Genomic DNA, 115,343 nt, shown 5'->3' on the forward strand with positions numbered 1-115,343 from the left:
GCCGGGCAGTTGCCCGACCTCTTCGAGCTGGCCCGGCAAGACGGCTACATGGAGATAGGCGGAGAGTTCGTACGGCAGCATTGCCAGTACATAAGGGAGGCTTTTGTGGCAAGGCGGCTCATCCTGAGGTGCCACGAGCTGGCACATAAGGCGTCGGCCGACGACCGGGATACGCAAAAGCTGATATCGGAGCTGGGAACGGTGGCCGACGAGCTGGGCGAGCAGCTCTCCCTCACCCACGAGATACCGGACATGCCTACCGCCACCGCCGAGGCCATGGCACGGGTACGGGAGATACGCGAGCGGGTAGCCCGGGGCGGTACGGCGGGTATCCATACCGGGCTGGGGGGACTGGACAGGCTTATGGGAGGGTTGCGGACAGGCTCGCTCCACGTGTTCGCCGCCCGCCCGGGCATGGGAAAGACGGCTTTCGCTCTTTTCATGGCGGTGAACGCCGCTAAGCAAGGGGTACCGGTTTGCGTCTACAGTCTGGAGATGTCGAGGGAACAGCTGATCTTCAGGATGCTGGGCCAGATAGCCAACGTGGAGCCTTCGAAGATCGACAAGGGAACCGCCACCGAGGAGGAGATGAGGGCCTTGGAGGAGGCGAGCCTCCTCTTGAAAGAATTGCCGATATGTATCAACCAACGCTCGGACATCCAAATAGACGAGATACGCTGCGATATCTCCCTCAGAAGGCGACAAGGGAAGTGTTCCCTCGCCATCATCGATTACTTGCAGCTGGTAAACCGGGACGACAAGGGGCAGACCCCAAACGAGGCCATCTCGAACATCACCCGCAAGGCCAAGATTACGGCGATGGACGAGGAGATACCGATCGTGCTGCTCTGCCAGCTGAACCGCAATTGCGAGACGAGGGGGACCTACTCCTTCAGGCACCAGCTATCCGACCTCCGGGACTCCGGCTCTATCGAGCAGGACGCCGATACGGTGGCCTTCATCAGCCGCCTCTCCGTGGTGAACATACACGAGGACCCGGATACGCACCTGCCTACCCGGGGGAGGGGCACGATCCTGCTGGCCAAGAACCGCCAAGGCGAGCTGGGACACGTGCGCTTCATGCACAACGAGGGCGTGACCTCCTTCTGGGACGACACCCAGCCGGCATGCGTCCGCAAGGCCCGGGCGGCGGAGCCTAAACCGAAGGGAAAGGGCCTCTTCGAATGCTGACAGACGATACGCTGCGCAAGGTGCGGGAGACGGCCCGCATCGACGAGGTAGCCTCCGGTTACCTCACGCTACATCGCTCGGGGAAGGACTTCGTGGCGCTGTGCCCGTTCCACGACGAGCGGCATCCCTCCTTCCGCGTCTCCCCGGCGAGGAACATCGGGAAGTGCTTCAGTTGCGGCGAGGCGGCGGACCCGATACGGCTCGTGTGCCACATGGAGGGATGCGGCTTCGAGGAGGCAGTACGCCTACTGGCACGCAAATACAATATCGAGGTGGAAGAGACCGCTGCCGCTGGTCGTGAGCGGCGGCGGGACGAGCGGGAAGCGTTGTTGCTGGCGAACGCCTCGTTCGCTAGCGGCCTGCTACCGGGCCACCCCGTAGGTACGGCACGTACGATAGAGGATCGCCATGGGCTGGAAGAGACCTACCGCGGCTTCGGCGTGGGACTTTGCCCGCCCGACGTCCCCCAAGTGTTCCGCCCCTTCCTAGGCCGGCTCATCTTCCCGATACACACCACCGGGGGACAGGTGGCCGGGTTCGCCGGACGGAGCCTTACCCCGTCGGAGAAGGGGCGGAAATACGTCAACTCCCCCGACAGTCCCGCCTACCACAAGGGGCATATCCTCTACGGCCTGCACAAGGCGGTGAAAGCCATACGCTCCGAGGGACGCATCCTGCTTTGCGAGGGATACAAGGACGTGCTCGCCTTCCACGCCTCCGGCATACGGTACGCCGTGGGGCTATGCGGCACGGCGCTCACCGAGGAGCATATCCGGGCGATACGGAGGCTGGCCGGGCAGGTGACGCTCTCTCTCGATCCCGATCCGGCGGGACGGCAGAACACGGTCCGGTGCGCCCATATGCTCCTGTCCGAGGGATGCGCCGTCAGCCTGCTTCCCCTGCCCGACGGCATGGACCCGGACGAGGTGTACCGCCGGAAAGGGAGCGACGAGCTGGCACGCCTAGCACGGGAGGGTACCCTCGATTACCTCTCCTACCGCATCCGCCAAGCGGCTTCCCGCCCTCGCACGGACACCACCGCCATCAACGGGGCGTTGGGCGAGATCGGCCTCCTCTCCTCCCCGCTGGCCGTGTACCGGAGGCTTGGGGAGCTATCCGGGGCGACGGGTATACCGATGGAGGTATTACGGCAGGAAATGTCTGTCGCCACAGACCCGAAAAACGTACCGGTACCGGTGCCGAAGAAGGAAGCCGCAGGCCTCACGCACGCCCTGCCACGAGAAAGGGCGTTACTGCGTTTTTGCCTCACGCACCATGACCGGATGTTCTACGACCCCGACGGAAACGGGATTTCCCTGCCCGCATGGGTCTCTGGCGAACTGGCGGACAACGAGCTTCCCCTAGAGGACCCGGAACACGCCCGCTTGCTCCACCTCCTATCCGAGGGCAAGCACCCGGACGGGATAGCGGACGAGCGGCTCTCCGCCCTTGTCCTCTCCCTCCGGGCCTCCGCGCCGCAAGATACCGGGCCGGTACCGGACGAACGGCTTCCCGGCGAGACCCGCTTCCAAGTGCTCCTCTACGGCGAGTCCTTCGCACGCCGGAAGCTAGCCCGGGCCTTGGAGTCCGTCCGCACGGCGGCGACACCCGAAGAGCGCCTGCGCCTACAAGCCACGCTCGAGAATCACTTCGCCCTGAGCGACCGTATCGCCCGGGAATTGCAAAGCCAAAGTATCCTGCCGGAGGGGATATAGGGGGGAGACAAAAAAAACACTACCGTGTTTGGCGCCGAACACTATTGCGTTGGGAAGCCAACACAGTAGTATCTGGAGCGAAACACAGTAGTGTTCGGACCGGAAATACGATAGTCCTTTTATTTCATGCTATCCAACCAACGCTTGCCGGATGGCGTGTACATCCAAACGATAAACACCACAAGTATCAATAGCATTACCCCGAAAAGAAATGTCAATGGATTCATAGCTCTTTATTATTTCAAGATTTTATTACCACAGAAAGCTAACCCGACAGAGAACAAGATCCCTACCATGAACATTCCAATCATACTTATCTCTATCTTTTCCGATTGGAATAACATAGCTATTCCACCCAGCACCAATGCCGTGAACGTCAGTTTTGACAAATCGTAAAAATATTTGCCCAACGTCTCACGCTGGCACTTCGCCCGTTCACGGGACTCACCTCTCACGTCTCGCCGCTTGTCTTTCTCTTTCATACCGTAAATTTTTCATGTCAATCGAATTTTGATAAGGCAAACATACGCTTATTTTTCTTGACAAACAAGCATTCTCCCCCCTAAAATCACCTCTTTACCCCCATTCACCCGACCTCGCCCCCCTTCGTCCCCGTTGACCGGAATCCCACCGGCGGCATGTCGTACCTTTACAACGTAATCAAAAAAACACCAGACATTATGCCGATCAAGTACCGATTAGTCTTACGAAAAGACATGACCAAGGGAGCCGCCGCCGGCTCCAAGTTGTATTACGCCGTGAACAAGTCCACCGGCACCTGCGATTTCGAGGAGCTGTGCGACCAGATCGCCGACCGCAGCACCGCCTCCCGGGGCGACGTGCAGGTCGTGGTAGACGGCCTCCTCTACATCCTCAAGCAACGCCTCCAGAAAGGGGAGACCGTCCAGCTGGGCGATCTCGGCCACTTCCAAGCCGTGATCGGCAGCAAGGGCACCAAGCTGGAGTCCGACTTCAACGCCTCCCTTATCAAACGTCCCCGGATCGTCTTCCGTCCGAGCGTGACGCTAAAGAGCGTCACCGGCCTCGCCAAGTTCGAGAAGATCGTGCCCGACGCACCCGCCCCGGGAGGAGGCGACAGCGAATCCCCCGACGAAATCTGACTCAAGGCTCCCCTAGATGAGAAACGATGCACTCCCGCTGACGGGGCGATAAGATCCGTTGGCGGGGATGCCATCCGCACTCCTCCAGCCGCTCCATCAACTTCCCGCTGACACGTATCCACCGGGACAGCTTATCCGAGGCTTTCTTCTTCGACAATAAGGGAAAATAACTCATCGCTATATCACAAAAATAATAGGCGCCGACACCGGTCTCCCGCTTTTCCATACTGATGCTGTTTATTTATTAACTTATTCAAAGATAGTAATTTAAGATTAATTTTCCAAGAAAAATCAAATCATAATTCATCGTATATATCATGAAACAAGCCTATATCTCCACCCACCTTGCCGACGCCCAGTCCGCCGGCGACCGCTTCCACCTAAACCCCATCATCCTCCTTGCCCAAGCCGCCCTAGAAAGCGGCTGGGGCACCTCCCGCCTAGCCCGGGAGGCCAACAACCATTTCGGCATCACTGGCTACGGGGCGAGCAACGCCTTCTGGCACGGGGGCCGCATCACCGCCCGATACAAGCGGGGCGAGTTGCTGTTCCGCCGCTACGACTCGGCACGCAACTCCTACCTCGACTTCGCCCGCCTCCTCGTCTGCTCCTACCCGCAGGCCGCCGCCATGAGCCGTTTCCCCGCCGACTACGCCAAGGCCATCGCCTACAGCCCCTACATCAGCGAGCTGAACGGTGACAACCGGGAGCGCTACCGGGAGACGCTGGTACAGCTCTGCCACGAGATCGAACCGATTTACTCATCCCTAAAAAACAACAATTGATATGAATAAGATACGACAAATACTAGCCTTCGTCCGCAGCCTGCTGGATTTCTTGCTAAACCTAGGATCTCACACGCCCCAAAAACAACCGCCCCATGACACGACCGACACTCCCACGGAGCCCACGCCCCCCTTTCCCCCACTTCCGCCTGCTCGCCTTGGCCAGCCTCTTCCTGCTGGCGGCACTCTCCCTCCTGCTAGACATGCGGGAGGCGGCGTTGGCAGCTATCGGGGCGATACTCTCGCTCTCGTCCACCCCTCGCCCGGCCCCTTGAACCTGCTGGGCTGGGGGCTGATACTCTCGGCGGTGCTGAGCTCGCTGGGAAAGATATGGCCTCCTTAGGTGAGAAAAAAACGGCAGAATCAAACTCTTATTGAAAATTATAAGTACTTTTGTAAAAAAAAGCGAATGCACTTGTTGATCTACATAGATATCGCCCTATTCATTTTCATCGCCTTTTTCATAGGCTATGACCTATTTTTTACGTTGGCGTCCTTTTTTCGGAGGAGGCACCGGAAGCACCGGAGCATACGGCTCCAGAAGTTCGCCGTCATCTTCGCCGCCTATAAGGAAGACCAAGTCATACAGGAATCCGTGGAGCGCATCCTCCTGCAAGACTATCCGGCGGACAAATACCGGGTGATCGTGGTATCGGACCATATGCGGGAGGAAACGAACCAAGCGCTCGCCAAGCTCCCGATCGAGCTCCTCACGCCGGATTTCGAGCATAGCATGAAACATAAGTCCATCACCTACGCCTTGGAATACCTAAAAGAGGGAATCGATAAAGTCGTCATCCTCGATGCCGACAACCTCACGGATACGGATTTCCTGACCCGGATCAACGATATCACGCAAGACAACATCGCCCTGCAAGCGCACCGTACCCTCAAGAACGACAATACGCCGATAGCGGTATGGGACGGTATCTCCGAGGAGATCAACAACACCATCTTCCGCAAGGGGCGGGTCAATGTCGGGATCTCCTCCTCCTTGATAGGCTCCGGCATGGTATTCGACTTCGGATGGCTGAAATCCCACATGCCCCAATGCGGCACTTTCGCCGAGGACAAGGAGCTGGAGATCTATCTCGCCACGGAAAATATCTTTGTCGATTACGCCGAGGACATCCTCGTGTACGACGAGAAGACCTCACGCCAAGAGGTCATGGCACGGCAAAGATCCCGCTGGTTCCACGCCCAACTGCTGGCATTCTCTTTGATCATACGGCATCTCGACCTCCGTACCCTCAACTGGAATTATATGGACAAGGCGGTCCAATGGTTCCCGCTCCCGAGAATATTAAAACTGATCATCCCGTCTCTCCTCGCCTTGGCATGGAGCCTCACAACTTTCCCGCTTGCCCTGAAATGGTATGGACTGATATTAATCAGCATCTTGACATATACGCTGGCCATTCCCCGCAAGATGCATACACGGAAACTTTACAGGAATCTGTCGAAGCTTCCCTTCCTTTTTTTCATCTTGACAAAAGGATATATAGCCTCATTCATCCGGATAAAAAACAAGGATACGAGCTTTCAGAGCACTCCACATGACATAACGATAAAAAAAGAAGAAAGCCATGATTAAAAAAGTCTCCATTATCACTATCAATTATAACGGGTTGAAAGATACCGTCGAGATGATAGAATCCTTGGCTATCCATGAGACTTATCCTCATGAGATCATTGTCGTAGACAACGCTTCTACCGACCCTCTGGAACATAAGCTTCTCCAATCCAAGTTCCCAGACATACAGGTTATACGGAGTGAGAAAAACCTTGGATTCGCCGGTGGTAATAACTTGGGAATATCATATGCCACAGGCTATTATTTATTACTTCTTAACAATGATACAATCATTACCCAACCATTCCTAAAAGCATTAGTAAATAGACTGGACAGCAATCCTCGAATAGGATGCGTCTCTCCTAAAATAGCTTGTTGGCCCGAAAAAGAACGTTTACAATACGCAGGTTCCACACCAATGAGCCACATAACGCTCCGGAACACCTCCATTGGCTATGATCAGTTAGACCAAGGACAGTTCGAAGAAGCGCATGAAACCTCATTCGCCCATGGAGCTGCCATGGCAGTCAAGGCGATTGACATACAAAAATTCGGGAAAATGCCAGAATTCTACTTCCTTTATTATGAAGAGTTAGATTGGTGTACTCAAATTCAAAAGACTGGATCCTCTATTTGGTTTGAGCCCAAAGCTATAATCTATCATAAGGAAAGCGCTAGTGTGGGTATTGAGAGTCCTTTGCGTATATATTATCACACCCGAAATCGTCTCATATTTGCCCAACGCATTTTATCAAAAAAAAGAATTCGTATATGTTCATATATATATCAAACGACATTTGCTCTTTGCAAAAAGATTCTAATATTTACGATTCAAGCAAAATTCCATCTTATTCCATTTTTGTTTAAAGGAATAAAAGATGGTATTTATTTCATAAACAATAACTCAAAATAACAAAGTTATGTATAAAGTTTCTTTAGCAATACCTATTTATAACGTGTCTCTATTCGTAGAAAGAGCGTTACTATCCGTATTAAACCAAACATATGATAATATAGAATATTTAATAGTAGACGATAAAGGGCAAGATGATTCCATGGACATTGTCCATAGAATTATTAAAGATCATCCAAGAGGAAAGGATGTCCGTATCATCGAGCATCCGTATAATATTGGCCTTGGGGCTACAAGAAATACTGCCATCGATAATGCGCAAGGCGAGTATCTTTTTTTTATGGATAGTGACGATGAGATCATCCCTACATGCATAGAAATTCTCGTACATAAAATGCAAGAACATCCTGTTGATTTCATCGCAGCATCACACATGAAGAAAGATCTCTCAGGAAAGACCTACCCTACTTATACGTATAGCCCTATTTTAATCCAAGGAGATGATTTACCAGTCGCACAATATCGATATGCACAAAACAATGATATATATGTAATGAGCTGGAACAAACTTTATAATTTAAACTTTTTAAAATCCCATAATATACAGTGTATACCTCATCAACTGGTAGAGGATTGCTGGTTCACATATCAAGTTATTATATCCGCAAAGTCTTGCCAATTAATATCCGATCAAACCTTGTATTATACTATAAATCCAGAATCCACAACCTCAAAGATCAAGACACAAGGGTATTCGATGAAATTAAGTATCAGCTACGCAGAAATAGAAAAAACAAAAAGAGCCTATATAGCCCACTTAAGACCACACTCAATTTATTCCTGTTTGCTCTTCGATACCATGTTCATGGGCCTATATCATGCCTACAGAATATTATGCGTAGATAACAAAATGGAAAAACAAGAAAGGAAAAAACTCGCATGCTCTTTATTAACTCGAAATTTCCAACTACCTAACCGAATTATCTGTAGTACCTCTTACCTTCGTTTTCTTGCTATATACATTTTTTACAGTTTACCTATAACTATAAAAATCAATTTGGTGAATTTAGCCATCAAATTTAAAATCAAGGATATACTTCAAAAATGGTTTCACTTCAATTAAATAGATTTTATGGAAAAGAGCTGTCAAGTCATTGAGATCCTCTTCTGGATCGGGATCGGGATCGTTTTCTATACCTATCTGGGGTATGGGATCGTATTATACCTTATGGTCAAGATCAAGGAGCTGTTCGTAAAACCCCGGTCCCCCCGCCTTCCAGAGCCGCTGCCGGAGGCCACGTTGCTGATAGCCGCCTACAACGAGGAGGCGATCGTGGCGAGCAAGATGGTGAATTGCAGACAACTGGATTATCCGGCGGATAAGCTGAGACTGGTCTGGATCACCGATGGAAGCAATGACAACACGAATGAGAGACTGAAAGAGTACCCGGAGGTCACCGTACTGTACCAACCGCGGCGACAAGGAAAGACCGCCGCCTTGAACCGAGCCCTCCCCTACGTCAATACCCCCTACGTCATCTTCACCGACGCCAACACGATGCTGAACAAGGGCGCCATCAAGGAGATCATACGCCAGTTCAGCGACCCACGGGTAGGCTGCGTGGCCGGAGAGAAACGGGTAGAGATACAAGCCGAGCAAGGAGCCACCGCCGGAGAAGGCATATACTGGAAATACGAGTCCGCCCTCAAGCGACTGGACTACCGCCTATACTCCGCCGTCGGGGCGGCAGGCGAGCTCTTCGCCATCCGTACCTCCCTCTTCGAGCAGATGCCCCCGGATACCCTGCTGGATGATTTCATCCTCTCCCTGCGCATAGCGATGAGAGGCTACAAGATCGCCTACAGCAAAGAGGCGTACGCCCTCGAGAGCGCCTCCCTGAACATGCGGGAGGAGGAGAAACGTAAAGTACGCATATCGGCCGGAGGATTGCAATCGGTATGGCGGCTACGGGGATTATTGAATATGTTCCGGTATGGGATACTGAGCTTCCAATACATCAGCCACCGGGTACTGCGCTGGACGCTGACGCCGGTCGTGCTCTTCGCCCTCCTGCCCCTCAACCTGCTCCTTGCCTGTACCGGGCATACCCTTTACACGGTCATCCTTGCCCTGCAATTAGCGTTTTACCTGCTGGGATACTTGGGGTATAAAATGGAAAAACGGAACATCCGGAACAAGCTATTATTCATTCCTTATTACTTTTTATTCATGAATATCAATGTCATACGAGGGTATAGCTATCTCGCTAAGCATAAAGGCACAGGCGCTTGGGAAAAAGCCAAACGAGGCGCAGGATAAAAAAATAAAAAAATAGATGGATAAATAGTCGTTATATGTCGACTTTAATTAATACTTTTGCGCTATTGATACTATTTGAATATCAAGAAAACTAGAACACAATTTAGATACAATGGATAAATTGGCCTCAGAGTATAAAGTTCTTATCGTAGATGATGTCCCTACAAACGTCATGCTAGTACAAGCCATACTGAAGAAAGAGGGATATACGCTTTTGACTTGCGACAGCGGGACAAAAGCGCTACGCATAGCTAACGAGAAACACCCAAATCTGATATTACTCGATATCATGATGCCTGAGATGGACGGATATGAGGTCCTCCAGCATCTGAAAAGCAATCCCGAGACTACGGATATACCCGTGATTATCATGTCCGCCCTAAGCGATATGCAAAGCATCGTGAAAGGTTACCAATTGGGCGCCACCGAATACGTCACAAAGCCTTTCCAACGTGAGGAGCTGGTGAAGAGGGTGGCCCACCGCTACGAGCTTTACAGCATCAAGCGCATCAAGGCCGAGCTGGAGAACACGATCGAGTCTAGGGATACGCTATACTCCGTTATCGCCCATGACCTGCGTTCCCCGCTAGGCTCGTTGAAAATGATGAATAACGCCATCTTGATGATGGTGGACAAGGAGCGGGTAGGCGACGAGGTGTACGAGATGATCCAGATGATGAACAAGACCTCCGAGGAGATCTTCCTCTTGCTGGACAACCTGCTGAAATGGGCCAAGAACCGCTTGAACAAGCAGCACGTATATAAGCAACAGACCGACATAAACAGTATCATCGACAGTACCGCCGAGATGTATATCCCGATGGCGGCGCAAAAAGGCGTGAAGATTATCCTAGAAAATCTGGATAAAGAGCTGGTAGGCTTGGTCGATATCGATATGCTCAAGACGATTATCCGTAACCTGATCTCTAACGCCATGAAGTTTAGTTTCGAGGGGGGCACGATCACCTTATCCTCACGCTCCGAGGGGGATTTCGTAACCGTTAGCGTGAAAGATACCGGCAAGGGCATCAAGAAAGAGGATCAAGACAAGCTCTTGAAACAAGACTCGCATTTCACGACTTACGGGACGAAGAACGAGAAAGGCTCCGGTCTGGGATTGATGCTTTGCAAGGACTTCGTGGAGCTTCATGGAGGAAAGCTTTGGTTCGAGTCCGAGGGCGAGGGCAAAGGAACGACCTTCCTGTTCTCGATGAAGGCGCTGAACCAAGAGGCATAGCCGATCGACATACCGCCTGTCCCTACCGATCGTAGACAAGTGTCGTACAAACAAACTAAATATTTCGTATATTTGCATCCCGGATTAATATCCGGGATTTTTTTGTGTGCCGAGGTGACATTAGGTACATTATTATTTATCGTATAAACATTATTATCGTATGTATACCGTAATTAAACGTATGGAGATCTCCGCTTCCCATAGCTTGAGATTGTCCTACCCCAGCAAATGTGAGAATCTGCATGGTCACAATTGGATGATCACGGTTTATTGCCGCTCCAAGGAATTAAACGCCGATGGCATGGTAGTCGATTTCAGCCATATCAAGAGATCGGTGAAATCCCTGTTGGACCACCAGAACTTGAACGATATCCTGCCTTTCAACCCGACGGCGGAGAACATAGCCTTTTGGGTATACGAGCAGATCCCGTCTTGTTTCAAGGTAGAGGTAAAAGAGTCTGAGGGTAACACGGCGATCTATGAGGAAGATTAACGAGATATTCTACAGCTTGCAAGGCGAAGGGTTCCATACGGGGACTCCCGCCGTATTCGTCCGCTTCTCCGGTTGCAACCTGAGATGTAGCTTCTGCGACACCCGCCACGAGGAGGGCGTAATGATGACGGACGAGGAGATCGTGGAGAAGGTATCTTCCTTTCCCGCACGGATGGTGATCCTGACGGGAGGAGAACCTAGCCTGTGGATCGACAAGGCGCTTATATCCCGCTTACGTGAGGCGGGGAAACAGATCTGTATCGAGACCAACGGCACACGCCCCTTGCCCGACGGCATCGACTGGGTGACTTGCTCGCCCAAGGAGAACGCCCCGGTGGTATTGGAAAGAGTCGACGAGATAAAGGTGGTTTATACCGGGCAAGACCTGTCCGCATACGCCGAAATCCCCGCACGGTACCATTTCCTGCAACCCTGCTCCTGCCAAAATACGAAAGAGGTAGTGGATTACATCCTCCGGCATCCCCGGTGGAGACTAAGTCTGCAAACCCATAAACTGATCGATATCCAATAGATAGGATGAGACGGGGGCATGCCCCGTCTCTACTGCTATAGATAACGGACTTCTTTACCTCTCACGGCGTCATTCACCACTCCATCGCCATAGGCCAACTCGCCATTCACGAAAGTCTTCCATACGCCATGGTGGAACGTATAGCCCTCGAAAGGAGACCAGCCGCATTTGTACAAGATATTCTCCTTCGATACCGTCCAAGTCTGCTCCGGATCGATCAATACGATATCGGCGTAGTATCCGGGACGGATGTATCCCCTCCTATCGATACGAAACAGCTCCGCCGGCATATGCGCCATCTTCTCGACCACCTTCTCGTACGTGAAACGGCCTTCCATCGCCAGCTCCAACATCGTGATCAAGGAGTGCTGGATAAGCGGTCCTCCGGAAGCCGCCTTCAAGCAAGAGCCTTGCTTCTCCTCCGGTAGATGCGGGGCATGGTCGGTAGCCACGATATCGATCGTATTGTTATTGACCGCCTCACGCAGCGCCGCGCGATCCTCGATCGTCTTGATAGAAGGATTCCACTTGATACGATTACCGAATTGGGCGTAGTCGCCGTCATGAAACCACAGATGGTGCACGCAGACCTCGCCGGTTATCTTTTTCTCGCTCAAGGGAAGATGGTTACTGAGCAACGATAATTCCTTTTCCGTGGAGAGATGCAGGATATGCAAACGGGAATCCAAGCGGGTAGCCAGTTCAACCGCCTCGGCCGAGCATTGGTAGCAGGCCTCCTCGCTACGGATCTTGCTATGGAAAGAGATATCCAGATCCTCGCCATGCAGGTTCGTGTAATACTGGATATTACGCCGGATCACCTCCTCTTTCTCCGCATGGATGGCGATCAGCATACCGGCCTCGCCGAAGATACGCTCCAACGAGTCTTTCTTGTCCACCAGCATATTTCCCGTAGACGAGCCGAGGAAGAGTTTCAGCCCCGGCACACGGCTACGATCCAGCCTGCGGATCTCGTCCATATTATCGTTTGTCCCACCGAAGAAGAAGGAGTAATTCGCACGGGAGACCTCGGCGGCACGGTTGAATTTCCATTCCAGATCGGCGATCGTCGTGGTCTGTGGCTTCGTGTTCGGCATGTCCATGAAGGTCGTCACGCCACCGGCCACGGCCGCACGGCTCTCGGTCCCGATATCCCCCTTATGGGTAAGCCCGGGGTCCCGGAAATGCACCTGATCATCGATAACGCCCGGTATCAACCATTTCCCCGTAGCGTCGATCACTTGGTTCGCCTCGGCACGCACGTTCCCGGGAACCTCCCCCTCGAACACCGCCGCGATCTTATCTCCCTCCACCAACACCGAGCCGATAAAAGAACGGCCCTCGTTGATGATTCTCGGATTTTGGATTAATATTTTATTCATCTTTCTTATCCTATTATAAATTGTCAAACTCTGTTTTCATTAGGCATGGCTCGCATGTTTCCTCGGATACTTCCTGAAGAAACTCCACCATTTCAACTGAAGGACGCCGAATAAAGCCTCCCCGAATATCGAAGAGTTCATCTTGGAGACACCCAAGGCACGGTTGATAAAGATGATCGGCACCTCCACGAGCTTGAAGCCGCACTTATAAGCCGTAAACTTCATCTCCACCTGAAAGGCGTATCCCTTGAAATGGACACGGTCCAGATCGATCGTCTCCAGCACCTCACGGCGGTAACATTTAAAGCCCGCCGTCGTATCCTGTATCTTCATACCCGTGACGATACGGACATACACCGAGGCGAAATAAGACATCAACACACGGCCCAACGGCCAGTTCACCACATTCACCCCGTTGCAATACCTCGACCCGATGGCTACGTCGGCACCCTGCGCGGTACAAGCGGCGTATAGCTTCGGCAGGTCATTGGGATTATGACTGAAATCGGCGTCCATCTCGAAAATAAAATCATATTTATGCTCGATAGCCCATTTAAAACCCCGGATATAAGCGGTACCCAATCCCAGCTTCCCTTTACGCTCCACGATAAAAAGACGCTCCGGGAACTCCTTCTGCAAGCCCTTCACGATAGCCGCCGTCCCATCCGGAGAGCCATCATCGATCACCAAGATATGAAACACTTTCTCCAGCCCGAACACGGCACGAATGATATTCTCAATATTCTCCTTCTCGTTGTATGTAGGAATAATGACGATACTGTCTGACATATACTTTAATCAATTAATTTTTAGCTCATTATATATACGACTGTAAACCATTTGTAAATTACTCTCCAAAGTTACATATTTTTTCTGTGTAAATCTATCATCCAGTTAGCCCATTCGTCTGTTCCATGATAAGCAAATGTATTTTGGCTTTTCACCCAACTTCCCCGATTTCCCCCTAAATGCCTAATACTCAAATTAAGTTGCTTTATTCTTCCACTTTTATTCGATTATTCCAGCGTTTTTCCGTAAGTTTGTCTTCATTAATTTCTAACGCTTGTAAAATTAAGTACTATGAATATACAGCAACTCGAATATATCCTAGCGGTGGATACTTATCGTCATTTCGCAAAGGCAGCAGAGCATTGTAGGGTGACACAACCGACATTGAGTATGATGATCCAAAAGCTGGAAGACGAACTAGGTATTAAATTGTTCGATCGAAACCTGCAACCCGTTCGCCCCACACCTGCCGGACGTAAGGTTATTGAGCAAGCGAGAAATGTCCTCTATCAAGCTTCTCTTATCAAAGATATCGTGAACGAGGAGGAACAGTCATTGAAAGGTACGTTCCGCTTAGCGGTGCTACCGACTATCGCCCCTTATTTGCTACCTCGCTTTTTCCAGCAATTATCGGAAAAGCATACGGATCTTGACATCCGTATGCTGGAAATGAAAACCGCTCCCACTATGGCCGCCCTGCAAAACGGGGAAATCGATGCCGCTATCATAGCGAACCAACCCACAGAATCCTATTTACAAGGAGACATATTATATTATGAGCAATTCTTCGGATACGTGGCTCATAATGAATCTATCTTCAAAAAGGATTTGATCCGTACCGCCGATATCAACGACGAGCGGTTGTGGCTGCTGGACGAGGGACATTGCTTCCGTGACCAGCTGATGCGTTTCTGCCAGATGGAGAAGGTAAAGGTTCGCCAAGCCGCTTACCGTTTAGGTAGCCTAGAGACATTTATGCGTATGGTGGAAAGCGGTAACGGTATTACGTTCATCCCGGAATTGGCTACCCTGCAATTAAGTAAAGAGCAGAAAGAATTGGTACGTCCGTTCGCCATTCCCAAGCCGACACGGGAGATCGTCTTTGTCACCCGTAAAGATTTTATCCGGCATACCGTAGCGGGTATTTTAATAGAGAGCATCAAGAAAGCGGTACCTAAAGAAATGTTGACTTTGCAGCCCGGACAAAAGGTTGTGTGATTTTTTCGATAAATCCCATAGGGTATTTCTTTCCTGGGCGATCATATAAGTACAAAGTGATTATTTACCATTAAAACAATACAAATATGAAAGCGCTCTGTAAACAAACTATGGGATTTATCCTGATGATACTGTTGGCTTGCGGTGTAACCTCTATAAAGGCACAGGATAGCGCAGACGATGAGTTTATCACTGTCAGCGGTGTAGTAAAAGACAAGCAAACACGAAAAAAACTGGAATACGTAAATATCTCTATTCCGGGAACCAACGTGGGAACGATCACCAATAATGATGGTGAGTTCTCTATCAAAGTGAAAAACGGCCTCCATGCCAGACAAGTAGAAGTATCGCATATCGGATATTTGAATGGCTTGATCCCCGTGAACGATAAGGACATATTAGAATGTACGGTATTACTCGAACCGAACATGAATACGCTTAGCGAAGTCATTATCCGGGCCGGAGATCCTCGATATATCGTAGAGGAGGCGATTGAGAAAGTAAATAAGAATTACATTACCACGGGTAGCATGCTTACTGGGTTCTACCGGGAGACCGCACAAAAAGGCCGTCGCTATATCAATATCTCTGAAGCGGTTATCGATGTTTACAAAACTCCCTATAAGGACAGGAACGTGGAACGGGATCGGGTACAAATCTATAAAGGACGTAAATTATTGAGCGAGAAGGCTAGCGACACATTAGCCGTGAAATTATTAGGAGGCCCTAACCTATCCGTTTACGTGGATGTGGTGAAGAATCCGGATTTATTGCTCGACCCGAATATCTTACCTTATTACACCTTCCGTATGGAAGAAAGCGTGATGTTAAACGACCGACCGCATTACGTAATCAGTTTCCAACCTCAAGCGATCTTGCCTTACGCCTTATATTACGGTAAATTGTATATCGATAAGGAACGGCTTTCCTTCAGCCGTGCGGAATTCGCCCTCAGCATGGATGACCGGAATAAGGCTACCGAGGCCATCCTCCGCAAAAAGCCTTTTGGCTTGCGGTTTAAACCCGTGGAGGTAGCTTTCCTCGTAACTTACAAAGAACGTGACGGCATGAGCTATCTGAGTTATATCCGCAATGAGGTTCGCTTTAAATGCGACTGGAAACGAAAACTCTTCTCTACCAACTACACGATCGTATCCGAGATGGTCGTTACCGATGGTAAAGAACAAAATAACTCCATCCCCTACCGGATGTCTTTTAAAGCGGATCAGTCTCTATCCGACAAGGTATCGGACTTCGCCGACGAGAACTTCTGGGGAGCTTACAACATTATCGAGCCTACCGAGTCTTTGGAGAATGCGGTATATAAATTAAAGAAGCAACATAAAAATTGACCGTGTAAATATACTATCGACAATGATATGGACAAATCATTATCTTTGTCCATTATCAATTATCTGTTGAAACCAAATTATTATGGATTTGTTCGTACTCAAAAAGATCAAGGAAGGGGATATTAAAGCATTCGAAAGTATTTTCAGGCTTTATTATACCCCTCTTTGCCTGTACGCAACCAGTATAACAGGAGAGCAGGAAGTCGCAGAGGAGATCGTTCAGGACTTGTTTTATGTATTCTGGAAAGAAAGAGAATCTCTTCCAATCTTACGTTCCATCAAGAACTACCTTTATGGAGCTACCCGGAACCGGTCCTTACAATATCTGGAGCATCGGGAAGTACGATACCGATACCGGAATACGGTTTTAGCCGGAGAGAATCCGGAATCCGAATCGTATACCCCGCAAGATCAACTTGAGTACAAAGAATTGCAATCCTTGGTCAACCGGGCATTAGGTAAATTGCCCGAACGCCGCCTCCGGATCTTTCGGATGCACCGTTTCGAAGGAATGAAATACGCGGAGATAGCCTCCAGCCTCTCATTGTCCATAAAGACAGTAGAAGCGGAAATGACCAAGGCACTACAAACACTAAGAAAAGAAATCGAGAATTATACCTAACAGTTATGAATCAAATAGAAAAAAATAAATTGAAGACAGACCAAGCATGGGAACAATTATACACTCGCTTGGAGCAAGACGGGCTGCTGGATAAGCCAATTTCCGGTACACAAATCCCATACCGGATCGGACTTATGAAATGGGCCGCCGCTATCGTTATACTCTGTGTATCGGTAGCTACGGCTATTTTCCTTGGACAAGAACGGACACCGGAAACCACTCTGCTCACCCTGCATAATAACGAGGCTTCCACCACCTTGGTCACGACTTTGGAAGACGGGTCTATCGTTTATCTGGCCGATAACAGTCAGTTAAGCTATCCGGAACATTTCCAAAGAGAAAAAAGAGAGGTGTCTCTACTAGGAAACGCCCTTTTTGATGTAAGCGGGAATAAGGAACGTCCTTTCCTAATCGAGACAGAGCAGGCCCGGATCGAGGTATTGGGAACCTCATTCAATATCAAAAGCTCGGATAAAAGTGCCTTTGAATTGGCCGTTCGCCGGGGATTAGTGAAAGTGACACTCAAGAAGAACGGAGAACAAACGCTGGTAAAGGCCGGTCAAACCGTATCCTTATTCTCCAACCGTTTACAAGTAGCTCCGACTCAAGATAACGAACAATTTTCCGATTACACCCGCCGTATCCAGTTTAAGGATGAGCGCTTAGGAGATATCTTGCATGTAATTAATCTGGAGTATCCGATGATGCCATTGAAGACAACGGCTGATTTAGAGAATAGACGGCTGACCGTTAGTTTCTATAATAACTCACCCGCGACGATGGCTGAACTGATCTGCGCGGCGTTAAAACTAAAATGTACGCAACAAAATAATATATGGATGATTTCCGAACCTTGAGACAGCTGATCGTAGGATGGTTGCTGTTACTCGTAGCTCTCATCCCTATGAATGCCCAGAATGGTAACGTACTGGGACAGGTCATACGATTGCCTAAATCAAAAGGAAATATCTACCAATTGCTGGGACTCGTCACGGAACGTTCCGGCTATCTTTTTATATACGACAGTAAGATTATCGATAATGAACAAACAACATCGATAAAAGGTGGAGATTATACGATACAAGAAGCTATATACGCTATTACCGGTAATAAAAATCTGGCGATCCGTACGATAGAGAACCATCTCTTGCTTTATCTGCCAGAGAGTCCCTCCGCTCCTAAAAGCGCATCCGTAACTCCCGATTCCATACAAACCTATTTCTCGATAGAAGGTTCTTTACAGGATCAATATACCCATGAGCCAATCGCATTCGGATCGGTAGGAATCGGCGAGGCCGCTATCGGCACCATCACCAACCAGAATGGAGAGTTCCGATTGAAATTACCGGACTCACTCCGATTATCCAAGGTACGTTTCTCTCATATCGGCTATCTTCCCCAAGAGATAGATGGTCGGGAGTTAATAGATAAACATACCGTCTTATCCCTAGAGCCTAAAGTAATCTCCATCCAAGAAGTTATCGTGCGTCTAACCAATCCGAAACGCTTATTACAGGAGATGCTGGACGAGAGGAGAAGCAATTATTCCCAGCACCCGATTTACCTTACCACATTTTACAGAGAAGGCGTTGAACGTAAAAAAGGACTCGTAGGACTGACCGAGGCTGTTTTTAAGGTATATAAGGCATCTTACCACAGCAATGCCTTGGCCGATCAAGTGAAACTACTAAAGATGCGCCGCATCAGTAACGAGCAGGAAAAGGACACGTTGATCACAAAAATGAAGTCGGGTATCTACTCCTGCCTTGTCTTGGATTTGATGAAACAGTTACCGGAGTTTCTGGATCCTAGCCCGGATTCACCCTATACATACGCCCATACCGACATCACGGTAGTGGATGATCGACTTGCTAACGTCATCTCTTTCGAGCAACGAAAGAGTATCAATGAACCGCTTTATCGGGGACAGATATATATCGACATGGAAAATAATGCCTTATTAAGGGTGGACTTTGAGGTCAATCCCCAATATATCGAGCAAGCGGCCGGCATGTTCGTCGAGAGAAAAAGCCGGAATTTACGGATCACGCCCCAGAAAGTAGCCTATACGGTATCTTACAAGCAATGGAATGGCACCTACTACATTAACCATATCCGGGGAGATCTGCATTTTAAAATTAAAAAAAGAAGACAACTTTTTAACACAAATATTTTACATACTTGGTTCGAAATGGTTACCTGTAAGATAGATACAGCCAATGTGAACCGCTTCTCACGCATTGAATCCCTTCCCACCCGCACGGTTTTCTCGGATACTCACTTCAACTATGACGAGGGTTTCTGGGGAGATTTTAACGTAATATTACCCGAAGACAAACTGAATGAGGCTATTAGCAGAATCACCTCAAAGATAGAGGAAACGAACTACTAATCCCCTGAAAATCATAAAGGGAGCCTTTTCGCAAAGGCTCCCTTTATAGGTTTTTAATAGGTATTAGTCTTTAAGGCAAAAAGATTGTTTAGGTTATCTGCATGCAAAGATGGGCTAATTAATATAATTGAGCAAATAAAAAAAGATATTGTACAACACATTTTTTTAAGTTTATCGAAATTTCTTTGCAGCTTGTGTTACTTTTTAACAATTACAGACTCCAATAGATCATCTGATGGATGCTACCTCGATAGACTCCTTTCACGTCCGCCAACACGGCATGTTCGTTCGTGATCGACATGAAGTAGGACTCATCCAGCTTCAAATAAGTCGTATGAGCGACAGCTACCACTACCGCGTCATATTTCTTCCCGGGCCTCTCTACTAACCGGATACCGTACTCTTGCAATACTTCCAAAGGGGAAGCGAACGGATCCATCACATCGACCTCGGCTCCGAAGTCCTTAAACTCATTGATAATATCGGCTACTTTCGAGTTACGTATATCCGATACGTTTTCCTTAAAAGTCATACCCATCACCAACACATGCGCTCCTAGGATATTTTTCCCCTGCGAGATAATCTTTTTCACGACCTTCTTTCCGATATACCGTCCCATGGAATCGTTCACGTAGCGACCGGAGTTGATCATCTTCGTGTGATATTGCAATTCTTTGGCTTTATGCACCAGATAGTAAGGATCTACCCCTATACAATGCCCACCTACCAATCCGGGAGAGAAAGGCAGGAAATTCCATTTTGTTCCGGCGGCTTTCAAGACATCAAACGTATTTACCCCCATTCGATCGAAAATAATGGAAAGCTCGTTCATAAGGGCTATATTCACATCACGCTGGGTATTCTCGATAATCTTGGCGGCTTCGGCTACCTTGATACTAGGCGCACGGTGCAACCCCGCTTGAACGACCAGCTTATAGACGTCCGATATCGTTTCCAAAGCTTCGGCATCGCAGCCGGAAACGATCTTCACGGTATTTACCAAGGTATGTACCTTATCACCCGGATTGATTCGTTCCGGTGAATATCCAACCTTAAAGTCCTCTCCTACTCTCAACCCTGAAACCTCCTCCAAGATCGGGATGCAATCCTCTTCCGTACATCCCGGATATACGGTAGATTCGTATACTACATAATCGCCTCGTTTAAGGACTTTGCCTACCGTGCGAGTCGCACCCAACAAAGGGGATAGATCCGGCTCATTATGGCTGTCTATCGGGGTAGGAACAGCTATCACGTAAAAAGAAGCCTCCCTTAGCTTCTCTATAGAAGAAGTAAATGTGATGTCCTTATGTTCAAATACCTCAGAGGAAAGCTCACCACACGGATCTATACCGTTCCGAAGCTTGTCCAAGCGATCCTCGTTGATATCAAATCCGATAACGGAAACATGTTTAGCGAATTCCATCGCGATAGGAAGCCCGACATATCCTAGTCCGATTAGGGCAAGTTTTGTTTGTTTATCTAGTAACCTTGTATACATCTTATTATTTCATCATTCTACTTAAAAAGTCCGGATTCCGACGAGTATCCCAAACAGACAAGATTGTATGCAAATGTAGCAATCTTCAGTTTACCTAACGGAATAAAGGACGTTTTATTTCATAAAGAAGGTCCCTTATCTCGTTTCCAAAATAAGGGACCTTGTCTTCTAAGTATAAATATGTTTCTTTTACTGCAAACGGCGGATACCTATAGCCTTGTTATATTGGGCTAAAGAAGCCTTTTGCTGATACCAAGTCTGGATCAAGCTACTGTAAGACTGAATCCATGACAATTGGGCGGAGAGCACATCCAAGATCGGTAGTTTACCCTCGTTGTAGCTGAAGGTATTCAAATCAAGGTTCTCCTCGGCAATCTTACAAGCCTCTTCCGCGACGGTAATTTGTTTCGTATACTCGGTTAGGCTTGTCCATGCGTTCGCTACCTCTTGAGCGATCTTATCACGCGTATTGTCCAAGGCGTATTCCTTACTACGAAGGATGGCCTTCTGGGAATTTACCTCCTTGAAACGGGCTCCCCAACGGAACAAAGGTATCTTCAAGGAAGCGAAGACGGCCGGAGTCCACAACTGGTCCGAACCTTTCACGTTCAACATCGGCGTACCCCAAGTACCTTGAAAACCGATCGCCAAAGACGGGTTATATTTCGCCTTCGACAAATTGATCTGTCTCTTTTGATACTCTATGTTCAACTCGGAAATAGCGTAGTCCGGACGATTCCGAAGAGCTACATCCTCTCCTACTTGCAACGGCAAGGCCAGATAGGTCGTAATGGAATCTTCCACCTCGATCGGGTCTAACGGAGATACACCCATCAATGAGTTCAAGTTCTGTAACGCGATCTGATATTCCTTATAAGCCGAGCTTTTATTCAATTCCGCTTCTTTCAAGCGGGACTCCACTTGCAATAAATCGGTCTTACTGATCTGGCCGTCATTGAAACGGATCGTCAACACGTTCGCCAACTCCCCGACAATGTCTACATACTGGCACATCACATCGTACATACCTTTACGTGCGGCGGCCGTCCAATAGTTCAAATCGGCGGAATAAACGATATTATCCGTTGTCAATTCTTCCGCTTGCTCGGTGATCTTGCCTTGTACCTGAGCTGCCTTATAGTTATTATAGATCTGTCCGCCGGCATAGATGGGCTGGCTCACCGTAGCGCCTAGGCTATACGTATTATGGTCCATCTCTACGGACATGCCCGGTCCGAAATCCAAATCATATTTATTGATACGATACTGATAACTGCCGGAGAAGTCTACCGAAGGGAAGAAACCGGTCTTAGCGGCCTTGATCGCATGCTGCATAGCGATACGCTCCTCAGAGCTTTGCTTGATTTGACGGCTGTATTCAAGGACCCGTTCCTTATATTCCACAGCCGATAGCCGGGTGTCTTGCGCTTTAGCGGACAAGGCACCCAACAATAAACAACCTATGATTATTTTATTTCTCATACCTTTTACTCTGATTTAATCTTAAAGAAAACACAATAAGTAACCGGAAGCACGAAGATCGTCAAGATCGTAGATACGAACAGACCACCCATGATGGTAGCCGCCATACCGGCGAACATAGCGTCACCCAACAACGGCAACATACCTAAGATCGTCGTACCGGAAGCCATCGTCACCGGAACGATACGGGTTTTCGTTGCCTCTATCACGGCATTCACCGGAGACAAGCCCGCGTTCAATTGTAAACCGATCTCGTCCACCAGCACGATCGCATTCTTGATATTCATACCGATCAAGCCCAACAGACCCAGCATAGCAAAGAAGTCGAGGGACTTACCGAATACCAACAATCCCAATACCACACCAATGAAAATCAACGGCAGCATCGCCATGATCAATACCGGTTTCCGGTAATATTTCGGGAATAAGAATAACAAGGTGACATAAATCAAACCGAACATCAACGGGATATTAGCGGCGATCGCCTTATTACCTTTATCTTGCTCGGATTGCTCACCGAAATACGTCATCTTATATCCTTCCGGCACCTGAATCTTCTCCTGTACCTCTTTCCACAAATGACTGAAAGCAGCCATCGTATTGGCACCACGCTTCGGCTCACACTGCATAAGCATACACGGCTCACGGTTGAATCGTCTCACTACGTTAAACTCATAATCCAGCGAGAAATCATCGATCACCTGCTCCACTTTTACCGAACGGCCTTTAGCGCTATAAACCGGCAAAGTCTTTATATCATTCAGACTGATAGAATCCTTATCCGCATCTTTCAGTAAGATCGGCATAAACACGTCGCCCTCACGATACTCACCCAAAGGTACGCCATTCGTAGCCGAACGCAAGGAATAAGCCACCTGCTGACGGGTAATACCCAGACGCAAACCTTTCTCTTGGGAATATAGCGGCTTCCATACCGGAACCTTGTTACCCCAACTATTGCGAACCTCCATCACCTGATCATAATTCCGGGCGATCTCCTGCGCCTTTTGTGTCAAAGCGATCAAGGTATCCACGTTATCGCCGATAAAACCAATCTCTATCGCCGCATCCGGAACCGGAGACAAGGCGAATAAGGCCGAGCGAGTCAATATATTCGGGTAGTTAGCCACCATATAATCATAGAACTTGCCTTCCTCCGCTTGCGCATCTTCTGGAACTTGCGTCTCAATCAATACGTTAGCAAAGTTAGGCTTCGGACCTACAGAGGAACTAGCCAGATAGTAACGCACCGGAGAACCTCCCAAAGTAAACGAGAAAGATTTAATATTCGGATTCTTACTTAAATAATCCTTCTCTATTTTCTTAACATTCGCCTCCACATCATAAATGCTATATCCCTCCGGGAAGATCAAGTCCGCACGGAAATAAGGCTTGTTCATGATCGGGAAGAAACTTTGGGGCATGATACTCATTATAAACAGGGAAAGGAACAAAGTAGCCACAACCGAAGTAAGTGTGACATACCTACGTTTGATCAAACGTCCCAATAACCTCTCGAACTTATGATAAAGCTTCGTATCATAAGGATCCTTATTCTCACCCGGTTTTGCCTCTTTCAAGATAAAATTACCGAATGTGGTCGTTTGCGTCAAAGCCAAGATCCAACTCAATCCCAAAGACACCGCCAAGACGATAAACAACGGCTTCACGATCTCGGCCACAGATGCCGGTGCCAAGTACATCGGCAAGAAAGAACATACGGCGATAAAAGTTGCGCCCAGCAACGCCCATTGCGGTTTGGTAGCGCCATCGATCAACGCTTGATAACGGGAAAGTCCTCGCTTAATACCAACTTGGGCGTTATCCGTCACCACGATAGCGTTATCCACCAACATTCCCATGGCGATAATAAAGGCCGCCAACGAGGTCCGGTTCAAGCCGACACCCCAGATCAACATGATCAACAAGGTACCCCCCACGGAGAAGAGCAACGAACTGCCCACCAACATTCCGGCACGGGATCCCATCACGATAAAGATGATCACGATCACGATCAACAGAGACTCGATCAAGTTCAATATAAAACCGTTGTTTGCCTCTTGCGCGATCTTATTTTCCGGATAGATAGCCTTCAAGTCCATACCGATAGGGAAAAGCTGCTCCATCTCTTTCAGATGATCCGCCACCACGTTGCCCACAGCCACCACGTCATCTTTCGCTCCCGTAGCGACCCCGATTCCAATCGAGCGCTTACCGTCCACGCGCATCAAGTTGGAAGGAGGATCCATATAGCCACGTTCCACCGTAGCTATATCACCTAGACGCACCTCGCCGCCACTTTTCGTCACGATTAACTGATCACGTATATCTTGTATATCCTTATAGGTGCCTTCGGTACGCAAACGCAACTGATAATTGCCCGTATTAATATCTCCCGTATTCACCAACAGGTTCTGTGTTTGCATCACCTGCTGAATGGCATTCGGGTCAATACCTAGGTTCGCCAACTTCGGGACAGAAATCTTTACGTTGACAACTTGTGTCTGCTCACCAAACAAATAGACTTTTTGCACGCCCGGCACCGGGGATAACTCGGTCTTGATCTTTTGCGCCCAATCACGTAACTCATCATAAGTATAGCCCTCGTCCGCCGTCAAGGCATAATAAATACCGAACACATCACCGAAGTCATCATTAACGGATATCGAAGAAGCGCCAGACGGAAGGCGTGGCTGTATATTCGCCACCTTACGACGTAATTCATCCCACTTGACCGGCATATAATCCGGAGCCAATGTAGGCTGCAACTCAATCGTAATCTTAGACATACCGAAATAAGACTCAGACTTGATCTGGAACACATCCGACATGGCCTGAATCTCCCGCTCGATCGGTTCAGTCACCAGCTTCTCCACCTCTTGTGGAGTCGCCCCCGGATACTGGGTAACCAAGACCGCCGTCTTGATCACGAAGGGAGAATCTTCCTTCTTCGGCAATTTAAAGAAAGAATATATACCTCCTATCAGCATGACCGCTAGGAAAAAGTATATAATCTTCTGATTCTCTAAGGAATATTTTGGAATATTCATTGTTTATCTCTTAATCTGTTAATACTTTTACCTGTTGTCCATCCACCAAACGAGTGGCTCCGGCTGAGACAACCTGTTCGCCGGGTCGCAAGCCATCCGTTACGATCACGCCATCCTTGCCGATCAGCATAGACTCGGTAATCTTGCGACGCTCAACCTTTTGAGACTGCCCATTATAAACAAACACATACTTATCGCTATTGGCATCGTCAGCCACGACAGCGGCTAGCGGAACCAATACGGCGCCTTGCGTGAAACTCTCGCTATCCACGTTCAAGATCACACGGCAAGAGAAACCTACGGCTACCTTATATTTCTCTAAATTAAAGTTCGGATCATCGATATACAGATATACGGGAACGCCGGAACCATCCGGAGAGGCTTCCACGTATTCTTTCACCTTCGCCTTGAAGCGAACGCCCTTGTAATTATCGAATTCCACATAAACAGAATAAGGAGAAGAGAAGTAATTGATATTACTCTCCGGCATCGTAAACACGACCTGTAACTTATTCGGGTTGATCAAGCAAACGATTCCTTGTCCGGCCTGTACCTTCTGGTAATTCTCCACATATTTCTTCTGGATAAATCCATCGAACGGCGCACGAAGCTTTGTCTGGTTCAATGTATTTTGCGCATACTCGAAAGCCGCCTTGGCATTTGAGTAAGAGGCTTCCGTAGACTCATACTCTTGCTTGGAGATAGCTTGTTTGGACAATAACTTCTTCGCACGTTGCAATTGCGCCTCAGCGGTCTGGAAAGACGCTTTCTTCGCCTCATATTCCCATTTAAAGTCCAGCGGATCGATCTCGGCCACGATCTGTCCCGTACGGACCTTCTGGCCTTCGTCCACGTTTAATGAGATCAGCGGGCCGGACATCTTAAACGCCAAATCACTGAATTGATCGGGCGATACCACTCCACTGAATGATTTCTCAACCATGTTCAGAGAAGTAACGTCCGCCAATTTAACTGGACGAGGACCTTGCTCCTTAACGGGTGGTTGGCTACAGGAAACCAATGCTGCCAAAACAAACACAGGGATTAATTTTCCTTTCATGATAACTTGCATTTTGTTATTTAATTATGATTTCTTTTTCTTCACAGTAAATATAAAACATTCTCGCCTAGAGATTGTTGAGCATAACGTGCCTTAAAAAGACCAACTACCATCATTCACGTATGCTTCCATCGGATTTTCTATCGAATCAGGCAAAGAAGGGAAAAAGTCAATTCCGGTAACCTTCTCAACGCTATCGATAGGGATCATCATCGATTTCAACGGAGTCTTTCCATAGTCTTTATTATCAAACAGAAAACCTACCCCTTCCGGTTTACCGTTCGTTATCGTACAGATTACCTTATAAAAGGTCTTTGGGATTCCCACCCGATTCTTACCTAACCGTTTCAGGTCGTCCGTGATCACCGGGCCGGTCACGATCAACAAAGAGCCATTCTCTTTCGCCCACAAACGAGCCTGCTCTTCCAGATCTTTCCAGATACCCCGGTTCAAGCCGGGCTTTTGCGGACAGATATTACTTAGGTAGAACGATTCCCGCATGGCCTTGGCGGACCATTTCATATCGCCGGCAGGCGCCATATGTCCTCGGTCATAGCCGGAACGGGTATAGTCCTCGTTCGTGGCGGTAGCCCCTTTCACCATGGGGTCCGAGACGAACTTATTAGACCGCTCGTTCTTCTTACTTGTCGCCTCTTTCGAGGTCAGTTCATAGGCTACCCAATTGGCGATCTTATAATCGGAATTATAAGAAACCGTATAGCCCTCATGCTTTATAACCTGCTCTTTTTGTTTATTCTTTAGTCTCGGTATCTCAGCTCCCTCTTGAAAAGTATAAACGGAGGTCCCTTTCTTTGGGTTCGTCGTTTGCTTGTTTTTCGTCGCTTGTGCGGCTTTCTTACCCGATGTTCCGGAACCGCCCTTGTCCGAGATCTTCGGACGGACTATTGTCTCCGCCCGATCCTGTTTCTTCTCTACAGGCCGTGTCTTGGATACCGGATAAAACCAGTTATATATGAATAATACACCGATAAAACAAACAACTACCGCAAAAGCGCCAAGAAGCATCTTCTTTACAGAAGACATGAATGATGATGCCCGCTTCTTCTTGCTTTTCCGGGGTTGAGGCTTACCTTTCTTTTTTGCCATACCTAAAACTTCCTATTCTTAACCTTTCGTATTGGGCGCAAAAATAGATAAATCCGGCATGTTATACAACACTATTCTAGGATAGTATTGGTCTCGATTACTATAAAAGACGGCTTAATTTAATACGCCGCTTCATTTGACCTTGCTTTCAAATTTAACTTCGAATCAAACTTTCACTATCGTCCGAATAGTGTACCGCATTCTTTTGTACGCATTCCCTACTTGTATTGGCATAACAATAGACACAGAAATGGGAGCAAGTGTTATACCTACCGATATCTTTGCTTATCATGCAACCACAGGCTTTCCGTTGGCCTTTGTCTTTTAGCTCTTTGCGTTTGTCGGGTAAAGCGGGAAACGTACCAAAAAGATCCGGTTCGGGTAATTGGCCTGTTCGAAGATAATAAACCAATTCATAATCCTCCCCAAACACACGCTCCATTAAATCACCGTCGATACACCGGTTATGCTCAATGCCATAAACCGTAAGGTCAATATCCTCGGCACAAGTAGCGAGTGTCACATTCCAACCAGTAGAAGCCCAAATTTCCCTCAACTTCACCAATCCCTCTACAGTTTCTTGACGTTGCGTCGCATTCATCTCAGCGGTTTCCACATCCTCTTTCGTAAAGCAATTCGTCTCTTTTATAAGATTGTTCTGTACCTTACGATACGCCTTTACATCTACGAAACTGAACACGAGCTTATCAGTATATCCTTTCAACTGATTGCCGATCTTCCAAATACGTCTAAGCAGGACACGAGGCGTGATAGATGGAGTTATAATCAATGGGTCGAATCGCCAGATCACCCGTTCCTTCCCTATCATTTCCGACAACTCCCGAAATGTCTCCACCCGTTGCGTAACGCTCGGCACATTCGGCTCAAAGCCTTCGCTCACATAGTCATTCAACGTGAACTGGAAATAATAATGGATACCCCTCCTATCCAACTCATGCAAATAAGGTAATATCGGCTTCGGGTTCTTTGTCCAAAACACGATTGCCTTACACCGCTCAAACGACACATACATCTTCCGCCGATTAAACGGATTATACCAAACACAATACCCCTTGGCCAAACGATTAAAGAACCACTTGACATAAAAGGCCGGGATATCCGTTGACCGGCTGGCCGAAATGATGATGGGAGCAAGTGCCTCGACTTGCTCACCGGAGTCCGTTGTGATCATTCTTCCGTATTATTATGTAATTAGGGTCATAACATCCGTAATTTGTCTACCGCAAGATAGGGATTATCTCGCTATTTTTGTATCCTAAAAATGAATGTAGAACCTAATAAATAACAGTAAACATGAAAAATGTATTGATTTTATCTTCCAGCCCCCGTCGTAGAGGCAATTCCGATACGCTATGCGATGAGTTTATGCAAGGGGCGATCGAAAGCGGTCATCGTGTGGAAAAAGTTTTTCTGCGAGACAAGACCATTCACCCCTGCACGGGATGCGGCGTGTGCAGCCAATACAAGAAGCCTTGTCCACAAAAAGATGACGCGGCAGAGATTATCGGAAAGATGCTTGCCGCCGATGTGATCGTGATGGCTACGCCGGTCTATTTCTATGCCATGAGCGCACAGATGAAGACGCTGATAGACCGTTGCTGCGGTCCTTATACCGAAATGAAAAACAAGGAGTTTTACTTCATCGCCACGGCCGCTGAAGACGATAACGGCATCATGGATCGCATTGTGGCCAACTTTATGGGATTCCTCGACTGTCTGGAGAACCCGACCGTGAAAGGAACGCTATTCTGCGGTGGTGTGTGGCACGTGGGCGAGATCGAAGGGAACCCGACCTTGAGGCAAGCATACGAGCAGGGAAAACGAGTATAATACTCTTGATCGCGACCAATACGTTCCGTCCGGGTATAATCCATACAGGCGACCTACTTCTATGGGGAGCGAATACGGTAGTCCTTTTCTACGAGACCTTTTCCTCGTCTTACAGCTATACCCGTTTAGGGAAGATAGAGAATCCCGCAGGGTTGGTCGACGTACTTGGCAGAGGAAACGTGAGGGTTGCCCGCTTCTCCCTAAGTAAATAACGCTCCGATACCGCATAAATACCTTATCGGTAGCAGATGAATTCTTGTTCGCATACTGTATAATTCTACAAACCACGACGTGGTCTGTACAGATCAAGACGTGGAATATACAAATCACGACGTGGTCTATATATTCCACGGTGATAATTTGGAAATAGATCAAGTAATAAGTATATTTGTATATAGTAAGAAGAATGTTTTTAACTTGAAGATACGAACAATTATACCTAGTAGCAGTTATGGCAGAATATATCAAGCAAGAGATGTGCGACCTGAACGGGACGGGGGAAAAGCCGGTGTATTATCGGATGAAGATACAACGGAACATGGATATGGAGGATTTCGTGGAACGGATCACCTACCCCGGATCGGGCTTGAGCAGGGGTAGCGTAATACAGGTGATGACGACAGTAGCGGAACATCTGGCCTATTGCATGGCGGAAGGGCAGTCGGTCACGTTGGATGGCATCGGTACGTTCACGCCCCGCCTAGGCGTAGCGAAGGACAAGGAGATCGACTCGCTGGATGGTGACGAACCGAAGCGTAACGCACGTAGCATCGAGGTGAATGGTATCAACTACCGGGCCGACAAGGAACTGATACGGGAGACTAACCTGCGTTGCGATTTAAGACGGGGAGGTATCAGCCGTGTCCGGAAATCGCCCTTCACCGAAGAGGAACGCCGGACACGGGCATTGGATTACCTGGATGAACACCCATTCTTGCGCATACAAGACTACATGGCTGTCACCGGACTAAAACGTAGTAGCGCAAACCGTGAGCTACTACGCCTCAGTAGCGACCCGGCGAGTGGAATCACCCTATCGGGTTATGGAAGCCACCGGGTGTATGTCCGCAGGAAAACAGAGGGCGATCACTAATCCACTTGATGGTGTCCCGGGGCGAGATGCTTGCGAGTGCCGTTCGGTCTTATCAGTTCGGCGGAGGTGCCTTCCGGGATTTGGAGATCGAACTTCAATCGCTTGCCTTTCTTCTTGATACTTACTTGGATGGTTCCATAATGAGTCTCTAGGCTGGCAGAGGCTTCCGATAAGGAACCCAATTGAGGCGAGATCTTAAAGGTACGGAAGCCGGGAGAGGTTGGTTCGATACCACAGATCTTCTGACTCAATAAGGTAAGCGGGCCACCGCTCCAAGCGTGATTGATCGTGCCGCCACCGAAGCCCTCGGCTCCGATGCCCCATCCCTCGAACAAGGTCGTGTATTCGGCATAATCCAGCATACGGGTGTAACGTTGCTTCATCCGTTCCAAGGCAAACGCCGGCTCGCCCATCTGGAAAAGGGCCTCTAGGACATACTTCTCCATATAAGGGCTGGCGTGATACTCCTTTTTAAGTACCTTCGTCAGCGCCGGATACTTATCCTTCGAGGCCAGCCCGGAAACAACCGCCATGGCTTGGGAGCGATCGTCCGTCTCCCCTTTATAGCCGGGGGAGCGATAGGCGGAACCTGTCCAGAACTTCGTGTCGAAACAACGTTCTATGCTACGCATCATCCGGGAGATCTCATCGGCATCCTTATCCTTGCCGAGTTGCAGGGCGAAGGCTCGCTCCGCTTTCAAGGCCAGATAATACCAGCAATTGGTCAATACGCCCATATCGACATGTTCGCCCCAGTCGCCCCAGCTCCAAGCACCTTGACGCTCGATCACCAAGCCACTCTTATCGACTTGCCAAACCTCGTGCAGGTAACGGCGCATCCGGTCGTATATCACCGGGACGAAACTACTGTCGGCACTATAATAATATTGCGTATAAAAACCGTACCAACCGATAGACGCCAACATCTGTAAAGGAAGCTCCTTATCCCAATTACCCGCCGGAACCGGAGCGTAGAGCGTTCCGTCCTCCCGCTGCCAATTCATTAATTCATGGATGCCTTTTACGGCTAGTTTCTGCCCGGACGGAGAAAGGGCGTAGAAAGCCTCGCCTAGCTCATTCACCTCGTCACCCCACCATTGGGCACGTTCACGGTCCGGACAGTCCATATAATTATCACGCATCGTTATGTATAAGGTGCGGGCAGAACGTTGCCAAAGCTCGTCGTAGAACGGGTCGTCACAATGGAAAGAGCCCGCGAGGTCCGTGTTGTAACCGGTCTCACGGTATTTCACATCCAGCACCTTCACGCCCTCGGGGATGATGTAATAGACCTCATGGCCGTTCATCCAGCCATAGCTTTCGTATTCCTGCTCACCCTCACGGGTGATATATTCGGCACGTACGTTGCGCTCGCTTCCTCCCTCGTAATTATCCATCCGGATGTGGATAGTCTTCCCGGCCTCCGCCTCTACTTTCAGATACGGAGTGATCTGGGCATTATAGGGCAAACGACAGAACAGGGTATCGCCTTTCAAGGATTCCCGGACGGATACATAGGATAACAGGCCGCTGTTTTTCCACTGGGGTATCGGACGTTCCACCAGATCCCCGAAAGGAGCTTTCCCCGCCTTACCGACGCAGACCGCCCCCGGAACGAAACCTTCGAAACTCGTACGGTTCCAGTTTGTTATCGCTTGACGGGCATCGAAGCGAATATTACTCTCCGGCATACGGTAATTCGGGAAAGGGGCCTCGGTATTTTGATAAGCCTCATACAAGGCGCACTGCCAGCTCGCGTCGGAGACGATCTCCAACCCCGGGGCGATCGCCTCGAATAACAAAGCCGCTTTCCCGCTGTTGATATGACTGAAACCGTCTTTCCCGAAATGCCAGAGCAAGATAGCGATGGTGTTCGAACCTTTTGTCAGGTAAGGGGCGATATCTACCGGATCGTAATAAGTCCCGGAAGGAGAAGGTCCTCTTTTCAAGCCACCCTCGAAGATAACCAGTTGGTCGTTGATCCAAAGCCAATACTTGGAATCGGCGGCGATACGGGCGATGAGTTGATTCGGGACATTCGTCACAGCGAATGATTTACGGTAGATCAACCAAGTATTCGTAGCGCTTTGGCAACGCTCGGTATTGATCCATTGGGCTTTCCAAGGGAAGGAAGCGGGACAACTGTCCGAGGCAGTCACTTTTATCCAGCTGAAAGATAGGAGAAACAATAGAAGAGCAAGAAGTAGCTTGTTCATACGTTTAATCTTTAAGGTTCTCAATTATTTGCTTTCGAAATCCCCAGTTGTAGAGACGGGGCGTGCCCCGTCTCTACAACTGGGTAAAATAAGCCAATATAGGCGATGTCATTACCGGCTTACTAAAGTCATACGGTTCTTATCACACCGGATATGAAAACGTATGCGTACCGGCGGATACGGTCTCGGTCTGATCGCCTACCACGATATCGGCGGAGCAATCAGCCGGAATCGTCACGGTAAGCATAACCTTATCCCCTTCCCGTTTCCATTCGCTGGCGATACGGCCGCGTACGGAATGGTACTCACCTTTCGCCCAATCCAGTTCTTTCACGAAATGAGGCGTGATACGGATATGACGGAAGCCCGGAGCCGAGTCGTCATGATTGATACCGGCCAGCTGGTTCATCATCCAAGCGGAGACATCTCCCATAAAGACATGGTTCAAGGAAGCGTCGGCAAATTTCGGACTAAGTGTCCACGTCTCCGGCAATGTGGAGTAACCCATCGTCTCTACCCAATATCCCCAAGAAGGTGCCTCGGTCTTCGTGATCATCTTCATGGCATCCTCGATATAGCCATATTTCGTAAGCATGGCCGGAACGGTCTTACTGCCTAAAAGACCGAAGTCCAAGAAATAGTTATTTCCCGCTACCACCTCACGCAGCTTATCCGCCACGAGTTGTTCCTTTCCTTCCGGTACAAGTCCCAGATACAAGGCCAAGGCTTGCGCCGTTTGGGTCCCTTCGGCATACACACCGGTCTCGGGGTTGAAGAACTTCTGGTTGATCAAGGATTTGAGCGTATTCGCTTTCTCTTGATAAGGAGCGGCATCCTTGCCCAGTAAAGAGGCGAAGCGAGCCATCAACTTATAATCCAGATAATAGTAGGCGGTAGAGGTATATTCATTATTCGTCGTAGCTTTCCAATACACCCAGTCACCCAAGCCAAACGGCAAGTAACCGTCTTTCTCTTTCGTCTTCAAATAATCCAGATATCGCAGCATCGTAGGATATAAGCGTTCTATACTGCGAGACTCTCCATAATAATCATACAAGGCGTTCGGGATGATAAACATGACAGCGTCCCAAACCGGACCCGGCCACTCGCCATATCCCCAACCGCTGGAAGGAATGATACCGGAAATCTCACCCGCCTCACGCTGGTTATCGATAATATCATTCATCCATTTCTCATAAAGCGTGATACCATCGAAGCCCAGCAAACCGAGGTCGATCGCGATATGCGCATCGGCTGTCCAGCCATTCTTCTCCCGTTGCGGGCAATCGGTCGGGATACTGTGCAGGTTACTGCGGTAAGCCTGCATCGTAGCCTCCCATATCTTATTCAATAGAGGATTCGAACAAGCGAAGGAACCGGACGGACGGACATCGGTATGCATAAACAAGCCGGTCAAGTTCTCTTCCGTTAAAGTAACGGGACGGCTACTCTCCACCTCCACGTATTGGAAACCGTGATAAGAGAAGGAAGGCATGAAGATCTCCTCCTCTCCCGTACCTTTCAAGGTAAAGACATCCATCTGGAATACCTCGTCCGGTTTGACCGGATGATAGTATACATTGATATTGCCTTGCTCCAAGCGACCGTCTTTCTTCAACAACTCACCATGTTTTAACGTGATACGGGTTCCCGCCTCACCTTTCACCTTCAAGCGGCAAAGGCCGGACATGTTCTTCGGGAAAGAATATACATATAACTGATCGGAGAAACGTTTCATCGACACGGGCCTCACCTCTTCCGTGATACGGATTCCCGGCATTTGCTGGGCTACCAACAGAGGTGCCGGAGCCTGCGCCGGAATTGCCGCTTCCCATTTACTATCGTCGAAATGAGCGGTTTTCCATCCGGCCTCTTCCATCCGGGCATCGAATTTATCGCCGCTATATATATTATTATAGGTATAGGCACCGGTGGAAGTCTTCCAAGTCTCGTCCGAGCCAATCACCTCCGTCGTACCATCCGTATAGGTAATACGCAACTCACATAGCAGGCGGGGACGATTCCGCCAGCGTGCCTCATGGAAATTCCAGACCGCCACGGACTGCTCGTTGTACCAGCCGTTTCCCAGAACAGCGGCCACGGCGTTGTCGCCTTGCTTCAGCAAAGAGGTAACATCATGCGTCACGTACAAGATACGTTTATCGAAATGCGTATACCCCGGGTCCAGATAATTCGTTCCGACCCGCTCGCCATTGATGAATAGCTCATGATACCCGGCAGATGCTACGTACACACGGGCATCCTTCACTTCCTTGCCTACCGGGAAAGACTTGCGGAACAGAGGGGCAGGCTCGAACTCCTTATCCTTATGATCGGTAATCCAAGAGGCGGACCAATCCGAGGGATCGAACTTAGCGGTCTCGAAAGAAGCCGTCTCCGAGGTAGCGCACGGACGCCCTTCACCATCCCATACCGTAACATTCCAGTAATAACGGGTATGAGGTTTCAGGGCCATTCCTTCCGCATAGGGCCGCAAGTCGTTCGGACTCGTACCGATCCGTACCTCATAGCGGGAAGCCTTAAAGCCCTCCTCATTTCCGGAGTATTCCCATGTAAAGCGAGGAGACGAAGTATCCAAGCCGATAGGCTCCGTAAGGTATTCCGTACGGAGATTCGTAGGTATCGTTAATTCATTATTGCTTTTACAACCGCCTAATAAGAGGGCGGCGAAAGCGTAGATGCAAATAGTTTGTTTCATATATTCTATAATTATATACATTCTACAACTAAGTATAAGAGCTACGGGGTAACTCGTATCTCTTCAGGAGCGTTGATATGGCTTATCACCTTACCGTCCGCACCTTTCTCATGTCGGATCTCGATCACCCCGTAAGGCGTGGGAAACGTACCTTCCACCCATTCGAGATCTCCCAGATGTGGGATGATACATACCGTACGGCAACCCGGTTCCACCACTTGTACGCCCAATACGTACTCGCTTAACCACGATGTGGGGCCCGAAGCCCATCCATGGCACAAGCTATGGCGGAAACCTTGATAGCAATACGCCCCATAATCTCCATGAATGTCTTTCTTTCCAGCGGGAACCAGCTCATCAATACGCCCTGCGTCAGGAAGCCATTCCATATTGAAATCCTCCCAAAACGTCGTAGCACCTACATCCAGCATAGCTCCCCAATACGTACGGATCACATCTAACGCACCTTGGTAATTACCAGCCAACGCCATCGCCCGTAGCATATAATACCCGTAAAACGTAGAGAAGCCTTTCGCCCCGTCCACCGCCAAGCAACGCTCGTTCGCCTCCTTAGCATCCATGATACCCGCCAGAGCCATCAAAGCGGCGGCTTGTTTATCCCCGGGCGTAATCCGATCTTTCTTCGAAGGGAACCGGGATTTCTTCCGAAGGGAAAACTCAATAGCCTTGGAAGCTACCATACGGCACTCCGAGGCCAACGCATCCTCGCCTAAAACAGTACATAACTCCTCTCCCGCACGCATGGCTTGTATCATCAGCGATTGAAGGCCGGCATCGATAGCGGGTGTATTCTCACTGGAAGGCCAATCCAAGAAACGGTTTCCATCCAGTCTCTCTTGTCCGCTTGGGTCAACCTTCGAGATCAAGTGACGCAACAAAGCAGTCATATAAGAGCGTTGCTCTTGTAGATACGCAAGATTCCCTTGGTAATAATACCAATCCCGCTGAATCAACAACCACCAGATCGAGTACGAACTGATACCGTTCATCCAACTAGGCAGCGGCGTAATATCCCGAATCAAATCCAAGCTCTTAGGAACCACCTCATTATAACCGAAGACGGTACTGACCGTCATTACCTCCGGATGTAAATCCCCCACCCAGACCAGACGATCCCGTTTTACGCCGTCCCATAGATATTCCTGCATATTCAAGTGGACCGTGTACGCACCTGTCTTCCAGATCCGGTTCAACCGCTCGTCATTACAACGGAAAGAGCCCAGATAAGGAATATCCCGAAACGTAGAGATCGCACGAACCTCTTTTAATTGCAACTCCGTAGAATCACCCAATACATCAATACGCACGAAACGGAAACCGGAATTACCGATCTCCTGCACGCCCAGCCAAGGGAGCGATACCACGAAATCCCGCATCGCATGATCGTTGCTCGCCCCGTTTGCGCCATCTATCTCGCACATAGCCTCACTAACGGACTCGCCGAAACGAACCCGTACGGAAACCGGATCGTGAGACAGCGGCATACCGGTCACCAGCTGAAGGCCGCCTTGCAACTCCTTCCCGAAATCAAGCAGCAAAGCGGGATGTTCGGTTGGCGTACTTTTCAACACACACAACCGATTATTCGCCAAATCCGACTGTCCGTTGCCCGGAACAAGCAAATGGTTCGCTCCCGTAATTCGCGAACTATCTTGCTGCCAGACAATACGGACCGGGGCGATATACTCCCGTGTCCGATGGTCTCGCTGCTGGGCGAACAACGTGAACGAACCGATCCCTATGAATAGAATGATTAATTTCTTTCGCATACGCTAGAGTCCAAAAGCCGGAACCAAGTCATCCAATTGCTGATCCGTCATACCTTCCGGCTCGTAACCGGTCATGCGGGCACTGAAATAGATCTGGGCGGATTTACTCAACGTATCGATCGCATCGAAGCACTCGATCAGGTCCTCACCGACGGCAAGGATACCGTGCTTCTCCCAGAACACCACGTCGTGCTCCTCCAATTGGCGGATCGTAGCGTGCGCCAACGCCAAAGTGCCCGGTATCTCGTAAGGAACGATACCAACCCCTTTCGGCACGATAATCCGACATTCCGGGATCATACTCCATAACGTGCGGGTAATCTTCTCCGAATCCAAGAACGGCTTACAATGCGTCATGCCGATAATATCCGTCGGATGCGTATGCAATACCACCCGGTTATCCCGTCCCTTCGCACGCAAGAAATTGTGCATCAACAAATGGGAAGGCAACTCGGAAGTCGGTTGGATCGGTTGCTCCGCTAGGATATCATACGATTTCCCATCGGCGGCGATACGGATCAAAGAGCCGTTGGCGAAAGGATCTTTCGCCACGTAACGCATCCGTTTTCCGGTACCCGTCACATAAAAGACGTGCCCGCATAAGGCCGTCATCGCCTCTTGCAAGGGAATCGAGGAAACCAAAGCCGGCAACGCCTTCTCCTCCTCGCTCAATAAAGTAGTCAGGTTCACCGATATATTCCCGCCGTTTCGCTCAGCCCAACCCTTGGTCCACAAATAGCCGGCGACCTCGGCGATACGATCTATTTCCGCCATCAGGCGTTCATTGTTTCTTAGTGTTATCATGTCTATTTTAATTAAACTATATTTGGATATAATAAGGAAAGGATCAAGATACACATGCCGGTAATCAATACCACGATTGTCCGGCGATCCACGCCCTTCCATTCTTTTAATAAGATGCCCCAGACATTACTGAAAATAACATTCAGCGACATCAAGATACTCCACGAGAAAGCCAGCATAACCGGGGAATCCGAGAAATAGCTCTTTCCCATCCCCAGTCCGAAGAACTGCGAGTACCAAAGCACGCCTGCCAAAGCGCAAAATAAGACATTATTCAGCAATGTACCTCCCGATACCGAGAAATAATCCTTGCCCGTCCCGTTTTTCACGTTCTGGAAAATACAATACACAGCGTTCGTACAAAAGCCGCCCAAAGTAACCAACAGTATTACGGGATTCAAGGCGAACAGATCGCTAGCTCCCGCCTCTCTCGCTTTCGCCAGCACCTCGTTTCCCGATTCCAAACCCAAATTGAAGCAGGCGCTCATCACGCCGGCAAGCAAGGCTACCGCCAAGCCCTTAGTCAAGGCAAAATCCTTCACCGCCGCTTTCTTCTCCTCCTCACTCATATTCCGGGCCCGCAGGCTTCCGGCGTAACCGATCACGGCGATACCTGCCAAGGTAATGCAAACACCGGTCAACAGGATCAATCCGGTTCCCTCAAACAGATTCGTTCCACCAAACAAAGCCGGGAAGAGCGTACCGAAACCGGCGCATGTACCCAAGGCGATGCTCTGTCCCAAAGCTACGCCCAGATAACGCATACTCAACCCGAAAGTCAACCCGCCGACACCCCAGAGCATGCCATAGATAACCGCTCCCAAGCTACCCGGCGAACACCATAGCTCCAGTAAGGTACTCCCTTCCGGTACCGCCAACATCGCTCCGAGATAAGGGAAAACCAACCAAGCGAAGATACCTTGCACCAACCAAAAGCTTTCCCAACTCCAATCCCGGATCTTATTGATCGGCACGTACGAGCTACTCTGCCCGAAACTGCCGATCGCGATGATCAACAACCCGATCCCGATCTCTATCATTTCCGTCTTGAGGTAACGTCGGACTCATATTTCTCGATCTCAGCGATATAAGACTCTCCTACGGGGACCCCACTTTGCAGACAATACATATCCCAAACCGCACCCCAAGGCAGACTCTTCGCTTCCTCCTGCAAGGCAAGACGCTGGAAATACTTACCCTCATCCTCGTACTGGCGAAGCAAGGCGATCGGCTCCAGCAAAGCGAGCATAAAGGCTTTTTGCGTAGCACGGCTACCAATGACATAAGCACCGATACGATTGATGGTAGCGTCGAAATAATCCAAACCGATATGTACCCGGTCCAAGGCGTCGCAACGCACGATCTCACGGGCTAAATCCTGCACATCGTCATTCAAGATCACGACATGATCGCTATCCCAACGGATCGGACGACTTACGTGCAACATGATCTCGGGCGTAAACAGCAATAACGAGGAAACCTTGTCGGCGATACTTTCCGTCAAATGGAAATGGCCGGTGTCCAAGGTAACGATCTTGTTCTTTTTCGCCCCGTAACCCAAATAGAAATCATAGGAACCTACCGTATAACTTTCCAGACCGATACCGAAGAGTTTCGCCTCGATACAATCTTTCATCCATTTATATTCGGTAGCGAATATCTCATCCAGCGATTCCTCCAAGATACGGCGATAACGTAAGCGGCTGGCCGGTACTTCCTTGCTCCCGTCATGTATCCAAAGGTTCATCATGCAAGGATCGTTCTGGGCTTTACCCATCTCATCGCTGATCCAGCGACAACGCTTCGTATGCTCGATCCAGAAGTTACGGATATCATCGCTGGGGTTCGCCAAGGTCAAATCTCCGCTTTTAGGGTGCGAGAAAGAGGTACTGTTGAAGTCTAGCTTGAAATCATTCTCTTTCGCCCATTGTATCCAGCTCTCGAAATGATGGGGTTCTACCTCGTCACGATCTACTTTCTCCCCTTGGAAATCCCCGTAGATCTCATGCAGACTAAGCCGATGATTACCGGGGATATAGGATTTCGCCTTCAATACATCCCGACGCAACTCGTCGATAGTACGGGCACGTCCCGGATAATTGCCGGTCACTTGTATACCACCGGTCAAGGAGCCGCCTTGGTTCTCGAAACCGCTTACGTCATCGGCCTGCCAACAATGCAGGGATAGGGATATTTTCTTCATATCCTCTAATGCTTTACGAACGTCTACACCTACGGCCGCATAACGTTCTGCCGCTACTTCAAATGCCTGTTGAATTAAACTGTCTTTTGTCATGGTATGATGTTTTTAAATTTATATGTAATGAATCTAGTTGTAGAGACGGGGCGTGCCCCGTCTCCCACCGTCTGATAGTATCTTTAAGTTACCGTTTAGAGAGGATGAGACGGGGCACGCCCCGTCTCTACAACTGGATGAAATTCCTTGGGAGGGAATGCGGTGGCTATCAGTCTTCGCATCTCCCAACAATCCGTCAGTAATCCTGCCGACTTAGCCTGTATCAAGCAATTTCCAATGGCTGTCGCCTCAGACGGGCCAGCCAATACGGGAATACCGATAGCGTTGGCTGTCAACTGATTCAGCAGATCGTTCCGAGAGCCACCACCTATCACATGCAATCGTTCAATCGGATGTGGCGACATCGATTTGAGTATTTCCAGCACCTCTTTATAACGATTCGCCAAGCTATAAAATATACAATGTACATAATCGGCGTCCGAAGCGGGAACAGCCTGTCCGGTTTCCTCACAATAGGCCGTGATCTCACGTAGCATATTCTCTGGATTGGCGAAACGAGGATCATCCGGATTGATCAAAGAAGTAAATTCGCTCAACTCCGCCATCCGAACCATATCATCGTACGAATAATCCAATCCGGACCGCTTCCATTGCTCCCGGCAACGTTCCAAGATCCACATACCTGTAATATTCTTCAAAAAGCGAGTCGTACCCTCGATACCCCCCTCATTCGTGAAATTATTCTTGAAAGAGACCTCGTTGATGATCGGCTTCTCCACCTCGATACCCATCAAGCTCCAAGTACCGCTACTCAAGTAAGCGAAATTAGGAGAAGAAGCAGGAACAGCGGCTACCGCCGACGCCGTATCGTGACCAGCCACGGCGATTACCGGGATTTCCCCGATTCCTGTCTTACGGGCGATCGACTCGCTCAACCGCCCGATCAACGTCCCCGGCATCACCACCGGACACATCAAAGTAGGAGATACACCCACGGCCTCCAAGAGCTTGTAATCGAATTTATGGGTTTCCGGATTCAATAATTGAGACGTGGAAGCGATCGTATATTCACATACCATACGCTCCGTCAACATATAAGCCAAAAGGTCCGGTATGAATAATATCTTTTCCGCCACTTCCTGCGGTATAAACGAGTCTTGCCCCGCCCTGAAAAGCTGGAACAAGCTATTAAACGGCATCACTTGAATACCTGTCCGCTTATAGACCTCTTCCTTGGGAATCCGTTTGAAAAAGTCCTCGGGAGCGCCGTCCGTATAAGGATCTCGGTAAGCACGAGGTAAGCCCAATAAAGAGCCATCCAAAGCCACATACCCAAAATCCACCCCCCATGTATCTATTCCGATCGAGTGCAACCGGATTCTTTGCCGGGCGCATATCGTCAAGCTTTCTATAAGAGAAGTATAAAGATGATAGATATCCCAATAAAACCGTCCGTGTAATTCCACCATCGGATTCGGGAACCGATGGATCTCTTTCATTTCAAATTTGGCATCCTTTAAGGTCCCGAGCACGGCCCGTCCACTGGTAGCCCCTATATCAAAGGCTAGAAAATTATATTCCTTCATGGCTTAACAAAGTTATTTGTTTGACGAAAGCAAAAGTAGAAGCATTATTGCTATATTTGCTTACGAAAATGATTTTAAACCTTTCAAATCTGACATGAACGAACTGCGGAATGATTTACTACGTTACTTGACGATCAGCGCTACGGATGAGGAATGGGGAATCGTCGTCACGACGGTCGGATATCAATTCATCCCGCCGGGTTGCGCCTATCCGCTTTCCCGGCATCCGGAGAAGTATAATTTCAAGCCTCAGACCGGGCGCATCCTGAATGAGTATCAATTGGTATATATAACGAAAGGTAGCGGGTACTTTTCCTCCCAGTCTTGTAAATCGCAAAAGATAAACGCAGGGACGATGATCCTCCTTTTCCCCGGGGAATGGCATAGTTATTATCCGGACCGGGAAACGGGATGGGATGAGTATTGGGTAGGTTTTCGGGGTATTCATATCGATAAACGTGTGGAGAAGAAATTCTTTACCAAGGAAGAGCCGCTACACCGGATCGGGCTGAGCGCTACGATCGTCGGACTTTATGAGGATATACTGAAGTTCGCCTCGGAGGAGAAATCCGGTTACCAACAGATGATCTCCAGTATCGTGCTTCATATATTAGGCTCCGTATATTATAAGGAAAAGAACAACTCCTTCACGAACACCTATGTCGTAGATAAAATCAACGAGGCACGTATATTAATGAAGGAGAACATCGAGGACCCATTAAGTCCGGAAGAGATCGCTGCCCGTCTTGGTTTAGGTTATTCATGGTTTCGCCGGATGTTTAAGGAATACACCGGCGTCTCCCCCGCCCAATATCAATTACAACAGAAGCTCCTTCGTGCGAAAGAGCTTCTGACTAGCACCCCTTTGACGATCTCCGAGATCGCCTATAGCCTACATTTCGAGAATGCCGGCCAATTCTCCACATTCTTCAAGAAGAAAGAAGGGGTCACGCCCTCGGAGTTCAGGGATCGGACGCATTGAGCTGGAGTGAACCGCTCAATAAGGTTTATAAGGCGTACGCATGACATTCCATGTTTTTGGTAGCCACACTCTATAACGTTCTGCCTGATTCCACGTATTACCAGCTGATGCGAAATCGCACAGATGAATCGGGCGAGCCTTGCCGTTTCCTTCCAAATCCGTTCCTAAAACCATAGGAACGGTAAAAGCCATCCAAGCGAAATCGGGGGCTTGTACCGGAGTTAATTCCACATAACCATCCTTGCTGACGATCACGGAAGCCTCATCCACATCTCCATCCTTAAAGCGGCTATCTCTAGCCAGCACCAAAGGGCCTCTTACGATCGCTTGAGCCTCGTTCAGCTCCACCAAGCGAGCCCGCATATCCAACTCCACCGTAATTTCATCCCCTTTCTCCCAAGTCCTATGAATCGGTAGGTATGCTCCAGCCAACAGATCCGTTAAAGGCTCACCATTGACAGACACCACAGTTCGCTCACTCCACGCCGGGATACGCAAGGCGATCGTAAAATCACTCGTCTTCTCCGGTTCCACCACAATCCGGACTTGCCCATCTATCGGGTAGTCCGTCTCCTGCGTCATCGACACCCTCGTCTTTTTATCCAACTCTACCTCCACACTCGAAGCCGCATATAGGTTGACATCGATACGTCTGCCGTTTACCTGATAAGCGAACCGCGGAATCATCGCGAAAGCACGAGGTCCATTCGCATTGCAACAATTGATATGCATACCGCATTGCTCCTCTCCTTCATGCCGCCAGCCCTCCAACGGACTGTATTTCGCTATTTGAGAGGCATCCGCTTTCAGCGAGGCTAGTAAAGCGTTATACATAGCCTTCTCGATCTGGTCCGCATATAAGGAATTTCCGGTTAGTCCAAGCATCCTGTCGCAAATCTGCATCCACGTGAACGTCACACAAGTCTCCATCGTATGATAAGTAGGATAGGTCTGTAATGCCTTGCCTCCATACCAACACTCGAATGCACTACCAGAACCGGCCACATTGATTTCCTCATTGATTATATGATTCATCGTTTTCTCCACCACAGATAAATATAATGGATTCTTAGTGACCTTGTAAAGTTCCAACAAGCCCTCATAACAAGACATCATCTCATATGCTTTTTGTCCATTCTCCGGAGAGAACCAAACCTTTGGATGTGGAAAACGTCCGGCGACAGGAATATCCGCAATCGCCTTACTAATCAATCGAGGGCCTTCCGGAGTCTCCCATTGCTTTACGATGTACTTGGCAAAATCCAGATATTTATCTTGCCGGGTACGATTATACAGATACATCACCGGCTCAAGTACCGAAGAGCTTGGCATTCCTATATAATTACCGGTCGTCACGATATTCACTTTTCCGGGTCCCACCTGCGTCATCAAATGGTCGATCACCCGGCAGGCGGCATCCAAAGCTTTTCGATCCCCAGATAAGTCATAATAAGCGATCAAACCTAAAGCCGTGTATTTTCGCCCCCATATATCCCACTGGTTCAACTGTGCTTCCTCGGAATAGTTACCGATATATCCATTCGGCAATTGGGTTTCCATCAACAACTCCGCTCCATTCTTAATAATCTTGTACAACTCAGGATCTTTATCATAACGGTATGAGGCGATCGCCCCTTGTATCCATTTTCCCCAAAATTCCGATTGCCAGCGCGAGGTCTCTTCCTTATGCCGGAAAGGTTCCACCAAATGATCCACATCTTGAGCTTTCACTCGATACTCGATACAAGCGTCGATCCGTTGCCCCAAATAACCGGATATCCTCAAGTGACGTACAGGATCAGTGTTTCTTACTTGCGCATTCATACAACAAACACAAAAACAAAAGAATAGACACGACATGCCTTTTGTTAATACGGATATACTCATAAACACAATTCTTAAGGTTAATAAATGTGATAAAGATAGCACATTCCACTTGTTCGGAACTTTCAGAATTGACAAAATAAATATGAATATTGACACACAAATCGTATCTTAAAATAAAATATCTATTATTTTTCCCCTGATATATTTTGTATGAATCCCAGTAAATACATATTTTTACTTCAAAAAAATTTAAGTTATGAGGGTCATTTATCTTTTACTATCTTTTATGCTTTGTTTCTACCCTGTCACACAGGCGCAAAACACGACGAATCAATTTATGACACAGGCACAAAGCAGCCTGGAAAAAAAAGACTACACCAAAGCTCGTTATCTTTTTTTACAAGCTTACAAGAGCTTATCCCAAAAAGGTGATTACAAACAGGCGATCGATGCCGGTACGCAGGCGGCTTATCTATATTATCGCGAGAATTATTACCAAGAGGCATTCGATCTTTGCCGCCAGATGAACCAATTCATCTTAACCGAGGAACAGAAGTTGCAGAAATCGCTCTATGAGCAACGCTTCCAAGTAACGAAAGAGCGGTTGGAAATGTATATTAAGCTAAAGAACGCCGCCCAAGCGCAAGTTCAACTCAATACATTAGATAATCTGGCCAGCCAAGCGGGCGATGAGAAGTTATCGAACAATTTATTATATACCCAAGCAGGTTATTATTATACGTTCGGGCAAAACGAGCAGGGGGATGCTGCTTTCCAGAAACTGATCAACCAGTATAAGGAGAAAAAAGAATATGAGAAGGTGAACGATTGCTACCGGAACCTGATCTCTATCGCTCGTAAGGCAAACAACGCCCCACTGATGGAACGTACCTACGACAAATACATCGTATGGACGGATTCCGTAAAAGCTCTTACGGCAGAGGATAAACTAGGGGCATTACAACAAAAATACGATCAGAGCCTACAGACAATACAGGAGAAAGACGATAAATTGTCTGTTAAGCAATATATGATTGTCGGACTTATCACATTCGTGGTAATCCTGATAGCCGCCTTGCTTTTCTTGGGATTCCTTCTATTACGCTTTATTGTGCTGAACAAGAAATTAAAGAAAATCATCCAGACGACAAACGAGCATAGCGAACAACAAGCCCAATTCATCCAAAACATATCGGTTCAGATGGAGCCTACCTTGAACAAGCTTAGCGCATCCGCCAAAGAATTACAGGCGGTAGCTCCGAAGCAGGCCGAGGATGTATGGACACGGGTAGAGGCTTTGAAACAGTTTACGGTTCATATCCAAGAGCTTTCCTCCTTGGAGAATACGTTGATGGAACCGTATGAGGTTAGTTCTTTTAATGTAGGAAACTTCAGTAAGAAAATCGTGGAGAAGGTTAAAGGGGATATTCAACCGGAGGTCAATCTCGTAACAGACGTGCCCCAATTGGAGATTAAGACGAATGCCGAGCATCTGGAACAAGTCTTATTACATTTGTTAAAGAATGCCGCATTATATACTTCCAGCGGTAACATCCGTCTGGATTTTAAACGGAAAGGCGCTCATGTTTGCCAATTTATCATTACCGATAATGGTACAGGCATACCGGATGATCTAAAAGAGAACTTATTCAAGCCATTCAATGAGGCGAAGGATCTAGCGCAAGGCGATGGTTTGGGATTACCCATCTGCGCACTGATGGCTAGCAAATTAAACGGAACCCTATCTATCGATAAGGAATATAAGAAGGGATGCCGGTTCGTCTTGGTATTGCAGATATAAAATAGACTCACCTTGTTTGTCTTTTTACCGCGATGCGGATGCAGTGACGCTGCAATCCGGGTTGCAGTAACACTGCATCCACATCGCGGTATCACTGCAACCCGGGTTGCAGTAGCTTATTCCGGCAAATGCTTCCGTAAGAACTCAATCCAGTTACCAGAGGCGATACGGTTGATAGCATCGTCCGTAAAGCCACGGTATTGAAGGATCGGGAATATCTTTTGGAGATCGGCGATCGTTACTAGGTCATACGGGCATTGCTCCGTACCGAAAGCACCATCCAGATCACTGCCGATAGCCACATGGTTCGCGTTTCCGGCCAATTGGCAGACATGATCGATATTGTTCGCCATAATCTCCATACCACAATTCATGCCTCTTGGAGTAGACTCGCCTCGTACCCAGTTCGGTACCATCATCCAAGCGTCTAGGGCGATACCGATCACGGCGTCACGCTCTATCAACGCCTTGATCATCTCGTCGCTAAACTGACGGTTGTGATCTACGAAGGCCCGACAGTTGTTATGGCTCGCCCAAATCGGTCCCTTATACAAATCCAACGCATCCCAGAAAGCCTCATCACATAAATGGGTCACGTCAAGAATCATACCCAAGCGATCCATGGTACGCAACAACTCTTTCCCCATGGCATTCAGATGACCGGTAGAATCCGTACCGTTGGCATATCTTCCGGGGCCGTAATGTGCCGGGCCAACCGCCCTCAAGCCATAAGCATACGCCCTTTCCATATGATTCACCGTGATGAACGAGTCGGCTCCCTCGATACTTAATACATAACCGATCGGCTTCTTGCCGGCGGGTTCACCGTCTTTCCAAAGAGCCAGATGCGCTTCCAAGGCCTTCTTATCCCGGATCATGACCATCTGGCCCTCCTCTTCCATCGCCTTATACCAAGCAAGTTGGCCTTGGGTCTGCGCCCAAGCTTGTTCCGGGGAATGCCAACCGGGAAGTGGATTATCCGGCCCTACATAGCGACCGATCTGAGTGGCGACTACTAACCCGACGTTTCCTTTACGCAGTTCCTCAAACGATATAGTGGCGTTTCCACGGTCGGGCTTATCGGTCATACCGATTTCTCTCCGGTTTATTTCCTTTAGGGGTTGACGCAAATCCCGGTTCCACTCCAAAGCGTTCATGCTAAGGTCGAGATGGGCATCAATAATAAATGGCTTATTCATTTTATTAATTGAGAGTTGATAATTGATAATTGAAAATTTGATTACCGTTAATAGGTGATGCGACGTGAACGGGCAATGATAGGCCATTCGCCGATCGCCTCACGATCCCGGATCACATAAGCCTTGTCGTATAAAGCGACCGTAGGACAAATATGAACGGGAATGCCATAGAATACGGAACCTAATGGATAGGACTGGCTATACGGAACTTCCAAGACCAGATGTTCCTCGCTCTGGGAGATAGGTTTCGCCTCCGGATGGTTCAAGAAAAACACACGGGGCAAAGGACTTTCCGAGGCTACCGCCTTGTAACCAAGATCTACGCAAACATGATGCTCATCCAGCACGGAAATGACCCGAGTTATCAATAAGGCAGCTACCTTGAACGGCATATCCGGATAAGCGTTTCCATACCCCCAATCCCAGAACACAAACGTGCCGGGACTGCATTCGCAATCCTTCCGCTTCGCGTACATCGGGAATGTAGGAGTACCTCCCATCACCTTTACCAATGGATAGGCAAACTTGCGGGATATCTCCCGGAACACACGTTCGGTCAAGGCGTATGCGGCATCCGCACCTTGGCAACGTACCGATAGCTCCGCGTCATGTATATGTCCGTCGTAGCCATGCAACCCGATAATCTGCAGAGACTTCAGCGGCAGGATGGCATCCACCAGCGCCTCCGCTCTCTCCGGGAGGATTCCGGTACGATTCATTCCCACGTTCAGATCGATAAGGACATCCAAGGTGATATTCCCGGCCTCGCAAAGAGCCGAGATCGCACGGGCATTCTCCGCTTGGTCTACCAAGCAGGAGTAATGGGTGGCAGGATATGCCTTTATCAAATCTAATAAGCGGGAAATCTTCGGGCCTACCGGCTGATAGGCTAATAATACATCGGGGGCATTAATATGCCCCAGCATCTCGGCCTCGGCAATCGTAGCGCACTTGAACTTCCGGATTCCGGCATCCAGCAGCATGCGGGATACCTCAGCCGCCTTATTCGTCTTCACGTGCGGACGAAGCCGGTTCGTATCGCCTATGATCCTCTTGGCCAACTCGATATTGCCGGAAATACGATCCGGATAGAACGCCAAGGCTGGCGAGTCTATCCGGTCTACATTACTTATGACGTACCAATCGTCCATGGCTTATTCGTATAATTCGAACAAAGCCTCTATCTCTACAGGAATATTATCGGGAAGAGAACCGAATCCTACGGCGCTACGGGTACCTACACCGTTATCCGGCCCCCATACGGCGGCGAACAACTCGCTACAGCCATTGATCACATAAGGATGCTTTCCGAAATCGGGCGTACAATTTACCATACCCAATACCTTGATCACTCTCTTTATCTTGTTGAAGCTACCAAGGTTCGCCTGAATGGTCGCCAACATGGTAAGTCCTACTTGCTGGGCGGCGAGTTTGCCTTCATCCATCGTCAAGTCCTTACCGATACGTCCGATGATCAAGGATTTATCATTCCGCACAGGCCCGTGACCGGAAAGATACAGGTATTTGCCATCTATCACACAAGGCTTGTAAACTCCGGCCGGAGCCGGTGCGGGAGGTAAGGTCAACCCTAATTTCTCAAAATTCTCATCTGCGTTAATCATGCTCATAATTTCTTTCATTTATATGTTAGTAAAAAATATATTGATCTATTTCCTGACTCTTTCCGTTACCGGTTGATTCGTGGCGACAGAGATTCCTTGTAGCTCTACATACTCGACGCTTAAAGGATTCTTGGAGCTGGCTTTAACGTAGAGGGATTGGAGAATCGCCTGTTGGTTGTTGATCGTTATGTAGCATACATAGCGGGAATCACGTTTGGTAATCGTCAACTGGCGGGAGGGATAAGCGGTCAATGAGCATACACAAGCATTATCACTCGCCGAGATCAGTTTATACCCATAAGCCATTTTCCGTTGGATATAGCTCAAGCCATTGGTTTCCCCCGGATGCTTTTCCCGATTGACCCAATAAACGTTCAAGGGATCATGTGTATCCAGCTTACCATCCCTCAGATTCACATCGTAACAAACCAAGTTCTTATTCACGCTTCGTGCTATATGAAAAAGCCTCCCGACCGTTGGATAAGTACCTTCCTCCGGGTCCGCCGCAAACGAGGCGACGAAAGGGAAAAGCATAATAACGATACTAAGCAGCCATCTCTTTCTCATTGCTCAATCATTCTTTTATTATACAATCATATTTAAGATCATTACCCCGATCAATCCTACGACCGACACGATCGTCTCCATGATAGACCATGAGCAGATCGTATCCTTTATGCTTAGGTTAAAATATTCCTTGAACATCCAGAAACCGGAATCGTTGACATGCGAGAACATCAAGCTACCCGCTCCTAAAGATAAAACCATCAAGTTCGGGTTCGCACCCGTTTGCGTAACTAAAGGCATCACCACGCCCGCCGCCGTCAACGCCGCCACCGTAGCCGATCCCACGCACAAACGGATCACGGCAGAGATCAACCAACCCAAGATCAACGGATGAACGGGCAATTGCTCTAGGCTTGTCGCCAGCTCATTGCTTACCCCGCTATCCTCCATGATCTGCTTGAAGATACCGGAACCCGCGATGATCAAAAGGATCATAGAGATATCTTTCACGGCCTCCCCATAGACTGCCATAACCGACTTGATACTACGTCCCTGCCGGATGCCCAGCGTATATGTAGCGAACAACAAGGCGATCAGCATTACAATGGAAGGAGCACCAATAAAAGAGACTATCCCGCTCGCCATCTCGCCCATATCCTTAAAGCAATAAGGAATAACCGTCACGATAATCAGTAAAAAGACAGGCAACGTAGCGCTGATAAAACTATTCGCCTTGCCCGGCATGCTATATCTCCCGCTATCCTCTTTCTGCTCGAACAACGTGACCGGACCGGATTTTATATGTTTCAACCGACTGCCGAACACCGGCCCGGCGATAATGATAGCCGGAATCGCCAAACATAAACCGTAGATCAGCGTAAGGCCGATATTCGCATTGAATTGTACCACCAAGGCTACCGGAGACGGATGCGGGGGCAGGAATCCATGCGTCACGGACAGCGCCGCCAACATCGGCAACCCGATATAGACCGCCGGAAGCTTGTATTTATACACGATCGAGAAGATCAATGGCACCAACAACACAAATCCGATCCCATAAAATAACGGAATACCCACGACAAAGCCTGTCACCATCAGCCCCCATTGTATATGCTTAGTACCAAAAAGCGACACCATCACGGAAGCGATCTTCTGTGCCGCTCCGCTCTCGGCCACCAACTTGCCTAGCATAGCGCCTAATACGATAATCAACGTCAACCCACCCAAGATACTCCCGATACCGTTATTCACCGAGTCCGGCAGCTTCTCCAACGGAATGCCCAAAGCGATGCCCGCCAAGATAGAGGAGATCAGAAACGCGATGAAAGCATCCACCTTAAAGTAGGATATCAAGACAATCAATAAGGCCAAACAAAGTACGACAATGATAAATGACATGTTTTTTCGCTGTATTAGTTTATAATCCGTAAACGGGATACAAAGAAAACATTTATTTCCGAACTACCCCTTTTTACGATAACTAATTACCGCTAACAGATTAAAAAAAACAGCAAATAGACAGACAATCACAAAATGTCCCCGTAAATCGGCAAAGCCGCTCCCCTTTAAATAGACCATACGCATCACCTCCACGAAATAACGCACCGGGTTCGCCAGCGTGATCTTCTGCGCCCATTCCGGCATACTGCTGATCGGCGTGAACAATCCGCTTAGCAAGGCGAAAATGATCAAGAAGAAAAACGCCGTAAGCATCGCTTGTTGCTGTGTGGACGAGAAGGAGGAGATCGCCAAGCCAAATCCCGTAAAAGCGATCAAATATACGGCGGCAAACAAATAGATCACCCCGAAACTCCCCTCCGGCACCAAGCCGTAGATCAGCCAAGCGATGAGGATCGCCACCGTCAGCAGGACAAAGCCTATCACCCAGAAAGGGATCAGCTTCGACAGCAGGAACAGGGACTTGGGTACGGGCGAGACGTTTATCTGCTCGATCGTCCCTTTCTCCTTCTCGCTCACGATATTCAAGGCGGAGATCGATCCCCCGATAATCGTCAGCAAGAATACCATGATGCCGGGAACCATATAGATCTTGTAGCTCAAGTGGGGATTAAACAGGTTAATCGAAGCCACTCCCCTGCCCGATCCCATAGAGGCGAAACCTTTCTCCCTATTGAAATCCTGTATAATCGAGGAGAGGTAGGAGCTACCCAAGCCGCCCTTGGTTCCGTTCACGGCGTTAGCGGCGATCATCACGTCCGCCCTGCCCTCCTTACCCAAGTCCCGCTCGAAATCAGAGGGGATTTCCAGAATGATATCGGACTCATTGCTCTCCACCGAGGTCAGCGCCTCGTCGTAGCGATCCGACCGGTCTGTCAGGCGGAAATATCCGGAGGATAGTACCTTATCTACCAATTGCATGGAGGTGACGGAATGATCGTTGTCCACGATGCTAAGGTTAATATTTCGCATCTCGAAATTAGCGGCGAAAGGCAAGATGATCAACTGCATGATCGGGATGATGAAGATAATCTTCGGCATGAACCGGTCCCGACGGATCTGCTTGAACTCTTTCTCTAACAAATATCGTAACATAGCTTATAATCGTATTTTAAAACGTTTCACACTCAAGAATACCAGCACGACCGCCATGAACGACAGTATCCCGATCTCCTTCAAGATCGACACGGCGGGAAGCCCCTTGATCATCACGTCCTTCACGGCGATGATATACCATTTGGCCGGAACGATATGGGAGAACCATTGCAGGATATCCGGCATATTCTCTATCGGGAACATCATGCCGCTCAACAACATGATCGGAAGCATCAAGGCGATACCGCTGATCAACATAGCCGCCTGCTGGGTATCGGCTACCGTGGAGATCAGCAGGCCCAGACAGAGGGATACGATCGCGTACAGGATGGACACGGAAACCAGCAACAGCAGGCTGCCTTTTATCGGAACGTCCAGCAGGAAATAGGATAGCAGCAAGATCGTAGCGATATTCACCATACTCAGCAATAGGTATGGGATCGCCTTGGCCAGAATGATGTAGATGGGTTTCAACGGGGAGACCAGCAGGACTTCCATCGTTCCCATCTCCTTCTCTTTCACGATGCCGATCGAGGTCATCATGGCGCATATAAGGATAAGGATCAAGCCCATCACGCCGGGAACGAAGTTGTAGGCGCCTTTCATTTGAGGGTTATAGAGCAAAGAGGTAACCGGGGTCACGGCTTTACTCTCAACCGCCGACTCTCCTTTCAACTGTTCCGCGATGATCGCCGAGCAATAGGCGATTAGCTGCGTGGCCTCGTTCGGATCGGTAGCGTCCGCCAAGACTTGTACTTGGGCATCGGCCGTGGAAGCGTATTGAGGGGGAAAGACAACTATGACGTGTACCTTTCCTTGCCGAAACAAGGCCCCGGCATCCTCATAGCTATCGACGGTCGTATACAGCTCGAAGTACTCGCTGGCATTCAAGCGGTCTGTCATCTTCAGTGTCAGCTCATCCCGGCTTTGGTCGAAAATAGCGATCGGCACACGCTTGATCTCGGTCGTGATGGCATATCCGAACAAGATGATCAGGATGACGGGCATGAGCAAGAGGATCATTGTCGTGCGTGCGTCCCTGAAAATGTGATAGAACTCCTTTCTAACAAAGGATATGAATTGTTTCATCGTTTATTCTCCTCTCGTTGCTTTTCGAGCCAAGGCGTGAAAGACTTGGTTCATATTCGTTGTCTTAAAATCCCGCTTCAAGGCGGAGGGACTGTCTAACGCTTCGATCTTTCCGTCTACCATGATGGAGACACGGTTACAATACTCCGCCTCATCCATATAATGGGTGGTGACGAAGATCGTGATCCCCCGGGCAGCCGCTTCATAGATCAACTCCCAGAACTGGCGGCGGGTGACGGGATCGACGCCTCCGGTAGGCTCATCCAAGAAAACGATCTTGGGATCATGGATGATCGCCACGGAGAAGGATAGCTTCTGTTTCCAGCCCAAGGGCAGGGAATCGACCAAGGTATTCCGCTCCTTTTCCAGCCCGAGGATATCCAGCAACTCATCCGTTTTCTGGGACAGCTGCCGTTTAGACAAGCCGTAGATACCGCCGAAGAGACGGATATTCTCCCATACCTTTAGATCGCCGTATAGGGAGAATTTCTGGCTCATGTATCCGATATTCCGTTTGATGGACTCGCTCTCCCGGTAGACATCGAAACCGGCTACCCGGGCCTCGCCGGATGTCGGGGCCGACAGGCCGCAGAGCATACGCATGGCGGTGGTCTTCCCTGCCCCGTTTGCCCCGAGGAAGCCGAATATCTCGCCCGGCTCCACCTCGAAACTGATATGATCGACGGCGGTGAAGGTGCCGAAACGCTTGGTCAGTTGTTTTACTTCTATCGCTTTCATTATTTATCCTTATTCCATAATTACAATGCCGTATTTCTCCAAGATTCGACCTCGCGCCCAACGCGAGGCCCCGCATTTCCCCGAGATTCGACCTCGCACCCGACGCGAGCCCCGCATTTTCCCGAGATTCGACCTCGCGCCCGACGCGAGCCCTCGCATTTTTCCGCGATTCGACCTCGCGCCTGACGCAAGCCCCGTATTTTTCCAAGATTCGACTTCGCACCCGACGCGAGGTCGAATCTTGGAGAAATGCGACACATCCCCTCTCTTACAAGGCCATGAAACAATTCTCAACGCTTGGCTCAAGGCGTTCGATGCTTACATCTGCGTAACCTTTGCCTTTCAGATATTCCTGTAATCGCCTCATGACATCCTCCCCATCCCTCCTCAACGTAAGATGATGAGCATCTCCAAAAGCGAAACACGAGTTTGTATCCGGGAACTCCCGCAAGTCTCCCAACAACTTATACATCGACGCGCATCGCACCGCGTATAGCCGCCTATCGAATGAGGTACGGATACCTACCGGCGTATCGATAGATAGGCATTCCCCAGAACGCACCAAAGCGATACGGTCGCAACGGGAGGCCTCATCCATATAAGGCGTAGAGACAAGTATCGTAATGCCTTGCCGTTTCAGACGATCCAGCATATCCCAGAACTCAGAGCGGGAGACAGGATCGACCCCCGTCGTAGGCTCATCCAAGAACAAGACATCCGGACGATGGATCAAGGCGCAACTCAAAGCCAGCTTCTGCTTCATACCACCGGACAGCTTCCCCGCCCGCCGATGCTTGAACGGCTCTATCTGACTATAGATATCCCGTACCAGATCGTAGTTCTCCTCGATCGTCGTATTGAAGACCGTAGCGAAGAAGTTCAAGTTCTCCTCTACTGTCAGGTCTTGGTAGAGCGAGAAGCGGCCGGGCATATATCCTACCCGCCGACGGATCTCCTTCAAGTCTTTCACCACGTCCAAGCCGCAGACAGAGGCGGTACCGCTATCGGCCAGCAACAACGTGGTCAGGATACGGAACAGGGTGGTCTTTCCCGCCCCATCCGGACCGATTAACCCGAACAACTCACCGGAGCCGATCTCCAGCGACAGATCCCGCAAGGCCTCCACCCCACCATACCTCTTCGAAATATGATCTATATAAATTCCATTATCCATTATTAATTATTCATTATTCATTAAAAGAAGTTTCCCCATATTGCCCGATCTTCAGATAACCATCGTTGCGGACGGCGATCTTGATGGCATATACCAAATTAGCCCGTTCGTTCTTCGTCTGGATACCTTTCGGGGTAAACTCGGATTTATCGGAGATCCACGTGATCGTACCGGGGTATTCCCGGCGATCATTCCCATAGTCGGCGAAGACCTTGAGAGATTGCCCTAGTTTCAGGTGGGATAACTGATCCGCCGTCACATAGGCACGGAGATAAAGCAAGTCCGTATCGGCGATCTTGTAAAGCGGTTTGCCTGCCGCCGTCACCTCTCCCGGCTCGGCGTATTTCACCAATACCGTACCGGTCTGGGGATTGAGGATACGGCTTTTCATCAGTTGATCATCCAATTGCATGATCTGGTATTGCAGGCCCTCCGCCTCGGCGTCGGCACCTCCCGTCGTCTTGCTTAAGGAGGAGTATTGGGCATCCAGTTGTTTCTGGAGATATTTGATGTTATTCACGATATCGTCCAGTTGCTTTTGGTTACCCGCTTTCGCACGCACCAAGTTTTCCTGTCGCTGTTGCTCGGTCTTAGCCGTGGCGATTTGTTGTTCCAAGACAGCGATCTGCTTACGGATATCCGGCTTGCGAATATCTACCGAGCGAAGGCTGGCAGAGAGTTGCATCTTCCGCAGAAAAAGCTGGGTGCTATCCACGTAACCCACGATGGCGCCGGCATCCAAGCGATCGCCCTCCTCTATATTCAGTTCCATGATCTTTCCGTTGGCTTCCGAAGATACCAAGATCTCGGTTGCCTCAAAGGTACCGGAAGCGTCAAAATCATTGTCTGTATTACCGCAAGCCGTCCATAGAAGGCTGCATAAGCTGATAAAAATCAAATGTCTCATAAATCAATTGTATTTGTCATACTCTATTTAATTCGTTGTATACATATAATTATAAATGGTCATCAAGCGCTGTACACGGTGCGCCGCGGCGGCTTGCCGGGCCATGTCCTCGGCGTTGATCTCCCGGATTAGGTCCGTGACGGAAATCACGCCATTCTCCAGCTTCACCTCCGCCGCCTGCTTGATGCTTGTTCTCAGACGGATGATATCGTCATCGGCACGCATCAGGTCTGTCATTTTCTTTATCTCCGTGTTTTGCCGCAAAAGTTGCAGGCGGGTATTGAATAAGAAGGTCTCCCGTTGCACATCAATCTGGCGACGGCTTACCTCGATCTTCCTCCGGTCGTTCTTCAGCGTGTACAACTTCCCCAGATTCCAAGAAAGACGGACACCGGCCACATAATAAGGCTCGAAACTATCCTCCAGCATGTTCAAGCCCGGCCGGCCGTAACCACCTTGTACGAAAGCTCCGATACGAGGCATCAAGCCCGCCGTTACCTGCTTGTTTTGCGTCTCGATCCATTCGCTCTTAGCATCCAAGGCCCGTAATTCCGGACGGTTGATTTGCGTGAACAATGAACGCTCGGGTGACTCCGGAGTCTTCAAGACGACTTGATCCGTCAGCGGTTTATTGATAAAGGTCGCCAACATCTGCCGATATACCGTACGAGACGCTTTTAGCTCAATCTCATTTTGGCGGGCATTCAGCAGTTCCACTTCCATACTTTCCAGATCCGATTGATTCGCCACGCCATTGTCCATCATCGCCTTGATACGCTCGATATTGACCTGCAACTCTTTTTGAAGCAAAGCGTTCTGACGTATCAACTCGTCTTGCAGCAGGCAACCGAAGTAGATTTGATTCACCCGGTCGTTCAGCGCATACAACTCACTTTCCAATTGTTCCCGGTTGGCGATCGCCTCGGCACGAGTCAAGGCACGGGCCGAACGGGTGCTACCGCCGTCCCAAATCGTCTGGTCCACCTGCGCCACGACTTGATACTGGTCCTTGCTCAAGCTCGGGATCTCAAAGCCGGGAAGAAGCGAGGAGATCTTATCGCCATCCAAAGGCAACTTCGTCACGTCGCTCTGATAGCTTGCCTTACCGCTTACCGAGAGCTGGGGAAGCCAAGCCTTGCCCACATTGCTCAAGCTATAACGCTCCGTCTGATCGATCAAACCCATTTGATGAATCTGTGGATAATTCGCCCTCGCCCATTCGTAACATTGGGTGATCGTGACCGATTCCTGTCCGCTAACCCTTCCGGCATAACCCAACAGGCTAATTAACAATAATACATATACACCTCTCATATACTCTATGATATGTTTATTAAATTGAACAAATCCATCATCTGGCATCCGGGACCATCAGCTGGGTTATTACCTCGACGATCAAATCCCTGCGCCTATCCATATATTCCTCAAACCGCCCCATATCGTTATCCAAAAAAGCCGCCGCTAGTGGCTTGCGGATCAACAACGGGAAGACCACTAGGCTCACCAAGGTCGAAACCAAATCTATGACCGGCATCTTCCGTAGAAGCCCCTTGTCCATCTCCTCCTCTATCTGACGACGAAGACGCAAGATGGGCTGTATTTTTTTCGGATCTTTCAGCACGGTCTGGAATAAACGTTCTGGATCTCTGTTTAACTCGCCCACCACAAAATTCGGGAACATCGGGTTTGCACGAACAATTCCCATATACAGATCAACGATCACCGGCATTTTCTCCAGCATCGTACTCTTCTCATCCAAAACCCGATCGATGTTCGGCAACAATGAAGAAAGCAATTGCCCGAAAATAGCGTCGAACAGAATCTCTTTCGTCCTATAATAATAATGTAAGGCCGTCCTGCCAATACCCACTTCTGCCGCCACGTCACTCATGGTAGCCGCCTCGTACCCCTTTCGGACAAACACTCGCTTCGCCGCTTCTATGATGCGAGGCTCCATCTCATTCATGTCTTTCGCTTCCATAATTAAATGTTATTTTTTGTTTTGTCACTATCGTTTGTCATTATAGTTTGACACATGCGTCAAAAGTAGTATAAAAAAATTACATAGCAAATAAAACCTAAGTTTTCTTGCTATGTAATCCTTCTTAAATAATTATTGGATCGTGCGAGCCTCAACTCCTTCGGTCGTAATCTCCACGGGATTGATCAATCCCTCCTCGTTGAACGTCATCTTCTCGATACAAGTCTCCCGGTGGTCACGTGTCTTGACCCCGGCCGGCCGGCGATGGTACACGATGTAGTAATCTTCCGAATTCGGCACATGCATGATCGAGTGGTGACCCGCTCCGTTTGCCATATCGAAATTTTGCCGCAAGACCTCCCCAATACGATTGAACGGGCCAAAAGGAGAATCGGAGATGGCGTAAGCGACCTTGTAATCCGGTCCGGTCCAGCCCCCCTCACTCCACATGAAGTAATATTTACCATTCTTCTTAAACATAAACGGGCCTTCCACGTAATCCTTGGGAGTTACCTCTTTATAAATCGTTCCGTCCTCAAACGGTATAAGTCCGGTAAAGTCTTTGTTCAAGCGTACCATGTTGCAGTGCTTCCAACCACCGTAATACATATAATACTCATCATTGTCAGCGTCGTGGAAAACAAACTGGTCGATCGGCTGCGCCCCATTCACGATCTCGTTGATCAGCGGCTTACCCAGCAAATCCTTATAAGGCCCTTCCGGACGATCGCTCACGGCAACACCGATACCTCCGATCTCTCCCTCGTGCACGTCATTCGCCCCAAAGAAAAGATAATACTTACCGTCCTTGTTGATTACTGAAGGAGCCCACATAGCGATCTTCGCCCATTTCACCTCTGCCGTATCCAAGATAGCGGTATGCTTGGTCCAATTCACCAAATCCTTGGAAGAGAAGCAATCGAAGAAGGTTTGCTTCTCATATAAATCACTCGTAGTCGGGTAAATCCAATAGGTATCCCCGTAAATAATTCCCTCCGGATCGGCGTACCAACCCTCGAATACAGGATTACCACTCTTCGCTACCTCTTCGCTTGGAGCCTGTTTAGGGCCCCCGCAGGACATCAAGGCACCGGCCATCAATACCGTGTAAAACAGGCTTTTCTTTCCGTTTATCATCAATAGTAGATTATTTATTAGTAAATCAAATAGTATCTTTTAATTATTCGAGTTCTCCATGTTCTTCGCCAAACCACCTTCCGAGGTCTCCTTATAAAGACTGGGCAAATCATTACCTGTCTGGCGCATCACCTCAACCACCTGATCAAAACTTACCCGGTGTTTTCCGTCGGAGAAGTTCGAGAACGTATTCGCGTCAAGTGCACGGGCGGCGGCAAAAGCGTTTCGCTCGATACAAGGGATTTGTACCAAGCCACAAACAGGATCGCAAGTCAATCCCAAGTGATGCTCCAATCCCATCTCGGCGGCATACTCGATCTGCGCGGGCGTACCACCAAACAACTGACTGGCGGCAGCGGCAGCCATAGCGCAAGCCACTCCAACCTCACCTTGGCAACCTACCTCTGCCCCCGATACGGAGGCATTCGTACGCACCACATTTCCAAACAAGCCTGCCGTAGCCAACGCACGCAATATACGGGAATCACGGAACTCACGCGTCTCCTTCAAGTGATAAAGGACCGCAGGCATTACACCGCAAGAACCACAAGTCGGAGCGGTCACGATCTTCCCACCGCACGCATTCTCCTCAGACACCGCCAAGGCATAGGCATACACCATTCCCCGGCTCTTGATACTGCTGCCATAACCTTTCGCACGGATCATATAATCGGAAGCCTTACGACGAATGCCCAAACCTCCCGGCAAGATGCCTTCCGCTTCCAGACCACGACGAACCGCATCCTGCATCACTTCCCATACCTCAGCCAGATAATCCCAGATAGAAGGGCCTTCGTGCTGCTCGACATATTCCCAATAGGAATGGCCAGTCTTCTCACACCAAGCCTGTATCTCCTTGATCGTATGCATATCGTATACTTGCTCCGTCCTCAACTCATTGAAAGACTCGTTCGCCAAGGTTCCCCCGCCGATACTATATACGGTCCACGTATCCAGCTCCTCGCCACTCTCATTATACGACTCGAACAACATCCCGTTCGGGTGAAACGGCAAGAAAGTCTTGGGTTCCCAAGTAATATTTGTCTTCGCGACCGGCTGTAATACCTCAAGAATAGCTGCATCCGTCATATGGCCTTTTCCCGTAGCCGCTAGGCTACCATATAAGGTTACGTTAAAACGAACAGCGCCCCGGTTACGTTCCAAGAACATTTGTGCCGCACGCATCGGCCCCATAGTATGACTGCTTGAAGGGCCATGACCCATCCGGTATATTTGTTTGATTGATTCCATCTTTCTTCGATCTAAGTTTTCTTGTTTCTATACTTTAAGGAAAATATTATGTTTATAAAACGCATACAAAAGTACATAAATTACCGATACATTGCACATGGCAATGAGCACCGGATAATAATTTCCTAAATATTGCTGGGTTCCGAAAAACAAGGATTCGCCGATACACCTAAAACTTACCACGTTAGTAAGCATATAAGCCAGTATTGAATTCATGCCGTACACTTTCAGCCAAGTCGTATACTTTCGATGCCCTTTATAGTCGATCCAATAATAGAACAACCCCATAAGCAAGAAACAGTACCCACTGCTCACCAATACCATCGAACTAGTCCACAGTTTCTTAATAACGGGAAGCTCGATACCCCAAAGCCATCCGGCGATAACCATACCCAGACCAATACCGAATAACATCCGTAATTTGAGCCGCTCGGAATATAATTTGTTCTTTAGGATATATCCGGCGAACAACCCGGTCAACACGGTTACCCCGAAATTCAAGCTGCTCAGTATCCATGTATAACGATACCAAGTAGCGAATATCACCTCCCCGTTCTCCACCGTCGCCCCATCCCGGAAACGTCCCAGTACGGTGCGATCGATCCATTCGGCCAAATTACTATCCGGTGTGTACGAACCTCCCCCATAGTTACCGACCGTAATAAACTCCATCGCTCCCCAAAAGATTAATAAAAGAGCCGCCGCTATACCGATCTGTACCCGTATCCTTACATACAAGAATAACAAGGAAGCAATCAAATACCCCATAGCGATCGACTGCAAAGTATTTGAATACAAATAAACCCGGTCCGGGTCCAAAGCCAATAAATTACCTTGGCACATCATACCGAAGACCCAAAGCAGTAGCACCCGTTTCCCGATCCGCCGATATACCGCCATCTTATCGGGCATATCCTTATAACGAGACAAAGAGAAAGGCATGGAAACTCCCGCCATGAATAAGAATAAGGGCATCACGAGATCCCACGTAGAGAATCCCTCCCATTCCACATGCGAGAATCCCCACATAAAAGAATTAAACCAAGGCATATCAATCGCATGGGCCAGCGGATGCAACACCATCTCCAACACCACTAAGCAAAAAAGGTCGAAGCCACGGAGTACGTCCAATGACTCCAACCGATTTAATTTCTTCTTCTCCATCCGTCTATTATACTTTCAAGAAAATACGTTGGCGATATAAGAAATACAAGAATCCCCAACAAACAGCGATATATGCGATAGCGCTAACCAAAGGCTGGGCGGTCTCGGGCATCAATTTCGCCAACCCTCCGAATATAGCCTCGGAAGTATAGGAGAAACGGATGAAACGCTGTGCCAAATAGATCGTAATAGAGTTCATGCCGATCACGGTAAAAAACAAGGTCCATTTACGCCACCCCAATACATCTATGATATAGAAGAACAAAGCAAACATCCAAACGGAATAAGCACCTACCACACAGACAAAAGAGCTTGTCCATAGCTTCTTATTGATAGGGAAGACCAAGCTCCATAACAAGCCGACGATCAACAATACAGCTCCCACTCCTACTAAACAAAGCACTTTATTTCGGTCGGTCAGCCCCTCTTTCCGTAACTTAATCCATTCACCAGTGAACATACCCAACATTGCCGTGGCAATCGCAGGGACGGTGGAGAATAAACCCTCCGGATCAAAAACAGTCTCGTGCAAACGTCCGGGAAGAAACAGGCGGTCAATATACCCTACCAAGTTTCCCTCGAGCGTGAATGGCCCCGCTCCACCGGCGTCCGGCACAGGCACAAAAGCCATCGCCAGCCAATAGCCAACCAAAATAAGAACCGTTATCCCCGCACGCACTTTCCAACCGAAACGGACAAACAACAAGGCTGCGAACATCCATCCCAACCCGATACGCGCCAGCACGCTCGCACAACGCAGGTGGTCAAATTCGAACGACAATAGCCCGTTATATACCAATCCCAAGAAAACCAAGGTAATCCCCCGACGGACGATCTTCTTATAAATCGCCCCTTCCGTCATACCTTTTCCTCGTTGCTTCTCTAGTGAGAACGGAAACGAGATACCCGCAATAAAGAGGAACAATGGGAAGATCGTGTCGTGATGCGCCAATCCGTTCCATTCCACATGTTCCATCTGCCCGGCTATCGCCTGAAAAAAAGGATTCGGAAACAATGTCGCCAAAGCGACAAATAAAGAAGCACCGCCCATAATAAAGAGCATGTCAAAACCCCTAAGGGCATCCAATGATTGCAACCGCTGGGGTTGTTGTTTTTGTTTTTCCATATAATCTATTTACATTTAAAGTCAACACAAATATACTCAAACTCACTTACATACGAATGGGGTTTGACATAAAAGACGCTCCTAATCTTTCCCCTCGCATTTAGCCTCCAGTTTTTCAGCGTACGCCTCTTTCCTCATCAGATATAGATGAATAAAAAGGAGTTATAAAGTTCAGAAAACCATAGCGCTTCTAACGTAGATATCAATAAACTTTTCCCAAAACGGCGAGGACGACTCAGAAAGTAAGGCTTACCTTTCGTCACCAATTGGTAAATCAAGGCAGTCTTATCCACATATAAATAGTTCTCATTCCGAATATTTTCGAAACTCTGTATTCCTATCGGTAATTTACGCATAGTCGTCATAACCTTTTTTCTTACCACACCTGTTGTTGAACAAAGATAGAACTTTTTTCCGGAACAAGTCTCCGATTATAGTTTTCATTCTATGAAATACTCAATTTTTTCTACACTAATAGAGGGCGATATTTTACTTTCCATAAGCTGGAAGTAGAATATCGCCCTCTATTTTACAAGACAGTTTGTCTATGAGTAAGCACTAGATCTAAGGCATACAAATATTTCACTGAGTAAGATCACCTCATAGCCTTAGCAAAAGCTCTAATCGCATAATGAATAAAATAATAAACAGCCTTATACACCGGCAAATCCATCTCATTTCTCAAAATGTTCCACTGCCAACGCATGGCTTTTAATTTATTCGAAGAGACCGAATGGTCACTAACTCGGTAAAGAGCCGTCACCGTATTTGTGTTCTGCGCTTTATACCCTTGCTTTAAGATAGAAAGCCAACATACATAATCCTCATGCCCAATTTCCTTGAAAAATATCTTTCCCGTCAAGGCTGAATCATACATGGCTGTCAAGCATCCTATACAATTCCCTTTCAATAACAAAGGATAATCAACCTCACAAGGAGCTATTACCTCACGCCCGCATCGCTCTCCGCCTAGACTTACTTTCTCATAGTTAGAGAAAACAATAGCGACCTCAGATTTCTCAAAGACTTTTAACTGATCGCTTAGCTTATTCGGTAACCATATATCATCGCTATCCAAGAAAGCAATATACCGTCCTTTCGCTTCCTTTATTCCCATATTACGGGGTAACGTAGGCGAACCGGATGGTTTATCCGTCCGTAAATATCGAATACGGGAATCTATTCTCGCATACTTTTGAATGATTGAGAGTGAATCATCACTAGAACAATCATCCACAATAATCATCTCCCAATCCCCAAACGATTGAGCCAATACGGACTCAATCGCTTGGGATATAAAAGGAGCCGCATTATAACACGGGGTTATAATGGATACAAGAGGCAACACGTTAAATACAAATGATTATTTAAATAAATAACGTTTCAACTTAGCGAATGCCTTAAGCGAACGTTTCAAGTCTGAAGGATTACGCAAACCGACTCTCAGCCTGTGTAAAATGTAACTGGCACGTAAATAATATTTCTTCCGTGCCCTATTACAGAAATCAACCATTTCCCCTGCGGAAAGATCCGGTAAAGACAATACGGTGTTATGTGTACCATCCGGCAAACAATACTTCTCATAATCCGTCTCTATATAGTTATTTTCCCTCGCCCACTGATAAGCCTCCGTACCGGGATAAGGTATCAACGGGAAAAACTGGGCGGTATCCGTATTCAACCTTAACGCTAACCGAAGAGTCTCTTCCATGGTTTCCCGGGTTTCGCCTTGGTTACCGACCATATAACAAGCATGTATCAACAAGCCCGCCTTTTTAGCGTTGGCAACATACTGATAGAAATATTCCACCTTCGTTCCTTTCTTGATGTTATCCAATATCTTTTGGCTACCACTCTCTATACCCGGAATAATCAAACGACATCCGGCCTTTTTCATAGCCAACATCGTTTCCAAATCAAGATCCACACGAGCGTTACATAACCATTTCAACCGTTTATTCAATTTCTTTTCCACTAACAAACGACAAATGTCCAATACTCGCTTCTTATTGGCTGTAAATGTATCATCCTCGATTACTACCTCCTTCACATCTGGGAAATTAGCGGCAATGTATTCGAACTCGGCCACCACATTCTCTGCGGATCGTGCCCGAAAAGCATGCCCATGCATCGTTTGCGGATAGACACAGAAATTACAACGGAAGGGACATCCACGCCCGGTAAATATCTGGATAGAGGGATATGTGGCAGCAGCGAAAAAGTAATCCCTCTCATTTAAATGTTCCTTGATAAATTGTGAGGCAAAAGGAAGATCATCCAAATTCTTCATCGGTGGCATATGCGCAATTCGTACAAACTCCTTCCCGTCCCAAAAACAAAGCCCTCGAACCTCCCGCAGATCCTTTCCTGCGTCCAGAACATTCGCTAGCTCATTCACGATACAATCATATTCCCCAATAGCGACCGCATCCACCGCATTCGAATAACCCAACGTCTCTTCTGCGCAAGCCGAAGGATGAGTCCCCACAAGCACGACAAACGAGTGAGGATACAATGCCTTCAGCTTCCCGGCAAAAGCAACGTCACTTTTAATGGAAGGCGTACTTGTATCTAAAACAAACAATGAATGCTCATTATCCGTCTTCCGAATAATGTTTAAAGACTGTTCCTCATTTAACTGTTTAGCTGGAGCATCCAAAAAAGAGACATTATGTCCCTGTTTGCTTGAATACAAAGCCGCATAAATCAGCCATAGAGGATAATATAAAGCCCCACTTTTCGTAATTGCCGGACTACGGGATTCTCTGGAGAACTTCCCGAATTCGGCTTTGAAAGGGGGATTGATGAAATAGATGTTCATAATAAATCTATCGGGTTCTTAGTTTGTTAAACATATATATCGCTGTTCTGAATGACAGAACATAAAGCATAATCAGTAAATAGTAAAAAGGGAAGAATGAGATTCTATACAAAACAGCTGAAACCAAAAGCAGCAGAAAATAAGCGATGACTCTGAATCCATACAATCTGGATACATCGTAGCGGATAATATATTTCCGAAAACAAATATTGGTTGTTATATAAGGAGGCTTGGACGATTTAAACTCTAATGTTCGTACAAATGAATGTATCAGCAATAATAACACTAATAGAGAAACGGATATGTTCTCGGGAAACAACAGGAAAGGGATAATGTAACGCAAACTTGAAAGAATGAAGTACAAAAACATCTTTACATATCCACTAAGACTATTGTACAGCAAGAACGAGATGAGCAACACCAATAACCCCACGGCAAAATAGATAGTGTGCGCATGGGGGAAAAAGAAATGGAGCATCGTTAAAAATGCAATTGTCTGGATAATACGGGAAATATACACCACTCGCTTATGCTGATAATAAAAATCCAGTTCCGTCCCGTTGAGTCTCCATGTCGGACTGTCATCCCTTTTGACTGTCTCCGTATCATTCTGAATATAGCCTATTTCATACACACATTCTACTATTAGCAGCGTTGATAATGACAAAGCCAACGTCTGAACGGTAAAACCCGTTTGCATTCCGTACAAAAAGACGATGGGCAGCAGATGGGTAAAAAACAACGATACGACCGCATGAGGCCTTGTCCGAAACAAATAGACCAAGGGGACGCAGAACAACGTAAAGTACTTTAAATACATATAGATTTAATTTTTAATGATTTAGGACAAATATAATCTCCCAATATATTATCTCCTATATGAAGAACATCCTGAGTTCTATAGCCTGTATTTTTCAAAACAAACCGAAACATATTACCTGTAGATTTCAATACACCAGTAGCAGATGAAACATATAATTTAGAATGATACCGGTAACCATTGGCATATAATATTTCTTCTATAAAACCAACAGGAAGATACATATCCGAAATAATAATAACTTCTTTCCTTAAAAAGGCAGCATAATCATATAAGGCTTTTATTTCCTGCCTTGCTGAAAGCTCAATGCGTTCTATCTTCAATTCCAATTGGAGCAACAAATCTCTTACCTCTTTATCGTAAGGTAGCATATTATAAATGGAATAGATATTCGTTTCCTCAGTTAAAGATTGTTTTTTGGATTTCAATTCAGCTTCTATTCTTATTTGCTTAAAGCCCCGAATCGGAATTGAACTCAATTTATTATATTCTTTTTCCACTAGGTCGAATACATCTGAAGGAGTTGATACTTTCCTTTGTAAAAGAGTATCAAAAATATCAAAAGAAATCACAGAGTATTTATTGATCGCTTTCTTTATCCGATTCAGATCCGATTCTATCACACATCTACAAAGGACACTTTGTAATAATTCTTTAACTCTCATAATAAAGTTAGTGATCAATATGTGAAAGTATAATTTTAGCGACCTCCTCTGTGGCTGTCCCTTTCTCATAAGAACCTAGATTTTCATGATGTCGTATCATAGCTTGCTTAAACTTATTCTCATCAAAAGCCTCTATCTGTTTTCTCAATTCCTCATTTGTCTTGCAAATAGGGAATCCCCACTCTTCTATAGGTGTATAGAAGTCTGTTTTTTTCTTATATTCTTCTAAATCAGGAGTAAAAAGAAAACAAGGGCGATAGGTAAATGAATAATCCCAAACGCTCGATGAATAGTCTGTTATTAACATATCTGCAGTACATAACAAATCTTGCATTTCTGGATAGTCTGAAACATCTCTTACAGTGGACGTATATTCATGCATTTTTGAATTAAACGAAAGACTATTAAATAAACACATATGATATCTTAAAAATAGAATGACTCTTTTTGCAGCAAAGCGTTTTTTTACAGCTTCCAATAATTCATTTTCTTTCAAACTCCAATCATAAGACGGACTTGATGTCGTGTTTCTAAAAGTTGGTGCATACAATACGACAAAATCAGATTGTTTAATATTAAATCTATCACGAATACAATTTGACAATTCATTCATTTTTTGAGCACTAAAAAACACATCATTTCTAGGTAATCCTAATTTAACAAATTTATCCTCATGCAAATTCCACGCAGAACTCATACATTTTGTAGTAGAATAGCTCGATGATAAAAAATAAGAAGTAGCCTTAGAGAAATGCAAAATTGATCTATTATATAACCACTGACATCTTCCAATGTCATAAAAATCTTTTTCTATTTTCTTATACGCTCCTCCTGCATGCCAAGTATTAATAACTATTTGGGTCTTTCGAAAAGGAATATAATCATATCCTCCAATATTTGTTATATAAACTTTTGCAGTCATTAAATATTTAAAATAACTTAAAGAAAATCTCTTAACACACTTAATATCAGCATATTAATTATTGCATTTCGGCTTAACACTCCAAGCAATCTCAACATTACTACCTACTATTTTCTCAATATTATCATAAATATAAAATGGATTGCAACAAATTCTTTCACCTGAATAACTTTCAAATAACACCCTATTTGACTTTACTCTAAACACATAGAATACACGCAAGAGAAATCGTAAGACTTCTTTTACACAAAGCTTAAGTATCATAAATTACTATTTTATATATGACATAAATAAAGGAATCGTATCTTGTAGAATACATCCTTGTTTAAAAATTCCGGCTGTTCCTCCCACGAAAATAGAGGCTCCCAATTGACGCATATATTTCGCTCTCTCAGTACTGACACTTCCATCTACACATATTTCTACATTTCCATAATTATGTTGATCCAAATATTGACGAGTTTCACCTACTTTTTCCATCATTCCATGAATCATCATTGTTCCAGCAAATCCGGGTACAATAAGCATCAATAATATAACATCAACATAAGGGAGATATTTACGTACCTCATCTATAGAAGTATCCGGATTTAAGGCTAATCCAAATTTCGCACCCCTCTGTTTAATAAAAGCCGCATTCTCCAAAACACTTTCTTTACATTCACTATGAATAGATACAATATCCCCATCTCTAATGTCCATTGAACGGATAATTGTACGAGGATGTTCCATAAGCAAGTGAATATCAACTGGAAGACTCGTAATCTTTCGAATAGAATTAACCACATCAGGACCAAATGTAAGATTTGGGACAAATGCAGCGTCCATTATATCTACATGTAAATAATCAACTCCATTTTCTTCTAAAATATGGATGTCACGCTCCAAGTTTACCAAGTCAGCACACATAAGCGAAACGGATAATTTAGATATTCTATTCATGATCTACCAACATTACTTTATTTGAATAAATAGAATTATCACGCATAAGCATCAAGCCTTCCATTAACTGGCTAAAATCCAAACGATGGGTAATCAATCTTTTGAGATCCAATTTTTCATTCTCCAACCAATATAAAACTTGAGTCCAATCATTATCATTGATGCCAAAACTAGAGTTCCAAGTACCATAAATCTGCAATTGCTTTCGCAATAGTTTCCAATAAAAATCTTTCTCTAAAGTCATATCATCAATTGGATTACCTAAAGCAACAATAGTACCCGAAGATTTCACTATTTTCAAGCTAGTATTGAACGACATAGATGCCCCAGTCCCCTCAAAAACAATATCGGCTCCGGAGCTATCTATATTCCTTGATACCCATTCAGATACATCTGAAGTAGTAGAATTACAGATATTCTCTACCCCATAAGTCTTTGCAAAATCCAACTTTGTTTGAGTCCTACCTACTAATACCACTTTTGATGCTCCCAAAAGTTTTACCATTTGAGATAATATCATCCCAATTGTTCCTGGACCGATAACAACAACTGTATCTCCTTTTTTAAAACCAGATCGTTTTAATGCATGTAAGGCAACCGCTGCTGGTTCTAGCATAGCCGCTTCTTCATAACAAACGCAATCCGGAATCTCCAAGAGATTCCAAACAGGAACAGCAACATATTCCGCAAAACCCCCATTACATCTTGATCCTAAGTAATCATAATTCGAACATAATTCATATTCCTTATTTTTACAATTATTACACTTAAAACAAGGTTTCAAAGGGAAAACAGACACTCGCTTACCCAACCAAGATAAATATGTTGAACTTCCAATATCACTAACTACACCTGAAAATTCATGACCTATAACAGTAGGAAAATGATATGTTCCAGTTTTAAATACTCTAGCAATATCCGATCCACAAATCCCAGCCGCCTTAACTTTAACTAATACTTCATCTGATTTTAATCTAGGCAGTGGTATATTCGTATACTTTAAATCACCTATACCAAATAACACATTTGCTTTCATTTTTCCAACAATAATTTTAAACGAACTAAATCCTCCGGTACCGTTACTTTAAAATTTCGTTCATCACCTTTTATTAACTTTACTTTCATTCCTGCCTTATAAGCTATTTCTGCACTTCCTCTCACCAGTAACAATTCTTCCCTATTCATAGACTTACAAGCATTTATATATTTCCCTAATTTAAAAGCTTCAGGAGCTTGTCCTGCAAATAATATATCTCTATTAAGGACAGAAGATATGCTCAGTCCATCATAACTTTCATATATCGTATCCTTCATTGGTAAAACAGGCATAGCCCCATCATATTTTTGGCATACATTGATACATTCATCAATAAGTACATCTGTTACAAGTGGGCGTGCTGCATCATGAATAATAACAATATCAGATGGGGCATAAAACATTTCTGCCACCTTTAACGCATTGAATATCGTATATTGCCGACTTTCTCCTGAAATAGCAAAATGAATAGGGATATCAAAACTATTAGTTTCATCTTCCAGAATTCGTTTCCATTTCGGATCTATAGCGATAATAAGGCCATCTATGTGCTTATTACACACAAAACATTCTAAACTATAAGATATTATCATTTTTCCATGTATCTTCAAATATTGTTTAGGTATATCACACTCCATACGAGATCCAGATCCACCGGATAATATTATCGCAACATTTCTAGTCATAATCACTTTATAATAAATACAAGAACAACACTATCTAATAAAATAAAACGCAACATTATTAAAAAATAATCTAATAATCATTTTCCACCGACCATCCACTCCCTCTTAACTGATGATGTTTTTCTCTTTCAGGATCAAGGGACTTATCAAATACGGAACTGTATGGATAATAACGTGAATAAGTGTAGCTTCCTCCTATAATATCTTCATTCAACCAAGCTTTAGCTCCAAAAAACAGAGGGAATAGGAGTAATACACAGAAAACAAGGATTTTCTGTCTGCGTACAATACGGTCGATCAATATCCCTTTGGCGAACATGACGGATAAGAAAAGCGTGAAGAAATAGAAATAATCAACCATTCTATACAGGATCATAAGGCTGTATCTTGCACATACCAATAGGAGAGCTATACATACACACGTTTGAAACAGATCTTGCTTCAAGCGGATATACTGGGGATATATCACCTGCGTTTTATGAAGCATGAATACATAAACGATCAACTGCGCAACCATCCACACATAGTTGATTATACTCAAGTCTTTGTTTCCAAACCACTCACTTGTGGCATACGCTGTTATACGTGAAGCCATATCTTCACTGGGGAGAAACAATGACGCACCCTCTGCTATAGGAGTCATAAAATCCTTTCCGACAAGTATCGGGACAATCATCGCTACACAAAGGAGCCAGTAAATAGCAGGCTTTCGTGGAATTAGGTAGTAACCGATAACAAACAGGAAAACCGCGAAAATCGTGAACACGTGAAACAGGACTGCAACCAAGAAATATAGCAGGAACTTCTTGGTTTTCCCGTCATTGACGGCTAATATACCCAACAAGAAAAAAATGATGGATAAGGATCCTCTCATATGTTCCATACTCGTAGCCGTATAACGGCCTATGAAAAAACAGAGAAGTATGAAAAAGCATAGAGAGGGACACACTTTTTTTATGAAATATGCTATCATCCCTATACCGAAAGCCGCCACAACAAATTGGAACAGTAAAAAATCGTTCCAAATCGTCTTGCAGGTCGCTTGCAACAGAACCCATAGCGGCATTTTCATCACTGATTCAAAATCGCTCCATTCCAAATGGAACAAGTCATGACTAAAATAAAAATCAGACGCATACGAAACCGTATCTGAGCCTACCCTCCAGCGAAGCCCCGCCACCAGTATCAGCAGAGTTACAGCTATCCTGTAATGCGTCCACCTATAATCTTCCCGCCCAAGAATATCATAGCGGACAGACAGATACAGCAGGTAAATGAAAACAATCAGGTATATCATCGCCTTTTCTTTATCATTTCCAATAGATACCAAGCCTCCCGGGATCCGGTAAGCAACGTTACCGCCATGTAAAGCACGATCCCTGCGGCTGTTCCCGCGGCGAGCGACACCGCATCGGAGCTTATCATATGGTCTAACAGGTAAACGCCCGTACCCATGACCGCCGCATACGCCAGTATCGGCAGCATGGACTTCATTTCAGATGCGAAGGTCACTCCGGGCAGTACACGTGCCGAAAATACAGTGATCACATAGACATCTGCCACATAATAGAGCAACATTCCTATGCAAACCACCTTGATACCCCAAAAGAGGGAAAATACCAAGATAGAGATAGCGATCACTTTCTTTATTATCTCTGCCTTCAGACAATAATCACTCCTGTGCTTTGCGTTCAACAACTGCCAGCTCATGTTCGAGGCCGGCCACCAAATCCAAGCGAAGCAAAGAATACGTATCAAGGGAACAGTCTCTATCCATTTGTCCGTCAACAATAATCGCACCACCGGCTCCGCCAGGGCAGCCAATCCCATCATCAACGGGAAAAGGACGAAACAAGTCATGCGCAGCATCTGGAAAAAACGCCGTTGCAACTCCTCTTCATTATCTTGCAGCTCACACTCTATCGGATAGGCTACACGGGCTACAACATCGTTAACAGCCGTCGGGACAAAACTTGTCATCTGTGTGGACTGGCTATACAAACCTGTCGCTGCTGATGAATAAAACTTTCCTATCAACAAAAAACTTCCATTCGCATAAATAGCATGCAAAGTCCGACTCATCAACAATCTCGATCCAAAACCGAATAATCCCTTAAAGGAACGGATGGAGAAAACGAATGAGGGCATCCAACCCGCCGATACCCAAAGCAACGCCACATTCAAGAAATTCTGTAAAAGCGGTTGCCACACCAATGTCCAGACACCGAAACCATGATAAGCCATCCAAATCCCCACGCATCCGCTCACAGATATGGCGATAATAGAAATCCAAGCTTGTCTACGAAAATCCATCGCTATATTCAATTTCGCTTGTTGCACCGTACGGAACGCATTGATAACAAATATCAAGGCCATCCATACCAATAATTCCTCCAATAGAGGCTCATCATAAAAACTGGCGATGAAGGGTGAGCACAAAAACAATACGGCATATATCAATAATGATACCCCTATATTGAACCAAAACGTCGTGGAAAAATCAACCTCTGTCCTGTCTTGTTTCTGAATAAGAGCCTCCACGAAACCAGAATCCACAAAGACCTGCGCCACCACCAAGAAAATTGTAAGCATCGCAACCAAACCATAATCAGACGGTGATAATTGACGAGCAATAAGGATTGAGAACAATGTCATGAGACCTTGCCGAAGGAATTTCTCTACAGCACTCCATGCGACACCTCGCAATGCTTTCTTTTTTATGGATTCTGACATATAATCACTATATCTCCTATTTGTTCCAATAAAAACACCTTATAACATAAAGCACTTCTTTATTTAGAGCAAGTTACTTGAAACATCTACACCAACCTATTTTGTATAATCCCATCATTCAACCCTGCATAAGGGCTTCATACAGCACTGCATAAGATGGTTATACAAGGCTGGAGAAGGGATCATACAGCGAGCCAATCCCTTTTTATGAAGAGAGAAGGCTCGCCGTGCCCCTTCCTTTAAATCTCGTCCGGACTCTCGCTATCACTACCGCCATCAGCAGGGCGACCACCGATCCAGACCGGCACGCTTACGCTACGGGGCGTTTTCAAGAGACGGTTTGATGTGGAATACTGCGTCGTCACCGTCAGCGTATACTCACCTTCCGCCAGATCAGCCGGCAGGAGCAACGTGAGCGAGGAGGGATTATTGATCGTGATCAGATCGTCCGTTAATTTTGTGACAGCCTTCGCCGCATTGGTCAGCGTAACGCCTACCGACTCGTCGTCGCCAACCACTTTTAGCATGGCGCTGCGCACGAAGAAGTTGCGGCCCGCCGTAGCGCTACCATCCTTCAAGCCCGTCTTCTTATCCTCAGTCTCGAGGATGTACATGATGTTCGACTTCTCGCCGAGGATCTCAACCGAGGTTTTGGCGATCTCCTCGCGCAGCACTTTGTCCTGCGTGAGAGAGACGTAGATGGAGTTTCTCTCCTTGTTCCACACACCGCCCTCGATCACGCCGGTCAGTTGGGCAACGGCACGGAACAGGCCCGTGTTCACACTGTAACCGTTCAAAATCAAGTCCATCAGCACACGGTGATAGAGCGTCACTGAATGGTGAAGCGTCTCCGGGCGCAACCCCGTGTCTTGCTTGTACATCTCCTCCTGCACATCATCCAAAGTTAAACTTCCGGCCGAAGCCAATAACAAGATCTTATCGGTCTTATTGTCAGTGGTCACCGAATTGTCGATAAGCCAGCCTTTCAATACTTTCTTCATGGTATTCTTGATTTAAAGGAGGGCAGAATTGCTCTCCTCGGTTATCCTTATCTAGAATTTCTTCCCGAACGCAATGTTCAAGAACGTCTTCACCAATATCTTGAAATCGAACCACCACGAGCGGTGCTCCAGATAGAACAAGTCATAGCGTAAGCGGCGGAGCATCTTCTCCAGCGTATCCGTATAGCCGTTGTAGAGCGTGGCGTAAGAGGTCACCCCTGGACGGATCTGGTACAAGAAACGATAGCGGGGATCACGTTCCATGATCTGGTCGATGTAGAACTTCCGTTCCGGACGGGGACCGATGAAGGCCATATCACCGATGAATACATTCCATAATTGGGGAAGCTCGTCCAAATGATGCTCGCGCAGGAACTTGCCCACATGCGTCATACGGGGATCAGCGCCTCCCTTGTAAAGGGCGGGGCCGAACTTCTCTGCGTCCAAACGCATGCTGCGGAACTTATAGATATGAAACGGATGGCCGAAACGGCCAATCCGCTCCTGCCTGAAAATGGCAGGGCCGCCATCCTCGCGCCTCACGGCGATGTAGCAGATCAAGAACAAGGGGGAGAATACGACCAAGGCGATAAAGGCCAAAAGACAATCCCCTATACGCTTCACGTTACGCTCGAAGGCGGTCATCCCATCCGGGATAAAATCAGTAGATTTATCAACACTCTCTTTTATAAGCATGGCTTAATTTATTCCTTTCCTCTATTTTTCTCCTCCTCTTTCTTGTAATCGATATACCGCTCCAAGGCCTCACGTACCAGACGGCGGAAAAGTTCCTCGTCCGACAGATGGTCCCAAAGGAGATCTACCAAACGATAGTAAACGCTAAAGTGCATGTCCTTGCCTTTTTAAAAGAATTGTAAGTGTCACTGCCAATGCCTCCGCTTACGCGGATAATGGACTTGGTCAGTCTGGTGACTTGTAAAACCGTGGCGATGTAATCGCCCAAACGGGGAAATGATTGTCTGTGATACATGTCTGGTTTGTTATTATTTTTATACATCTATGTCCTTATGGATAGGCCCTAGTAATGCAAGTAATGCAAGTAATGCAGCACCTGTTTCCCACACACGTGCGTACATTATATAAAACAAGATATAGAACAAGAATTTTACACTAAACGATCGCAAACAAGGCATGGAACGATCCGGATGAGAAACGCTGGATAGCCGTATGAAAGTTTGATTCGACATATATAATGTACACGTGCGTGTGTGGGAAAAAGGTGCTGCATTACTTGCATTACTTGCACCTGTTTTCCCCGGCATCGGTTCCATCCCGTACGTATATCGGCATCGACTCACGCCTACGTTCGTATAGGCCTACACCGATATATGTGTGGGGCGACGTCGATATACGTGTAAAACGATGCCCTTATACGTATGCCACACTCATACGGTCTCGCTTAGCAATGGCAATCCCTCCACCTCTCTCTTATGCCAGCCTTGGTAATCAGACAGGGAAAACCCGGGGACGGTCAACTGTTTGTAATCCTTATCGTCTCTTCGCAAGATGTGCTTGCGGGCATACGCACGGAGCGAACGATCCGTCACGGAAACCATCACCACAGGAAACGGGTAGCCGAACAAGCGCATCGGCGTAACCTCGCTGTCCGGGAACGCACGGCGCAACTGATAGGCTGAGCACTCGAACGCCACCCAATAAGGACCCGTGCAATACAAATGGATGGAAGCAGTGTTCGTTCGCTCGCGGCTCATGATATCACCCAAATGCTCGTTCAGCAACGCCACCAAACGAACGCCAGAAGGAAGGGAAGACATTTCTTTTTGATTTATGATTTTTGATTTAAACTGTCAACTGTCAACTGATTTCGTGTTTCAGCCAGCGATCGCAATCGTCCAGCCGGCGGATCAAGGATAACTTGCTTTTCTTGGGCGAGGACTCACCCCGCCACGGATCCACCACCTCATGCGCCATCTGCCGGTAAAGGGCGCTGTCCGTGCAACCGTAGAGCGTCACCAGCAACAAGGCACGGGATTGCGGAGCTTTCACCACCGGGAGCATACCACGCATCGTGTCATGTAAACGTATGAACTCCTCCTCATCGCCCAACAACTTGTAGGCAGAAAGAAGCAATGAGTAGATCTTGCAACGCATCACGTCCGTCTCCGCACGGAGCGAACCGTAGGATCTCAACACCTCACGGGCCAAACGAGTATCTTCCTCAGATACGCTGCCGGAGGCATGGTAACGTCCCAAGGCATCGTGCAAACCCTCCCGCAGACGGTCGTTATCCAGATGGGTATAGACGTGCTTGCCCTTGGTGTTCAGCTCGATCAGCTCATACTCGCCCGGCTTCACCTCCAACAAGGGGACCCACATGCAATCGAGGATACGCGCCATCACATCTTTATGCCCGCCACCCGGCTGGATCACTACCTCCGCCTCCATACCGGTAAAATAACCGGACGTGATACGCACGCGATCACCTTTTAGCAGGCGATTGCTGTCCGGCACATACACCGGAAGCTCGTTGGAATAAGATTCCGCCACCCAACGCAAGTTTCCCATCTCACTATCCGAGAGATAAGGGAAATGAGTCATGCCTCCGGAAGAGACCCGGGGAAGGAAATTGTATAGGGGAAGCGTACGCTTCATCTGGAAGATCTCCTCAACCGAGGACCGAACAAACACGTAGTTGAACAGCAGGGGCCGCTTCGTGTTGACCATCTTTCCGTCCACCTTCCTCACCTCCACATAGGAGGGGGCGAAATACTCGAACAACGTCTCCCCACGACGCTTGCGCCGGGAAAGCTCGGCATCCAAGCTTTTAGCGGGGCTGATCCTGTCGCGTCGTGCCACACCCGTAGTAGGAAGCGTGAGCACGTACCAGCGTACAGTCTTCAGGTCATGACGCTTGCCAACCCGCGCCGTACCCCTCTCCGAGCAACCGTCTCTCAAAACATTCATCATTATGATTATCTTTTCCTAAGATTATAGCAGGATCTCCACTCAAGCCTCACGACAATTCAAAGCCCTACCAAGAGCACCATATTTACTCCTGATAAACAACACTTTATGTCTTTAAAAATGGCTTTTCTGAAAATCACCATCGCTTGAAATATTAAGCTACTTGGGAAGTAGCTTAAAAGGTTGGAAAATGGTTATTACCCAGTTGTAGAGACGGAGCGTGCTCCGTCTCCCACCGTCTGACAGTAATTTAGAATACCATTTTAAGGGGATGAGACGGGGCACGCCCCGTCTCTACAAGAATGTATGTTCGATTTTTAGGAGGGACGTGATGATGTAGGAAATACGAGATCATTTCGTCTCTATTGCCATGTCTATGCACTAGGAATAAGAACGAAGATTTAAGGAGAATCAAGGTCGGAGCACAAACTAATGAACAAACTAAGCCTTATGATTGCTTGTTATTTGTTATTTTTTATTACTTTTGCGCCGTGAAAGAATACGCTACTTCCCAAGTAGCAAGCCTCTTACCCCACTTTGGGTATCGGTTTACACACGCTCTCAAAACAATTCCGGTTCACTGTCGACAAACGTTCCAACGAGAAGCTCTTCAAATAGATCTGTGTTGTCTTAATAGACTTATGCCCCAACAACTCACTGATAACCTCGATCGATACATCTTGTTCCTTCAAGAACGAGGCGAATGAATGACGGATCGTATATGAGGTGACCGGAAGCGTAACGCCTGTCGATCTCGCCAACAACTTCATCTCACGGTTAAAGCGGGACAAGGTCCTGTTATATTCTTTGTAGGCCGCCTCACCGGTTCTCCTTCCACTCAAAAAAGGAAATAAATAAAAGGATTCCTTTGCCGTACAAGCGGACAACTCATCCAACAGCCGCAACGCCCCGGAGGGAATCTCCAGCTGTATGAGAGACCCGCTCTTTTGTCGGTGATACTGCAATATCCCATCCCGGATATTCTCCCATTTCAAATGCGTGAGATCCACAAACGCTATCCCGCTGAACGCGAACATCAACCGAACGGTCAACTGTACACGCCGCAAGGATTGATCCTCCAATTCAGCGTTAAACATACGCTCCAGCATCTCTCGCGGCAACGCCTTCTTCCGCTTGCTTTCAACGCCCGTGAAGACATCTTTGAACAGGTTGGGTACAAAGGGAGCCTCGTTCGCCTCCACGGCTAAGTTATAAATGTGACGAATCCGACGCATATAGGTAGACACCGTATTCAACGAACGGCCCTTGTCCAACAACCATGACTGATAGCACAAAAGCCTGTTCCTATTAATATAGGCATAAGGAATCGCCTCCATACCGCAAAAGCACTTGAACGAGTTCAAGGCATCTTGATAACTCTTCGCCGTGGAATACCGTTTTTTCTCACGCAGACAAGCCATGTAGATGGACAGGCCCATAACAAAATCTTCTTCTTTTTTCATATCTTCTCCTTAATAAAAAGGCCAAAAATACTACCTTTGTACACTGTGTAAATAAAATCTATACAGATGAAGCAACACCTACGACCGATTATGTTTGTCGGAACCTGCTCTGATGCGGGTAAAAGCGTTATCAATGCGGCGTTTTGCCGTATTTTCAAGCAAGATGGTTATCAACCGGCACCGTTCAAGGCACAAAATATGTCCCTCAATTCCTACTCTACCCCGGAAGGTGGCGAGATGGGCCGGGCGCAAGTCGTACAAGCGGAGGCCTGCGGTATTTCCCCGCATACGGATATGAACCCGATATTACTAAAGCCGACAAATGATAAAAGCTCGCAAGTCGTATTAAACGGAAAGCCAGTCGGCAATATGTCCGCCAAGGATTATTTCGGGATACAAAACCAGAAGGAGGAGTTATTTAAGGAAGCCATCGAAGCCTTCAACCGTCTGGAAGCTCGCTATAACCCGATCGTATTGGAAGGAGCCGGAAGCATCTCCGAACTAAACCTGCGAGACCGGGATATCACCAATATGCGGATGGCGATGAAAGCCGGCGCCTCCACCTACCTGATCGCAGATATAGACCGTGGGGGCGTATTCGGCTCTGTATATGGAACGATCGCTTTATTACGACCAGAGGAACGAGCGTTAATGAAAGGGGTTATCATCAATAAATTCCGTGGAGACGCCTCTTTATTCGAGGAAGGGCGGAACCTGTTAAAGGAATTGACCGGGATTCCCGTGGTAGGCGTAATTCCATGGTTTCGGGATATCAAGATAGAGGAAGAGGATTCCGTAGCGTTGGATATGAAAAATAACACTTATAAAGACGGGAAAATCAATGTAGCTATCATCCTGCTGAAACGAATGTCTAATTTCACGGATTTTGATGTATTGGAGATGGACCCCCGTTTCAATCCTTATTATACCAACAATATCGATGAGATAGAGAAAGCCGACATCATCCTGCTCCCCGGCTCAAAGAATACGTTATCGGACTTACAAAGCCTGCGGGCCAATGGGATAGCGATGGCGATTATCCGGGCGCATAAAGTGGGTAAAAAGGTGATCGGTATTTGCGGTGGCTATCAAATGATGGGAGTCCGCTTGGAAGATCCGGAAAGTATCGAGGGAAATATCCCGGCGATTCCCGGTCTCGGTCTTCTGCCTCAATGCACGGTCATCGAGCAGGAGAAGATCACGAGACAAAGCGACTTTGCTTTCCTCCCCTCCTCGGAGAATAAGGATTGTAAAGGATACGAAATACATATGGGACGAACCACCCTATTGGGTGACGCCCCCGAACAGCCCGTAGCCCGACTGGAAGACGGACGAACGGACGGATATTACCTCAACAACCGATGCTGGGGAAGTTATATGCATGGTATCCTTGATAATCCGGCCGTATTGGACAACTTAGCTGAAGGCTTTGACACGGAAACGACTACAGGCCCTTTCGATTATGCCGCTTTTAAGGAAGAGCAGTATGACAAACTCGCCGCCCTCGTAAGGGAGCACGTGGATATGGAATATATTTATAACAGTATTAAAAACTAATATCATGAACAGACGTACTTTTATGCAAAAAACCGGACTTATCATGTCCGGACTTACTTTATCGCCGCTTATCGGTAAATCGTATTCCTCCATATACGGACAAACCGCCCCTAGCAACAAAGTAAAGGTAGCCCTCATCGGATGCCGTAGCATGGGATACGGGGATTTGAATACTTTTCTTGATTATCCGGAGACGGAATGCGTGGCTCTTTGCGATGTCGATGACGAATGGTTAAACAAACGGGCTGCCGACGTTGAGAAGAAAACAGGGAAAAAAGTACCTCACTTATATAAAGACTGGCGACGAGTAATCGATAATAAAGACGTAGATGTAGTCATTATCGGTACGCCGGACCATTGGCATTGCCTTCCGACGGTCTGGGCTTGCCAAGCGGGAAAAGACGTATATGTAGAGAAGCCGCTCTCCAATACGATCGAGGAATGCAACCTGATGGAAAAAGCCGCCCGTAAATATAACCGGATCGTACAGGTAGGCCAATGGCAACGTAGCGACCCGCATTGGGACGAGGCGGCTAATTTCTTGAAAGCCGGAAATATCGGACGGATCCGTACGGTCAAGGTCTGGGCTTACCAAGACGGCAAGCCGACACTTCCGGTTAAACCGGATTGTGACGCTCCCGCCGGTGTGGATTACGATATGTGGCTAGGCCCGGCTCCTAAACGTCCGTTCAATCCTTATCGCTTTCATTATAATTTCCGTTTCTTCTGGGACTATGCCGGAGGCTTGATGTCGGACTGGGGCGTACATTTACTGGATTATGCCCTTGAGGGAATGAACGCGGGTCTTCCCACCCGTGTATTCTCAGGCGGCGGCAAGTTCGCCTATCCGGACGACGCTATGGAGACACCCGATACTTTAATGGCGACTTATGCCTACGATGATTTTAATATCATCTGGGATCACGCTTGCGGAATCAATCACGGACTCTATAACCGTAAGGAAGGATTAGCGTTCTATGGGGAGAATGGTACGATGGTACTCGACAGGGCCGGTTGGGAGGTCATACCGGTCGTATCCAATAACGTAGCTCGCATGGAAGCCGTTCCTTTCAAGAAAGGAGAAGGCAAAGGACTTTATAATCATGTGGGAAACATGTTGAGCTGCATTAAAAGCCGTGAGTTTCCGAACGCCGATGTCGCTATCGGTGCCCGTGTAGCGAAGATGGCTCATCTGGCGAATATCTCCTGCCGGGTTCAACGGGAAGTTCATTGGGATGATAAAAACAATTTGTTTGTCGGCGATAACGAAGCTACCGCCTTGTCGAAAGCCTATTACCGGGCACCTTGGGAATTACCTAAATTGTAACAATCGCAGCATAACGTTAAAATTTTGACAAACAATAAACAATGCCCTAGTAAGCTTGTTAGAACTATAAAAAACGAACAATACGTTTAATTCTAAATTAATACAGCTATGGCAAAAGAAAGCGTCAAAATTTTAAGAGGGAAATTGGATGTCGACAATTTATTATCTCAACTAAACGCTGCGTTAGCGGAAGAATGGCTAGCATACTATCAATATTGGGTAGGAGCCTTGGTCGTTGAAGGAGCCATGCGTTCCGACGTACAAGGTGAATTCGAGGAACATGCCGAGGAAGAAAGGCATCACGCCCAATTATTGGCAGACCGGATCATCGAATTGGAAGGAGTTCCGGTACTTGATCCGAAACAATGGTTTGAATTAGCCCGATGCAAATATGATTCACCGACAGACTTTGACGTAGTAAGCCTTCTGAACCAGAATGTAGCTTCCGAGCGTTGCGCCATCTTGCGTTATCAAGAAATCGCTAAATTCACGGACGGCATCGACTTCACGACTTGTGATATCGCTAAGCATATCTTAGCTGAGGAAGAAGAACACGAGCAAGATCTGCAAGACTATTTGACAGATATCGCACGTATGAAAAAATCTTTCCAGAAATAATTTAGGAAAGGGAAAACTCTTTACAACAAAAATCCCTTGAGAGAATGTCTTAGAGACATTCTCTCAAGGGATTTTAATTTCAAGCACATTAATGCTTTGTCCCATGCAACAAAGCGTCATATAATAAGGCATCCGCCACTTCCAAAGCGATTTCCTCGTCTTTCAGATTCCTCAAGATCGTCAAGCCGAACTCAAACATAAAACCCGGCCCCTTGCTTGTGATGATATTTCCATCCTGCTCTACTCCATTATCCGTAGGGGTAGCGCCTACCATTGTTGGCTCGAAGAAAGGAAAACAGGTAGCCCTTTTCCCTTTTAGCAATCCAAGACCACCTAAAACCATCGGTCCGGCACAGATAGCACCGATTAATACGCCTTCCTCCGTTTTCTCCTTGACTAATTCTTTCAAATGGGCATGCGCATTTAAATGGTTGCTTCCGGGTATTCCACCCGGCAAAATCAAGGCATCGACACAACTGAAATCCGCCTCCTCGAACAGGTAATCAGCCATTACCGGAATATCATGAGCTCCTATCACCAATCGGTCACCCGTAATAGATACCATCATAACCCGTACACCACCACGCCTCAAGACATCAATCGTACCCAAGGCCTCTATTTCCTCAAAGCCTGTCGCTAAAAAGACAACCGCATTTTTCATTTCTTTTTTATTTAATATAGTTGACATTCACTTAAAACAGAAGGATCATCCTTCTCCACAACAGCCTTATCCGTAACAACCAATGGTAAGGTGAACCAGAAAGTGGAACCTTTGCCAAGCTCAGATCGCACACCGATCTCACCACCCAACTGCTCTACAATCATCTTGCAGATAGGTAGTCCCAAACCAGCCCCTTGATAAAAATCATCCAATTTCACGAAACGCTCGAAAACAGACTCCAGCTTTTCCTCTGATATCCCGATTCCGGTATCCATGACAGAGACACGTACGAACATATCTTCCACCTCATAAAAAAGCGAGATAAAACCTTTGGAAGTAAACTTAATGGCATTAGACAAGAGATTTAACAAGACCTGTTCTACCCGGTGCGGATCGATCCACAGACGAACAGAAGGCATGGCGACCGAGTTATATAATAATGCCACATCGGAAGTCATCTTCAAGGATTGTACCACATAGGCCTCTTGGCAAATATCCCTCAACTCAACTTCCGACACGTTATAGTTTAACCGACCGGACTCGATCTTCGACAAATCCAGGATATCGTTAATCTGTTTCAACAATAAATCGCAATTCTTATTTATAATCGAGAAGTATTCCCTTTGCTCACTGGCATTAGTCGTTTCCGTCACGAGATGGGCAAAGCCAACGATAGCATTCAGCGGGGTCCGGATCTCATGGCTCATATTAGCGATAAAAGCGTTTTTCATCTTATCCGCCTCTTGTACTTTCATCAGCGCCAACTGGTCTTGACGTTGCTCCGTGATATCATTCAGCATGACCAATAACAGAGGCGAGGCTCCCGGGTCCGGATTCGTGATCAGTAAACGTACGATATTTACGATTCTCACCTCTCCATTCGGTTTCTCATACTCGACCATTTCCTTTACCATACGTCCCGTCTTGATCGTATGGTAATCTTCCGTTCGGATCTCATGCGCCCGCCGGGAATCAGGGAAAAGCTCGAAATCCGTCTTCCCTAAGATATCTTCCGCCTTGACCCCCGTAAATTCCTCCGCCGCCTTATTAAAATAGATATACCGGAAACCGTTGAAAATATCTTTCACCGTGATCTCCACAAATACGTTCGACAAGATCGTATCCATCAAGATATTTAAGAAGTTGATCGTATGCTGGCTTTGGCGCATCTCAAGTTCGTTATCGCTCGCGGATGGTGTCAAAGTGGCTTTTTCCACATCGGCTTCCAGTCTCTCAATCCTTTGAATCAACTCTTCTTTGGAAAGGTGGTCATATTTTCCCATGGCCCATACATAAAGTTAAATTGCGTAATGGACAAAAATAACTATTATTTTTTTATTTACAACGGCTTACCGCCTAATAATTCTTATTTTCAAAAGGTCATTACTAATATTTTGACACAAAAGCATGGCATTATCCAAAATAAAAGATACATTTGCAATCTAATTTCATGAATTAAACACACTCTAATTGAAAAAACGATGATGTATTGGCAGAAAGAAATAGAAACCATGGATCGTAAAGATCTGGTAAAATTCCAACTGGAACGACTGAAACAAACCATAGAACTAGCGGGCAACTCCCCTTTTTACCATAAGATATTCAAAGAGAAAGGAATTACCCCGGACAGTTTTCAGTCCTTGGAGGATTTACAAAAACTTCCGTTTACAACGAAAGATGATCTTAGAAATAACTATCCGTTCGGATTGGCAGCCATCCCGTTACAGAAATGTGTACGTATCCACTCTTCCAGTGGAACGACAGGTAATCCTACCGTTGTCTTACATTCCGCCAAGGATTTGGACCAATGGGCTAACCAAGTAGCTCGTTGCATGTATATGGTGGGGCTAAGGGATACGGACGTATTCCAAAATACATCCGGCTACGGCATGTTTACCGGTGGCCTCGGTTTCCAGTATGGAGCAGAAAAACTAGGTGCGTTGACAGTGCCTGCGGCGGCCGGTAATACCAAACGACAGATTAAGTTCATCACCGATTTCGGCACCACCTGTTTACATATCATACCGAGCTATGCCACTCGTTTGGCCGAGGTTATGTATGAGGAGGGAATAGACCCCAGAAAGGATACCAAACTACACACCGTATGTATCGGTGCCGAGCCTCACTCGGAAGAACAACGTAAACGCATCGAACAGCTTCTGGGTGTCAAGGCTTACAACTGTTTCGGTATGTCGGAGATGAACGGGCCGGGTGTAGCCTTCGAATGTACGGAGCAGAACGGCTTGCATATCTGGGAAGACAACGTGATCGTAGAGATCGTAGACCCGGTTACCCTGCAACCGGTGCCCGAGGGAGAAGTCGGAGAATTGGTATTAACGACCATCAACCGGGAGGCGATGCCTTTACTCCGTTATCGTACCCGTGACCTTACTTGCATCTTACCGGGCGATTGCCCTTGCGGACGTACCCATAAACGCCTTGCCCGTTTCAAAGGACGTAGCGACGATATGATAATCTTGAAGGGCGTGAACCTGTTCCCCATCCAAATCGAAAAGATATTGATGCAATTCAAGGAATTGGGCAGCAATTACTTGATCACCCTCGAAACGATCGGCAACAGCGACGAGATGTTGATCGAGGTAGAGTTGAGCGACCTATTCACCGATGATTATTCAGCCTTACAGCGCTTGACGAAAGGTATCACCCGTCAGTTGAAGGACGAATTATTACTTACGCCGCGTATCAAGCTGGTAGCCAAGGGATCTTTGCCAACCACAGATGGTAAGGCGGTACGAGTGAAAGATCATCGCAAGCTTTGTTAAATAAACAATTAAAATAACACCTTATGACAGTCAATCAAATTTCTATTTTCCTAGAAAACAAGTACGGGAAATTAAGCGAGATATTAGCGTTATTGGCAGAAGAGCGCATCCGCATCATCGCGGCCACCGTAGCCGACACCTCCGAGTATGGAATCCTTCGTATCATCGTAAGCGATCCCCAGAAGGCATACAAGATATTAAAAGAAAACAACGTCAGCGCAAACCTGACCGACGTATTAGCGATCGTAACCAGCTCATGCGCCGGAAGTTTTGCCAATACATTATCTTATTTCACGAAAGCGGGCATCAGCATAGAATATATGTATTGTTTCTCCATCCGGGAAAAAGCGATCTTGATCTTGCGTACGAACAACCGGGAAAGCGCCCGTGAGGTAATCCGCCGTCAGAATCTCGAGTATATCTGTGAAAGTGATCTAATAAAACTTTAATAGGCACGGATATATGTTCGGAATCAGCGACCCCGGTATTTGGCTGGCTTACCTTCTAGCGTTCGCCTGCCTCCTATTTTCTATTTGGTTCGGGATAACCACTTGGAATAAAGAAGACGACGAAAAAACAAACCCTACTAAAGGATCACGAAAATGAGTACGCTAACATTAGGCATTATTGTCATCATTTACATGTTTGTAATCGCTTGGTTAGGGTATCTCGGATACAGGCAGACGAAAAACGCCAGTGATTATTTATTAGGCGGACGAAAAGTAAACCCCATTATCATGGCTCTGTCTTACGGGGCGACCTTTATCTCGGCATCGGCGATCGTTGGTTTCGGTGGCGTAGCCGCTACGTTCGGCATGGGTATTCAATGGCTTTGCTTATTGAACATGTTCATGGGCGTAGTGGTAGCCTTTATCTTTTTCGGACGAAGGACCCGGAAGTTAGGCGAGGCACATAACGCACGGACTTTCCCGCAATTATTGGGATTACACTATAAGTCCCGGTCTATACAGATCTTCATCGCCTCGATCATTTTCATCGGCATGCCCCTCTACGCCGCCGTGGTGATGAAGGGAGGAGCCGTCTTCATTGAGCAGATGTTTCATATCGACCTTCATCTGGCCTTGTTGATCTTCACCTTGATCGTAGCGGCCTACGTGATTACGGGCGGAATCAAGGGAGTACTTTATACGGATGCGTTGCAAGCGGTTATCATGTTCGCTTGTATGCTATTCCTGCTATTTTGGTTTTACCATATCATGGACATGGGCTTTATCGAGGCAAACCAGAAGTTGACGGATATCGCCCCCATGGTGCCCGAACGCTTCAAGGCCTTGGGACATCAAGGATGGACAGCTATGCCCATCTCAGGCTCTCCACAATGGTATACATTGGTTACCTCATTGATCCTTGGCGTAGGAATCGGTTGCTTAGCGCAGCCACAACTAGTCGTACGCTTCATGATGGTGGAAAGTACCAAGCAACTCAACAGGGGCGTATTGATCGGCTGCGTATTCTTGATTGTCACGGTAGGGGCGATTTATCACGTGGGAGCCTTGTCTAATTTGTTTTTCCTCAAGACGGAAGGTGTAGTCGCCTCCGAGGCGGTAAAAGATATGGACAAGATCATCCCCCTATTTATCAATAAAGCGATGCCGGAGTGGTTCGGGGCGGTTTTCATGCTTTGTATTCTCTCTGCCAGTATGTCTACCCTTAGCGCACAATTTCATACCATGGGAGCGGCTTTCGGGGCAGACGCATTCCCCAAACTAGGACGTAGCAAAAATCCGAACTCTACATTAGGTGTACGTATCGGCGTGCTATGCTCTATCTTGGTCAGCTACGTTATCTGCTATACGCTAAGTGCGAGTATTATCGCACGAGGCACCGCCTTGTTCATGGGTATTTGCGCGGCTACATTCCTACCTACCTATTTCTGCTCGCTATATTGGAAAGGGGCTACCCGGCAAGGGGCCTTGGCCAGCTTATGGGTAGGAGGCTTGGCCAGTTTATTCGCCATGTTGTTCCTTCATAAGGCGGAAGCGGCTCCGGTAGGACTTTGCAAGGCTTTATTCGGACAAGACGTCTTGATCGATGTATATCCGTGGCATGCGATAGATCCGATCTTATTTGCTTTGCCATTATCGGCGATAACGATTGTTTTGGTTAGCCTAGCGACTCAAAAGAAGGCTTTTTAGCTTTTCTTATGAACCTCAAAACACTAATTAGCATTTATTCTATTGACAGATATATAGAAAACAGTACATTTGCACTGTGGTTTTTTCATAATAGTATTAGATTTAAGGTTAACAAAGTTGGTTAGGGGTTGCCGGGAGGCAATCCTTAATTGTTTTATAGAGGTCTAGATATGATTAAATACATTTTTCTACTATTCATACTTTGTTGCTCCGGTTGCCGGCACGCACAAACGGAAGATACCGTAATCAAGGTTTCGGTACTTCGTGGTCCATCCGTTATCGCATTCGCCGATTGGCTTGAGAATCCTCCAATTATAGATAACAAAAAAGTACAAGTAAAAGTGGTAGACTCGCCTGATCTGGCGCAAGCCTTACTGATCAAGCAGGAGACCGACATAGCCGTACTCCCCATGATCAATGCGGCGAACTTGTACAATAAAGGGATCAAGATCAAACTAGCGGGGTGCCCGATCTGGGGAACCCTTTACCTCGTCGAGAAAACACCCTTAAAAGAACCGGCATTGTATGTATTCGGCAACGGTACGACTCCCGATATCCTTACCCGGTACTATCTCCGCCGCCAACGATTAGATTATCCTTTGAATTACGCCTTCAATACCGCCGGGGAAATCACCCAAGGCATCTTAGCCGGAAAAGTAAATCGTGCCGTGCTCGGGGAACCGTTTCTAAGCATCGCTTTACGGAAAGACAGCAGCTTACGAATAACTGCGGACTTGAATCATTTTACAGACAACGATACCCTCGGATTCGCCCAAACAGCGGTCGTATACACCCCGACGATGGAGAAATATCGTATCGCTTTTGAGGATGCCTTACGAGCCTCCTGCCAAAAAGCCGTACGATATCCGAAAGAGACCATCCATTCTTTGGAAGAACATGGAATCTTCGCCCAAGGGGCCTTAACTCCTAAGAGTATCGAGCGGTGTAAAATCCATTATTTATCAGCTATCGAGGCGAAAGACGCCGTCATGGGTTTCCTACGTCTCATCGAACAGTATGAACCCAAGGCCGTCGGCGGGAGGCTTCCCGATGCCGGATTTATCCCCGAAAAACAATGAGATTGCGAAAAACAATCACTACGATAGTCGCTACCGCTATCCTCTTGGCGGGATGGCAACTATTCGCCGTTATAGCCAACCAACCGGAGCTGATACCTTCACTTCCTCGACTCGTACGGACACTTTGCGAATGGCTCGTCTCCGGTAGTTTCTATCAGTCGGTCGGAGCTACTATACTCCGGGGAGTCTTAGGCATGTCGATCTCATTCGTTTGTGCGATAGGGATGGCCGGGTTATTCGCCCGTTTTGAGTGGGTGTATGAATTATTCAGACCTCTGCTTGCCATCATGCGCTCGATCCCGGTCATATCCTTCATACTTTTAGCGCTTATATTCCTAAATCCGGAAAGCATCCCTTTGATGATCGCCTTTCTCACCATGTTCCCGCTACTAACAGAGAATCTGACACGGGGAATCCTCGACCTGCGTCCGGGTTTATCCATTATGGCACGTCAATTCCATATCAGACGTTCCAATGTCTTATTCCAGATCATCTATCCGCAGCTAAAGCCATTCTTATATAGCGGGCTTGCCTCCGCCACCGGATTCGGCTGGCGTGCGATCATTATGGGAGAAGTCTTGTCGCAATGCGCATTCGGAATCGGAAGCGAGATGAAAAGGGCGCAAAACTTTATCGCTGTCCCTGAGCTGCTCGCTTGGACGATCGTGGCGGTATTCATCAGTTTCTTTTTTGATAAAGGAATTAGCAAAGTCGCTGATATCACCCCTAAAATATCTTTCGCGAATGAGGATCAGACCATCCCCACCCCTACATTATCAGTTTTAGACACGAAAGATATAAGTTACCAATACGGCATACAGCACTTTTCCCATTCCTTTCAAAAAGGGATTATTTATGGAATTAGCGCACCTTCAGGCAAAGGAAAAACAACGTTATTAAACCTAATCGGAGGTATCTTATTGCCTACGGAAGGAGAGATACATCCCACAAGACACTTTGGAATCGCCACCATATTCCAACAACCGCAACTCCTGCCCTATCTAACCGCAGAAGAAAATATCATCCTCCCCCTCTCCTCTTTTCTCACGGAGGAGAAAGCCCGGCGAATCGCCCAAAAACACTTACAGGAAATGGAAATGGAGCCCTTCGGGAACCGATATCCTAAAGAGCTTAGTTACGGACAGCAACAACGTATCGCTATAGCTAGGGCATTGGCATACCCTTCTCCTCTCCTTTTGATGGACGAGCCGTTCAAAGGCTTGGATGAAGCCTTAAGCCATCGTATTATAGAACGAATACGAGAAAAGCAAATGAAAGAAGAACGGATCATTCTTTTCACGTCACATAATCCGGATGAGATTCGGTTGTTGGCGGATGAGGTGATTTACCTATAAATTCCAACCAAACTTGAATGTCTTATTTCACTTTCATCGGTTGGCAAGGTATCGTAAACCAGAATGTAGAGCCCTTTCCTTCCTCCGACTCAACCCCGATTTTACCTTTCAACTTCTCAATAATCGTCTTGCAGATAGAAAGCCCTAATCCTGTTCCTTGCTTAAAGCTGTTCAATTTCACGAAACGATTGAATATGCTCGCTTGAGACTCCTTACTGATTCCCATACCCGTATCCGTTACGTAGACATAGATACCATCATCGGTCAAACGATAACCAAACCGTATAGAACCCGAGCTGGTGAACTTCACGGCGTTGGAAAGGAAATTGGTCAAAACCTGAGTCAAACGGGTCTTCTCCGACACAATACAATAGTCATTACCGTCCGACTCAAAGATAACCTTTACACCCGGGGCCACTCTCAAGGCGAAAGCTTGCTGCTGGGGAGCGAATATCTCACTCAAACGCAGGGTCGTATAAATAAACTCCATCTTTCCGGACTCGATCTTAGAGATATCCAAGATATCACCGATCAACTGCAACAAAAACTCATTGCTACTCTCTATGATCCTCAGATATTCCTTTTTTTCCTCCTCATCGTCACTCTCCGCCAATAAGGTAGAAAAGCCGACGATGGCATTTAAAGGGGTACGTATCTCATGGCTCATGTTAGCGATAAAAGCGGACTTCATCCGGTCGCTCTCTTCCGCCAAACGCTTGGCCTGTACATCCGCCTCGTGCCGTTTATCGACAGTCATATCCCGAAGGATTCCGATCGAGCGGATCGGTTTGCCGTCCGGATCGGCCTCATAGACCTCACCGATCTTCTCCAGCCATACATACTCATCCGAGAAATAGCGACAAGGGAAACTGAATCGCATGGAATCGATCTCGCCCCGCATGAAAGCGGTTGTAATATTCTCATAGACCTTCCGGTAATCCGGATGGATCTTCTCCGTAAAACTAGCGTGGGTGATCTGCACATGCTTGATCTGGCCGTTTTCTTCCAAGGAAAGCTCCGCCGTACCGTTTACCAGATCCCAAAGCCACGGGTAGATCTTACCCGCTTGACATGCGAGCGCCAAGCGCTTATTATAGCTATGCAACTCCTCCTCGACCTGCCTTTGCTTTGTAATATCCCATGAAATCCCTACTAAATAAGGAGGCTTATCCTCACGGGGCGCTAGCAGTTTCATCGTATCCATAGTACGCAAGATACCTTTCGGATCGATCATTTGCTCCACGAAACGCTGCATCTTACCCGTTTTCACCACCTCCTCGTCCATATCCCTGAAAGATTGGGCGACAACCGGATCTAGAAATAGGTCAAAATCTGTTTTCCCGACCACATCATTATGATATCGTCCGTAAAGTTGGTTCATCAAAGGGCTGGAGTACACGTACCTGAAATTATCACCCGTATCCTTCACGAAAAAGTAGATGGGCAACGAGTCCACGATATTAGATAACAATCCTGCTAAATCCCTATAATCCTGTTCCAAAGTTTTGTTCTCCGTAGTATTAACTTCCATGTTGATTTTTTTAATCAAAGGCTTGAATATTCCGGCCGTAAAATTCTTGAAAATTAATGAAAGATACAAATAATAAGCCCAAGAAGTGAGCATCCCGACCGAAAATATAAGCAAAACCGTATATTTGTACTCCAATTCTAAGAAAACTAGATATGACAAACGTATTTCACACGCTTATAGCCCGTTTTCTACAAATTCCGGAAGGACAAGTGGAACGGACAATCGGGCTCTTGAACGAAGGCGCTACCATACCTTTTATAAGTCGTTACCGGAAAGAGGTGACCGGAGGATTAGACGAGGTGCAAATCGGTGCCATCAAAGATCAACTGGATAAACTGACGGAACTGCGCAAACGAAAGGAAACGATCCTCGCCACGATAGAAGAGCAAGAGAAACTTACTCCCGAGCTCCGGAAACGCATCGAGGAGTCTTGGGATAGCACCGAGATCGAGGATTTATATCTCCCTTACAAACCGAAACGGGTCACCAAGGCGGAGATCGCACGCCGAAAAGGACTGGAGCCCTTGGCTAAGATCGTTATGATGCAAAACGAGAATAACCTATCCGCACGTATCAAGAGCTTTATCAAGGGGGAAGTGAAAAACGCCGAAGAAGCCTTGCAAGGGGCACGGGACATTATCGCCGAATGGATCAACGAGAACGAATCGGCACGTAACACCGTACGTAACTCTTTCGCTCATACCGCCATGATCACATCCAAAGTGATCAAGGGGAAAGAAGAGGAAGGCGCCAAATACCGGGATTACTTTGATTTCAGCGAGCCTTTGAACCGGGCCAGTTCCCATCGCTTATTGGCTCTCCGACGGGGAGAGGCGGAAGGTATCCTTCGTGTAAGTATCTCTCCCGACGCGGAATCTTGTCTGGATCGCTTGAACCGGCGTTTCGTAAAAGGTCGTGGAGAGGTTTCCGAGCAAGTGGCTACAGCTGTCGACGATTCTTTCAAACGCCTGCTGAAACCCTCTATCGAGACGGAGTTCTCCAACCAGAGCAAGGCGAAAGCCGATGAGGAGGCGATCCGGGTATTTGCCGAGAACCTCCGGCAATTGCTGCTCGCTCCTCCCTTGGGACAAAAACGGGTATTAGGCGTAGACCCCGGATACCGTACCGGATGTAAGTTGGTCTGTCTGGACGCACAGGGGAATTTACTGCATAACGAGGCGATCTTCCCGCATCCGCCCCAGAACGAGAAGGGCAAAGCCGCCGCTAAGGTCGCCCAGTTAGTAGCCACTTACGCCATAGATGCCATTGCCATCGGTAATGGTACGGCCAGCTGTGAGACCGAGCAGTTCATCACGAATATACGATACGACCGCAAGGTACAAGTGTTCGTAGTCAGCGAAAACGGAGCCTCTATCTACTCCGCGTCCAAGATCGCTAGGGAGGAGTTTCCCGAATACGACGTCACGGTACGCGGAGCTGTCAGCATCGGTCGCCGGCTGATGGACCCTTTGGCCGAGTTGGTCAAGATCGACCCGAAGAGTATCGGTGTCGGCCAATACCAGCATGACGTAGAGCAAAACGCCTTGAAAAAGAGTCTGGATCAAACCGTAGAGAGTTGCGTGAATCTGGTGGGTGTAAACGTGAATACGGCGAGCAAGCATTTGCTGACTTACATCTCGGGATTAGGCCCTACGCTAGCGCAAAACATCGTGAATTACCGGGCGGAGCACGGACCCTTCACTTCCCGGAAAGAACTGATGAAAGTCCCCCGTATGGGAGAGAAGGCTTTCGAGCAAAGCGCCGGATTCCTACGGATACCCGACGGAAAGAACCCGTTGGACAACTCGGCCGTACACCCCGAGAGCTACCCGGTCGTCGAACGGATGGCCAAGGACCTAAAATGCTCGGTAGCCGACCTGATCACCGACAAAGCGCTTAAAAAGAAACTAAAACTAACGGACTACCTTACGGATAAGGTCGGGATGCCTACCCTGCTTGATATCATGGAGGAACTGGATAAACCGGGCCGTGATCCCCGCCAAACGATCCAAGTATTCGCGTTCGATCCTACGGTGAAAACGATCGAGGATTTGAAAGAAGGGCAAGTATTGCCCGGTATCGTGACCAACATCACCAACTTCGGTTGTTTCGTCGATGTAGGAATCAAGGAAAACGGGCTTGTCCATATCTCCGAGCTGGCGGATCGTTTCGTAAGCGATCCTACCCAAGTGGTCTCCATCCATCAGCATGTCAAGGTGAAGGTTCTAAGCGTAGACCTATCCAGAAAACGTGTTCAATTATCCATGAAAGGGATCTAAACGATGAAAGAGAAGATTAATAAGACAAACGTGGCGCGCCTGCTGGACAAGGCTAAGATCGCCTACCAGCTCGTGCCTTATGAAGTAGACGAGAATGATCTGAGCGCTACGCATGTAGCGGAGCAGCTAGGGGAAGATATCGCCCAAGTATTCAAGACCTTGATCTTACATGGCGATAAGAGCGGTTATTTCGTATGCGTGATCCCCGGAGCGGACGAGGTGGACTTGAAAAAGGCGGCCAAGGTATCCGGGAACAAGAAATGTGAGATGATCCCCGTGAAAGAGTTGTTACCGCTTACCGGTTATATCCGGGGAGGATGCTCGCCTATCGGCATGAAAAAGCATTTCCCTACATATATCCATCCTACGGCATCCGGCTTCGATAAGATCTATGTAAGCGCCGGACAACGAGGCTTGCAGATACAGATAGCCCCCGCCGATTTAATCAAGGTGGCACAAGCTATAGAAGCGGATTTGATCGCATGATCTAACATCGCTGAGAGTACTTCGTAAGAAGTACTCCAGTACTCCGCAAAGAGTATCGCAGTACTTCCTAGGGAGTACTGGAGTACTCCTTATGAGGGACTGAGATCAAACAGCACATGATATCTTAGAATTTCTTAAACGTATACGTTCTTCCTTCGCAGCTCATTACCAGATTCGTCACAGATGACTGCTCGATCGTGAAAGTTTGTTTAGGTGAGGTCCAATCCGTATAACGCATGAATTGTTCCAAAGGCGTACCTCCATAGTTGACCAACTCCAGATCCAGTCTCGTATCTCCCTCCAACGTCTTATAACCGAAATTCGTACGATATACGTCCTTTGCCGGGTCATATAATTGGTACTCGAACAAAGAGGTCTGGAAGTTATACCAAACCGTATCCACCGTCTGGACCACCCCATTCGCCTCTACGGTTTTCAATTGCCATTTCCCTTCCAGCTTATGTTCCACCTTATTACAAGACACCAACGCCACGACAAAACAAGTTATCGCTATCAAATTTTTCATCATAATCCTCGTACTTATATACCTATATTGATTTGAAACGTCAAAGAAAAGAATTAATTTCCAAAGGACAAAGTTTTTAAGGATATCCTAGCCACAAATACCCAGAACTTTTTCTTCCTTCCCTTTGTTAATTGGGTAATTACAATACAAATATTATCCAATATGAAAACATTTATTGATAAAATGGATTATGCGGTCAAGAATTGGTGGTTATCACTATTGGTCGGACTGCTTTACATCATCGTCGCTATTTATTTAATGTTCGCGCCATTGGCGAGCTACGTAGCGCTTAGTATCTTATTCAGCGTCTCTATGTTCGTAAGCGGCTTGTTCGAGATCGCTTTCGCCTTGGCGAACAAAAAGGGTATCAGCAGTTGGGGATGGTATTTGGCCGGAGGTATTATCGATTTGATCTTAGGTATATTCTTGATGGCAAGCCCGGGGCTTAGCATGGAGGTGCTTCCGTTTGTCTTGGCATTCTGGCTTATGTTCAGAGGCTTCTCGGCAACCGGTTACTCAATGGACCTGAAACGATACGGTACACGGAACTGGGGTTGGTACATGGTCTTCGGTATCTTGGCTATCCTTTGCTCCATCGGTGTTATCTGGCAACCCGCCCTAGGGGCCTTCACGTTGGTTTACATGATCGCTTATGCCTTATTAATAATAGGTATATTCCGTGTCATGCTATCCTTCGAACTGAAAAGCTTGCATAAACGGAATAAGGAAGCACAAGCGGAATAAGTCTGATTCAAGGATTAATTGGTCTATTTTTAAATTAAGAAGTGAATCAACAGCACTTTTACTACTTTTGTGTTCGATCATTAATAAAATAACGGATGAACGCAAACTTACCACAATTAGATTTGCCCCGGGATTATGTCGTAGGAAACGACATTACCGAGGCAATCTTAAACTTTTACAAGCAGACTTGCCGGTTAAAAGCAGGTATTTTCGCTTTATGCGTTGAAGGAAATTTAAGGGCATCCATCAACTTGACAGAGTACACTTTGAAACCGAATGATTTCATCACCTTGATGCCGGGAAGCATTATTCAGTTCTGTGAGCAGAAAGAGAGTTTCCGCCTTTCCTTTATAGGATTCTCATCCGAGTTCATGGACTGCGTGAACATGATAAAGTCTACGATGAGCGCCTTACCTACTATCTACGAGAATCCGATCATATCACTGAGTGAGGACCGGGCGGACTTCATTAACGATTATTTCCATTTGCTAGAGCGGGTACAAGCGAAAGAGAAATCCATAAACAGGGAGATGGTGAAACATATCCTGCTTACCATGATCCATGGGATCAGCGATTTGTATCAAGGGAAATCATGGCCTAACAAGATAACGACCCGTAGCGACGAGATCCACAAGAAATTCATCCAACTGGTGATGAAGAATTATACCTCAAAGCGGCAAACGGCTTTTTATGCCAGCCAACTAAGTATTTCTCCCCAGCACCTCTGCATGATCATCAAGCAAAAGACCGGACGTTCCGTATCCGATATCATAGCCGATATGATAATCATGGACGCAAAATCGCAATTGATGGCTACGGACTTGACTATCCAAGAGATATCTTACTCCTTGAACTTCCCGAATGTATCCTTTTTCGGTAAATACTTTAAACGGTACGTAGGCGTATCTCCACAGAAGTTCAGAAACAGTTAAGATAAAATTTAAATGTAACAGAAAAAAATATCACTTTTTGCTTGTAGTTTCCAAAAAAGCGTTACTTTTGCTGCGTATTTAAAAACAAACAGACAATGAATCGATTTAGCTTTACATATTACTTTTATTACTTTTACTTTAGCAGAGTAAAGGCAGGAGTTTGTATGTAAAGCGTTGATGATTGAATATAAATATCAATAAAATATAAAGTCCTGCCGGTTTCGGTGGGACTTTTTTTGTTTGTAACAGTTTAGAGTAAAAATAGAGAAACAAGATGAAAAAGAAAGTAGCAATACAGGGAATAGCCGGTTCGTATCACGACATCGCCGCCCGTAATTATCATGAAGGTGAAGAAATAGAAATCATCCCTTGCAATACGTTTCGGGATGTTATCACGACTATCAAGAAAGACCCTTCCGTACTGGGCATGATGGCCATCGAGAATACGATAGCGGGAAGCCTCCTTCAAAACCATGAGCTGATCCGTGAAAGCGGGCTGAGCGTCACCGGCGAGTATAAGCTACGTATCTCCCATTCCTTAGTAGCGCTTCCGGGAACCTCGATACACGAGGTAACAGAGGTCAACTCCCATCCGATAGCGTTGATGCAATGTACCGATTTCCTCGATACTCTGCCCAACGCCAAGGTGGTAGAGAAAGAAGATACCGCCATGAGTGCCCGGTGGATCTCGGAAAACCAACTGAAAGGACATGCGGCGATATGCGGGAAACTGGCTGCCCAGATCTACAAGATGGAAGTCCTTGCCGAGGGGATCGAAACTAACAAACGGAATTTCACCCGCTTCCTCGCTATAGCGGACCGCTGGACGGCGGATGAGATGCTTCGAGGAACCGATAAAAACAAATCCTCTCTCGTATTCGCTCTTCCCCACACCTCCGGCAGCCTTTCCAAAGTCCTCTCCGTTCTCTCTTTTTACGACATGAATCTCTCTAAAATACAGTCCTTGCCTATTATCGGGCGTGAATGGGAATACTTGTTCTACATCGACCTTACTTTCACGGATTTTACCCGTTACAAACAAGCATTGGACGCTATCAGACCGTTAACAAAAGACTTAAAAATATTAGGCGAATATGCAGAAGGAAGACAAAGTGTGTAACATTACACCCGCTAACCGTGTAGGTAGCGTACAGGAATACTACTTCTCCAAGAAACTGAAGGAAGTAGCCGAGATGAACGCCGCAGGCAAGAACGTCATCAACCTTGGCGTGGGCAGCCCCGACCTTCCACCTTCGGAACAGACCATCGAGACGTTGTGTGAACATGCCCGCAAAGCGAACGAGCACGGTTATCAGCCGTACGTGGGCATACCGGAACTGCGTAAGGGATTCGCCGACTGGTACAAGACGTGGTATAACGTAGACTTGGACCCGAAAACAGAGATCCAACCGCTCATCGGCTCCAAAGAAGGTATCTTGCATATCTCGCTGGCATTCTTGAATCCGGGGGATGGCGTACTGGTTCCGAACCCGGGATATCCGACATATAGTTCCGTCAGCAAGCTAGTAGAGGCTCGTTTGATCCCTTACGAGTTGAAAGAGGAATTGGGATGGCAACCGGATTTCGAGGAACTGGAGAAAATGGATCTCTCCAACGTAAAGCTGATGTGGACCAATTACCCGAATATGCCCACAGGGGCGAACGCTAGCGTAGAGCTATACGAGAAACTGGTGGCCTTCGGCCGGAAGCACGGTATTATTATATGTAATGATAACCCCTATAGCTTCATCTTGAATGAGCATCCGCTAAGTATCTTAAGCATACCGGGAGCCAAAGAGATCTGTATCGAGATGAACTCCATGAGTAAGGCTCATAATATGCCGGGTTGGCGTATGGCGATGCTGGCTTCCAACGCCCAATTCGTCCAATGGATACTGAAGGTAAAAAGCAATATCGACTCCGGGCAGTTCAAGCCGATGCAATATGCGGCGGTAGAGGCCCTAAGCGCAAAGAAAGAGTGGTACGATAACATGAACCGTGTCTATCGTAGCCGCCGGGACCTTGCCGGACAAATCATGCGTACCTTGGGATGCGAGTACGACGAGAACCAAGTAGGTATGTTCCTTTGGGGACGTATCCCCGACTCCGCCGAGAGCGGCGAGGCAATCGCCAACAAGGTGCTATACGAGGCAAACGTATTCCTTACGCCGGGATTTATCTTCGGTAGCCGTGGCGAGCGTTATATCCGTATCTCCCTTTGCTGCAAGAACGAGACTTTAGAAGAAGCCTTGAAGAGAATTGAGAATTTATAACTGAAAATTGAAAATTAAAATATAGATCACAAAGATGGAAATGAAGATTGAACCGTTAGCATTACCGGGAGTTGACACACAACGTCCTATCGTAATCGCAGGCCCTTGTAGCGCCGAGACAGAAGAGCAAGTGTTAGAAACAGCCCAAGGATTAGCCTCCAGAGGCGTTAAGATATTCCGTGCGGGTATTTGGAAGCCTCGTACGAAACCGGGTGGATTCGAGGGTATCGGAGCCGAGGGATTGGCTTGGTTGAAGAAAGTGAAAAAAGAGACCGGTATGCTGGTATCTACCGAGGTAGCGACTAAAGATCATGTATTCGAGGCATTGAAAGCCGGTATCGATATCCTTTGGATCGGAGCACGTACGACGGTAAACCCATTCGCTGTCCAAGAGATCGCCGACGCGTTAAAAGGGGTTGATGTACCTGTATTGATCAAGAACCCGGTTAACCCGGACTTGGAGTTGTGGATCGGAGCGTTCGAGCGTTTGTACGGAGCGGGCATTCATCGTTTGGGTGCTATCCATAGAGGTTTCAGCTCATACGACAAGAAGATCTACCGTAACCTTCCGTTGTGGCATATTCCTATCGAGCTTCGCCGCCGTATGCCGGACCTGCCTATTTTCTGTGATCCTAGTCACATTGGTGGTAAGCGTGAGTTGGTAGCCCCACTTTGCCAGCAAGCGATGGACTTGAGTTTCGACGGATTGATCGTAGAGTCTCATTGTAACCCGGATTGCGCATGGAGCGACGCTTCCCAGCAAATCACCCCGGATGTATTGGATTACGTATTGAACCTATTGGTGATCCGTGACGTAAACCAGACTACCGAGAACCTGACCGCTCTTCGCCGCCAGATCGATGGTATCGACGAGCAATTATTGGAGCTTTTGGCTAAACGTATGCGTATCTCCAAGGAGATCGGCGTTTATAAGAAAGAGCACAATATGCCGATCTTGCAGTCTCCCCGCTACAGCGAGATCTTAGAGAAACGCTCCAGCATGGGTGAACAAATGGACCTGAGCCCGGACTTTGTAAAGGAGATCTTGAAGGAGATCCATGAGGAATCCGTGCGCCAGCAAATGATTATCATGAACGAACAATAATTTATAAGATGAAAATATTGATTTTAGGCGCAGGAAAGATGGGTTCTTTCTTCACCGACCTGCTTAGTTTTGATCATGAGGTAGCCGTATTGGAGAAAGATCCGAAACGTATGCGTTTTATCTATAACGCCCTTCGCCTACAAAACCCGGAAGAGGTTAAGGATTTTAATCCCGAGTTGGTCATCAACTGCGTGACGTTAAGTTACACGATAGAGGCTTTCAAGGCCGTAATGCCTTACTTGCAACCGTATTGCATTATTTCCGATATCGCTTCCGTGAAGACTTATTTAAAGGAGTTTTATGAGACATGCGGTTTCCCGTATGTCTCCACTCACCCGATGTTCGGACCGACATTCGCTAATCTGGGACAACTGGAGAAAGAGAATACGATTATTATCTCCGAGGGCGATCATCTGGGCAAGATCTTCTTCAAGGATATTTATTCCAGCCTCCGCCTGCATATCTGCGAATACACGTTCGAGGAGCACGATAAAGTGGTAGCCTACTCACTAGGTATCCCTTTCGCCTCCACTATGGTATTTGCCGCTACGATGAAGCATCAGGATGCTCCGGGTACCACTTTCAAACGCCATATGAAAATCGCCCGCGGCCTTCTGTCCGAGGACGATTATCTATTGACCGAGATCCTTTTCAACCCCCGTACCCCTCGCCAAATCGAACGGATACAAGAGGAATTGCATATCTTGCAAGAAATCATCAAGGATAAGGATTCCGAGAAGATGAAAGAGTATCTGACGAAGATACGGAAGAATATCGAATAAGAAATTAAGAGGGTTGTGCTGATTAATTTTTCAGCACGGCCTCTTTTAAAAGTTCTCTCCTTACCAACATAAAGGAGATAAATAACGTACACAACTCCGCCACCGGTACATTATACCAAATACTTTGGATGCCGAATAAAGAAGGATAAACGATAATACCAAAGGTTACGAATACCAAGCTACGCAGCATAGAGATAACAACCGACAGCTTAGCGTTGCCGATAGCCGTGAAATAACTGGAGGCCAATATATTCAGCCCACTCATCAAGAAGGTGAAGCAATAAATCGTTATGCCGTAATTAGCGATCGCCAAAGCGTCCAAAGCCTCTCCTCCCTTAAAGAAAAAGGACGTGATCTGTTGCCCGAAAAAGAATAAGATGGCGAATAACGTTATACCTATCATAAAATTAACACGCCCTGCTAATCTCAGCACTTTCTCGATCCGGTCCAATCTTCCTGCCCCGAAATTATAACTGATAATCGGTATAATTCCATCGGATATCCCTAAAAATACCGTGGTGGCGATAAACAGGATATAGTTAATCGCCGTAAAGGCGGCGACTCCATCCTCTCCTAAATATCGCATCATCGTTATATTGAACAAAAAAATCGTGATTCCGGCAGATAGCTCGGATATTCCTTCCGAAGAGCCATTGTATAACGCATTCCAGACCAAAGGCCAACGGAAACGTCCTCTTTGTACCGCTACGACTTGCCCTCGCTGGAACATCCGGGGAATATTGAACAGCGCTCCCAAGGTAAAGGCCAAGCCTGTAGCCAATCCCGCCCCCTTAATCCCTAAACCCATTACCGGGATAAACAAAAGATCCAGACCGATATTAATCAACACCGTACTTCCCATTACGATCATGGCATAAAGCGGATGCCCCATCGCCTTAATCATATAATCTCCTAAGAACATCAATGATAATAAAGGGAAAAACGGGACAAGGGAACGAATATAGTCCACGGCTCCCGTAACCAATACGTCATTCGCACCTAACATACGGGCGATATCTCCGGCGAATATATAAATCAACCCGCTAATCAAAACGGATATTCCTCCAAGAAACAAGAACGAAGTAGTTATAGCGTTATTCGCCTCTTGCCGATCCGAACGTCCGAGGTTTATACCGATCAAGGTCTGACACCCTACTCCTATCACGATAGACAAAGCCGTCATCAAACTATAGCAAGGTAAGATCAGATTCACGCTGGCCAAAGCGTTCGCCCCGACAAACCGCCCTAATATCACACCATCGATCACCGACTGAATCCCAAGGAATAATAGGCCGGCTACTCCCGGTATCGTATATTTCAGAAATAGTCTTGAAATCTTTTGGGTTAGTAAACCACGCTCCAACTCTTGGCGATGGATCGCCTTTTCTCCACTCATTTTCATATTATCCACTTCACGTTTTTAACGATGCGAAGGTATGGCTATTGAAAACAAGAAAAATTACCCTATGATAAATAATGACTTTTCCCTATTTTTTTACGGAAGCACGGATACGGCTCAATGACTGTGGAGTTATCTGTAAATAGGAGGCGATATGTTTCAAGGGTAGTTTCAAGATCAAGTCCGGGCGGGTTTTCAGCAATGACTCATATTGTTCACGAGCTTCCATCCAGCTATCGTTTATAAAATAGTTCTCATATTCCCGAAGATAGTAATCTTGTATTTTCAATCCCCAATTGGCCAACTCAAGGGAGCTCCGGCATAGGTAATCCAATTTCGTTTTCGGTATTCTCAATAATGTCGTATTCTCCACCATTTGAACATTATAGGCGGAGATATCCCGATAAACAAAATTGATCACCTCGCTATCCGAGGCAAACCATAACGAGATATCTTTCCCCTCACGCTCCACGAAAGCCCGGACCAATCCGGTTTTCACGAACCAAACAAACGGATCTCTTTCTCCCTCCCGGATCGATAATTCTCCCTTAGCAAAAGAAACCTCTTTCATTTCTTCCAACAGCTGCCCCACGATCTCATCTGATAAAGGAGACACCTGCCTTAATTGTTCTACGAACTGATCCATAATCATTCATTTATCTTATAACCGTAAAGATATAAAAAAAGTACGATCCCAAAAACAAAGGTAATTTTGAAGGTTTGCGGATTCCAGTGATTTTACGTAATTTTGCACCGCTAAATCTAAGAAGAGGTATGAGCTGTAAATTCGAATATTATTTTTTTACGACTAAAAGCATCTTGTTCGTCCATTGGACTACGAGAGGTTCTACTGTATCCGCACCCTATTCCTTCTAATTTATCTTTACATTTTCATTTAGAACAACTCTATCGTATATCCGGCATATACGATCAAGGATTTTTACACCATCATTAATAACAGAACAATACATATGTACAATAGAATAGCGGGTTACAAACTATATTATAAATCCTTAGTAATGCTAGGGGTACCTATCATCATTGGACAATTGGGGGCTATCATCACCGGATTGGCAGACACCATCATGGTGGGACAACACAGTACGGAGGAACTAGCGGCGGCATCGTTCGTCAATAATGTAATAAACGCATTTATCATAATGGGAACCGGATTCTCCTATAATCTTACCCCGCTGATCGGACAGAATTTAGCGATGAATAAAAAGATCGTGATCGGAGGCTGGCTCAAAAACAGTCTGGTTGCCAATATGACTACCACCTTATTATTGATAGCCGTCTTACTGGGGATTTACCTAAACCTAGACTCTTTAGGCCAACCCGAAGAACTCTTGCCATTGATAAGACCTTATTTCGCGGTCTCATTAGTCTCGATCCTATTCGTAATGCTTTATAATTCATTCCGTCAATTCGTGGAAGGCATAGCCAACCCATCCATATCCATGTGGGTCCTATTGACAGGGAATCTGCTGAATATCATCGGCAACTATATCCTCATTTACGGAAAATGCGGAATGCCGGAACTCGGACTGCTCGGGGCAGGTATAAGCACCTTTATCTCGCGTATCATCATGCTATTGCTTTTCATCGCCGTATTCATGCTGCGAACCGACTATAAGCCTTACCGGAAAGGTTTCACCCATATTCGTATCAATAAGCAGAGTTGGAGAAGGCTGAATTCCATAGGCTGGCCGATCAGTTTGCAACAAGGCTTGGAAGCGGGAACATTCTGCGTCACCGCCATCATGGTGGGTTGGCTGGGTAGCCTTGAGCTTGCCGCCCATCAAATAGCCATAACCATATCAACGATCAGTTTTACCATCTATTTAGGTCTTGGAGCCGCCGTAGCGATTCGTACCAGTTATTATAAAGGGGCGAACGACTGGTATATGGTGCGTAAGATCACCATTGCCGGGCTTCATCTGGGGCTTATTGTCGTTTGTATTGTCTGTACCTCCTTATTCATGACCCAATCCGGGCTTGGATTAATATTTACGGATAATCTTCATGTCAACGCAATCGTGAAGACACTACTCCCCATATTGATGCTCTATCAAATAGGCGACAGCGCACAAATCATTTTAGCGAACTCCTTACGAGGGCTAGCCGACGTGAAAGCGATTATGTGGATCTCGTTTCTCGCTTATTTCATCATAGCCATACCTGCCGGATATCTATTGGGATTCACGTTCCATTGGGGTATCGCCGGGATTTGGATGGCTTACCCATTAGGCTTCTTATGCTCCGTATGCCTGCTGGGATACCGGGCGAAAATGCAGGTAAAATCGCATCTCGCCTAATCCGATCAAGCCTTACGATTGATCCGGGAGAAACTAATAACCGCCCCGATCAAGGCCAACACACTTCCCAGCCATAACGCCGCGGGCATGCTATGGCCGGGAAATAACTTAAACATCAAGGCTACCAGCGAAGCCCCGCAAGTTTGTCCCAGCAAACGGGCCGTACCCAACATGCCACTAGCCCCTCCACTCCTACTTTCCGGAGCGGCCCCGATCATGAGGCTATTGTTAGGAGTCTGGAACAACCCGAAGCCACAACCGCAAAGTGCCATGCGCCAGATAATATCCAGATCGGAAGGATGCGCCGGTAATTCCGCCAACGAGAACAACCCTCCCGAGAAGATAATCAACCCGATACCACTCAAGACCCCGGCATTCATTTTCTCCGACAAGATCCCGGCCAAAGGGGCGCACACCATTGTCGCCAAAGGCCAAGGAGTCAATAATAAGCCGGTCGCCACCTCATCGCGTCCCAGTACCCGCTGCAAGAAAAACGGGAAAGAGACCATAGCCAGCATCTGAGCGATGAAAGAAAACACAGACGTAATGATAGAAAGGGTAAAAAGAGGAATACGCAGCAAGTCTATCGGCAATAATGGATAGGCCTGCCGTTCCTCTCTCCGGACATAGAAATACCCACAGAACAATACGATAACAATCGCCGCTATTATCAATGAGATATGTACATCATGCGTGAACGCCTCGATAATCGCTATCACCAAACCGAATGTCAGCGCATTCATGAGTGCCGCCGTAACATCAAACTTACGTCCGACAGCCTTCACCGGATTTTGCGGCAAGAACTTAAAGCTCAATATCAAAGCGGTAATACCTATCGGGATATTTATAGCGAACAACCAAGGCCAGTTCCCCACGGACAATATACCGGCGGCTATCGTAGGACCAGCGGCGGCCGATACGGATACCACCAAGGCATTAATCCCCATACCTCGCCCCAGAAAACGTTTGGGATAAATAATACGGATCAAGGCCGTATTCACGCTCGCTATGGCAGCGGCGCCAAAACCTTGTAGCGTACGGGCGATAATCAGCGTAAACAAGGAATCGGATAAAGCACAGGCCAAAGAGGTACAGCTAAATAACAGCAACCCGATCGTATACACCTTCCGATACCCCCAGATCTCTCCCATCGACGATAACGACAGCAAAGAAATCGTGATCGCCAACTGATAAGCGTTCACCACCCATATAGAAGCAGACGGACTCGTATGGAGATCGCCGGCAATCGTAGGTAAAGCCACGTTTGCGATCGCCCCATCCAACACCGACACGGTAACACCAAGCCCAATCGCTAGGATCGCCCAATAACGGCTAGGGATTGGCAAGCCATCCGGGATATTCCCTCCCGTCTGACCATTTATATTCGTTATTTCTTTATCCATACGGTATATGAAACAGAAATAGGATGTATCTGGTTTAGGAAGTATCGACCAGATCGAGTATCTTTGCCCGTATAAATGGACATGACATGGCAAAACAAGGCACTATACTAGTTGTGGATGATAATAAAGGTATCCTGACCGCCGTACAAATGCTGTTAGGAACTTGCTTCGAGAAGGTTATCACCATCTCTACCCCGAACAAGATAAAAAACACGCTGCACGACGAGAACGTGGATGTCGTATTGCTCGACATGAATTTCAGCGCCGGTATAAACAGCGGCAATGAGGGGCTGTTCTGGCTCTCCGAGATCAAGAAGGCTTATCCCTCGATACAAGTCGTTCTCTTTACCGCCTACGCCGACATCGATCTGGCGGTACGAGGAATCAAGGAAGGAGCCACCGATTTCGTGGTAAAGCCTTGGGACAACGCTAAATTATTGGAAACCTTGCAAGCCGCTTATCAAATCCGCTCGGCCAATCATAAAGGCGGTGTCGGCAACAAGCAGTTGGTATCCAAGGAAAGCGGTATGTTCTGGGGAGACAGCAATGCCATGCAGCAACTACGGATGCTGATAGAGAAAGTAGCCAAGACAGACGCCAATCTATTAATCACGGGAGAGAACGGAACCGGTAAGGAAATGCTGGCCCGGGAAATACACCTGCTATCCCCCCGCAAGGATGAAGCCATGGTACCGGTGGATATGGGCGCGATCACGGAGACGCTGTTCGAGAGCGAGTTATTCGGCCACGTAAAAGGGGCCTTCACCGACGCCCGGACGGATCGCCCCGGTAAGTTCGAGGTAGCGAACAACGGAAGCTTGTTCCTCGACGAGATCGGGAACCTATCTTATCATTTGCAAGCCAAATTACTGACCGCCTTGCAACGCCGGAGCATCGTACGGGTAGGTAGCAATACCCCGATCCCCATCAATATCCGCCTGATCTGCGCCACGAACCGGGACTTGCAGGAGATGGTACAGAAAGAGCAATTCCGCGAGGACTTGCTGTATCGTATCAATACGATACACGTAGAGATCCCGCCCTTGAGGGAGCGGCCGGAGGATATCGTACCGCTTACCGAGATATTCATCACGAAATATACCAATATCTACGGTAAAAAGCCCATGGCCCTCACCGACGACGCCAAGGAAAAGCTGAAAGCCCAACCTTGGCTGGGTAATATCCGCGAACTGGAACATACCGTGGAGAAAGCGATTATCATTGCCGATGGTGATACTTTAGATGGCAGCAATTTCGATTTCCCCCGTAAGCGGGAGGTGCCCGTCAAGAATGACATCACTACGCTCGAGGAAATGGAGTATACTATGATCAAGGCCGCCATGGATAAATTCGGCGGTAATCTCTCGCTCGTGGCGAACCAGTTGGGTATCTCACGGCAAACGCTTTATAATAAGATCAAGCGGTATGAACTTTAAAGGCATTTATTACAGCCTCACCTTCCGCCTCGCCCTCGCTATCGGGCTGACGGCGGCACTCACCTACCAGGCCTTGGAGAAAGAATGGGGATGGTTCCTGTTCTTAGGCATCGGATGGCTGGCTGCCTTGCGGGGCATCAGCCTTTTGTTCAAGCGGAATGCGCAAAAGGTAGCCTTCATGTTCGACGCGATCGACAATAGCGATTACGCTTTCAAGTACGCTACCCGGGGGCGCTCCTCCAACGACAAGCTGGTTAGCGACTCCTTAAACCGCATCACCCAAATACTTTTTCAAGCGAAAGCCGAGGCGATCCAGAAAGAGAAATATTACGAGTTGATCATGAACCAAGTGAATACGGGTATCATCGTAGAAGATGATAAGGGCAATATTTTCCAGACAAATAACGAGGCCTTGCGACTGCTGGGATTGACGGTCTTTACCCATGCCCGCCAGCTCGGACGTATCGACGAGAATCTAGAGCGCCTCATCAGCGACGTTCGTCCCGGCGAGAAACATCAGATCTCTTTTATCAACGAGCGGGGCACGGTACATCTCTCGGTCCGTGTCTCCGAGATGACGCTCCAAGAGAAACACGTCCGCATCATCGCGATCAATGATATCAACAGCGAGCTGGACGATAAGGAGATCGAGTCATGGATACGACTGACACGGGTCTTGACCCATGAGATCATGAACTCCGTCACCCCTATCACCTCCTTGAGCGACACCTTGCTTTCCCTCCACCAGAATGTCGACGAGGAGATACGGGGCGGCTTGGAGGTAATCAGCTCTACCGGGAAGAGCTTGATCGCGTTCGTCGAGTCGTACCGTAAGTTTACGCATATACCGACGCCTCAGCCCTCTTTATTCTACGTCAATAAGTTCGCCGAACGGCTCACGCGGTTGGCCCGCCACCACAATAACTACCCGAACATAACCATTCGTATCGACGTGGAACCGGAGGACTTGATCGTCTACGCCGACGAGAACCTGATCACGCAAGTAGTCTTGAACCTCTTGAAGAACGCCATGCAAGCGATCGGGCACGAGCAAGAAAACGGCCTTATCTTGTTCAAGGCGTATTGCGACCCCAACGAGGCCGTTATCCTAGAAGTGACGAACAACGGCCCCATCATCCCCCCCGAGGAAGCCGAGCATATATTCGTGCCGTTCTTCACCACGAAAGAAGGTGGAAGCGGTATCGGGCTGTCCATCTCACGACAGATCATGCGCCTGTCCGGCGGCAGCATCGCGTTGAGAAGCAACCCGGCCCAACGGCAGACTACCTTCGTGTTGACATTCCCGTAGCTCGTTTACCGTATCCGCATAAACGCGGACACGCGGCCGGGCAGCTACAAGAGGACAGCCGTACGGATACCCGCCATCGGCCGTACGAACGTATTTCCGGCCACCGTTGGGTAACAACGAAACTATTCGTATCTTTACACTGTTTTTTAAATTTAAAAGTATCTATACAAACATGAACTTACTAGACAAACTGAAGATCAACCACCGCCCCCGCTCCGGGGCATTGGATTTGCTAAAATATATCGGCCCCGGATTACTTGTCACCGTAGGCTTTATCGACCCCGGAAACTGGGCGACGAATCTCGCGGCAGGCTCCGAGTTTGGCTACGCCCTCCTGTGGGTCGTCACCTTCTCGTCCGTCATGCTGATCATTATCCAGCACAACGTGGCCCACCTCGGTATCGTGACCGGCCTCTGCCTCTCGGAGGCGACCAACAAATACATGCCCCGCGTGCTAAGCCGCCCGATCCTAGGATCGGCCATGCTCGCCAGCGTGTCCACCTCCCTCGCCGAGATACTCGGTGGAGCCATCGCCCTCCGGATGCTGTTCGGTATGCCGATCAAGGCGGGAGCGGTGATCGTCACCATCGTATGCCTCGCCATGCTATTTAGTAATACATATAGTAAGACCGAACGCTGGATCATCACGTTCGTGTCCATTATCGGGCTCTCGTTCCTATACGAGCTGGCGTTGGTCGACGTAGACTGGGGGCAGGCCGTGGTAGGCTGGGTGAAACCCACCTTCCCCGAGAACTCCATGCTGATCATCATGAGCGTACTGGGAGCCGTCGTGATGCCTCACAACCTGTTCCTGCACTCGGAGGTGATACAGAGCCGGGAATGGAACCTAGAAGACGAGTCGGTCATCAAGAAACAACTGAAGTACGAGTTCTACGACACGCTCCTGTCCATGGTGATCGGCTGGGCGATCAACTCGGCGATGATCATCTTGGCCGCCTCTACCTTCTTCAAGCAAAACATCGCCGTAGACGAGCTGGACCAAGCGCAACAGTTATTGGTACCCCTCGTAGGAAATAACGCCGGGGTGATTTTCGCCGCCGCCCTATTACTGGCGGGCATCTCCTCGACCATCACATCCGGTATCGCCGGGGCTTCCATCTTCGCCGGATTCTATGGCGAGGCGTACAATCATACCGACCTCCACTCAAAGCTGGGAGTCCTGCTATCGTTCGTCCCCGCCTTGGCCATCATATTCCTGATCGGCGATCCGTTCAAGGGATTGATCCTGTCGCAGATGTTGTTGAGCGTGCAATTGCCGATCACGGTCTTCACGCAAGTGTACCTCACTTCCAGCAAGAAGGTCATGGGTGTCTACGCGAACAGCCGCTCTACGACCATCATCCTCTTGCTGTTGGGAACGATGGTAACCGTCCTAAATATAGCCCTGCTCATCAGCCTATTTTAAAAAGAAATCGCTACCTTTGCCCCATTCGAAGAAAAACTATCAATTTTTAAGTATGAGCGATATCAATACAAACGAAGAAGAAGGCAAGAAGAACCTGAATTTCATTGAGGCAGCCGTAGAGAAAGATTTAGCGGAAGGCAAGAACGGAGGACGTGTACAAACCCGTTTCCCGCCCGAGCCCAACGGATACCTTCACATCGGCCATGCGAAGGCCATTTGCCTAGATTTCGGCATCGCTGAACGCCATGGCGGTATCTGCAACCTCCGTTTCGACGACACGAACCCGACGAAGGAGGATGAGGAATACGTGGAGGCGATCAAGGAGGATATCCAATGGCTGGGATATCAGTGGGGAAATATTTATTACGCGTCCGACTACTTCCAGCAATTGTGGGATTTCGCGATCCGCCTCATTGAGGAAGGTAAAGCATATATTGACGAGCAGACATCCGAACAAATAGCCCAGCAAAAGGGCACGCCTACACAACCGGGCATCGAGAGCCCGTATCGCAACCGTCCGATCGAGGAAAGCCTAGCTCTCTTCAAGAAGATGAACACGGGTGAGATAGCGGAAGGTGCCATGGTACTTCGCGCGAAGATCGACATGGCAAACCCGAACATGCACTTCCGCGATCCGATCATCTATCGGGTGGTTAACCATCCGCACCATCGTACGGGCACGACGTGGAAAGCGTATCCGATGTACGACTTCGCCCACGGACAGAGCGATTTCTTCGAGGGCGTGACGCATTCCTTGTGTACCTTGGAGTTTGTCGTACACCGTCCTCTGTATGATTTGTTTATCGACTGGCTGAAGGAAGGCGAGGACTTGAACGACAACCGCCCCCGACAGACTGAGTTCAACAAATTGAACCTAAGCTACACGCTGATGAGCAAGCGTAACCTGCTTACATTGGTAAAAGAGAACTTGGTAAACGGCTGGGATGACCCCCGTATGCCGACCATCTGCGGTTTCCGCCGCCGGGGTTACTCTCCGGAGTCTATCCGTAAGTTCATCGACAAGATCGGTTATACGACTTACGACGCCCTGAACGAGTTCGCCTTGCTGGAAAGCGCCGTACGCGAGGATCTGAATGCCCGCGCCATCCGTGTATCCGCCGTGATCAATCCGGTGAAACTGATTATCACCAACTATCCGGAAGGACAGGTGGAGGAGCTGGAAGCGATCAACAACCCGGAAGATCCGGAAGCCGGCAGCCATACGATCGAGTTCAGCCGTGAGTTGTGGATGGAACGTGAGGATTTCATGGAAGACGCTCCCAAGAAATATTTCCGGATGACACCGGGACAGGAAGTTCGTCTGAAGAACGCCTATATCGTAAAATGTACGGGCTGTAAGAAAGACGAGAACGGTGAGATTACCGAGGTATATTGCGAATACGATCCGAATACCCGCAGCGGTATGCCGGACGCTAACCGTAAAGTAAAAGGTACCTTGCACTGGGTAAGCTGCGCCCATTGCCAAAAAGCGGAAGTACGCTTATACGACCGCCTTTGGAAAGTGGAGAACCCTAGAGACGAATTGGCCGCTATCCGGGAGGAGAAGAATTGCTCCCCGCTAGAGGCGATGAAGGAAATCATCAACCCGAACTCCTTGGAGATCCGGAAAAACTGTTACGTAGAGAAGTTCGTGGCTACCTTGCCCAAGCTTTCCTACCTTCAATTCCAGCGTATCGGCTATTTCAACATAGATAGCGAATCCACCCCCGACAACTTGGTATTCAACCGTACCGTAGGACTAAAGGACACGTGGAGCAAGATTAATAAATAAAGAATAGTAAATGAAAAAAGACGATATCTCACGCTTGTTACAACATTATCTTTCAGCGAAGGAAGAGGGTAAGGAGCCTTATTTCGACGCTGATCAAATCGATGAAATGTTGGACAGCTTTGAAGATTCGAACGATTATACTTACTTTGATGAAGTCTTAGCCCTCGGGCTAAAGCTTCATCCCGGTAATTCCGCCTTGCAAATCAAGAAAGGCAGGCAATTCGCGTATAACGAGGATTATGAGAGCGCTCTCGCTCTGCTCGAGAATATAGCGGAGACTGATAACCAAGATCTGGATATGTTAAAAATGGAATGCTATTGCTCGCTCAACCAATATCCCAAGGTTCTGGAGATCACGGAAGAGTTGATCACTAGGGATTGTGACTATTTGGAGGAAGTCTTCGAGTACATCTCCCCCATCCTGAATGATTTAGACATGAACAAAGAGGCCCGCGATTTCGTGGACCGTGGCTTGGCTTTATTTCCGGATAACTTGATTCTTAAGAATGAGCTTTGCTACATCCTCGAGACGGAAGGAGACGTTCCCCGGGCGATCGAGTTATGTAATGAGCTAATCGATAAGAATCCTTTCTCATACGAGTATTGGTTTACGCTGGGAAGGCTACATTCCATGGTTGGCGATTACGAGAAAGCGATCGAGGCTTTCGACTTCGCCTTGACGTGTGATGATTCCGATACGGAACTGAAAATATTGAAAGCGTACTGCCTGTATATGAACGAGAGCTATGAGAAGGCGATCGAGGAATATCAAGAAATCGAGGGTGATGAGGAGGTGATGCGCCGTATCTCTCCACTCATGGCGGAATGTTATATGAAGCTGGAGCAATATGAGAAGGCTTACCAACTGCTTTCCACGATCATAAACGATCCGGATATGGAGGATGGGCCGACCAATTATATCAATTATATCCGTTGTTGTACCGAGACTGAGCGCGACAACGAGGCTTCCATCATGTTATTCAAGGCGGCGCAATTGTATCCGAACAATGTCCGTCTCCTTTCTCTTTTAGCGCTTTGCTTGCTTGATAGCGGGAAAAAGGAGGAGGCTATCGCTATTACGAATAAGATATTCAAGATCATCGATAAGAAAAGCATCAATCCGGAAACTCAAGAAGAATGCAACAGCCTGCTTCATGCCGGACAATATTTGCTTTCTAAGGGAGATATAGATAAGGCGATCTCTTATTACAAGAAAGTCCTTCAAATCAACCCGAAGACTCCAATGATTCATATCCATTTGGCTATGGCTTATCTGGATAACCGTGATATGGAAAATTTCATGGAGCATATCGGCCAAATATCCGGAGATGATCTTCTTTATTTGCTTCGTAAAGTGGGACCAGAAGTATTCGCGGACTTTACCATCGATTCCGATAAAGAGAAGAAACATATCCAACCCGAGGATCTGGTAAAAGAGTTTTTAAAGAATAAAGATAACAGTAATTAGACAATTAATAATGTAATATGCCTAACAAACGAAATCTCAAGGACTACGGTTTCTTAGTATTAAAAGGTATGGGTATGGGAGCGGCGGATGTCGTTCCCGGCGTGTCGGGAGGAACGATCGCCTTTATCGTAGGTATCTACGAGGAACTGATCGACTCTATCAAAAGTATTAACGGGACGACATTGAAACAATTATTCACGGGGAAAATAGCGGCCTTCTGGAAAGGGATCAACGCTAATTTCTTGCTTTCTATCGTGGGTGGTATTGGTATTAGTATATTCTCCCTAGCGAAGATCATTACGTATCTCTTGGTGTATCATCCGATCTTGGTATGGTCTTTTTTCTTTGGTTTGGTGCTGGCCTCCACTTGGTTCGTCTCTAAGGATATCAAGCAATGGAACTGGAAGACGATCTTGAGTTTTGTTGTCGGGGCGGTGATCGCTTTTTATATCACCGTGGCGACTCCCGCCGAGACTCCGAGTAATTTACTCTTTATCTTCCTCTGTGGGGCTATCGCTATTTGCGCCATGATCTTGCCGGGTATCTCGGGTAGCTTTATCTTAGTGTTGCTCGGAAAATACTTCTATATCATGGAGGCGGTCAAGACGTTTAACGTTCCCGTTATGTTGGTGTTTATAGCGGGTGCAGCTATTGGTATCACGACGTTCTCCCGCGTGTTGTCATTCGCCCTTCGTAAATTCCATGATATAACGATCGCCGTATTGGCCGGATTCATGTTGGGTTCGCTTAACAAGGTATGGCCTTGGAAAGAAACGATCGAGACCTATGTGGATAGCCATGGCATGACCAAGCCGTTGGTTGAGGCGAATATCGCTCCGAATCAGTTTGTTTGGGAGGCCGTCGGATTGATGATCTTAGGTTTCGGGATCGTATATTTCCTAGAAAAGCTCTCACAAAAAAGCGCTAAGGCGTAACCGATATTACAATGGGCATTATAAGGTGATTAGAATGCCCATTGTAACCTTCTTATAATGCCCATTCAAAGGTGGCTACAATGCCCATTCTTATCTACTTATCATTTCTATCATCGCACATCGTATTTTTCCAATAAGCGAAACCCTCCCCATCCCAGTAAGGCAATAAAGAAAAACGTGGTCAGCGCATACAGGCCGATAAGCGCAAGACGTTCTTCTAAGGGAACGCTTCTTTCTTGATATCGAGGCGCTTCTTTTATATCAAACGACTTTCGGCTGGTAGAGACATCCTCATAAGGATTATACCAATGTGGGCTTTCCGGGTCCTCGGCGTCTTTTTGCTTGAACCATGCGAGGAACGTAAGTTGGAAGGCCTGTAAATCACGCCAATTTTTCTGGAATCGTAGATGGCCTCCTCCTAATAGAGCTTCCATCGCCCGTTCGTATTGGACGGTTGGGGACAGGAGGGTCAATCGACG

The 115,343-nt window shown here is 47.4% G+C and carries 101 protein-coding genes and 2 pseudogenes (2 of these 103 only partly in view); 45 read left to right on the forward strand and 58 right to left on the reverse strand.

Annotation, left to right across the window (positions count from 1 at the left end; genetic code table 11):
* Together ACESPU_RS01200 and ACESPU_RS01205 are read left to right on the forward strand one after the other, a co-directional pair.
* A protein-coding gene (locus ACESPU_RS01200) for a DnaB-like helicase C-terminal domain-containing protein (protein WP_347171708.1) crosses the window boundary here: on the forward strand, positions 1 to 1,191 show its 3' portion. 267 nt of this gene lie to the left of the window's left edge; only the last 1,191 of its 1,458 coding nucleotides appear in the window; its start codon lies off the left edge, out of view; the stop codon is at positions 1,189 to 1,191.
* Positions 1,185 to 2,906: a DNA primase gene (locus ACESPU_RS01205; RefSeq protein ID WP_373133081.1), complete on the forward strand. Its 1,722-nt coding sequence runs from the start codon at positions 1,185 to 1,187 to the stop codon at positions 2,904 to 2,906. The genes ACESPU_RS01200 and ACESPU_RS01205 overlap by 7 nt, the downstream gene beginning before the upstream one ends.
* A gap of 236 nt (positions 2,907 to 3,142) precedes the next feature.
* Here the strand turns inward: ACESPU_RS01205 and ACESPU_RS01210 are convergent, their stop codons facing one another.
* The gene (locus ACESPU_RS01210) at positions 3,143 to 3,388 is read right to left on the reverse strand and encodes a DUF6722 family protein (RefSeq protein ID WP_005868368.1); all 246 of its coding nucleotides are present in this window, start codon (positions 3,386 to 3,388) and stop codon (positions 3,143 to 3,145) included.
* Between the two features lie 198 nt (positions 3,389 to 3,586).
* On the opposite strand from ACESPU_RS01210, the gene ACESPU_RS01215 reads away from it, so the two are divergent.
* On the forward strand, positions 3,587 to 4,027 hold the full coding sequence (locus ACESPU_RS01215; RefSeq protein WP_005868367.1) for an HU family DNA-binding protein: 441 nt from the start codon (positions 3,587 to 3,589) through the stop codon (positions 4,025 to 4,027).
* A gap of 1 nt (position 4,028) precedes the next feature.
* On the opposite strand, the gene ACESPU_RS01220 is transcribed toward ACESPU_RS01215, so the two are convergent.
* A complete protein-coding gene (locus tag ACESPU_RS01220) occupies positions 4,029 to 4,253 on the reverse strand; it encodes a DUF4248 domain-containing protein (protein WP_005856539.1) in 225 nt (74 codons plus the stop codon).
* A 91-nt stretch (positions 4,254 to 4,344) separates the two neighbouring features.
* Between ACESPU_RS01220 and ACESPU_RS01225 the strand changes: the two genes are divergently transcribed.
* The 8 genes from ACESPU_RS01225 to ACESPU_RS01260 all read left to right on the forward strand — a co-directional run bounded on the left by ACESPU_RS01225 (position 4,345) and on the right by ACESPU_RS01260 (position 11,820).
* Complete coding sequence (locus tag ACESPU_RS01225; RefSeq protein WP_057327201.1) at positions 4,345 to 4,812, forward strand: glucosaminidase domain-containing protein; 468 nt, start codon at positions 4,345 to 4,347, stop codon at positions 4,810 to 4,812.
* 409 nt (positions 4,813 to 5,221) lie between these two features.
* A complete protein-coding gene (locus tag ACESPU_RS01230; RefSeq protein ID WP_122378948.1) occupies positions 5,222 to 6,406 on the forward strand; it encodes a glycosyltransferase family 2 protein in 1,185 nt (394 codons plus the stop codon).
* Complete coding sequence (locus ACESPU_RS01235; protein WP_005868358.1) at positions 6,399 to 7,298, forward strand: glycosyltransferase family 2 protein; 900 nt, start codon at positions 6,399 to 6,401, stop codon at positions 7,296 to 7,298. Before ACESPU_RS01230 ends, ACESPU_RS01235 begins: the two co-directional genes overlap by 8 nt.
* 7 nt (positions 7,299 to 7,305) lie before the next feature.
* Positions 7,306 to 8,361: a glycosyltransferase family 2 protein gene (locus tag ACESPU_RS01240; protein ID WP_373133082.1), complete on the forward strand. Its 1,056-nt coding sequence runs from the start codon at positions 7,306 to 7,308 to the stop codon at positions 8,359 to 8,361.
* Between the two features lie 9 nt (positions 8,362 to 8,370).
* The gene (locus ACESPU_RS01245; RefSeq protein ID WP_234061918.1) at positions 8,371 to 9,558 is read left to right on the forward strand and encodes a glycosyltransferase family 2 protein; all 1,188 of its coding nucleotides are present in this window, start codon (positions 8,371 to 8,373) and stop codon (positions 9,556 to 9,558) included.
* Between the two features lie 112 nt (positions 9,559 to 9,670).
* The gene (locus ACESPU_RS01250) at positions 9,671 to 10,795 is read left to right on the forward strand and encodes a hybrid sensor histidine kinase/response regulator (RefSeq protein ID WP_005868355.1); all 1,125 of its coding nucleotides are present in this window, start codon (positions 9,671 to 9,673) and stop codon (positions 10,793 to 10,795) included.
* Between the two features lie 160 nt (positions 10,796 to 10,955).
* Positions 10,956 to 11,288 (forward strand): 6-carboxytetrahydropterin synthase, encoded by a 333-nt coding sequence (locus ACESPU_RS01255; protein WP_005856525.1) that lies wholly within the window; start codon positions 10,956 to 10,958, stop codon positions 11,286 to 11,288.
* Positions 11,275 to 11,820, forward strand: coding sequence for a radical SAM protein (locus ACESPU_RS01260; RefSeq protein WP_005868354.1), 546 nt, complete (start codon positions 11,275 to 11,277; stop codon positions 11,818 to 11,820). The genes ACESPU_RS01255 and ACESPU_RS01260 overlap by 14 nt, the downstream gene beginning before the upstream one ends.
* A 35-nt stretch (positions 11,821 to 11,855) precedes the next feature.
* Here ACESPU_RS01260 and ACESPU_RS01265 read toward each other — a convergent pair whose 3' ends face one another.
* Positions 11,856 to 13,202 (reverse strand): dihydroorotase, encoded by a 1,347-nt coding sequence (locus ACESPU_RS01265; protein ID WP_009017920.1) that lies wholly within the window; start codon positions 13,200 to 13,202, stop codon positions 11,856 to 11,858.
* Positions 13,203 to 13,241: 39 nt separating this feature from the next.
* On the reverse strand, positions 13,242 to 13,991 hold the full coding sequence (locus ACESPU_RS01270) for a polyprenol monophosphomannose synthase (RefSeq protein WP_008780511.1): 750 nt from the start codon (positions 13,989 to 13,991) through the stop codon (positions 13,242 to 13,244).
* 291 nt (positions 13,992 to 14,282) lie between these two features.
* Between ACESPU_RS01270 and ACESPU_RS01275 the strand changes: the two genes are divergently transcribed.
* The 5 genes from ACESPU_RS01275 (at position 14,283) to ACESPU_RS01295 (ending at position 19,575) form a co-directional block, all read left to right on the forward strand.
* Complete coding sequence (locus ACESPU_RS01275; protein WP_005868349.1) at positions 14,283 to 15,209, forward strand: hydrogen peroxide-inducible genes activator; 927 nt, start codon at positions 14,283 to 14,285, stop codon at positions 15,207 to 15,209.
* A gap of 86 nt (positions 15,210 to 15,295) precedes the next feature.
* Positions 15,296 to 16,561, forward strand: a complete 1,266-nt coding sequence (locus ACESPU_RS01280) for a carboxypeptidase-like regulatory domain-containing protein (RefSeq protein ID WP_057326365.1) — start codon at positions 15,296 to 15,298, stop codon at positions 16,559 to 16,561.
* Positions 16,562 to 16,643: 82 nt separating this feature from the next.
* Positions 16,644 to 17,183: an RNA polymerase sigma-70 factor gene (locus ACESPU_RS01285; protein ID WP_005856513.1), complete on the forward strand. Its 540-nt coding sequence runs from the start codon at positions 16,644 to 16,646 to the stop codon at positions 17,181 to 17,183.
* Positions 17,184 to 17,188: 5 nt separating this feature from the next.
* A complete protein-coding gene (locus ACESPU_RS01290; protein WP_009276021.1) occupies positions 17,189 to 18,040 on the forward strand; it encodes a FecR family protein in 852 nt (283 codons plus the stop codon).
* Complete coding sequence (locus tag ACESPU_RS01295) at positions 18,019 to 19,575, forward strand: STN and carboxypeptidase regulatory-like domain-containing protein (RefSeq protein WP_005856509.1); 1,557 nt, start codon at positions 18,019 to 18,021, stop codon at positions 19,573 to 19,575. Before ACESPU_RS01290 ends, ACESPU_RS01295 begins: the two co-directional genes overlap by 22 nt.
* A 211-nt stretch (positions 19,576 to 19,786) precedes the next feature.
* Here ACESPU_RS01295 and ACESPU_RS01300 read toward each other — a convergent pair whose 3' ends face one another.
* From ACESPU_RS01300 to ACESPU_RS01325, 6 genes are all read right to left on the reverse strand, one after another.
* Positions 19,787 to 21,076 (reverse strand): nucleotide sugar dehydrogenase, encoded by a 1,290-nt coding sequence (locus tag ACESPU_RS01300; protein ID WP_057326364.1) that lies wholly within the window; start codon positions 21,074 to 21,076, stop codon positions 19,787 to 19,789.
* A 189-nt stretch (positions 21,077 to 21,265) separates the two neighbouring features.
* Positions 21,266 to 22,558 carry a TolC family protein gene (locus ACESPU_RS01305; protein WP_005856505.1) on the reverse strand — a complete coding sequence of 431 codons (1,293 nt, stop codon included), beginning with the start codon at positions 22,556 to 22,558 and terminating at the stop codon, positions 21,266 to 21,268.
* A 5-nt stretch (positions 22,559 to 22,563) separates the two neighbouring features.
* Positions 22,564 to 25,608, reverse strand: a complete 3,045-nt coding sequence (locus tag ACESPU_RS01310; RefSeq protein ID WP_057326362.1) for an efflux RND transporter permease subunit — start codon at positions 25,606 to 25,608, stop codon at positions 22,564 to 22,566.
* A 10-nt stretch (positions 25,609 to 25,618) separates the two neighbouring features.
* Positions 25,619 to 26,668 (reverse strand): efflux RND transporter periplasmic adaptor subunit, encoded by a 1,050-nt coding sequence (locus ACESPU_RS01315; protein WP_008778321.1) that lies wholly within the window; start codon positions 26,666 to 26,668, stop codon positions 25,619 to 25,621.
* 93 nt (positions 26,669 to 26,761) lie between these two features.
* Positions 26,762 to 27,775: a DNA/RNA non-specific endonuclease gene (locus ACESPU_RS01320; protein ID WP_373133083.1), complete on the reverse strand. Its 1,014-nt coding sequence runs from the start codon at positions 27,773 to 27,775 to the stop codon at positions 26,762 to 26,764.
* Positions 27,776 to 27,929: 154 nt separating this feature from the next.
* Positions 27,930 to 28,967, reverse strand: coding sequence for a DUF1848 domain-containing protein (locus ACESPU_RS01325; RefSeq protein WP_373133084.1), 1,038 nt, complete (start codon positions 28,965 to 28,967; stop codon positions 27,930 to 27,932).
* A 122-nt stretch (positions 28,968 to 29,089) separates the two neighbouring features.
* Between ACESPU_RS01325 and ACESPU_RS01330 the strand changes: the two genes are divergently transcribed.
* From ACESPU_RS01330 to ACESPU_RS01340, 3 genes are all read left to right on the forward strand, one after another.
* Positions 29,090 to 29,626, forward strand: coding sequence for a flavodoxin family protein (locus tag ACESPU_RS01330; protein ID WP_373133085.1), 537 nt, complete (start codon positions 29,090 to 29,092; stop codon positions 29,624 to 29,626).
* A 5-nt stretch (positions 29,627 to 29,631) separates the two neighbouring features.
* On the forward strand, positions 29,632 to 29,838 hold the full coding sequence (locus ACESPU_RS01335; RefSeq protein WP_373133086.1) for a cyclophilin-like fold protein: 207 nt from the start codon (positions 29,632 to 29,634) through the stop codon (positions 29,836 to 29,838).
* A 239-nt stretch (positions 29,839 to 30,077) separates the two neighbouring features.
* Positions 30,078 to 30,719, forward strand: a complete 642-nt coding sequence (locus tag ACESPU_RS01340; protein WP_048927385.1) for an HU family DNA-binding protein — start codon at positions 30,078 to 30,080, stop codon at positions 30,717 to 30,719.
* Here the strand turns inward: ACESPU_RS01340 and ACESPU_RS01345 are convergent.
* From ACESPU_RS01345 to ACESPU_RS01375, 7 genes are all read right to left on the reverse strand, one after another.
* On the reverse strand, positions 30,716 to 32,935 hold the full coding sequence (locus tag ACESPU_RS01345) for an alpha-L-rhamnosidase C-terminal domain-containing protein (RefSeq protein WP_373133087.1): 2,220 nt from the start codon (positions 32,933 to 32,935) through the stop codon (positions 30,716 to 30,718). The two genes, ACESPU_RS01340 and ACESPU_RS01345, sit on opposite strands and share 4 nt — an antisense overlap.
* A 142-nt stretch (positions 32,936 to 33,077) precedes the next feature.
* Positions 33,078 to 35,675, reverse strand: a complete 2,598-nt coding sequence (locus ACESPU_RS01350) for a family 78 glycoside hydrolase catalytic domain (RefSeq protein WP_373133088.1) — start codon at positions 35,673 to 35,675, stop codon at positions 33,078 to 33,080.
* A gap of 20 nt (positions 35,676 to 35,695) precedes the next feature.
* Positions 35,696 to 37,444: an alpha-L-rhamnosidase C-terminal domain-containing protein gene (locus tag ACESPU_RS01355; RefSeq protein ID WP_373133089.1), complete on the reverse strand. Its 1,749-nt coding sequence runs from the start codon at positions 37,442 to 37,444 to the stop codon at positions 35,696 to 35,698.
* Between the two features lie 3 nt (positions 37,445 to 37,447).
* Positions 37,448 to 38,248, reverse strand: coding sequence for a rhamnulose-1-phosphate aldolase (rhaD, locus tag ACESPU_RS01360; RefSeq protein WP_008771954.1), 801 nt, complete (start codon positions 38,246 to 38,248; stop codon positions 37,448 to 37,450).
* 11 nt (positions 38,249 to 38,259) lie between these two features.
* The gene (gene rhaT / locus ACESPU_RS01365) at positions 38,260 to 39,285 is read right to left on the reverse strand and encodes an L-rhamnose/proton symporter RhaT (protein WP_085931158.1); all 1,026 of its coding nucleotides are present in this window, start codon (positions 39,283 to 39,285) and stop codon (positions 38,260 to 38,262) included.
* Positions 39,285 to 40,544, reverse strand: a complete 1,260-nt coding sequence (locus tag ACESPU_RS01370) for an L-rhamnose isomerase (RefSeq protein ID WP_008771952.1) — start codon at positions 40,542 to 40,544, stop codon at positions 39,285 to 39,287. Before ACESPU_RS01370 ends, rhaT begins: the two co-directional genes overlap by 1 nt.
* Positions 40,545 to 40,639: 95 nt before the next feature.
* A complete protein-coding gene (locus ACESPU_RS01375; RefSeq protein WP_121962548.1) occupies positions 40,640 to 42,091 on the reverse strand; it encodes a rhamnulokinase family protein in 1,452 nt (483 codons plus the stop codon).
* 94 nt (positions 42,092 to 42,185) lie between these two features.
* On the opposite strand from ACESPU_RS01375, the gene ACESPU_RS01380 reads away from it, so the two are divergent.
* Positions 42,186 to 43,073: an AraC family transcriptional regulator gene (locus tag ACESPU_RS01380; RefSeq protein ID WP_005856470.1), complete on the forward strand. Its 888-nt coding sequence runs from the start codon at positions 42,186 to 42,188 to the stop codon at positions 43,071 to 43,073.
* Between the two features lie 15 nt (positions 43,074 to 43,088).
* Here ACESPU_RS01380 and ACESPU_RS01385 read toward each other — a convergent pair whose 3' ends face one another.
* Entirely contained in the window at positions 43,089 to 44,960 is a 1,872-nt protein-coding gene (locus tag ACESPU_RS01385) for a glycoside hydrolase family 127 protein (RefSeq protein ID WP_005868312.1), read from the reverse strand.
* Positions 44,961 to 45,156: 196 nt separating this feature from the next.
* Here ACESPU_RS01385 and ACESPU_RS01390 point away from each other — a divergent pair, with 196 nt between their 5' ends.
* Positions 45,157 to 46,701 (forward strand): HAMP domain-containing sensor histidine kinase, encoded by a 1,545-nt coding sequence (locus tag ACESPU_RS01390; RefSeq protein ID WP_158532400.1) that lies wholly within the window; start codon positions 45,157 to 45,159, stop codon positions 46,699 to 46,701.
* A 116-nt stretch (positions 46,702 to 46,817) separates the two neighbouring features.
* On the opposite strand, the gene ACESPU_RS01395 is transcribed toward ACESPU_RS01390, so the two are convergent.
* The 32 genes and pseudogenes from ACESPU_RS01395 to ACESPU_RS01550 form a co-directional block, all read right to left on the reverse strand.
* Positions 46,818 to 47,900, reverse strand: a complete 1,083-nt coding sequence (locus ACESPU_RS01395; RefSeq protein WP_373133090.1) for a dipeptidase — start codon at positions 47,898 to 47,900, stop codon at positions 46,818 to 46,820.
* A gap of 47 nt (positions 47,901 to 47,947) precedes the next feature.
* Complete coding sequence (locus ACESPU_RS01400) at positions 47,948 to 49,051, reverse strand: D-TA family PLP-dependent enzyme (protein WP_373133091.1); 1,104 nt, start codon at positions 49,049 to 49,051, stop codon at positions 47,948 to 47,950.
* A 3-nt stretch (positions 49,052 to 49,054) separates the two neighbouring features.
* Positions 49,055 to 49,528, reverse strand: a complete 474-nt coding sequence (locus ACESPU_RS01405; RefSeq protein WP_005856453.1) for a RidA family protein — start codon at positions 49,526 to 49,528, stop codon at positions 49,055 to 49,057.
* Between the two features lie 39 nt (positions 49,529 to 49,567).
* Complete coding sequence (locus ACESPU_RS01410; protein ID WP_005856451.1) at positions 49,568 to 50,089, reverse strand: DUF4833 domain-containing protein; 522 nt, start codon at positions 50,087 to 50,089, stop codon at positions 49,568 to 49,570.
* Between the two features lie 18 nt (positions 50,090 to 50,107).
* A complete protein-coding gene (locus ACESPU_RS01415) occupies positions 50,108 to 51,427 on the reverse strand; it encodes a gluconate:H+ symporter (protein WP_005856449.1) in 1,320 nt (439 codons plus the stop codon).
* A gap of 63 nt (positions 51,428 to 51,490) precedes the next feature.
* Positions 51,491 to 52,582 carry an ABC transporter permease gene (locus tag ACESPU_RS01420; RefSeq protein ID WP_008771944.1) on the reverse strand — a complete coding sequence of 364 codons (1,092 nt, stop codon included), beginning with the start codon at positions 52,580 to 52,582 and terminating at the stop codon, positions 51,491 to 51,493.
* A gap of 3 nt (positions 52,583 to 52,585) precedes the next feature.
* Positions 52,586 to 53,671: an ABC transporter permease gene (locus ACESPU_RS01425; RefSeq protein WP_373133092.1), complete on the reverse strand. Its 1,086-nt coding sequence runs from the start codon at positions 53,669 to 53,671 to the stop codon at positions 52,586 to 52,588.
* A 3-nt stretch (positions 53,672 to 53,674) separates the two neighbouring features.
* Positions 53,675 to 54,409, reverse strand: a complete 735-nt coding sequence (locus tag ACESPU_RS01430; protein WP_080707588.1) for an ABC transporter ATP-binding protein — start codon at positions 54,407 to 54,409, stop codon at positions 53,675 to 53,677.
* Positions 54,410 to 54,677: 268 nt separating this feature from the next.
* Positions 54,678 to 55,583 (reverse strand): ABC transporter ATP-binding protein, encoded by a 906-nt coding sequence (locus tag ACESPU_RS01435; protein WP_373133093.1) that lies wholly within the window; start codon positions 55,581 to 55,583, stop codon positions 54,678 to 54,680.
* Between the two features lie 13 nt (positions 55,584 to 55,596).
* Positions 55,597 to 56,490 (reverse strand): HlyD family secretion protein, encoded by an 894-nt coding sequence (locus ACESPU_RS01440; RefSeq protein WP_022192421.1) that lies wholly within the window; start codon positions 56,488 to 56,490, stop codon positions 55,597 to 55,599.
* A 27-nt stretch (positions 56,491 to 56,517) separates the two neighbouring features.
* Positions 56,518 to 57,804, reverse strand: a complete 1,287-nt coding sequence (locus tag ACESPU_RS01445; RefSeq protein WP_373133094.1) for a TolC family protein — start codon at positions 57,802 to 57,804, stop codon at positions 56,518 to 56,520.
* Positions 57,805 to 57,841: 37 nt separating this feature from the next.
* Positions 57,842 to 58,471 (reverse strand): TetR/AcrR family transcriptional regulator, encoded by a 630-nt coding sequence (locus ACESPU_RS01450; protein ID WP_005856435.1) that lies wholly within the window; start codon positions 58,469 to 58,471, stop codon positions 57,842 to 57,844.
* 132 nt (positions 58,472 to 58,603) lie between these two features.
* A complete protein-coding gene (locus ACESPU_RS01455; protein ID WP_005856433.1) occupies positions 58,604 to 59,608 on the reverse strand; it encodes a glycoside hydrolase family 43 protein in 1,005 nt (334 codons plus the stop codon).
* Positions 59,609 to 59,647: 39 nt separating this feature from the next.
* Positions 59,648 to 60,859, reverse strand: a complete 1,212-nt coding sequence (locus ACESPU_RS01460; RefSeq protein WP_008771936.1) for an L-serine ammonia-lyase — start codon at positions 60,857 to 60,859, stop codon at positions 59,648 to 59,650.
* Positions 60,860 to 60,886: 27 nt separating this feature from the next.
* On the reverse strand, positions 60,887 to 62,023 hold the full coding sequence (locus ACESPU_RS01465; protein WP_005856430.1) for an acyltransferase family protein: 1,137 nt from the start codon (positions 62,021 to 62,023) through the stop codon (positions 60,887 to 60,889).
* Between the two features lie 7 nt (positions 62,024 to 62,030).
* A complete protein-coding gene (locus ACESPU_RS01470; protein WP_128577021.1) occupies positions 62,031 to 63,149 on the reverse strand; it encodes an acyltransferase family protein in 1,119 nt (372 codons plus the stop codon).
* 185 nt (positions 63,150 to 63,334) lie between these two features.
* Positions 63,335 to 63,514 (reverse strand): annotated as a pseudogene (locus ACESPU_RS01475) (AAA family ATPase); the annotation flags it as partial.
* A 230-nt stretch (positions 63,515 to 63,744) separates the two neighbouring features.
* Entirely contained in the window at positions 63,745 to 64,497 is a 753-nt protein-coding gene (locus ACESPU_RS01480) for a glycosyltransferase family 2 protein (protein WP_057326348.1), read from the reverse strand.
* 15 nt (positions 64,498 to 64,512) lie between these two features.
* On the reverse strand, positions 64,513 to 65,970 hold the full coding sequence (locus ACESPU_RS01485; protein WP_057326347.1) for a B12-binding domain-containing radical SAM protein: 1,458 nt from the start codon (positions 65,968 to 65,970) through the stop codon (positions 64,513 to 64,515).
* A gap of 810 nt (positions 65,971 to 66,780) precedes the next feature.
* Positions 66,781 to 67,455, reverse strand: a complete 675-nt coding sequence (locus tag ACESPU_RS01490) for a hypothetical protein (RefSeq protein WP_102949687.1) — start codon at positions 67,453 to 67,455, stop codon at positions 66,781 to 66,783.
* A gap of 7 nt (positions 67,456 to 67,462) precedes the next feature.
* Positions 67,463 to 68,641: pseudogene (locus ACESPU_RS01495) on the reverse strand (CDP-glycerol glycerophosphotransferase family protein).
* A 6-nt stretch (positions 68,642 to 68,647) separates the two neighbouring features.
* Positions 68,648 to 69,319 (reverse strand): ribulose-phosphate 3-epimerase, encoded by a 672-nt coding sequence (locus ACESPU_RS01500; RefSeq protein WP_057326346.1) that lies wholly within the window; start codon positions 69,317 to 69,319, stop codon positions 68,648 to 68,650.
* Complete coding sequence (locus ACESPU_RS01505) at positions 69,312 to 70,355, reverse strand: galactitol-1-phosphate 5-dehydrogenase (RefSeq protein ID WP_011966412.1); 1,044 nt, start codon at positions 70,353 to 70,355, stop codon at positions 69,312 to 69,314. Before ACESPU_RS01505 ends, ACESPU_RS01500 begins: the two co-directional genes overlap by 8 nt.
* The gene (locus ACESPU_RS01510; protein ID WP_011966413.1) at positions 70,352 to 71,041 is read right to left on the reverse strand and encodes an IspD/TarI family cytidylyltransferase; all 690 of its coding nucleotides are present in this window, start codon (positions 71,039 to 71,041) and stop codon (positions 70,352 to 70,354) included. The genes ACESPU_RS01505 and ACESPU_RS01510 overlap by 4 nt, the downstream gene beginning before the upstream one ends.
* A 70-nt stretch (positions 71,042 to 71,111) precedes the next feature.
* The gene (locus ACESPU_RS01515) at positions 71,112 to 72,338 is read right to left on the reverse strand and encodes an EpsG family protein (protein ID WP_011966414.1); all 1,227 of its coding nucleotides are present in this window, start codon (positions 72,336 to 72,338) and stop codon (positions 71,112 to 71,114) included.
* On the reverse strand, positions 72,335 to 73,774 hold the full coding sequence (locus tag ACESPU_RS01520; RefSeq protein WP_011966415.1) for a lipopolysaccharide biosynthesis protein: 1,440 nt from the start codon (positions 73,772 to 73,774) through the stop codon (positions 72,335 to 72,337). The genes ACESPU_RS01515 and ACESPU_RS01520 overlap by 4 nt, the downstream gene beginning before the upstream one ends.
* Before the next feature lie 239 nt (positions 73,775 to 74,013).
* A complete protein-coding gene (locus ACESPU_RS01525; protein ID WP_158532394.1) occupies positions 74,014 to 74,775 on the reverse strand; it encodes a DNA-binding domain-containing protein in 762 nt (253 codons plus the stop codon).
* A gap of 51 nt (positions 74,776 to 74,826) precedes the next feature.
* Positions 74,827 to 75,471, reverse strand: a complete 645-nt coding sequence (locus tag ACESPU_RS01530) for a sugar transferase (RefSeq protein ID WP_011966417.1) — start codon at positions 75,469 to 75,471, stop codon at positions 74,827 to 74,829.
* 8 nt (positions 75,472 to 75,479) lie between these two features.
* A complete protein-coding gene (locus tag ACESPU_RS01535; RefSeq protein ID WP_182318885.1) occupies positions 75,480 to 75,626 on the reverse strand; it encodes a hypothetical protein in 147 nt (48 codons plus the stop codon).
* Positions 75,627 to 76,181: 555 nt separating this feature from the next.
* Complete coding sequence (locus ACESPU_RS01540; RefSeq protein ID WP_041525567.1) at positions 76,182 to 76,571, reverse strand: hypothetical protein; 390 nt, start codon at positions 76,569 to 76,571, stop codon at positions 76,182 to 76,184.
* 40 nt (positions 76,572 to 76,611) lie between these two features.
* Positions 76,612 to 77,724, reverse strand: a complete 1,113-nt coding sequence (locus ACESPU_RS01545; protein WP_373133095.1) for a transcription termination/antitermination protein NusG — start codon at positions 77,722 to 77,724, stop codon at positions 76,612 to 76,614.
* Positions 77,725 to 78,248: 524 nt separating this feature from the next.
* Positions 78,249 to 79,184 carry a site-specific integrase gene (locus tag ACESPU_RS01550; protein ID WP_158533028.1) on the reverse strand — a complete coding sequence of 312 codons (936 nt, stop codon included), beginning with the start codon at positions 79,182 to 79,184 and terminating at the stop codon, positions 78,249 to 78,251.
* Positions 79,185 to 79,250: 66 nt separating this feature from the next.
* Here ACESPU_RS01550 and ACESPU_RS01555 point away from each other — a divergent pair, with 66 nt between their 5' ends.
* The 3 genes from ACESPU_RS01555 (at position 79,251) to ACESPU_RS01565 (ending at position 82,686) form a co-directional block, all read left to right on the forward strand.
* Complete coding sequence (locus ACESPU_RS01555) at positions 79,251 to 80,741, forward strand: cobyric acid synthase (protein WP_158533114.1); 1,491 nt, start codon at positions 79,251 to 79,253, stop codon at positions 80,739 to 80,741.
* A 4-nt stretch (positions 80,742 to 80,745) separates the two neighbouring features.
* Entirely contained in the window at positions 80,746 to 82,068 is a 1,323-nt protein-coding gene (locus ACESPU_RS01560) for a Gfo/Idh/MocA family protein (protein ID WP_373133096.1), read from the forward strand.
* A 108-nt stretch (positions 82,069 to 82,176) separates the two neighbouring features.
* Positions 82,177 to 82,686, forward strand: a complete 510-nt coding sequence (locus tag ACESPU_RS01565) for a ferritin-like domain-containing protein (RefSeq protein WP_005856408.1) — start codon at positions 82,177 to 82,179, stop codon at positions 82,684 to 82,686.
* Between the two features lie 88 nt (positions 82,687 to 82,774).
* Here ACESPU_RS01565 and ACESPU_RS01570 read toward each other — a convergent pair whose 3' ends face one another.
* Both ACESPU_RS01570 and ACESPU_RS01575 read right to left on the reverse strand, forming a co-directional pair.
* On the reverse strand, positions 82,775 to 83,347 hold the full coding sequence (locus ACESPU_RS01570) for a DJ-1 family glyoxalase III (protein ID WP_005868262.1): 573 nt from the start codon (positions 83,345 to 83,347) through the stop codon (positions 82,775 to 82,777).
* Between the two features lie 11 nt (positions 83,348 to 83,358).
* Positions 83,359 to 84,630 (reverse strand): ATP-binding protein, encoded by a 1,272-nt coding sequence (locus tag ACESPU_RS01575; protein ID WP_122379101.1) that lies wholly within the window; start codon positions 84,628 to 84,630, stop codon positions 83,359 to 83,361.
* Between the two features lie 198 nt (positions 84,631 to 84,828).
* Here ACESPU_RS01575 and ACESPU_RS01580 point away from each other — a divergent pair, with 198 nt between their 5' ends.
* From ACESPU_RS01580 to ACESPU_RS01605, 6 genes are all read left to right on the forward strand, one after another.
* Positions 84,829 to 86,130 carry a phenylacetate--CoA ligase family protein gene (locus ACESPU_RS01580; RefSeq protein ID WP_005856399.1) on the forward strand — a complete coding sequence of 434 codons (1,302 nt, stop codon included), beginning with the start codon at positions 84,829 to 84,831 and terminating at the stop codon, positions 86,128 to 86,130.
* A 23-nt stretch (positions 86,131 to 86,153) separates the two neighbouring features.
* Entirely contained in the window at positions 86,154 to 86,579 is a 426-nt protein-coding gene (locus tag ACESPU_RS01585) for a hypothetical protein (protein WP_005856397.1), read from the forward strand.
* 13 nt (positions 86,580 to 86,592) lie between these two features.
* Positions 86,593 to 86,736 (forward strand): symporter small accessory protein, encoded by a 144-nt coding sequence (locus ACESPU_RS01590; RefSeq protein WP_333558132.1) that lies wholly within the window; start codon positions 86,593 to 86,595, stop codon positions 86,734 to 86,736.
* Positions 86,733 to 88,286: a sodium:solute symporter gene (locus tag ACESPU_RS01595; protein WP_008780467.1), complete on the forward strand. Its 1,554-nt coding sequence runs from the start codon at positions 86,733 to 86,735 to the stop codon at positions 88,284 to 88,286. Before ACESPU_RS01590 ends, ACESPU_RS01595 begins: the two co-directional genes overlap by 4 nt.
* Positions 88,287 to 88,456: 170 nt before the next feature.
* Positions 88,457 to 89,365: an ABC transporter substrate-binding protein gene (locus tag ACESPU_RS01600; RefSeq protein WP_373133097.1), complete on the forward strand. Its 909-nt coding sequence runs from the start codon at positions 88,457 to 88,459 to the stop codon at positions 89,363 to 89,365.
* Positions 89,362 to 90,720 (forward strand): ATP-binding cassette domain-containing protein, encoded by a 1,359-nt coding sequence (locus tag ACESPU_RS01605; protein ID WP_122115112.1) that lies wholly within the window; start codon positions 89,362 to 89,364, stop codon positions 90,718 to 90,720. Before ACESPU_RS01600 ends, ACESPU_RS01605 begins: the two co-directional genes overlap by 4 nt.
* Before the next feature lie 22 nt (positions 90,721 to 90,742).
* On the opposite strand, the gene ACESPU_RS01610 is transcribed toward ACESPU_RS01605, so the two are convergent.
* Positions 90,743 to 92,251: an ATP-binding protein gene (locus ACESPU_RS01610; RefSeq protein WP_022192859.1), complete on the reverse strand. Its 1,509-nt coding sequence runs from the start codon at positions 92,249 to 92,251 to the stop codon at positions 90,743 to 90,745.
* A 152-nt stretch (positions 92,252 to 92,403) separates the two neighbouring features.
* On the opposite strand from ACESPU_RS01610, the gene ACESPU_RS01615 reads away from it, so the two are divergent.
* Both ACESPU_RS01615 and ybaK read left to right on the forward strand, forming a co-directional pair.
* Complete coding sequence (locus ACESPU_RS01615; protein WP_373133098.1) at positions 92,404 to 94,530, forward strand: Tex family protein; 2,127 nt, start codon at positions 92,404 to 92,406, stop codon at positions 94,528 to 94,530.
* Positions 94,531 to 94,533: 3 nt separating this feature from the next.
* Complete coding sequence (gene ybaK, locus ACESPU_RS01620) at positions 94,534 to 95,016, forward strand: Cys-tRNA(Pro) deacylase (RefSeq protein ID WP_005856380.1); 483 nt, start codon at positions 94,534 to 94,536, stop codon at positions 95,014 to 95,016.
* 124 nt (positions 95,017 to 95,140) lie between these two features.
* Here the strand turns inward: ybaK and ACESPU_RS01625 are convergent, their stop codons facing one another.
* Complete coding sequence (locus ACESPU_RS01625) at positions 95,141 to 95,545, reverse strand: lipocalin-like domain-containing protein (protein ID WP_008771908.1); 405 nt, start codon at positions 95,543 to 95,545, stop codon at positions 95,141 to 95,143.
* A 159-nt stretch (positions 95,546 to 95,704) separates the two neighbouring features.
* On the opposite strand from ACESPU_RS01625, the gene ACESPU_RS01630 reads away from it, so the two are divergent.
* From ACESPU_RS01630 to ACESPU_RS01655, 6 genes are all read left to right on the forward strand, one after another.
* Complete coding sequence (locus ACESPU_RS01630; RefSeq protein WP_005856375.1) at positions 95,705 to 96,286, forward strand: HdeD family acid-resistance protein; 582 nt, start codon at positions 95,705 to 95,707, stop codon at positions 96,284 to 96,286.
* Positions 96,287 to 96,381: 95 nt separating this feature from the next.
* On the forward strand, positions 96,382 to 97,218 hold the full coding sequence (locus ACESPU_RS01635) for an AraC family transcriptional regulator (RefSeq protein WP_005868251.1): 837 nt from the start codon (positions 96,382 to 96,384) through the stop codon (positions 97,216 to 97,218).
* Positions 97,219 to 97,492: 274 nt separating this feature from the next.
* Positions 97,493 to 98,338: a prephenate dehydratase gene (locus tag ACESPU_RS01640; RefSeq protein WP_008771907.1), complete on the forward strand. Its 846-nt coding sequence runs from the start codon at positions 97,493 to 97,495 to the stop codon at positions 98,336 to 98,338.
* Positions 98,313 to 99,491, forward strand: a complete 1,179-nt coding sequence (locus ACESPU_RS01645) for a pyridoxal phosphate-dependent aminotransferase (RefSeq protein ID WP_008780461.1) — start codon at positions 98,313 to 98,315, stop codon at positions 99,489 to 99,491. Before ACESPU_RS01640 ends, ACESPU_RS01645 begins: the two co-directional genes overlap by 26 nt.
* Positions 99,492 to 99,525: 34 nt before the next feature.
* Complete coding sequence (locus ACESPU_RS01650) at positions 99,526 to 100,596, forward strand: bifunctional 3-deoxy-7-phosphoheptulonate synthase/chorismate mutase type II (RefSeq protein ID WP_005868246.1); 1,071 nt, start codon at positions 99,526 to 99,528, stop codon at positions 100,594 to 100,596.
* Positions 100,597 to 100,604: 8 nt separating this feature from the next.
* Positions 100,605 to 101,378 carry a prephenate dehydrogenase/arogenate dehydrogenase family protein gene (locus tag ACESPU_RS01655; RefSeq protein WP_005868245.1) on the forward strand — a complete coding sequence of 258 codons (774 nt, stop codon included), beginning with the start codon at positions 100,605 to 100,607 and terminating at the stop codon, positions 101,376 to 101,378.
* 22 nt (positions 101,379 to 101,400) lie between these two features.
* On the opposite strand, the gene ACESPU_RS01660 is transcribed toward ACESPU_RS01655, so the two are convergent.
* Both ACESPU_RS01660 and ACESPU_RS01665 read right to left on the reverse strand, forming a co-directional pair.
* Entirely contained in the window at positions 101,401 to 102,780 is a 1,380-nt protein-coding gene (locus tag ACESPU_RS01660) for an MATE family efflux transporter (RefSeq protein WP_034527476.1), read from the reverse strand.
* A gap of 85 nt (positions 102,781 to 102,865) precedes the next feature.
* Positions 102,866 to 103,429, reverse strand: coding sequence for a Crp/Fnr family transcriptional regulator (locus ACESPU_RS01665; protein ID WP_010182830.1), 564 nt, complete (start codon positions 103,427 to 103,429; stop codon positions 102,866 to 102,868).
* Positions 103,430 to 103,748: 319 nt separating this feature from the next.
* Here ACESPU_RS01665 and ACESPU_RS01670 point away from each other — a divergent pair, with 319 nt between their 5' ends.
* The gene (locus ACESPU_RS01670) at positions 103,749 to 105,095 is read left to right on the forward strand and encodes an MATE family efflux transporter (RefSeq protein WP_211737665.1); all 1,347 of its coding nucleotides are present in this window, start codon (positions 103,749 to 103,751) and stop codon (positions 105,093 to 105,095) included.
* Between the two features lie 5 nt (positions 105,096 to 105,100).
* Here the strand turns inward: ACESPU_RS01670 and ACESPU_RS01675 are convergent, their stop codons facing one another.
* The gene (locus tag ACESPU_RS01675; RefSeq protein ID WP_008771902.1) at positions 105,101 to 106,498 is read right to left on the reverse strand and encodes an MFS transporter; all 1,398 of its coding nucleotides are present in this window, start codon (positions 106,496 to 106,498) and stop codon (positions 105,101 to 105,103) included.
* 86 nt (positions 106,499 to 106,584) lie between these two features.
* Between ACESPU_RS01675 and ACESPU_RS01680 the strand changes: the two genes are divergently transcribed.
* The 6 genes from ACESPU_RS01680 to ACESPU_RS01705 all read left to right on the forward strand — a co-directional run bounded on the left by ACESPU_RS01680 (position 106,585) and on the right by ACESPU_RS01705 (position 114,864).
* Positions 106,585 to 107,934, forward strand: a complete 1,350-nt coding sequence (locus tag ACESPU_RS01680; protein ID WP_057327114.1) for a sigma-54 dependent transcriptional regulator — start codon at positions 106,585 to 106,587, stop codon at positions 107,932 to 107,934.
* Positions 107,924 to 109,243 carry a PAS domain-containing sensor histidine kinase gene (locus tag ACESPU_RS01685; protein WP_005856335.1) on the forward strand — a complete coding sequence of 440 codons (1,320 nt, stop codon included), beginning with the start codon at positions 107,924 to 107,926 and terminating at the stop codon, positions 109,241 to 109,243. The genes ACESPU_RS01680 and ACESPU_RS01685 overlap by 11 nt, the downstream gene beginning before the upstream one ends.
* A 172-nt stretch (positions 109,244 to 109,415) precedes the next feature.
* Positions 109,416 to 110,669, forward strand: a complete 1,254-nt coding sequence (locus ACESPU_RS01690) for an Nramp family divalent metal transporter (protein WP_008780456.1) — start codon at positions 109,416 to 109,418, stop codon at positions 110,667 to 110,669.
* A 52-nt stretch (positions 110,670 to 110,721) separates the two neighbouring features.
* Entirely contained in the window at positions 110,722 to 112,461 is a 1,740-nt protein-coding gene (locus ACESPU_RS01695; RefSeq protein ID WP_008778287.1) for a glutamine--tRNA ligase/YqeY domain fusion protein, read from the forward strand.
* A 10-nt stretch (positions 112,462 to 112,471) separates the two neighbouring features.
* Positions 112,472 to 113,929 (forward strand): tetratricopeptide repeat protein, encoded by a 1,458-nt coding sequence (locus ACESPU_RS01700; RefSeq protein ID WP_122297327.1) that lies wholly within the window; start codon positions 112,472 to 112,474, stop codon positions 113,927 to 113,929.
* A 17-nt stretch (positions 113,930 to 113,946) separates the two neighbouring features.
* Positions 113,947 to 114,864 carry a DUF368 domain-containing protein gene (locus tag ACESPU_RS01705; RefSeq protein ID WP_022192847.1) on the forward strand — a complete coding sequence of 306 codons (918 nt, stop codon included), beginning with the start codon at positions 113,947 to 113,949 and terminating at the stop codon, positions 114,862 to 114,864.
* A gap of 110 nt (positions 114,865 to 114,974) precedes the next feature.
* Here the strand turns inward: ACESPU_RS01705 and ACESPU_RS01710 are convergent, their stop codons facing one another.
* On the reverse strand, positions 114,975 to 115,343 hold the final stretch of the coding sequence (locus ACESPU_RS01710) for an ABC transporter permease subunit (protein WP_121962745.1). The gene runs 1,035 nt beyond the window's last position; the window shows 369 of its 1,404 coding nt (coding positions 1,036–1,404); its start codon lies off the right edge, out of view; its stop codon occupies positions 114,975 to 114,977.

Origin of the sequence: Parabacteroides sp. 20_3, assembly GCF_964238835.1 — a bacterium.
Classification (GTDB): Bacteria; Bacteroidota; Bacteroidia; order Bacteroidales; family Tannerellaceae; genus Parabacteroides; species Parabacteroides distasonis.

Bases quoted from the DNA above. Each gene is read 5' to 3' on its own strand.
- ACESPU_RS01255 (WP_005856525.1), top strand. From the start codon at position 10,956: ATGTATACCGTAATTAAACGTATGGAGATCTCCGCTTCCCATAGCTTG.
- ACESPU_RS01675 (WP_008771902.1), bottom strand. From the start codon at position 106,498: ATGGATAAAGAAATAACGAATATAAATGGTCAGACGGGAGGGAATATC.
- ACESPU_RS01370 (WP_008771952.1), bottom strand. From the start codon at position 40,544: ATGACAAAAGACAGTTTAATTCAACAGGCATTTGAAGTAGCGGCAGAA.
- ACESPU_RS01345 (WP_373133087.1), bottom strand. From the start codon at position 32,935: ATGAACAAGCTACTTCTTGCTCTTCTATTGTTTCTCCTATCTTTCAGC.
- ACESPU_RS01580 (WP_005856399.1), top strand. From the start codon at position 84,829: ATGATGTATTGGCAGAAAGAAATAGAAACCATGGATCGTAAAGATCTG.
- ACESPU_RS01240 (WP_373133082.1), top strand. From the start codon at position 7,306: ATGTATAAAGTTTCTTTAGCAATACCTATTTATAACGTGTCTCTATTC.
- ybaK (WP_005856380.1), top strand. From the start codon at position 94,534: ATGAAAGAGAAGATTAATAAGACAAACGTGGCGCGCCTGCTGGACAAG.
- ACESPU_RS01585 (WP_005856397.1), top strand. From the start codon at position 86,154: ATGACAGTCAATCAAATTTCTATTTTCCTAGAAAACAAGTACGGGAAA.
- ACESPU_RS01350 (WP_373133088.1), bottom strand. From the start codon at position 35,675: ATGTATATAATTATAGAATATATGAAACAAACTATTTGCATCTACGCT.
- ACESPU_RS01340 (WP_048927385.1), top strand. From the start codon at position 30,078: ATGGCAGAATATATCAAGCAAGAGATGTGCGACCTGAACGGGACGGGG.
- ACESPU_RS01565 (WP_005856408.1), top strand. From the start codon at position 82,177: ATGGCAAAAGAAAGCGTCAAAATTTTAAGAGGGAAATTGGATGTCGAC.
- ACESPU_RS01260 (WP_005868354.1), top strand. From the start codon at position 11,275: ATGAGGAAGATTAACGAGATATTCTACAGCTTGCAAGGCGAAGGGTTC.
- ACESPU_RS01540 (WP_041525567.1), bottom strand. From the start codon at position 76,571: ATGTCTTCCCTTCCTTCTGGCGTTCGTTTGGTGGCGTTGCTGAACGAG.
- ACESPU_RS01525 (WP_158532394.1), bottom strand. From the start codon at position 74,775: ATGAAGAAAGTATTGAAAGGCTGGCTTATCGACAATTCGGTGACCACT.
- ACESPU_RS01635 (WP_005868251.1), top strand. From the start codon at position 96,382: ATGAACGCAAACTTACCACAATTAGATTTGCCCCGGGATTATGTCGTA.
- ACESPU_RS01265 (WP_009017920.1), bottom strand. From the start codon at position 13,202: ATGAATAAAATATTAATCCAAAATCCGAGAATCATCAACGAGGGCCGT.
- ACESPU_RS01500 (WP_057326346.1), bottom strand. From the start codon at position 69,319: ATGAATAGAATATCTAAATTATCCGTTTCGCTTATGTGTGCTGACTTG.
- ACESPU_RS01385 (WP_005868312.1), bottom strand. From the start codon at position 44,960: ATGAGTATATCCGTATTAACAAAAGGCATGTCGTGTCTATTCTTTTGT.
- ACESPU_RS01290 (WP_009276021.1), top strand. From the start codon at position 17,189: ATGAATCAAATAGAAAAAAATAAATTGAAGACAGACCAAGCATGGGAA.
- ACESPU_RS01205 (WP_373133081.1), top strand. From the start codon at position 1,185: ATGCTGACAGACGATACGCTGCGCAAGGTGCGGGAGACGGCCCGCATC.
- ACESPU_RS01600 (WP_373133097.1), top strand. From the start codon at position 88,457: ATGATTAAATACATTTTTCTACTATTCATACTTTGTTGCTCCGGTTGC.
- ACESPU_RS01230 (WP_122378948.1), top strand. From the start codon at position 5,222: ATGCACTTGTTGATCTACATAGATATCGCCCTATTCATTTTCATCGCC.
- ACESPU_RS01455 (WP_005856433.1), bottom strand. From the start codon at position 59,608: ATGATAAACGGAAAGAAAAGCCTGTTTTACACGGTATTGATGGCCGGT.
- ACESPU_RS01295 (WP_005856509.1), top strand. From the start codon at position 18,019: ATGGATGATTTCCGAACCTTGAGACAGCTGATCGTAGGATGGTTGCTG.
- ACESPU_RS01700 (WP_122297327.1), top strand. From the start codon at position 112,472: ATGAAAAAAGACGATATCTCACGCTTGTTACAACATTATCTTTCAGCG.
- ACESPU_RS01695 (WP_008778287.1), top strand. From the start codon at position 110,722: ATGAGCGATATCAATACAAACGAAGAAGAAGGCAAGAAGAACCTGAAT.
- ACESPU_RS01245 (WP_234061918.1), top strand. From the start codon at position 8,371: ATGGAAAAGAGCTGTCAAGTCATTGAGATCCTCTTCTGGATCGGGATC.
- ACESPU_RS01380 (WP_005856470.1), top strand. From the start codon at position 42,186: ATGAACGAACTGCGGAATGATTTACTACGTTACTTGACGATCAGCGCT.
- ACESPU_RS01520 (WP_011966415.1), bottom strand. From the start codon at position 73,774: ATGTCAGAATCCATAAAAAAGAAAGCATTGCGAGGTGTCGCATGGAGT.
- ACESPU_RS01390 (WP_158532400.1), top strand. From the start codon at position 45,157: ATGAGGGTCATTTATCTTTTACTATCTTTTATGCTTTGTTTCTACCCT.
- ACESPU_RS01490 (WP_102949687.1), bottom strand. From the start codon at position 67,455: ATGAGAGTTAAAGAATTATTACAAAGTGTCCTTTGTAGATGTGTGATA.
- ACESPU_RS01660 (WP_034527476.1), bottom strand. From the start codon at position 102,780: ATGAAAATGAGTGGAGAAAAGGCGATCCATCGCCAAGAGTTGGAGCGT.
- ACESPU_RS01670 (WP_211737665.1), top strand. From the start codon at position 103,749: ATGTACAATAGAATAGCGGGTTACAAACTATATTATAAATCCTTAGTA.
- rhaD (WP_008771954.1), bottom strand. From the start codon at position 38,248: ATGATAACACTAAGAAACAATGAACGCCTGATGGCGGAAATAGATCGT.
- ACESPU_RS01550 (WP_158533028.1), bottom strand. From the start codon at position 79,184: ATGAAAAAAGAAGAAGATTTTGTTATGGGCCTGTCCATCTACATGGCT.
- ACESPU_RS01215 (WP_005868367.1), top strand. From the start codon at position 3,587: ATGCCGATCAAGTACCGATTAGTCTTACGAAAAGACATGACCAAGGGA.
- ACESPU_RS01280 (WP_057326365.1), top strand. From the start codon at position 15,296: ATGAAAGCGCTCTGTAAACAAACTATGGGATTTATCCTGATGATACTG.
- ACESPU_RS01460 (WP_008771936.1), bottom strand. From the start codon at position 60,859: ATGGAATCAATCAAACAAATATACCGGATGGGTCATGGCCCTTCAAGC.
- ACESPU_RS01555 (WP_158533114.1), top strand. From the start codon at position 79,251: ATGAAGCAACACCTACGACCGATTATGTTTGTCGGAACCTGCTCTGAT.
- ACESPU_RS01640 (WP_008771907.1), top strand. From the start codon at position 97,493: ATGAAAAAGAAAGTAGCAATACAGGGAATAGCCGGTTCGTATCACGAC.
- ACESPU_RS01665 (WP_010182830.1), bottom strand. From the start codon at position 103,429: ATGATTATGGATCAGTTCGTAGAACAATTAAGGCAGGTGTCTCCTTTA.
- ACESPU_RS01470 (WP_128577021.1), bottom strand. From the start codon at position 63,149: ATGGAAAAACAAAAACAACAACCCCAGCGGTTGCAATCATTGGATGCC.
- ACESPU_RS01445 (WP_373133094.1), bottom strand. From the start codon at position 57,804: ATGAGAGGTGTATATGTATTATTGTTAATTAGCCTGTTGGGTTATGCC.
- ACESPU_RS01415 (WP_005856449.1), bottom strand. From the start codon at position 51,427: ATGTCATTTATCATTGTCGTACTTTGTTTGGCCTTATTGATTGTCTTG.
- ACESPU_RS01305 (WP_005856505.1), bottom strand. From the start codon at position 22,558: ATGAGAAATAAAATAATCATAGGTTGTTTATTGTTGGGTGCCTTGTCC.
- ACESPU_RS01225 (WP_057327201.1), top strand. From the start codon at position 4,345: ATGAAACAAGCCTATATCTCCACCCACCTTGCCGACGCCCAGTCCGCC.
- ACESPU_RS01325 (WP_373133084.1), bottom strand. From the start codon at position 28,967: ATGATCACAACGGACTCCGGTGAGCAAGTCGAGGCACTTGCTCCCATC.
- ACESPU_RS01275 (WP_005868349.1), top strand. From the start codon at position 14,283: ATGAATATACAGCAACTCGAATATATCCTAGCGGTGGATACTTATCGT.
- ACESPU_RS01605 (WP_122115112.1), top strand. From the start codon at position 89,362: ATGAGATTGCGAAAAACAATCACTACGATAGTCGCTACCGCTATCCTC.
- ACESPU_RS01615 (WP_373133098.1), top strand. From the start codon at position 92,404: ATGACAAACGTATTTCACACGCTTATAGCCCGTTTTCTACAAATTCCG.
- ACESPU_RS01435 (WP_373133093.1), bottom strand. From the start codon at position 55,583: ATGGATAATGGAATTTATATAGATCATATTTCGAAGAGGTATGGTGGG.
- ACESPU_RS01645 (WP_008780461.1), top strand. From the start codon at position 98,313: ATGCAGAAGGAAGACAAAGTGTGTAACATTACACCCGCTAACCGTGTA.
- ACESPU_RS01575 (WP_122379101.1), bottom strand. From the start codon at position 84,630: ATGGGAAAATATGACCACCTTTCCAAAGAAGAGTTGATTCAAAGGATT.
- ACESPU_RS01685 (WP_005856335.1), top strand. From the start codon at position 107,924: ATGAACTTTAAAGGCATTTATTACAGCCTCACCTTCCGCCTCGCCCTC.
- ACESPU_RS01210 (WP_005868368.1), bottom strand. From the start codon at position 3,388: ATGAAAGAGAAAGACAAGCGGCGAGACGTGAGAGGTGAGTCCCGTGAA.
- ACESPU_RS01705 (WP_022192847.1), top strand. From the start codon at position 113,947: ATGCCTAACAAACGAAATCTCAAGGACTACGGTTTCTTAGTATTAAAA.
- ACESPU_RS01625 (WP_008771908.1), bottom strand. From the start codon at position 95,545: ATGATGAAAAATTTGATAGCGATAACTTGTTTTGTCGTGGCGTTGGTG.
- ACESPU_RS01410 (WP_005856451.1), bottom strand. From the start codon at position 50,089: ATGAGAAAGAGATGGCTGCTTAGTATCGTTATTATGCTTTTCCCTTTC.
- ACESPU_RS01655 (WP_005868245.1), top strand. From the start codon at position 100,605: ATGAAAATATTGATTTTAGGCGCAGGAAAGATGGGTTCTTTCTTCACC.
- ACESPU_RS01395 (WP_373133090.1), bottom strand. From the start codon at position 47,900: ATGAATAAGCCATTTATTATTGATGCCCATCTCGACCTTAGCATGAAC.
- ACESPU_RS01450 (WP_005856435.1), bottom strand. From the start codon at position 58,471: ATGGAAGCGAAAGACATGAATGAGATGGAGCCTCGCATCATAGAAGCG.
- ACESPU_RS01560 (WP_373133096.1), top strand. From the start codon at position 80,746: ATGAACAGACGTACTTTTATGCAAAAAACCGGACTTATCATGTCCGGA.
- ACESPU_RS01570 (WP_005868262.1), bottom strand. From the start codon at position 83,347: ATGAAAAATGCGGTTGTCTTTTTAGCGACAGGCTTTGAGGAAATAGAG.
- ACESPU_RS01630 (WP_005856375.1), top strand. From the start codon at position 95,705: ATGAAAACATTTATTGATAAAATGGATTATGCGGTCAAGAATTGGTGG.
- ACESPU_RS01535 (WP_182318885.1), bottom strand. From the start codon at position 75,626: ATGCACTTTAGCGTTTACTATCGTTTGGTAGATCTCCTTTGGGACCAT.
- ACESPU_RS01515 (WP_011966414.1), bottom strand. From the start codon at position 72,338: ATGATATACCTGATTGTTTTCATTTACCTGCTGTATCTGTCTGTCCGC.
- ACESPU_RS01505 (WP_011966412.1), bottom strand. From the start codon at position 70,355: ATGAAAGCAAATGTGTTATTTGGTATAGGTGATTTAAAGTATACGAAT.
- ACESPU_RS01405 (WP_005856453.1), bottom strand. From the start codon at position 49,528: ATGAGCATGATTAACGCAGATGAGAATTTTGAGAAATTAGGGTTGACC.
- ACESPU_RS01285 (WP_005856513.1), top strand. From the start codon at position 16,644: ATGGATTTGTTCGTACTCAAAAAGATCAAGGAAGGGGATATTAAAGCA.
- ACESPU_RS01330 (WP_373133085.1), top strand. From the start codon at position 29,090: ATGAAAAATGTATTGATTTTATCTTCCAGCCCCCGTCGTAGAGGCAAT.
- ACESPU_RS01465 (WP_005856430.1), bottom strand. From the start codon at position 62,023: ATGGAGAAGAAGAAATTAAATCGGTTGGAGTCATTGGACGTACTCCGT.
- ACESPU_RS01610 (WP_022192859.1), bottom strand. From the start codon at position 92,251: ATGGAAGTTAATACTACGGAGAACAAAACTTTGGAACAGGATTATAGG.
- ACESPU_RS01680 (WP_057327114.1), top strand. From the start codon at position 106,585: ATGGCAAAACAAGGCACTATACTAGTTGTGGATGATAATAAAGGTATC.
- ACESPU_RS01595 (WP_008780467.1), top strand. From the start codon at position 86,733: ATGAGTACGCTAACATTAGGCATTATTGTCATCATTTACATGTTTGTA.
- ACESPU_RS01315 (WP_008778321.1), bottom strand. From the start codon at position 26,668: ATGAAAGGAAAATTAATCCCTGTGTTTGTTTTGGCAGCATTGGTTTCC.
- ACESPU_RS01530 (WP_011966417.1), bottom strand. From the start codon at position 75,471: ATGCTTATAAAAGAGAGTGTTGATAAATCTACTGATTTTATCCCGGAT.
- ACESPU_RS01320 (WP_373133083.1), bottom strand. From the start codon at position 27,775: ATGGCAAAAAAGAAAGGTAAGCCTCAACCCCGGAAAAGCAAGAAGAAG.
- ACESPU_RS01375 (WP_121962548.1), bottom strand. From the start codon at position 42,091: ATGAAGGAATATAATTTTCTAGCCTTTGATATAGGGGCTACCAGTGGA.
- ACESPU_RS01300 (WP_057326364.1), bottom strand. From the start codon at position 21,076: ATGTATACAAGGTTACTAGATAAACAAACAAAACTTGCCCTAATCGGA.
- ACESPU_RS01650 (WP_005868246.1), top strand. From the start codon at position 99,526: ATGGAAATGAAGATTGAACCGTTAGCATTACCGGGAGTTGACACACAA.
- ACESPU_RS01545 (WP_373133095.1), bottom strand. From the start codon at position 77,724: ATGATGAATGTTTTGAGAGACGGTTGCTCGGAGAGGGGTACGGCGCGG.
- ACESPU_RS01420 (WP_008771944.1), bottom strand. From the start codon at position 52,582: ATGTTACGATATTTGTTAGAGAAAGAGTTCAAGCAGATCCGTCGGGAC.
- ACESPU_RS01220 (WP_005856539.1), bottom strand. From the start codon at position 4,253: ATGGAAAAGCGGGAGACCGGTGTCGGCGCCTATTATTTTTGTGATATA.
- ACESPU_RS01510 (WP_011966413.1), bottom strand. From the start codon at position 71,041: ATGACTAGAAATGTTGCGATAATATTATCCGGTGGATCTGGATCTCGT.
- ACESPU_RS01440 (WP_022192421.1), bottom strand. From the start codon at position 56,490: ATGAGACATTTGATTTTTATCAGCTTATGCAGCCTTCTATGGACGGCT.
- ACESPU_RS01310 (WP_057326362.1), bottom strand. From the start codon at position 25,608: ATGAATATTCCAAAATATTCCTTAGAGAATCAGAAGATTATATACTTT.
- ACESPU_RS01690 (WP_008780456.1), top strand. From the start codon at position 109,416: ATGAACTTACTAGACAAACTGAAGATCAACCACCGCCCCCGCTCCGGG.
- ACESPU_RS01425 (WP_373133092.1), bottom strand. From the start codon at position 53,671: ATGAAACAATTCATATCCTTTGTTAGAAAGGAGTTCTATCACATTTTC.
- ACESPU_RS01250 (WP_005868355.1), top strand. From the start codon at position 9,671: ATGGATAAATTGGCCTCAGAGTATAAAGTTCTTATCGTAGATGATGTC.
- ACESPU_RS01355 (WP_373133089.1), bottom strand. From the start codon at position 37,444: ATGCGAAAGAAATTAATCATTCTATTCATAGGGATCGGTTCGTTCACG.
- ACESPU_RS01270 (WP_008780511.1), bottom strand. From the start codon at position 13,991: ATGTCAGACAGTATCGTCATTATTCCTACATACAACGAGAAGGAGAAT.
- ACESPU_RS01430 (WP_080707588.1), bottom strand. From the start codon at position 54,409: ATGAAAGCGATAGAAGTAAAACAACTGACCAAGCGTTTCGGCACCTTC.
- ACESPU_RS01400 (WP_373133091.1), bottom strand. From the start codon at position 49,051: ATGGACGATTGGTACGTCATAAGTAATGTAGACCGGATAGACTCGCCA.
- ACESPU_RS01235 (WP_005868358.1), top strand. From the start codon at position 6,399: ATGATTAAAAAAGTCTCCATTATCACTATCAATTATAACGGGTTGAAA.
- ACESPU_RS01485 (WP_057326347.1), bottom strand. From the start codon at position 65,970: ATGAACATCTATTTCATCAATCCCCCTTTCAAAGCCGAATTCGGGAAG.
- ACESPU_RS01590 (WP_333558132.1), top strand. From the start codon at position 86,593: ATGTTCGGAATCAGCGACCCCGGTATTTGGCTGGCTTACCTTCTAGCG.